This is a genomic window from Pontibacter silvestris (assembly GCF_020907275.1).
Taxonomy (GTDB): Bacteria; Bacteroidota; Bacteroidia; order Cytophagales; family Hymenobacteraceae; genus Pontibacter; species Pontibacter silvestris.
Map to the genome: position 1 here is coordinate 173,015 of NZ_JAJJWI010000004.1, position 115,343 is coordinate 288,357.

Annotated in this window: 100 protein-coding genes (2 of these 100 running past the window's edge); 62 read left to right on the forward strand and 38 right to left on the reverse strand. The window is 43.3% G+C overall.

Annotation, left to right across the window (positions count from 1 at the left end):
* Window positions 1-339, forward strand: partial view of a sterol desaturase family protein gene (locus LN995_RS05220; RefSeq protein ID WP_229959075.1) — the 3' end only. It extends 528 nt beyond the left edge of the window; only the last 339 of its 867 coding nucleotides appear in the window; its start codon lies off the left edge, out of view; the stop codon is at window positions 337-339.
* An 87-nt stretch (window positions 340-426) separates the two neighbouring features.
* Window positions 427-1,272, forward strand: coding sequence for a cyanophycinase (locus tag LN995_RS05225; RefSeq protein WP_229959077.1), 846 nt, complete (start codon window positions 427-429; stop codon window positions 1,270-1,272).
* A 66-nt stretch (window positions 1,273-1,338) separates the two neighbouring features.
* On the opposite strand, the gene LN995_RS05230 is transcribed toward LN995_RS05225, so the two are convergent.
* Window positions 1,339-2,232: an NAD(P)/FAD-dependent oxidoreductase gene (locus LN995_RS05230; protein ID WP_229959079.1), complete on the reverse strand. Its 894-nt coding sequence runs from the start codon at window positions 2,230-2,232 to the stop codon at window positions 1,339-1,341.
* A 388-nt stretch (window positions 2,233-2,620) separates the two neighbouring features.
* Here LN995_RS05230 and LN995_RS05235 point away from each other — a divergent pair, with 388 nt between their 5' ends.
* Together LN995_RS05235 and LN995_RS05240 are read left to right on the forward strand one after the other, a co-directional pair.
* Entirely contained in the window at window positions 2,621-3,862 is a 1,242-nt protein-coding gene (locus LN995_RS05235; protein WP_229959081.1) for an OmpP1/FadL family transporter, read from the forward strand.
* A 15-nt stretch (window positions 3,863-3,877) separates the two neighbouring features.
* Window positions 3,878-5,278, forward strand: a complete 1,401-nt coding sequence (locus LN995_RS05240) for an SGNH/GDSL hydrolase family protein (RefSeq protein ID WP_229959083.1) — start codon at window positions 3,878-3,880, stop codon at window positions 5,276-5,278.
* A 79-nt stretch (window positions 5,279-5,357) separates the two neighbouring features.
* On the opposite strand, the gene polA is transcribed toward LN995_RS05240, so the two are convergent.
* A complete protein-coding gene (gene polA, locus LN995_RS05245; RefSeq protein WP_229959086.1) occupies window positions 5,358-8,219 on the reverse strand; it encodes a DNA polymerase I in 2,862 nt (953 codons plus the stop codon).
* Between the two features lie 302 nt (window positions 8,220-8,521).
* On the opposite strand from polA, the gene LN995_RS05250 reads away from it, so the two are divergent.
* Together LN995_RS05250 and LN995_RS05255 are read left to right on the forward strand one after the other, a co-directional pair.
* Window positions 8,522-8,917 (forward strand): hypothetical protein, encoded by a 396-nt coding sequence (locus LN995_RS05250; protein WP_229959088.1) that lies wholly within the window; start codon window positions 8,522-8,524, stop codon window positions 8,915-8,917.
* Window positions 8,918-9,134: 217 nt separating this feature from the next.
* Entirely contained in the window at window positions 9,135-10,529 is a 1,395-nt protein-coding gene (locus tag LN995_RS05255; RefSeq protein WP_229959090.1) for a sigma-54-dependent transcriptional regulator, read from the forward strand.
* On the opposite strand, the gene LN995_RS05260 is transcribed toward LN995_RS05255, so the two are convergent.
* The 5 genes from LN995_RS05260 to LN995_RS05280 all read right to left on the reverse strand — a co-directional run bounded on the left by LN995_RS05260 (window position 10,524) and on the right by LN995_RS05280 (window position 16,112).
* Window positions 10,524-13,172 carry an ATP-binding protein gene (locus LN995_RS05260; RefSeq protein ID WP_229959092.1) on the reverse strand — a complete coding sequence of 883 codons (2,649 nt, stop codon included), beginning with the start codon at window positions 13,170-13,172 and terminating at the stop codon, window positions 10,524-10,526. The genes LN995_RS05255 and LN995_RS05260 overlap by 6 nt on opposite strands.
* Window positions 13,173-13,413: 241 nt before the next feature.
* Window positions 13,414-14,190 (reverse strand): TPM domain-containing protein, encoded by a 777-nt coding sequence (locus tag LN995_RS05265; protein WP_229959094.1) that lies wholly within the window; start codon window positions 14,188-14,190, stop codon window positions 13,414-13,416.
* A 9-nt stretch (window positions 14,191-14,199) separates the two neighbouring features.
* The gene (locus LN995_RS05270; protein ID WP_229959097.1) at window positions 14,200-14,637 is read right to left on the reverse strand and encodes a TPM domain-containing protein; all 438 of its coding nucleotides are present in this window, start codon (window positions 14,635-14,637) and stop codon (window positions 14,200-14,202) included.
* Window positions 14,638-14,712: 75 nt separating this feature from the next.
* Window positions 14,713-15,291 carry a LemA family protein gene (locus LN995_RS05275; RefSeq protein ID WP_229959099.1) on the reverse strand — a complete coding sequence of 193 codons (579 nt, stop codon included), beginning with the start codon at window positions 15,289-15,291 and terminating at the stop codon, window positions 14,713-14,715.
* A gap of 167 nt (window positions 15,292-15,458) precedes the next feature.
* Window positions 15,459-16,112 (reverse strand): 2OG-Fe(II) oxygenase, encoded by a 654-nt coding sequence (locus LN995_RS05280; protein WP_229959101.1) that lies wholly within the window; start codon window positions 16,110-16,112, stop codon window positions 15,459-15,461.
* Window positions 16,113-16,384: 272 nt separating this feature from the next.
* On the opposite strand from LN995_RS05280, the gene LN995_RS05285 reads away from it, so the two are divergent.
* The 3 genes from LN995_RS05285 (at window position 16,385) to LN995_RS05295 (ending at window position 19,990) form a co-directional block, all read left to right on the forward strand.
* Window positions 16,385-18,574, forward strand: coding sequence for a prolyl oligopeptidase family serine peptidase (locus LN995_RS05285; RefSeq protein ID WP_229959102.1), 2,190 nt, complete (start codon window positions 16,385-16,387; stop codon window positions 18,572-18,574).
* A gap of 142 nt (window positions 18,575-18,716) precedes the next feature.
* On the forward strand, window positions 18,717-19,502 hold the full coding sequence (locus LN995_RS05290; RefSeq protein ID WP_229959104.1) for an acyl-[acyl-carrier-protein] thioesterase: 786 nt from the start codon (window positions 18,717-18,719) through the stop codon (window positions 19,500-19,502).
* A gap of 14 nt (window positions 19,503-19,516) precedes the next feature.
* Window positions 19,517-19,990: a GNAT family N-acetyltransferase gene (locus LN995_RS05295; RefSeq protein ID WP_229959106.1), complete on the forward strand. Its 474-nt coding sequence runs from the start codon at window positions 19,517-19,519 to the stop codon at window positions 19,988-19,990.
* 417 nt (window positions 19,991-20,407) lie between these two features.
* Here LN995_RS05295 and LN995_RS05300 read toward each other — a convergent pair whose 3' ends face one another.
* From LN995_RS05300 to LN995_RS05310, 3 genes are all read right to left on the reverse strand, one after another.
* Window positions 20,408-20,788: a DUF4286 family protein gene (locus LN995_RS05300; RefSeq protein ID WP_229959108.1), complete on the reverse strand. Its 381-nt coding sequence runs from the start codon at window positions 20,786-20,788 to the stop codon at window positions 20,408-20,410.
* 141 nt (window positions 20,789-20,929) lie between these two features.
* Window positions 20,930-21,487, reverse strand: coding sequence for a hypothetical protein (locus LN995_RS05305; RefSeq protein ID WP_229959110.1), 558 nt, complete (start codon window positions 21,485-21,487; stop codon window positions 20,930-20,932).
* A 177-nt stretch (window positions 21,488-21,664) separates the two neighbouring features.
* Complete coding sequence (locus tag LN995_RS05310; protein ID WP_229959112.1) at window positions 21,665-22,906, reverse strand: MFS transporter; 1,242 nt, start codon at window positions 22,904-22,906, stop codon at window positions 21,665-21,667.
* A gap of 117 nt (window positions 22,907-23,023) precedes the next feature.
* On the opposite strand from LN995_RS05310, the gene LN995_RS05315 reads away from it, so the two are divergent.
* From LN995_RS05315 to LN995_RS05325, 3 genes are read left to right on the forward strand one after another with little or no spacing between them, the layout of a single operon-like run.
* Window positions 23,024-23,176, forward strand: a complete 153-nt coding sequence (locus LN995_RS05315) for a hypothetical protein (protein WP_229959114.1) — start codon at window positions 23,024-23,026, stop codon at window positions 23,174-23,176.
* Window positions 23,173-23,328 (forward strand): hypothetical protein, encoded by a 156-nt coding sequence (locus tag LN995_RS05320; RefSeq protein WP_229959116.1) that lies wholly within the window; start codon window positions 23,173-23,175, stop codon window positions 23,326-23,328. Before LN995_RS05315 ends, LN995_RS05320 begins: the two co-directional genes overlap by 4 nt.
* Window positions 23,304-23,633, forward strand: a complete 330-nt coding sequence (locus LN995_RS05325; protein WP_229959118.1) for a YdeI/OmpD-associated family protein — start codon at window positions 23,304-23,306, stop codon at window positions 23,631-23,633. Before LN995_RS05320 ends, LN995_RS05325 begins: the two co-directional genes overlap by 25 nt.
* A gap of 71 nt (window positions 23,634-23,704) precedes the next feature.
* Here the strand turns inward: LN995_RS05325 and LN995_RS05330 are convergent, their stop codons facing one another.
* The 3 genes from LN995_RS05330 to LN995_RS05340 all read right to left on the reverse strand — a co-directional run bounded on the left by LN995_RS05330 (window position 23,705) and on the right by LN995_RS05340 (window position 27,198).
* Window positions 23,705-24,274 (reverse strand): hypothetical protein, encoded by a 570-nt coding sequence (locus tag LN995_RS05330; protein WP_229959120.1) that lies wholly within the window; start codon window positions 24,272-24,274, stop codon window positions 23,705-23,707.
* A gap of 56 nt (window positions 24,275-24,330) precedes the next feature.
* On the reverse strand, window positions 24,331-26,700 hold the full coding sequence (locus LN995_RS05335) for a TonB-dependent receptor (RefSeq protein WP_229959122.1): 2,370 nt from the start codon (window positions 26,698-26,700) through the stop codon (window positions 24,331-24,333).
* A 177-nt stretch (window positions 26,701-26,877) separates the two neighbouring features.
* Window positions 26,878-27,198 carry a hypothetical protein gene (locus LN995_RS05340; RefSeq protein ID WP_229959124.1) on the reverse strand — a complete coding sequence of 107 codons (321 nt, stop codon included), beginning with the start codon at window positions 27,196-27,198 and terminating at the stop codon, window positions 26,878-26,880.
* Window positions 27,199-27,479: 281 nt separating this feature from the next.
* On the opposite strand from LN995_RS05340, the gene htpG reads away from it, so the two are divergent.
* Both htpG and LN995_RS05350 read left to right on the forward strand, forming a co-directional pair.
* Window positions 27,480-29,303, forward strand: a complete 1,824-nt coding sequence (gene htpG / locus LN995_RS05345) for a molecular chaperone HtpG (protein WP_229959126.1) — start codon at window positions 27,480-27,482, stop codon at window positions 29,301-29,303.
* Window positions 29,304-29,621: 318 nt separating this feature from the next.
* The gene (locus LN995_RS05350) at window positions 29,622-30,539 is read left to right on the forward strand and encodes a toxin-antitoxin system YwqK family antitoxin (RefSeq protein WP_229959128.1); all 918 of its coding nucleotides are present in this window, start codon (window positions 29,622-29,624) and stop codon (window positions 30,537-30,539) included.
* Here LN995_RS05350 and LN995_RS05355 read toward each other — a convergent pair.
* Window positions 30,536-30,898 (reverse strand): YraN family protein, encoded by a 363-nt coding sequence (locus LN995_RS05355; RefSeq protein WP_229959130.1) that lies wholly within the window; start codon window positions 30,896-30,898, stop codon window positions 30,536-30,538. The genes LN995_RS05350 and LN995_RS05355 overlap by 4 nt on opposite strands.
* A gap of 310 nt (window positions 30,899-31,208) precedes the next feature.
* Here LN995_RS05355 and lipB point away from each other — a divergent pair, with 310 nt between their 5' ends.
* The 10 genes from lipB to porN all read left to right on the forward strand — a co-directional run bounded on the left by lipB (window position 31,209) and on the right by porN (window position 41,287).
* Window positions 31,209-31,943, forward strand: coding sequence for a lipoyl(octanoyl) transferase LipB (gene lipB / locus LN995_RS05360; protein ID WP_229959132.1), 735 nt, complete (start codon window positions 31,209-31,211; stop codon window positions 31,941-31,943).
* The gene (locus tag LN995_RS05365; protein WP_229959134.1) at window positions 31,927-32,331 is read left to right on the forward strand and encodes a hypothetical protein; all 405 of its coding nucleotides are present in this window, start codon (window positions 31,927-31,929) and stop codon (window positions 32,329-32,331) included. The genes lipB and LN995_RS05365 overlap by 17 nt, the downstream gene beginning before the upstream one ends.
* Window positions 32,332-32,455: 124 nt before the next feature.
* A complete protein-coding gene (locus LN995_RS05370; RefSeq protein WP_229959136.1) occupies window positions 32,456-33,505 on the forward strand; it encodes an MraY family glycosyltransferase in 1,050 nt (349 codons plus the stop codon).
* Between the two features lie 46 nt (window positions 33,506-33,551).
* Window positions 33,552-34,658 (forward strand): DUF4271 domain-containing protein, encoded by a 1,107-nt coding sequence (locus tag LN995_RS05375; RefSeq protein WP_229959138.1) that lies wholly within the window; start codon window positions 33,552-33,554, stop codon window positions 34,656-34,658.
* A 58-nt stretch (window positions 34,659-34,716) separates the two neighbouring features.
* Window positions 34,717-35,514: a uroporphyrinogen-III synthase gene (locus LN995_RS05380; RefSeq protein WP_229959140.1), complete on the forward strand. Its 798-nt coding sequence runs from the start codon at window positions 34,717-34,719 to the stop codon at window positions 35,512-35,514.
* Window positions 35,515-35,681: 167 nt separating this feature from the next.
* Window positions 35,682-36,641, forward strand: coding sequence for a PorP/SprF family type IX secretion system membrane protein (locus LN995_RS05385; RefSeq protein WP_229959142.1), 960 nt, complete (start codon window positions 35,682-35,684; stop codon window positions 36,639-36,641).
* Window positions 36,642-36,867: 226 nt separating this feature from the next.
* Window positions 36,868-37,887, forward strand: coding sequence for a T9SS ring complex lipoprotein PorK/GldK (porK, locus tag LN995_RS05390; protein ID WP_229959144.1), 1,020 nt, complete (start codon window positions 36,868-36,870; stop codon window positions 37,885-37,887).
* Between the two features lie 65 nt (window positions 37,888-37,952).
* Window positions 37,953-38,762, forward strand: coding sequence for a type IX secretion system motor protein PorL/GldL (porL, locus tag LN995_RS05395; RefSeq protein ID WP_229959146.1), 810 nt, complete (start codon window positions 37,953-37,955; stop codon window positions 38,760-38,762).
* 54 nt (window positions 38,763-38,816) lie between these two features.
* Window positions 38,817-40,403, forward strand: a complete 1,587-nt coding sequence (porM, locus tag LN995_RS05400; RefSeq protein WP_229959148.1) for a type IX secretion system motor protein PorM/GldM — start codon at window positions 38,817-38,819, stop codon at window positions 40,401-40,403.
* 20 nt (window positions 40,404-40,423) lie between these two features.
* Window positions 40,424-41,287 carry a type IX secretion system ring subunit PorN/GldN gene (gene porN / locus LN995_RS05405; protein WP_229959150.1) on the forward strand — a complete coding sequence of 288 codons (864 nt, stop codon included), beginning with the start codon at window positions 40,424-40,426 and terminating at the stop codon, window positions 41,285-41,287.
* Between the two features lie 209 nt (window positions 41,288-41,496).
* On the opposite strand, the gene uvrC is transcribed toward porN, so the two are convergent.
* Genes uvrC through porW form a run of 3 tightly spaced genes read right to left on the reverse strand, consistent with a single transcriptional unit; the run spans window position 41,497 to window position 48,521 of the window.
* On the reverse strand, window positions 41,497-43,302 hold the full coding sequence (gene uvrC, locus LN995_RS05410) for an excinuclease ABC subunit UvrC (protein WP_229959151.1): 1,806 nt from the start codon (window positions 43,300-43,302) through the stop codon (window positions 41,497-41,499).
* 11 nt (window positions 43,303-43,313) lie between these two features.
* Window positions 43,314-45,626 (reverse strand): penicillin-binding protein 1A, encoded by a 2,313-nt coding sequence (locus tag LN995_RS05415; protein ID WP_229959153.1) that lies wholly within the window; start codon window positions 45,624-45,626, stop codon window positions 43,314-43,316.
* 3 nt (window positions 45,627-45,629) lie between these two features.
* Window positions 45,630-48,521, reverse strand: a complete 2,892-nt coding sequence (gene porW, locus LN995_RS05420) for a type IX secretion system periplasmic lipoprotein PorW/SprE (protein ID WP_229959155.1) — start codon at window positions 48,519-48,521, stop codon at window positions 45,630-45,632.
* A gap of 342 nt (window positions 48,522-48,863) precedes the next feature.
* Between porW and LN995_RS05425 the strand changes: the two genes are divergently transcribed.
* The 11 genes from LN995_RS05425 to LN995_RS05475 all read left to right on the forward strand — a co-directional run bounded on the left by LN995_RS05425 (window position 48,864) and on the right by LN995_RS05475 (window position 58,204).
* On the forward strand, window positions 48,864-49,103 hold the full coding sequence (locus LN995_RS05425) for an AtpZ/AtpI family protein (protein WP_229959157.1): 240 nt from the start codon (window positions 48,864-48,866) through the stop codon (window positions 49,101-49,103).
* Window positions 49,104-49,109: 6 nt separating this feature from the next.
* Window positions 49,110-49,493 (forward strand): hypothetical protein, encoded by a 384-nt coding sequence (locus tag LN995_RS05430; protein ID WP_229959159.1) that lies wholly within the window; start codon window positions 49,110-49,112, stop codon window positions 49,491-49,493.
* A 43-nt stretch (window positions 49,494-49,536) separates the two neighbouring features.
* The gene (atpB, locus tag LN995_RS05435) at window positions 49,537-50,553 is read left to right on the forward strand and encodes a F0F1 ATP synthase subunit A (protein WP_229959161.1); all 1,017 of its coding nucleotides are present in this window, start codon (window positions 49,537-49,539) and stop codon (window positions 50,551-50,553) included.
* Between the two features lie 39 nt (window positions 50,554-50,592).
* On the forward strand, window positions 50,593-50,850 hold the full coding sequence (atpE, locus tag LN995_RS05440) for an ATP synthase F0 subunit C (RefSeq protein ID WP_229959163.1): 258 nt from the start codon (window positions 50,593-50,595) through the stop codon (window positions 50,848-50,850).
* Window positions 50,851-51,005: 155 nt separating this feature from the next.
* Window positions 51,006-51,500, forward strand: a complete 495-nt coding sequence (locus LN995_RS05445; RefSeq protein WP_229959165.1) for a F0F1 ATP synthase subunit B — start codon at window positions 51,006-51,008, stop codon at window positions 51,498-51,500.
* 50 nt (window positions 51,501-51,550) lie between these two features.
* Window positions 51,551-52,108, forward strand: a complete 558-nt coding sequence (gene atpH, locus LN995_RS05450; protein ID WP_229959167.1) for an ATP synthase F1 subunit delta — start codon at window positions 51,551-51,553, stop codon at window positions 52,106-52,108.
* 2 nt (window positions 52,109-52,110) lie between these two features.
* Window positions 52,111-53,691, forward strand: coding sequence for a F0F1 ATP synthase subunit alpha (gene atpA / locus LN995_RS05455; RefSeq protein ID WP_229959169.1), 1,581 nt, complete (start codon window positions 52,111-52,113; stop codon window positions 53,689-53,691).
* Between the two features lie 79 nt (window positions 53,692-53,770).
* The gene (gene atpG, locus LN995_RS05460) at window positions 53,771-54,661 is read left to right on the forward strand and encodes an ATP synthase F1 subunit gamma (protein WP_229959171.1); all 891 of its coding nucleotides are present in this window, start codon (window positions 53,771-53,773) and stop codon (window positions 54,659-54,661) included.
* 179 nt (window positions 54,662-54,840) lie between these two features.
* The gene (pafA, locus tag LN995_RS05465; RefSeq protein ID WP_229959174.1) at window positions 54,841-56,541 is read left to right on the forward strand and encodes an alkaline phosphatase PafA; all 1,701 of its coding nucleotides are present in this window, start codon (window positions 54,841-54,843) and stop codon (window positions 56,539-56,541) included.
* Between the two features lie 60 nt (window positions 56,542-56,601).
* A complete protein-coding gene (locus LN995_RS05470) occupies window positions 56,602-57,171 on the forward strand; it encodes an inorganic diphosphatase (RefSeq protein WP_229959176.1) in 570 nt (189 codons plus the stop codon).
* Window positions 57,149-58,204: a UbiA prenyltransferase family protein gene (locus LN995_RS05475; protein ID WP_229959178.1), complete on the forward strand. Its 1,056-nt coding sequence runs from the start codon at window positions 57,149-57,151 to the stop codon at window positions 58,202-58,204. The genes LN995_RS05470 and LN995_RS05475 overlap by 23 nt, the downstream gene beginning before the upstream one ends.
* Window positions 58,205-58,207: 3 nt before the next feature.
* Here the strand turns inward: LN995_RS05475 and LN995_RS05480 are convergent, their stop codons facing one another.
* The 4 genes from LN995_RS05480 to LN995_RS05495 form a co-directional block, all read right to left on the reverse strand.
* Window positions 58,208-59,719 carry an NAD(P)H-hydrate dehydratase gene (locus tag LN995_RS05480; protein WP_229959180.1) on the reverse strand — a complete coding sequence of 504 codons (1,512 nt, stop codon included), beginning with the start codon at window positions 59,717-59,719 and terminating at the stop codon, window positions 58,208-58,210.
* 168 nt (window positions 59,720-59,887) lie between these two features.
* Window positions 59,888-62,290, reverse strand: a complete 2,403-nt coding sequence (locus LN995_RS05485) for a DUF5686 and carboxypeptidase-like regulatory domain-containing protein (RefSeq protein WP_229959182.1) — start codon at window positions 62,288-62,290, stop codon at window positions 59,888-59,890.
* A 72-nt stretch (window positions 62,291-62,362) separates the two neighbouring features.
* Complete coding sequence (locus tag LN995_RS05490) at window positions 62,363-63,214, reverse strand: phosphatase PAP2 family protein (RefSeq protein WP_229959184.1); 852 nt, start codon at window positions 63,212-63,214, stop codon at window positions 62,363-62,365.
* Between the two features lie 197 nt (window positions 63,215-63,411).
* Window positions 63,412-64,623: an NADH-quinone oxidoreductase subunit D gene (locus LN995_RS05495; RefSeq protein WP_229959186.1), complete on the reverse strand. Its 1,212-nt coding sequence runs from the start codon at window positions 64,621-64,623 to the stop codon at window positions 63,412-63,414.
* A gap of 445 nt (window positions 64,624-65,068) precedes the next feature.
* Between LN995_RS05495 and LN995_RS05500 the strand changes: the two genes are divergently transcribed.
* From LN995_RS05500 to LN995_RS05510, 3 genes are all read left to right on the forward strand, one after another.
* Complete coding sequence (locus tag LN995_RS05500; RefSeq protein ID WP_229959280.1) at window positions 65,069-65,401, forward strand: DinB family protein; 333 nt, start codon at window positions 65,069-65,071, stop codon at window positions 65,399-65,401.
* Between the two features lie 163 nt (window positions 65,402-65,564).
* Window positions 65,565-65,753: a hypothetical protein gene (locus LN995_RS05505; RefSeq protein ID WP_229959188.1), complete on the forward strand. Its 189-nt coding sequence runs from the start codon at window positions 65,565-65,567 to the stop codon at window positions 65,751-65,753.
* Complete coding sequence (locus LN995_RS05510; protein ID WP_229959189.1) at window positions 65,754-66,548, forward strand: SPFH domain-containing protein; 795 nt, start codon at window positions 65,754-65,756, stop codon at window positions 66,546-66,548.
* A 92-nt stretch (window positions 66,549-66,640) separates the two neighbouring features.
* Here LN995_RS05510 and LN995_RS05515 read toward each other — a convergent pair whose 3' ends face one another.
* Entirely contained in the window at window positions 66,641-67,210 is a 570-nt protein-coding gene (locus tag LN995_RS05515; protein WP_262910412.1) for an NADH-quinone oxidoreductase subunit C, read from the reverse strand.
* A gap of 562 nt (window positions 67,211-67,772) precedes the next feature.
* On the opposite strand from LN995_RS05515, the gene LN995_RS05520 reads away from it, so the two are divergent.
* Window positions 67,773-68,942, forward strand: coding sequence for a pyridoxal phosphate-dependent aminotransferase (locus tag LN995_RS05520; RefSeq protein WP_229959193.1), 1,170 nt, complete (start codon window positions 67,773-67,775; stop codon window positions 68,940-68,942).
* Between the two features lie 96 nt (window positions 68,943-69,038).
* Here the strand turns inward: LN995_RS05520 and nuoB are convergent, their stop codons facing one another.
* Both nuoB and LN995_RS05530 read right to left on the reverse strand, forming a co-directional pair.
* The gene (nuoB, locus tag LN995_RS05525; protein ID WP_229959195.1) at window positions 69,039-69,578 is read right to left on the reverse strand and encodes an NADH-quinone oxidoreductase subunit NuoB; all 540 of its coding nucleotides are present in this window, start codon (window positions 69,576-69,578) and stop codon (window positions 69,039-69,041) included.
* 27 nt (window positions 69,579-69,605) lie between these two features.
* The gene (locus LN995_RS05530) at window positions 69,606-70,097 is read right to left on the reverse strand and encodes an NADH-quinone oxidoreductase subunit A (RefSeq protein WP_229959197.1); all 492 of its coding nucleotides are present in this window, start codon (window positions 70,095-70,097) and stop codon (window positions 69,606-69,608) included.
* Between the two features lie 177 nt (window positions 70,098-70,274).
* On the opposite strand from LN995_RS05530, the gene LN995_RS05535 reads away from it, so the two are divergent.
* Entirely contained in the window at window positions 70,275-71,693 is a 1,419-nt protein-coding gene (locus tag LN995_RS05535) for a thioredoxin-like domain-containing protein (protein WP_229959199.1), read from the forward strand.
* Window positions 71,694-71,753: 60 nt separating this feature from the next.
* Here LN995_RS05535 and LN995_RS05540 read toward each other — a convergent pair whose 3' ends face one another.
* Window positions 71,754-72,308, reverse strand: a complete 555-nt coding sequence (locus LN995_RS05540) for a DinB family protein (RefSeq protein WP_229959201.1) — start codon at window positions 72,306-72,308, stop codon at window positions 71,754-71,756.
* A gap of 161 nt (window positions 72,309-72,469) precedes the next feature.
* Between LN995_RS05540 and LN995_RS05545 the strand changes: the two genes are divergently transcribed.
* Window positions 72,470-73,156, forward strand: coding sequence for a hypothetical protein (locus LN995_RS05545; protein WP_229959203.1), 687 nt, complete (start codon window positions 72,470-72,472; stop codon window positions 73,154-73,156).
* 27 nt (window positions 73,157-73,183) lie between these two features.
* Here LN995_RS05545 and LN995_RS05550 read toward each other — a convergent pair whose 3' ends face one another.
* Both LN995_RS05550 and LN995_RS05555 read right to left on the reverse strand, forming a co-directional pair.
* Window positions 73,184-73,735, reverse strand: coding sequence for a Crp/Fnr family transcriptional regulator (locus tag LN995_RS05550; protein ID WP_229959206.1), 552 nt, complete (start codon window positions 73,733-73,735; stop codon window positions 73,184-73,186).
* A 31-nt stretch (window positions 73,736-73,766) separates the two neighbouring features.
* Window positions 73,767-74,051 carry an acylphosphatase gene (locus LN995_RS05555; protein WP_229959208.1) on the reverse strand — a complete coding sequence of 95 codons (285 nt, stop codon included), beginning with the start codon at window positions 74,049-74,051 and terminating at the stop codon, window positions 73,767-73,769.
* 184 nt (window positions 74,052-74,235) lie between these two features.
* On the opposite strand from LN995_RS05555, the gene sdaAA reads away from it, so the two are divergent.
* The 4 genes from sdaAA to LN995_RS05575 all read left to right on the forward strand — a co-directional run bounded on the left by sdaAA (window position 74,236) and on the right by LN995_RS05575 (window position 78,747).
* Window positions 74,236-75,144, forward strand: a complete 909-nt coding sequence (sdaAA, locus tag LN995_RS05560) for an L-serine ammonia-lyase, iron-sulfur-dependent, subunit alpha (RefSeq protein ID WP_229959210.1) — start codon at window positions 74,236-74,238, stop codon at window positions 75,142-75,144.
* Between the two features lie 176 nt (window positions 75,145-75,320).
* Window positions 75,321-76,010, forward strand: coding sequence for a hypothetical protein (locus tag LN995_RS05565; protein WP_229959212.1), 690 nt, complete (start codon window positions 75,321-75,323; stop codon window positions 76,008-76,010).
* Between the two features lie 147 nt (window positions 76,011-76,157).
* The gene (locus LN995_RS05570) at window positions 76,158-77,333 is read left to right on the forward strand and encodes a DUF4407 domain-containing protein (protein ID WP_229959214.1); all 1,176 of its coding nucleotides are present in this window, start codon (window positions 76,158-76,160) and stop codon (window positions 77,331-77,333) included.
* Window positions 77,334-77,505: 172 nt separating this feature from the next.
* Window positions 77,506-78,747: a pyridoxal phosphate-dependent aminotransferase gene (locus LN995_RS05575; RefSeq protein WP_229959216.1), complete on the forward strand. Its 1,242-nt coding sequence runs from the start codon at window positions 77,506-77,508 to the stop codon at window positions 78,745-78,747.
* A 68-nt stretch (window positions 78,748-78,815) separates the two neighbouring features.
* Here the strand turns inward: LN995_RS05575 and LN995_RS05580 are convergent, their stop codons facing one another.
* The 4 genes from LN995_RS05580 to ispF all read right to left on the reverse strand — a co-directional run bounded on the left by LN995_RS05580 (window position 78,816) and on the right by ispF (window position 83,357).
* Window positions 78,816-79,274: an Lrp/AsnC ligand binding domain-containing protein gene (locus LN995_RS05580; RefSeq protein WP_229959218.1), complete on the reverse strand. Its 459-nt coding sequence runs from the start codon at window positions 79,272-79,274 to the stop codon at window positions 78,816-78,818.
* Between the two features lie 401 nt (window positions 79,275-79,675).
* Window positions 79,676-81,049: a LutB/LldF family L-lactate oxidation iron-sulfur protein gene (locus LN995_RS05585; RefSeq protein ID WP_229959220.1), complete on the reverse strand. Its 1,374-nt coding sequence runs from the start codon at window positions 81,047-81,049 to the stop codon at window positions 79,676-79,678.
* Window positions 81,050-81,187: 138 nt separating this feature from the next.
* Window positions 81,188-82,837 (reverse strand): M28 family peptidase, encoded by a 1,650-nt coding sequence (locus tag LN995_RS05590; protein ID WP_229959222.1) that lies wholly within the window; start codon window positions 82,835-82,837, stop codon window positions 81,188-81,190.
* 16 nt (window positions 82,838-82,853) lie between these two features.
* Window positions 82,854-83,357, reverse strand: a complete 504-nt coding sequence (gene ispF / locus LN995_RS05595) for a 2-C-methyl-D-erythritol 2,4-cyclodiphosphate synthase (RefSeq protein WP_229959224.1) — start codon at window positions 83,355-83,357, stop codon at window positions 82,854-82,856.
* Window positions 83,358-83,717: 360 nt separating this feature from the next.
* Between ispF and LN995_RS05600 the strand changes: the two genes are divergently transcribed.
* The 8 genes from LN995_RS05600 to LN995_RS05635 all read left to right on the forward strand — a co-directional run bounded on the left by LN995_RS05600 (window position 83,718) and on the right by LN995_RS05635 (window position 94,912).
* Window positions 83,718-84,203 carry a DUF2243 domain-containing protein gene (locus tag LN995_RS05600; protein ID WP_229959226.1) on the forward strand — a complete coding sequence of 162 codons (486 nt, stop codon included), beginning with the start codon at window positions 83,718-83,720 and terminating at the stop codon, window positions 84,201-84,203.
* A gap of 3 nt (window positions 84,204-84,206) precedes the next feature.
* Entirely contained in the window at window positions 84,207-84,998 is a 792-nt protein-coding gene (locus LN995_RS05605; RefSeq protein WP_229959228.1) for a cytochrome c oxidase assembly protein, read from the forward strand.
* A gap of 148 nt (window positions 84,999-85,146) precedes the next feature.
* Window positions 85,147-86,508 (forward strand): sensor histidine kinase, encoded by a 1,362-nt coding sequence (locus LN995_RS05610; protein WP_229959230.1) that lies wholly within the window; start codon window positions 85,147-85,149, stop codon window positions 86,506-86,508.
* A gap of 24 nt (window positions 86,509-86,532) precedes the next feature.
* Window positions 86,533-87,171 (forward strand): response regulator, encoded by a 639-nt coding sequence (locus LN995_RS05615; RefSeq protein WP_229959232.1) that lies wholly within the window; start codon window positions 86,533-86,535, stop codon window positions 87,169-87,171.
* Between the two features lie 1,156 nt (window positions 87,172-88,327).
* The gene (locus LN995_RS05620; protein ID WP_229959234.1) at window positions 88,328-88,909 is read left to right on the forward strand and encodes an NHL repeat-containing protein; all 582 of its coding nucleotides are present in this window, start codon (window positions 88,328-88,330) and stop codon (window positions 88,907-88,909) included.
* Between the two features lie 200 nt (window positions 88,910-89,109).
* Window positions 89,110-92,691: a T9SS type B sorting domain-containing protein gene (locus tag LN995_RS05625; protein ID WP_229959236.1), complete on the forward strand. Its 3,582-nt coding sequence runs from the start codon at window positions 89,110-89,112 to the stop codon at window positions 92,689-92,691.
* Window positions 92,692-92,696: 5 nt separating this feature from the next.
* Window positions 92,697-93,692, forward strand: a complete 996-nt coding sequence (locus LN995_RS05630; protein ID WP_229959238.1) for a PorP/SprF family type IX secretion system membrane protein — start codon at window positions 92,697-92,699, stop codon at window positions 93,690-93,692.
* Between the two features lie 17 nt (window positions 93,693-93,709).
* On the forward strand, window positions 93,710-94,912 hold the full coding sequence (locus tag LN995_RS05635; RefSeq protein WP_229959240.1) for a hypothetical protein: 1,203 nt from the start codon (window positions 93,710-93,712) through the stop codon (window positions 94,910-94,912).
* 222 nt (window positions 94,913-95,134) lie between these two features.
* On the opposite strand, the gene LN995_RS05640 is transcribed toward LN995_RS05635, so the two are convergent.
* From LN995_RS05640 to LN995_RS05655, 4 genes are all read right to left on the reverse strand, one after another.
* The gene (locus LN995_RS05640; protein WP_229959242.1) at window positions 95,135-96,238 is read right to left on the reverse strand and encodes an alkene reductase; all 1,104 of its coding nucleotides are present in this window, start codon (window positions 96,236-96,238) and stop codon (window positions 95,135-95,137) included.
* Window positions 96,239-96,336: 98 nt separating this feature from the next.
* A complete protein-coding gene (locus LN995_RS05645) occupies window positions 96,337-97,155 on the reverse strand; it encodes an aldo/keto reductase (RefSeq protein ID WP_229959244.1) in 819 nt (272 codons plus the stop codon).
* 63 nt (window positions 97,156-97,218) lie between these two features.
* The gene (locus tag LN995_RS05650; RefSeq protein WP_229959245.1) at window positions 97,219-97,668 is read right to left on the reverse strand and encodes a MarR family winged helix-turn-helix transcriptional regulator; all 450 of its coding nucleotides are present in this window, start codon (window positions 97,666-97,668) and stop codon (window positions 97,219-97,221) included.
* A gap of 191 nt (window positions 97,669-97,859) precedes the next feature.
* Window positions 97,860-99,119, reverse strand: coding sequence for a M16 family metallopeptidase (locus LN995_RS05655; RefSeq protein ID WP_229959247.1), 1,260 nt, complete (start codon window positions 99,117-99,119; stop codon window positions 97,860-97,862).
* Between the two features lie 258 nt (window positions 99,120-99,377).
* Here LN995_RS05655 and LN995_RS05660 point away from each other — a divergent pair, with 258 nt between their 5' ends.
* The 3 genes from LN995_RS05660 (at window position 99,378) to ytxJ (ending at window position 102,294) form a co-directional block, all read left to right on the forward strand.
* Window positions 99,378-101,357 carry an alpha-ketoacid dehydrogenase subunit alpha/beta gene (locus tag LN995_RS05660; protein WP_229959249.1) on the forward strand — a complete coding sequence of 660 codons (1,980 nt, stop codon included), beginning with the start codon at window positions 99,378-99,380 and terminating at the stop codon, window positions 101,355-101,357.
* A gap of 33 nt (window positions 101,358-101,390) precedes the next feature.
* A complete protein-coding gene (locus LN995_RS05665) occupies window positions 101,391-101,606 on the forward strand; it encodes a hypothetical protein (protein ID WP_229959251.1) in 216 nt (71 codons plus the stop codon).
* 346 nt (window positions 101,607-101,952) lie between these two features.
* Window positions 101,953-102,294 carry a bacillithiol system redox-active protein YtxJ gene (ytxJ, locus tag LN995_RS05670; RefSeq protein WP_229959253.1) on the forward strand — a complete coding sequence of 114 codons (342 nt, stop codon included), beginning with the start codon at window positions 101,953-101,955 and terminating at the stop codon, window positions 102,292-102,294.
* A 34-nt stretch (window positions 102,295-102,328) separates the two neighbouring features.
* Here ytxJ and LN995_RS05675 read toward each other — a convergent pair whose 3' ends face one another.
* On the reverse strand, window positions 102,329-102,736 hold the full coding sequence (locus tag LN995_RS05675; protein ID WP_229959255.1) for an OsmC family protein: 408 nt from the start codon (window positions 102,734-102,736) through the stop codon (window positions 102,329-102,331).
* Between the two features lie 69 nt (window positions 102,737-102,805).
* Here LN995_RS05675 and LN995_RS05680 point away from each other — a divergent pair, with 69 nt between their 5' ends.
* The 6 genes from LN995_RS05680 to LN995_RS05705 all read left to right on the forward strand — a co-directional run bounded on the left by LN995_RS05680 (window position 102,806) and on the right by LN995_RS05705 (window position 113,881).
* Entirely contained in the window at window positions 102,806-103,540 is a 735-nt protein-coding gene (locus LN995_RS05680) for a hypothetical protein (RefSeq protein WP_229959257.1), read from the forward strand.
* Window positions 103,541-103,655: 115 nt separating this feature from the next.
* Window positions 103,656-104,567, forward strand: a complete 912-nt coding sequence (gene lipA, locus LN995_RS05685) for a lipoyl synthase (RefSeq protein WP_229959259.1) — start codon at window positions 103,656-103,658, stop codon at window positions 104,565-104,567.
* A gap of 461 nt (window positions 104,568-105,028) precedes the next feature.
* Window positions 105,029-108,235: an ice-binding family protein gene (locus LN995_RS05690; protein WP_229959260.1), complete on the forward strand. Its 3,207-nt coding sequence runs from the start codon at window positions 105,029-105,031 to the stop codon at window positions 108,233-108,235.
* A gap of 31 nt (window positions 108,236-108,266) precedes the next feature.
* Window positions 108,267-109,199 (forward strand): PorP/SprF family type IX secretion system membrane protein, encoded by a 933-nt coding sequence (locus tag LN995_RS05695; RefSeq protein WP_229959262.1) that lies wholly within the window; start codon window positions 108,267-108,269, stop codon window positions 109,197-109,199.
* A gap of 18 nt (window positions 109,200-109,217) precedes the next feature.
* Window positions 109,218-111,197 carry an OmpA family protein gene (locus LN995_RS05700; protein ID WP_229959264.1) on the forward strand — a complete coding sequence of 660 codons (1,980 nt, stop codon included), beginning with the start codon at window positions 109,218-109,220 and terminating at the stop codon, window positions 111,195-111,197.
* Window positions 111,198-111,574: 377 nt separating this feature from the next.
* Window positions 111,575-113,881 carry a TonB-dependent receptor gene (locus tag LN995_RS05705; protein ID WP_229959266.1) on the forward strand — a complete coding sequence of 769 codons (2,307 nt, stop codon included), beginning with the start codon at window positions 111,575-111,577 and terminating at the stop codon, window positions 113,879-113,881.
* Window positions 113,882-113,956: 75 nt separating this feature from the next.
* On the opposite strand, the gene LN995_RS05710 is transcribed toward LN995_RS05705, so the two are convergent.
* Window positions 113,957-114,574, reverse strand: coding sequence for a DUF4136 domain-containing protein (locus tag LN995_RS05710; RefSeq protein ID WP_229959268.1), 618 nt, complete (start codon window positions 114,572-114,574; stop codon window positions 113,957-113,959).
* Between the two features lie 259 nt (window positions 114,575-114,833).
* A protein-coding gene (gene gcvP, locus LN995_RS05715) for an aminomethyl-transferring glycine dehydrogenase (protein WP_229959270.1) crosses the window boundary here: on the reverse strand, window positions 114,834-115,343 show its final stretch. 2,409 nt of this gene lie beyond the right edge of the window; the window shows 510 of its 2,919 coding nt (coding positions 2,410-2,919); the start codon falls outside the window, past its right edge; it ends in the stop codon at window positions 114,834-114,836.

Genomic DNA, 115,343 nt, shown 5'->3' on the forward strand with positions numbered 1-115,343 from the left:
CACAGCAATATGCGCCTGCCTTATAACCTGGAGCAGAAGCTAAGCAACATAATGGTTACACCACGTATGCATGGTATTCATCATTCTATTGTGGGAGAAGAGACAAACAGTAATTTTTCAATTATCTTCTCCTGGTGGGACCGCCTGCACCGAACGTTCCGGCTAAATATACCGCAGGATGATATAGTGATAGGAGTGCCTTCTTACAGAGACCCAAAGGAGCAAGCACCACTGCGTTTGTTGCTTATGCCTTTTGAGCAGCAGCGCCCCTGGAAGTTACCCAATGGAACTGTGCCTGAGCGACATGAACGGCCTCACCAGGAATGGCTACTGCCTTGAAAACAGCGACCAAATAACTTTTTAGCTAAAGGAAAGGTGACATAATTTAACGCCAGGTGTTTTATCAGTAGTAACATTGTTTATAATATGAGTAATATAAAAGGAAAACTTATTGCCCTTGGCGGAGGAGATGATGATGTGCTACTCAAACTCATCCGCTCAGAAATCTGTGATATCCATTCCCATATTGAAGTCATTGCCACCGCTACAACAGAACCTGTAGAGTCGGGGAATGCCTATAAAGAGGCCTTTGAAGAATTAGGGTGTAGTAATGTGCGGTTTATGCATATTGATGAAGCTAATGCAGCTGATACCACAGATCATATAGAACGGATAAGCAAAGCCGGCGTAATTTTTTTTACCGGAGGAGATCAGGTACGCTTAGCCAGTTTCCTGAATAGTACTAAGCTATTAGAAATAATGCGCCGCCGCTTCAGAGAAGAAGAAATCATTATCTCAGGTACAAGTGCAGGCGCAGCAATAATGTCTGACTGCATGATATACGACGGGTACGGGCATTATTCGCTCATAAAAGGAGAGATGAAAACCACTCATGGCTGTGCTTTCATAAAAAATGTATTTATAGATACACACTTTGCTGAAAGAGGCCGGTTTGGTCGTTTAGCCCATGCTGTTGCTCATGACCCGGAGTACATTGGCATTGGATTGAGTGAGGAGACCGGAATTATTATCAGTGAAGGAAATCAGGTGGAAGTGTTCGGGCCTGGTGTGGTAACTGTTATTGATGCGAGTAACACCCGGTTCTCTAACACACGCGAGGTAGAAGAAAACGAGCCTATTGCCGTAGAGCACCTGATTATGCATTTGCTGGTTAAAGATTACCGTTACTATTTAAAAGAACGCCTGTTTCAGCCGCTTACACAGACGATGCCTAAAGAAGAAGCAGGCAATGTTGCCTTGCCTGAAAAATAAAAAATGCTCAGTTCTAACAGAAACTCTATTAGAACTGAGCATTAGCTGGCTTTAAGCCAACTAAAGTTATTTCCTGTCTTCTTTCTGCAGTTCCATATTGATGGACACACCGGCTTTGGCTCCTTCTGCAGCTGCTACAATTACCAGTTGCATATCGCGGGCTGCATCTCCTGCTACGTAAAGCCCCGGTATGTTAGACTGCTGTAAGCGGCGCGTTTTGATAACTCCTTTGCTGGTAAACTCACAACCTAACTGCTCACCCAAATCTGACTGCTGTTTGGTGCCCAGTGAGAAAAACATGGCCTGTTGCTCCCGTCTTTCCCCGTTTTTAAGCACAATGTGTTGTAGCATGCCTTCTTCTCCTTCCAATCGATCAATAGCCGTAGTGCAAATGTCTACTCCATTCCGCTGTAACAGCTCACGGTCAGCACGGTTAAGGCTATTAGTGCCATCGGTAAAAAGTGTAACACTGTCGCTCCACGTTTTCATGGCCAGGGCCTGTCCTATGCCTCGGCGCTCCTGGCCGTATACTGCTATTGCCTTGTCTCTTGATTCCCAACCATCGCAGTAAGGGCAGTGATGTATACTTTTACCATACAAGGGCTCCAAGCCATCCAGTTGAGGCAGGTTATCTTTAAGGCCAGTAGCTAAGAGCAGCTTACGGGAATGATATACTGTGCCTTCCTCGTCATCCACAACAAACTGCCCTTTGCTGTAAGTAGCAGAATCAACTTTTTTAAACAACATTTCTACGCCATATTTCTTTAGCTCTTCCCGGCCTTTTTGTATAAACTCCTGTGGGTTCACGCCATCACTGGATAAAAAGCCGTTCATAGTCTTAGCCCAGCGGTTACGCGGTTCTCCGCTGTCAAACACAAGTACCTTACGCCTGGATCTGCCCAATAACATGGCTGCATTTAATCCTGCAGGTCCTCCTCCAATAATAATTACATCATACATCACCTTCATATTACCTTATGTATATGGAATGGTACACAAGCTTAGCGCTATTTTAATACCATTATTTTTTTGTCTATAGAATTTTTGAAACTAAGTCCGTTGCCTCATACGGCATATTGGCCGCACAGGTAGGTGCAGATGCTAATTTAAACGCTAAAGAAGGTTCTGCTCATCATTATATAGCTCAGAGACTATTGATTATTGTAGCCTATTTATAATTTTTTAAAGGATTTGCTATATCATGAACAGCGGTATTATTCTCTGTGAATTTTTAAACTTAATTTTCGACCGGAATACAGAAAAGTTAGAAAAAATAATTAGATTTCATTCTGGAAGATACGAACAATCGTATGTTTCAGTCCAAAAAAAACAGAAATGTAGTGTTAGTATGAAAAGGAAAATTTTAGCCTTATTAGGTGGTACTTTGCTTTCGGGCATGGCTATGGCTGGAGGATATCAGGTGAATCTGGCAAGTCAGCGACAAATAGGAATGGGCCACACCGGTACTGGTATATACTCAGGTACTTCCAGTATATTCTTTAACCCCGGAGCCATGAGCTTCCTTCGCGAAAATGGTGTTACTATCGGAGCCAGTGGGCTTATATCAAAAATTGCCTACCGTGCACCAGAACCCAGCGGAGCAGAAGCCATGACTGACAATTCCTTAGGGACTCCGTTTCAGGCGTACGGCGTGTTTGGTATCAACGATAAAATGAAAGTGGGCCTTGGGGTGTACACACCTTTTGGGAGTAATGTTAACTGGGGAGATGAGTGGAATGGACGTTTTGGTCTTACTGAGCTTACGTTACAAGCTATATATATTCAGCCAACCTTAAGTTACCAGATTACAGACCAATTAGGTGTGGGCGTTGGTTTTATATATGCTATAGGCGGTGTGAACCTACAGCGTAATGTACCGCTTCAGAACGAAGAAGGCGATTATGGCAAAGCTGAACTGGACGGCAGTGCCAACGGAGTAGGATTTAATGCGGGTATTTTCTTTAAGCCATCTGAAAAACTTTCCTTTGGATTGAACTACCGTTCTAAAGTAAATATGGAAGTAGAGAATGGGGATGTAATCTTTACAAGCCTGCCTACAACACCAGTTATAGCAAGCCGCTTTCCTGCAGGAACACAGTTTGACGCAACTTTACCTTTGCCAGCTACCTTAACTCTGGGTATTGGGTTTATGCCTACTGAAGACTGGACCATTGCAGTAGATGTAAGCCATGTAGGCTGGAGCGCTTACAAGAGCTTACGATTTGATTACACAGCAGAAGTTAATGGAAGTAAGGTGGCAGAAAATGCCCGTAACTACGACGATGCCTTTATTTACCGCATAGGTGCAGAATACAAAGTTTCTGATGCAGTAGCCTTACGTGCCGGAGCCTATTACGACGGAACACCTGTGCAGGATGGTTACCTGACACCTGAGACGCCTGATTCTGATTCCCGCGGGCTTTCTGCTGGTATCGGTTATGCTGTTTCTGATAACATCAGCATCGATGCATCTTTCCTTTACATCAACAAGAAACAAAGAACAGATGCTTCAGACTTGTCTGGTGGTATAGCTGGTACTTACAAGTCAGTCGCTTACATTCCCGGTATTGGTCTAAACTTCAAATTTTAGTCTCTGAACAAGAATATGAAAAACTTTTTCTATAAAGCTAGTATGCTGGCACTTTCTGCCAGTATAGTACTCACAAGCTGCAACCCTGAGATTGATGTGCCAAGTGCCAGTACGGGTGAAGCGGATTTCACGACTTATGTAGCCGTTGGTAACTCACTTACAGCAGGGTTTGGTGACAATGGTTTGTATCGTGAAGGGCAGCTTAGCTCTTATCCTTCTATTCTGGCACAACAATTCGAGGCTGTTGGAGGAGGTGAATTTAACCAGCCGCTTTTCTCGGAGGAGCATGCAAACGGATCAGGGTATCTGAGGCTAACAGGATTTACGGAAGCAGGCTCTCCGATAACTACAAGAGTTACAGAAAACCTGGCTTTCAGAAACGATACGGAGTTGTTTATAAAGTACCTGGAGCCTATTCAGAACTTAGGTGTGCCAGGTATTAGAGTATCAGATGTAACAACTGCTGGTTATGGAAGTGCCTTAGGCAATCCTTATTTTGAACGTATCACACCAGATGGCAACCCTTTGCAGACATACCTGCAACGTGTACAGGCAGCCGAGCATACTTTCTTTAGCCTGTGGCTAGGGAATAATGATGTGCTGGGATATGCAACAGCGGGAGGTGCATCTGGTAGTATTACTCCTACAGGTACTTTTGACACCAATTATTCAGCACTTGTAAATGCTTTAACAGCAGAAGGACAAAAGGGTATTATCTGTACTGTTCCAAATGTTACTACTGTACCATTCTTTACTACAGTTGGCCCATCTGTAAAACAGGCCTTAGCAGCCAACGAGCTGTCAGGAATGATAGCAATTACAGGTGCAGGCAAAGAACGTACCCTCTTTTTAAGAGATCAAATAAATGCTGCGGAAGGTGGTGTGCTGTTTACCCTTACAGGGTCTGCTTATGCACCTTTACTAGGACAGCCAACAGGCAAGTACTGGAGAGACTTAGCCGCACAGGTGAGCCCAAGCGAAGATATGGCTGTAATACGTGCAACACTAGCAGGTTTGTTGGCTACTTATGAGGTTGATACAACACAAATGTTTGGCCTGTCGCCTGGCAATCCATGGCCAAGTGCTTTATTGCTGGATGCGGCAGAACAGGCTAAAATCAAGGATGCAGTAGATGGGTATAATGCTATTATTACAGCACATGCTAATGCGAAAGACCTGGCTGTTTTTGATGCTAATGCATTCTTTACTTCTATTCAGGCAGGGTTTAGCAGCAATGGAGTGGCTTACTCTCCTGCATTTATAACAGGTAACCTTTTCTCGCTCGATGGTATCCATCCAACACCTCGCGGATATGCTATTATTGCGAACGAAATGATAAAAGCAATAAACACAAAGTACAACTCCAAAATAGCGACTGTTGACGAAACTCAATACCGTGCTGTGCTATTACCTTAAATACTGTTAAAGTTTAGCTCATAAAAAAACACCTCAGGATATGAGGTGTTTTTTTATGAATATATGTTAGAAGAATTACTTAATGTGCCTCCAGCCAATTTTCTCCTATGCCTAAACCAACTTCCATCGGTACACTAAGCGGTAAAGCATTCGTCATCAGTTCCACAATTTTTGGCGTTACAAGTTCTACCTCTTCTTTTGGAGCATCAAAAAGCAATTCGTCATGTACCTGCAGTATCATACGTGTTTGCAGTTTCTCCTTGTGCAGATAGTCTTGTATGTTGATCATGGCAATTTTGATAATGTCTGCAGCAGTGCCCTGAATTGGAGCGTTGATGGCGTTACGCTCGGCAAAGTTACGTATAGTGGCATTGCGAGAGTTAATGTCGCGGAGGTAACGGCGGCGGCCCAGCAGTGTCTCTGCATATTCCAGCTCACGGGCCTTCTCAATAGCTCCGTCCATGTATGCTTTTACAGCCGGAAACTCTTCAAAATAAGCTTCTATAATATCCGCTGCTTCACGACGTGAAATGCCTAAGCGCTCCGACAACCCAAAGGCAGAAATACCATAGATGATACCGAAGTTTATTGTTTTGGCCTGTCGGCGCATTTCAGAATCTACCTCGTCTACTGGCACATGAAATACCTTGCCTGCCGTGGAAGCATGTATATCCAGTCCATTGCGGAAGGCTGATTTCATGGTTTCATCTCCGCTGAAGTGCGCCATAATGCGTAGCTCAATCTGCGAATAATCCGCAGAGATAATAAGGTGTTTGCTGTTGCGAGGCACAAAAGCCTTGCGAATCTCGCGGCCCCTTTCCGTCCGGATGGGAATGTTTTGCAGGTTAGGGTTCGTAGAGCTTAAACGGCCTGTAGCGGTAACAGCCTGGTTGAAGGAGGTATGCACACGATTATCCTGCTCACATACCAGTTGCGGTAAGGCATCTACGTAAGTAGATTTCAATTTAGAAAGCTCTCTGTGCTCTAATATCAGGCTTACAACTTCATGTTCTCCTGCCATTTTAGAAAGTATCTCTTCCCCTGTGGCATACTGGCCTGTTTTAGTTTTCTTGATTTTGCTTTTACCGTGCAGCTGTAGCTTGTCAAATAAAATCTCACCTAACTGCTTTGGAGAACCAATATTAAATTCTTCTCCGGCTATTTCAAAAATACGACGTTCAATGCTGCCTATTTCCTGCTCTAACTGTATTGAAATATCAGCTAAGGCATTGGCATCTATGCTTATTCCTTCGTTTTCTATATCAGCCAACACTTGCACCAGCGGAGTTTCTACATTCTGGAACAGCTTTATCAGGCCCTGCTCCTGTAGCAGTGGTTCAAAGTATTGTTTCAAACGGAGGGTAATATCCGCATCCTCACAGGCATAATCTTTAACCTCTTCAGGGGCCAGATCTGCCATTGTTTTCTGGCTTTTGCCTTTAGAACCGATCAGGGCCGTAATAGGCACTGGGCTGTAGTTGAGGTAAGTCTCTGCAAGCACATCCATGTTGTGGCGCATCTCTGGCTCCAGCAGGTAGTGTGCCAGCATGGTGTCAAAAAGAGGTCCCTGCACTTCTACATTGTACTTCTTCAGCACCGTAATGTCGTACTTAATGTTCTGTCCTATTTTGGCAATGTTAGGATTCTCCAGTACCTCTTTGAACTCTTCTACCAGTTGCTGGGCCTCCTGTGGATTATTGTGCGGCACAGGTACATAATATGCTTCACCGGGCCGGTAACTGAAGGACATGCCCACCAGTTTGGCCGTAATCGGGTCTATTCCTGTCGTTTCTGTGTCCCAGGAAATTTCGTCCTGCAGCTTCAGGTACTTAACTAGGCTCTGGCGAAGCTCCGGTGTATGAATGAGATGGTAGTCGTGCAGTGTTGAATGTATAGTTTGAATCGCCTGTGCTGCTACTTCTACTCCTTTGCCTCCCTCCACAATAAGCTCCTCCGTTGCTTTGGCAGCAGCTGTGCCGAAAAGAGAAGTTTGAGCTGCGTTGGCAGGCTTGGCTTTGCGACCTGTTTTGGCAGGCGTTGCAGTTGCAGCATCAGCCAACGACTTACCTAGTACACGCTGTGTCAGTTGCCTGAATTCCAGCTCAGCAAAAAGCTCCGTAATCTGTTCTTCATTAGGGCCGTCGTAGCGCAGGCCTTCTTCACTAAACTCGATGGGCACATTGCAGTGTATTGTAGCGAGTGTCTTCGACATCAGTCCCTGCTCTGCAAAATTTACTACGTTTTCTTTCTGCTTCCCTTTCAGCTGCTCTGCATTTGAAATCAGGTTTTCAACTGAACCAAACCGTTGAATAAGAGATTTGGCCGTTTTCTCTCCAATGCCTGGTATACCTGGTATGTTGTCTACAGCGTCACCTTGCAGGCCCAGTATATCTATCACCTGCTCTACACGCTCAATTTCCCACTTATCAAGTATTTTCTGTACATCCCACACCTCTACGGCATTGCCCAAAAAGGCAGGCTTGTACAGGTAGACGTGCTCTGTCACCAACTGGCAATAATCTTTGTCCGGCGTCATCATGTATACGTCAAAGCCTGCTTCATCGGCCTTGCGGGAAAGGGTTCCGATAATGTCGTCAGCTTCGTAGCCATCCATAATAAGCACAGGTATGTTGAAAGCTTCTACAATTTTTTTGCAGTAAGGTATGGCGATGGAGATGTCTTCGGGCTGTGCCTGGCGGTTTGCCTTATAATCGGCAAAGTTGTCGTGGCGGAAGGTTTTAGCTGCGGAATCAAACGCTACACCTATATGTGTTGGCTGTTCTTTTTGCAGTACTTCTACCAAAGTGTTTGTAAAGCCAAGGGCAGCTCCGGTGTTCATGCCCTTCGAGTTTATGCGCGGATTCTTGCTGAAAGCAAAATGCGCACGGTATATCAATGCTAGTGCGTCTAGCAAAAACAGTTTCTTACGTGGTTCGCTCATGCGTTAAAGTTAGTCATTATTCAACAAACTACTGGATGATTAACAGCTTTCAGGTAATGTACGATACCATTATAAATTATGCTTTGCTGCAAAAGCTTAAATGATTTGATTGAGGAAAGAATCTACAAAGTGTGGAAATGTTCTACATGTTGAACTTACATTCTACAATAAGGGAATAACATGTTATATTTGTAAGTTATTGATTTATAACTATTTATTTGTTTTATGAGGTTCTGGCACGGTTATCTCAAATAAGAAACTGAAATTGATTCAGATTTTTAAATTATTTAAAAGAGATCACGATGAAAAAGGTAACGTTTTTAGCCGCAGCAATAGCATTATTAGGAGTAGCATCAGTTGACGCTAACGCGCAAGCAACACAAGAAGAGCAAACACAACAAACTCAACAAACACAAACACAACAAGAGCAGATAGGCGCTCAGGCTCAGACAGAATCGGCTGAAGGTAAAAAAGAAAAAATTACTGAAGATCAACTTCCAGAGCCAATTAAACAAGCTCTTAAATCAGACACTTATAAAGACTGGACTGTAAGCGAAATCAACAAAGTTTCTCCAGCTGCAGGTGAAGGATCTCAGGAAGCAGGCAAAATAGTTTATGAAGTGACTTTCACAAATACAGAAGGTCAGAGTGGTGTTGCTCGTTTCGATGAAACAGGTAAACCAGCTTCTACAAAATAATTAAAAATTACAGTACAACTATCTATCAAAAAGCCTCCGTTCTACGGGGGCTTTTTATTTTTGTCCATTTTGTAATGTAATGCAGATTAAGCCGTTCTGAAGTTACAACCAAATAAGCTATGTTTAACAATGAAGAATTTGCCGTTAATTCGTAACCCTTCACTGTTATTGGTTGTTTAAGACTTTTCGAAACCAGAATGCTTATATTTGCCACTACATGGCTAAAATTCTTATCATTGATGATGACCCGACGTTCTGCCTGATGCTGCGCACGTTCCTGCAACGTGAACAGTATGTAACGCAAACGGCTAATTCTGCTACCGATGCCCTGAAACAGCTGAGGCAGGAGGAGTTTGACCTTATTCTTACTGACTTTAGACTGCCAGATAAAGACGGGCTGGAACTGCTTAGTCAGATAAAAGTGCTGTCTCCGGATGTTCCGGTAATTTTAATGACTACTTATGCAGACATCCGTACTGCCGTAAGAGCCATTAAAATGGGAGCCTTTGAGTACATCACGAAGCCCATAAAACCGGAAGAAACACTACTGGCGATACAAAATGCCTTAGTTAAAAAGCAAAGTGACAGTGTAGCTTCAGAGAAAGCAGCAAGTACTGCTCCTTCAGGCAAGGGGCTTACGTTTGTGCGTGGTAATAGCCAACTGGCAACACAATTAGAGGAGTATATTGCTTTAGTGGCTCCAACCAATATGTCGGTGCTGATAGAGGGAGAAAGTGGAACAGGTAAAGAATACGTGTCCCGCATGATACACCTGAGCAGCAAGCGCCACGATAAACCTTTTGTAGCAATAGATTGTGGTGCCTTATCGAAAGAGTTAGCAGGAAGCGAGCTGTTCGGTTATGTGAAAGGTGCCTTTACTGGTGCTATGAAAGATAAAGAAGGCCAGTTTGAGGCTGCTAATGGTGGTACCCTTTTTCTGGATGAGATAGGTAATTTATCTTATGAAGTACAGGTAAAGCTATTGCGGGCCCTACAGGAGCGTAAGGTAAAGAAAATTGGGAGTACCACTGATTTAGATGTGGATGTACGCATACTGGCTGCTACGAATGAAGATCTTGTGCAGGCCGTAAGCCGTGGAGAATTCCGCGAGGACCTGTATCACCGCCTGAACGAATTTAAGATAAATATTACTCCACTGCGGGAGCGTCAGATTGACATTTTGTTGTTTGCCAATCATTTTCTCCAGCAGGCGAATGAGGAACTGGAGCGTAATGTAATAGGTTTTGACCCTGCAGTTAGTGTGGCATTGGAGAAGTACAGCTGGCCGGGCAACCTTCGGGAACTGAAGAATGTAGTAAAACGGGCCGTTCTGCTAACCAAAACAGATGAAGTAACCCTTAACGAATTACCTCCTGAAATAGCTTATTACACAACTGAGCCAGCGGTTACAGAAGCTGCTCCGGATGATCCTTTACAAACAGCACCTGCCCCTGTTACAGATTTAAGAAGTGCCACGGAGCGAAACGAAAAAGAGCTTATCCTGCAGATGCTTGAAAAAGTGAGATATAATAAAGCTAAGGCAGCCAGGTTGCTTAATATCGACCGCAAAACTTTATACAACAAGCTTAAGCTTTATAATATCGATTTATAAGCTCTCCTGAACTAAAGTTCCAGCTGAAGTTCGCAGGTTCTTTAACTCCTGCTCAAGTGCATTCAGCACTTGAGTGACATTGGCATCTAGTTGTGAAACTAAAGCCGGCAGATGAACAGTTTCTATATTTTCCTGATGGAGTAGCTGCTCTAGCTGTTCTAAAGCCGGAGTTACAGCGTGAGCATGTAAATGCTTGAAAGCCGTGAGCATTTTATGTGCTACGTTACCCGCCTCTGACCAGTCCTGAAATGCTACGGCTGCTTGCAATTGCTTCAGGTTCTGCCGGTGGTCTGCTAGCAGCACCTCTATTACGGCAGCTAATGCTACTCCGTCTGGGCCTGTAAACTCACGCATTTCTGATAAATCATATAAAGAAGAAGGTTTATCAGGTACAGGAGGTGCTGGAACGGCAGTGGTTGTTTGAGGAGGCTCTGTAGCCAATTCAGTATGTTGTAGTGCTTTAACAAGTTTCTGCTGCATTTCCTGTTCTGTAAATGGCTTCAGTAAATAATCTGAAACACCTGTTTTGGCAAAAAAGCTGGCATTCCTGCTAAGTATATTTGCCGTTACAGCAATAATGGGTATTGTCTCGTTCTTCCTGCGGATGGCTTTGGCGACGGCTTTACCACTCATTCCGGGTAGTTGTACATCAGTCAGTATCAGGTCAAAAGGCTGCTGCTCTACAGCCTGCAAAGCGGTTTTTCCGTCAGATGCTAACTGCACGTGCATTCCCCATCGGTTCAGAACTATTTCGCAAAGGGTACGGCTATAGCCGTCGTCATCTATCACTAAAACACGTTTACCTAGAAGCACCTGCTGCTCCTGTACATCGCTTTCAGGAATAACCTGGGCCTGAGGGGTTTCGCCTGTAGCTTTATGAAGTGGTAAAACGATGCTGAAAGTAGTGCCCTGGCCTGGTGTGCTGCGCAGGGAAAGGGTACCTTGCTGCATCTCAATGAGCTTTTTACTGATAGCCAAGCCTAGTCCTGTGCCGCCATATTTCCGGATGATAGATGTGTCAGCCTGGTTAAATTCACCAAAGACATGCTCTACACGTTCCATCGGGATACCCACACCTGTATCGGCTACCTCTATAGCCAGAACAACTCTGTTCCTGCGCTTCGACTTTAGTTTGCATTGTACCAGCACCTGACCTTTATCTGTGAACTTGATGGCATTATCCACCAAATTAAACAGTACTTGTTTCAGGCGCATAGGGTCTCCGTTCAAAGCTGCTGGTAAAGTCTTTTCTACTGTGCAAACCAAATTTATCCCTTTGGTACGCGCTTTCAGTTTAAAAGCTTCCTCTATCTCGTTTATAAGTTGCGGTAAGTTGAAAGGAGCATAGTCGATGTGCAGCTTGCCAGCCTCAATTTTTGAAAGATCCAGCACATCGTTTACAATGTGCAACAGGTGGTTGCCTGCATTTTGTATGGCCTGCAGGTGCTGTTGTTGCTTCGGTTGTAACTGCGTATGAGTTAGCTGCTCCGAAAAGCCAAGTACTACATTCAAAGGTGTACGAATCTCATGGCTCATGTTGGCAACGAAGGCTTCTTTGGCACGGGCCAGTTGTACAGCTTCTTTGCGGGCCTTAATCAGTTGTAACTTATAAGAATTGCTGCGCGTGATATCGCGGAGGATGAGCAGAATAAAAGCTATGCCACCTGCCAGACCGACAATGCCTACTGTTAACATAATCAAGGCTGTTTGTTTGGCTACGTACCTTGCTTTTTCAGCATTTAAGGCTGCGAGTCTTACCTCGTGCCGTTCCAGCTTATGCACCATTTTGCGTATCTGGTCCATAATATTCTTGTCCTGCTGCAGAAGGGACATTTCTTTAGCCAACAGTTCTTCGTGCGTACGATTCGCTTCCCGTTGAACATTGTATAGTATGCGTCTTACTTTAGATAATGCGGCCACCTGAGAGGCTCTGTTTGCGTTGGTATCCACTTCTATTTCTTGCTTAACACTTAGCTTAGGCACCAGTACCGGTGGTGGGCTTACATTTTGTTCCTCATTGCTTTTATCCCGCTTAGAGAATATCCTGCTAAAAAAGCTTTTATTTTCTTTTGCTTTGGGAGCTTTCTCCTTCTGCAAAGAATCTTGCTGGTTTATGGAAAGCCTGTCTGTGATAGTGGTAGTCGTATGTTGTTTGATGGTGGTTACTATAGGCAAGGGCTGTTCTGTCGCAGTAGAGGCAATCTCCCGCATGGCCTTTCCTGAATAGTTATTGTCTTGTTGCTGTTTTTTTAGAGCAACATAGCGTTCCAGGCTTGCCTGTTTTTCCGCCAAAAGCGACGAGATAGAATCTGCCTGCGCTAACTCCTGAGAGTTGTTGTACATCATTAGCCGTAGCGAATCTATCTGACTCTTAATGGTGTCAAGATGGCCCAGGTAGTTTTTAAAATGTTCTTCTTTTGAGGTAAGTGTATAGGCACGTATAGAACTTTCGGCAGTTGCCATGTTCTCTAAGGTATGTTGCAGCTTTACAAGTTTATCGTTTGGGCGTGACAAAACCTCTACAGAGGATAGCAGCTGCGTAAAGCTGCTATAGGTAAGGTACACCCCAAAAACGACAATGCTAAATGCCAGTCCGAAGCCTAGCATTACTTTTGTCTTTATACTATCGCCAGATATCCGCATTTAGTTTTTCTTTGGGTAATAAAGCACAGTGTTAAAACCTTATAACGGTTGGGTTGCTTAAATGATTTCGTTAGGTGAATAATCACTAAAGCTCCGTTTTAGGCTTTGTGTGCTGATATTTACGAGTACAACCTGAAGAGCAGAAAGGAAAGCTGTTGTAAAGCCTCTTTGATAGTCTTTACGGGGTATAAAAAAGGCAGAAAGCTGTAAAAGCTTTCTGCCTGAAAATTTATTCACGAAATTACCAGCTGCTGCTAGCTCCTCCACCTCCAAAGGAACCTCCTCCAAAGCCACCGAAGCCGCCACCTCCGCCTCCGCCAAACATGCCGCCGCCAGAACGGAAAGAGCCAAATCCTCCGGGTACAATAATCGGTCCTCCCAAAGTTCGTGCATAGCGGTGCCCTCCTCTTCCTCCGCGGCCACCTCCGCCTCTTCTGGAGAGGAAAAACACGATCAGCATTACAATAGCAATGACAAAGAAGATGGACGAGCCTCCTTCTGAATCACTTTCTTCCTGTGCTGTGGCCTGGTATTCACCGCTGGCTACACTAATAATAAAACTTGTGGCTTCGTCCAGGCCTTTGTAGTAAGCACCCTGCTGAAAATTAGGCTTTAGCGTCCGCTCTGTAATGCGCTTAGCTATGGCATCCGGTACAATATGTTCCATGCCATAACCTGTCTGTATAGCTACCCTGCGTTCGTTTTTGGCAATCAGTATGACCAGGCCATTATCATTTTCTGCGCCGCCAACGCCCCATCGCTCTCCAAGTTCTGCCGCATACTGGTTTATGTCGTAGCCTCCAATAGATGTAAGCGTGACAACGGCTATCTGTGTAGAGGTAGTATCGTTGTAATTTACAAGCTTCTGTTCCAGGGCTCGCTCCTCGTTGGCACTAAGCATATCAGCCAGGTCGTTTACCAGGCGGGGCGGGGTAGGCCGGGCCGGAAAATCGCTGTTCTGTGCTACGGTTAGTATGCTCAGGAGGCAGAAGTAGAAAAAGAAAATAAGGTGCTTCATTATAATTTTTTAATCCCCAAACGAGATATCATCGCTCAGTTCGTTAATGTCGCCTTTCTGATCGTACGGGAAGTGGGTTTTTAGCTGTTCTCCGGCCATGCGTATGCCTTTGGCCAAGCCTTCGGCATATTGCTTTTGCTTAAAGTGCTTGATCACTTCTTGTGTAATGTCTTCCCAATAGTTGCCTGGCACAATGGCATTAATACCAGCATCTCCCAAAACGGCAAACTGATGATCTTCCATAGCGACATAAAACAACACGCCATTGCGCAACTTTGTCTTATGCATGTGCAGTTCGGCAAACACTTCCGTCGCACGGTCGAGCACTTCTCCTTCACAGTAGTTTTCGATGTGTACCCGTATTTCACCAGAAGTGTTCTGCTCCGCATCTTGTATGGCGGCCATTATTTTCTGCTCGTCTGCTTCGGTTATAGTGTCTTTAGGCATAGCTGTAACATTGATAACCGTCTGTTAGGTGGTACGACTTAATTTACCTCACCACCTAACAGACAGCATTTAAATTTAAAATTGTACCGTAGGAGCCTGCTGGGCACTTGCATCAGCTTCAAAATAGCCTTTCTTTTCGAAGTCGAACCAGCCGGCAATCATGTTCCGTGGAAACGAGCGAATATATGTGTTGTAGTCCTGTACTGTTTCGTTGAATTTACGACGTTCCACAGAAATACGGTTCTCGGTTCCCTCCAATTGTGCCTGTAATTCCAGGAAGTTCTGATTCGTTTTAAGTTCCGGATACCGCTCTACAGACACCAGCAGGCGACTCAGAGCTCCGGAAAGTTCGCCCTGTGCTTCCTGAAAGCGTTGAATATTTTCCGGTGTAAGGTTATCTGGGCTAATATTGACACTGGTAGCTTTGGCCCGAGCCTCTATAACATCTGTGAGTGTACCTCTTTCAAAATCTGCGGCTCCTTTCACAGTGTTTACCAGGTTAGGCACCAGGTCGGCACGTCGCTGGTAAGCATTCTGCACGTTAGCCCATTGCGATTCTACAGTTTCGTCTTTCTGCACCATCGTATTATAGCCACAGGACGACTGCGAGATTAGTATTACAAATCCAATCAGGTAAAAGAATAATTTTTTCATGTCTGAGTATAGTGTTATTATTTATAGCTTAAGCTTCGCCTGCTATAGCGATATCAGTACGAAATTATAAAACCATCGTTCCATTAACGAATGAAACATGAAAAAATTAAGCAAGCACTATGTATAAATGCTGTGCTATGCATTTAAGACAGCATCGTTTTTGCCGTTTATAAGAACGGCAGCTCATTTAGTTGGTCCTTCAGCCAACCAGTAAGGCTGTAGCGATGGCGAGTAGCGGGTAGCACTTCGTGGGGCAGCAGGTTGCTCCGGAAACAAGCCAACCGACCTGCTATAGGTAGCACATCTAAAGTTTCTTCCTCTCCGTTCTCCTTAGGCAGGTACAAGCGTAGATTTCCGCCATGCTCTGGTAGCCAGTCCTCATTAAGGTACAAGATACAAGACAGCTGGCGATGATCGTTTACCTGGAACTGATCTATGTGGCGCTGGTAAACAGTGCCTGGAGGATAAACCGTAAAGTGAAATTCATAGTCTTTAAGCCCCAGATAACAGGTGCGGTTAATATAACGCATCATCTCGTCCATCTTGTCCAGGAAAACACGCGTTGGTGGTAGCGCGTTTTCTGGTTCTATCCAGCGAATATGGTCCCCGCGTACCTCACGGTTTACCTGGAACTGATCTGCTGTGCCGATGCCAGCTTTCTTAAATGTACCTTGCTCCTGGTGGTGCGTCAGAACCTCCATAAGGTTCTTTACCTCCTGTAAATCCAGAAAATTGTCTACAACGGCATATCCTTTATCGGAGAGGTTATCTGCTATCTGTTCAAATTTCTGTAATGCTTCTTCTTCCAGTTGTTCCTGCATGGCTGTTTCTTAACCTGTTATAGATATTAATACTTGTAAAGCTTTATTTTGGCTGCCTGTCTGGCAAAAAAGCTGATAAATCTACAAACAAAACCTGTTGCTGATACTCCTGATAAAAGAAGATTCTTTTTTTAGGAAAGTTGTACTGGTAAGGCCGGAAATACTGCCGTTGTAACGCATGGTCTGTTGCTTAGGGAATGGTAGCTTTAAGCTGAAAAATGCTTAAATTAGACACCTTAAAAACCTAAACATCAAGAACAGGCGTAGCCTTTATGAAAAAGACAAACATTTTATTGCTTGCCGGGAGCTTAACGGCTATGTCGGCATGCAAGACAAGTAACACCGAAACAACAGCCTCTGGCATGGAATCTAAAACAACAACCGAAACTACTACGTCTGCTGCGACTACGCTTAATTACCCGGATACCAAGAAAATTGATCATGTAGATGATTATTTCGGAATGCGGGTAGCTGATCCTTACCGCTGGCAGGAAACACACGACGGAGAGTTGGATAGCTGGATTGAGCAGGAAAACAAAGTAACACAGGCGTACTTCAGCAGCATTCCGTTCCGCGATAAAATCAAGCAGCGCCTTACCGAAATCTGGAACTACCCTAAATATGGTGCTCCGTTCAAAGAAAATGGCAAGTACTATTTCTATAAGAATGATGGCCTGCAAAACCAGAGTGTGCTATATGTACAGGAGTCTTTAGAGGCAGAGCCAAAAGTATTCTTCGACCCTAATAAGCTTTCAGATGACGGTACTGTTGCTCTTACAGCGCTGGCTTTTTCAGATGATGGTAAGTACGTGGCTTATGGTACGGCCAGTGGCGGCTCTGACTGGAATACTTACTATGTAATGGAAGCTGCTACAGGCAAAAAGCTGGATGACGGAATAGAATGGGTGAAGTTCTCTGGTCCTAGCTGGTACAAAGATGGCTTCTTCTACAGCCGTTACGATGCTCCTACGGAGGGTAATAAACTGGCGAATAAGAACGAGTTTCATAAAGTATATTACCACAAAGTAGGCACGCCACAAAGCGAGGACAAGCTGGTTTATGAGGATAAACAGCACGCTCTCCGCAATTTTTACGGACAGACTACGGATGATGAACGTTTTCTGATCCTGAATGTGTCAGAAGGTGCTAGTGGAGCCAATGCACTTTATTATAAAGATCTGACAGATGCAAAGTCAACTATAACACCTATAGTAGAGAATTTTGAGTCGGAGTACAACGTAGTGGATAACTTCGGGGACAAGTTGCTGGTGATGACAAACAAGAATGCGCCCCGCTACCGCCTGGTGCTGCTAGACCCCGAAAAGCCGGAGGAGCAGAACTGGGAAACAGTTATCCCGGAGAGCAGTAATGTGATTACAGGCGTTTCTACAGCAGGTGGTCGTATTATTGTTACTTACATGAAAGATGCCACCAGCGAAGTGTTAGTGTTCGATACCAGTGGCAAGCAACTTAACAAATTAGAACTGCCAGCTATTGGTTCAGTGGGTGGCTTTAATGGAGAGAAAGAAGATAAAGAAGTGTTTTTCACGTTTACTTCCTTTACTTATCCTCCAACTATTTACTGCTACGATGTACAGAATAATGAAGTATCTCTATTCCGCAAAACAGAAGTGAACGTGGATACAGAAGCTTATGAAACGAAGCAGGTGTTCTATACTTCTAAGGATGGTACAAAAGTGCCCATGTTTATTGTACACAAAAAGGGCCTGAAGCTGGATGGTAGTAACCCAACTTTATTATATGCTTATGGGGGCTTCAACATTTCTTTAACACCAAGCTTTAGCGTTTCGAACATGCTGTGGCTGGAGAACGGAGGTGTGTATGCTTTGCCTAACCTGCGTGGCGGTGGCGAGTACGGCGAAGAATGGCATAAAGCAGGTATGACTCCTAACAAGCAAAACGTATTCGATGACTTTATTGCAGCCGCAGAATACCTGATCAGCGAAAACTACACATCCAGCGAAAAACTGGCTGTTAGCGGCGGGTCTAATGGTGGTTTGCTGGTAGGTGCCTTTATGACACAGCGCCCTGAGCTGGCTAAAGTAGCTCTGCCTGCTGTAGGCGTAATGGATATGCTGCGTTTCCATAAGTTTACCATTGGTTGGGCGTGGGTGCCGGAATATGGTTCTTCCGACAATGAAGCTCAGTTTAAGAACCTGTACGCTTTCTCTCCTTTGCATAATATTAAGGAAGGTGTGAAATATCCTGCTACCTTAGTTAAAACAGCAGATCATGACGACCGTGTGGTGCCTGCGCACTCTTTTAAATTTATCTCTACGCTTCAGGAAAAAGGTGCTCCGGGTAATCCATACCTGATTCGTGTAGATGTTCGTGCAGGACATGGTGCCGGTAAGCCTACATCATTGGTTATTCAGGAGGCTGCCGATACCTGGTCATTTGTGTATCAGAACATGGGCATTAATCCTTATCTGAATCAGTAAGTAAGGCAAATATTAAGTTCTAAAGCAAAAGCCGCAATGTTTAAAAGATGTTGCGGCTTTTGCTTTAGAAGCTCTTGTGCATACTGATAATGGCAAGCCCGACTAAACTTTATTAACTTAGCGTCTCACAAAGCAGCTAACTATGGCAAAAGCAACAGGAGGCACAAGCCAGTTTATCATTCGGTCTAACGAAATCGATTACCGTGGACAGGCTACTTTGCCAGCCTTAGTAGGCTGTTTACACGAGGCAGCATGGGAGAATACGACAGCGTTGGGCATTTCTATGTATGATCTGCTGGAGCAAGGATTGACTTGGGTACTGCAGCGCATACGCCTGGAGATATTCCGCTACCCTAAGCATGATGATAAAATTATAGTAGAAACCTGGGCCTCTGGCCGTGAGAGGGTGTTTATGCACCGTGACTTCCGGATTTATAGTGCAGAACGGGAACTGCTGGGGCAGGCAACAAGTGTGTGGCTGGTAATGGATGTTGTAAAGCGACAACTGGTGTCGGTGCCGGATTTTATAACTGCCGTAGAGATAGTGCCGGGGCAGGAGCCATTGCCTTTTGCCAAAGGAAAGCTGCCGCAGCTACAGGTAGCACAGTATGAGCAGCAAATACCTGTGCGCTGGCACGACATTGACCTGAACCGGCATGTAACTAATACCCGCTATCTGCAATGGGCGCTGGATACACTGCCATTGGAACTGCTGGAGCATCATTATTTAAATGAGCTGGACATCATCTTTAAAGCAGAAAGTGTGTTAGGTGACATTGTTGTCTCGGAAGCAGCTGCGTTAGCAGAACAAGAGAGCATGTATATACATAAACTTACCAGCCGTGATAGCGGAAAAGAACTGGTGCAGGCAAAAACAACCTGGAGCCTGTATGGTGGCTTAGGCAAACCAGATTATAACGAACAATAAATAAAGAGACATAAATGAGTGTAACTGTAAGAAAAGGCACTGAGAGTGATCTGCCACAAGTTCTTGCGCTTATTCAGGAACTGGCGGAGTTTGAACGTGCTCCCAATGAGGTAACGAATACTCTGGAAGATATGCAGCGGGATGGTTTTGGCGAGAATCCGATATTCAGTTTTTTTGCTGCTGAAACAGCAGAAGGTATTGTTGGTATTGCGTTGTACTACACCGCCTATTCTACCTGGAAAGGAAAAACCTTATACCTGGAGGACCTGGTTGTAACAGAGCGCCTGCGCAGGAGTGGTATTGGCAGAAAGCTGTTCAATGCCGTAGCGCAAGAGGCAAAAAAAACAGGTATGAAGCGTTTTCGATGGCAGGTACTGGAATGGAATGAGCCAGCTATTGCTTTTTACAAGAAGATTGGTGCTGACCTTGATGGTGAATGGTTTAACTGCACCATGACAGCGCAGCAGATTCAAGACTATAATGCATAAAGACAACAGAGAAGAGCCCATTACAACTTGTTGTAACGGGCTCTCTGGTTGTAATAGGCCCCCCCACTCCTTTATTTATTGCTACTTTTTCACTAAAGAGACCAGGGTATTTGTCTGCCACTTTAAGATATTGTCTTTTATATTGCAGATAGCCCCATTCTAGCCCAAACCGCACATAAAAGAGGAACCTTAACACAACTTCTTTTAAATCCAGAGTAGAGAAACTTATGTCTTCATTCCAAAAAAGATAGTAAAAAGCAATCGGTAAGCCCCAGATTAAAAGGCCTCGAACAAGAATGAACTTCCGTATATTTTTTCGCTTTTGTTTCCATTTTTGAAGGAAGTCCTTTCTTTAAATTCATTGTATGGGATAAGAGGGATTATTAGCTTTTTGCTAAGTCTGCAGTTATCTTATTCTTAGCTCCGCTCAACATCTATGCCTACCACTTCCAGCATAGAGGCAAAGTATACCAGCTTATTAGGGTAGCGTTCTATTTGTTTCGCCAGAATTTCCGGTTCATGCTCATTCTGGTACTCTTGCAGGTCCTGCAGGTTACGACAGGTATATTGCAGGGCATAGGTGGTACCTCCGTTTTCTATTTCGTTGAGCAGGCGGGCTACCTGGTTACGCAGAAAAAAACCTGTGCTCATTACCTCCGGAATATGTACTTCCTTTACCCACTGCAGCCATTCTTCGGCTACACTATTCTCTATACTTACAGTTATATTATATAGTATCATACCCGAAAGTACGAAATTCAGCATTATAATGGAGATAGCAAGTATGTAAATATGCATGTAGGCAACGCTGAAGTTCAGAATAGAAACCATCAGGGAATGCTAATATCTCCATAAATAAAAGGTGCCTCAAGAATAGAAAAGGCGACAGAGCAATGTTTCTTGCACTATCGCCTCCCTGCAGTTAAATGAGCGGGACCTTTATTGGCAGGTCCAGTTACCAACAGTGCCGTTGACATAAGCGTTATCAGCCTGAGGCTGATAAGCTACTATAACTGGTTTTGTGTTGGAGGCTGTTAACAGCTGCAATTGCCCTTCGCTCAACTGGATGTAAACAACACCCTTGTCATCACAGGCAGCTCTGATTATGCCTGCGCCATTACTTAAAGTATAGCTGCTATTGGTGCTCAAACCAGTAGCAGTCAGTTCTTTTATCTCATATACTTTGGATGGAGAGATGTCTCCTGATTTGCCCAGTGCCATTTTTTCAGCACTTTCCACTTTGCCGCCAATCCAAAGGTTTTCACCCAGACAAGCAGAGGTTTCAGCAATCAGGTCAAAATATACCTCGTCGTTTGCTGCTGCAATAGCAGCTACTGTAATAGTGCCTGTCTCTTTTACTGGTACAGGTAGTTCTGTTACCTGCTGTTCTTTTGCTTTATGATCTACACGTGTTGTGCAGGAAGAGTAGAACAGCAACAGGCAGCAAACTACTAAAAGGTATAATCCGGAATTAACAGAGGTAAAGGTTCTTTTCATAGGCTAGTGTAATAAGTTGACACACAGTAGGTTTGTTAGTCTATTATACTAGCCTATAGTTTTTTTGTTGTACTATTAAGAGTATGTTTTGAGGATTATTGTTATTTTCATGATGTTGATAGCCACCATGTTGCTATATGCAAAGATCTGATGTTATGGAGAACAAAACTGCTGAGGCTATGAAACAGGCTCCAGGTAATCCAGGTCCTTGGCATAGGTTTCTTCCAGAGAAAGGATAGAAACTACGGCAATAGCGACACATACTATTCCTAATGCTAATGCACCCGGAATAAGGCCCATAACATCTTTTATATACGTAAAAGCAAAAGAGAGCGGCACCACAGCGCCCCTAACAAAGTTAGGAACAGTAGTGGTAACAGTGGCTCTGATATTTGTGCCAAATTGCTCTGCAGCAATAGTAACGAAAACAGCCCAATAGCCGCTGGCAAACCCCAAAGCAATGCACAGCAGATAAAACACATTTAAACTTAAATTGCTTCCCAGCAGATATATGCTCACAAAAACAGCCGTCATCATGATAAAAGCTAACACTATACTGCGCCTGCTTTTAAAGCGCTGACTAAGGTATCCACTAACTAGGTCGCCAAATATCAGGCCCAAGTAACACGATGAAACCGCTCTTGCTGCTGAAACGGGCTCTGTTATGCCCATGGCCGCACCAAACTCAGGAGACAAAGTAACCAGTATGCCCACCACATACCATATCGGAATCCCTATCAGAATACACTTCAGGTATTTCCAGAAGCGCTTCTTGTTGGTGAACAAACTTAGAAAGTTTCCACGTGTAACACTTTGTGCCTTTACTTGGTTAAACATACCTGACTCAAAAACACCGATTCTTAGCAAAAGTAGTAACAAACCGAGTCCGCCCCCGATAAAGTATGCGGGACGCCAGCCAAAATACTCCCCCACAAAGCCTGCCAGTATGGCTCCAGATATACCAACGGTTGCCACCACCATCGTGCCATATCCTCTTTTCTCTTTTGGCAGTACTTCTGAAACTAAAGTAATACCCGCTCCGAGTTCTCCTGCCAGACCTACTCCTGCCACAAAGCGTAAAAAAGCATACATCGGGATGCTGCTTATGAAACCATTCGCAATGTTGGCAACTGAGTAAATAAAAATAGAACCAAACAGAACCGATAAACGCCCACGCTTGTCGCCTAACATACCCCAGGCCACACCACCTATCAGCATACCTGCCATTTGCATGTTCAGGAGCAGAATGCCTTGTTCCAGTACTGCTGCCGGGTCAGTAACGCCTAAGTCCTGTAAGCTGGATACACGCACAGTGCTAAAAAGTATCAGGTCATAGATATCTACAAAGTAGCCTAAAGCTGCCACTATAACTGAGGCATTGAACAGGTAATGTTTCGTGGAGGAAGTCTGGTTAACCATATGCTATTTATATAATTCTTTAAATATATGATATGTATTGATGTCCGCCACAGATTATGAACCAAAATTTTGCTTTAGTTTAGCGCCTGATGACATAGGTAGATTTGAAATAGTATTATGCAAGATTTAATAAAGAAACTGCAGTTAAAGGCAGGTCAGAGCCTGTTGCTGATTCAGGCACCGGAAGCTGTAGAGGCGGCATTAAAGCCTGACGGTTTTGCTGTTACTGCTGTGGAGGAACTGCCAGTTGCCGGAACTTTGCCTTTGTGAAGATAAAAGCAGAGCCCGGTCAGTTTACAGCCGGAGTAACAAAGGTGCTTAAACCCAAAACGGTACTTTGGGTGGCATATCCAAAGAAATCATCAAAGCTTAAAAGTGACCTTACCCGTGATGAAGGATGGAAACAGTTGGTTATGAAGTAGTAAGGCAGATATCTGTTGATGATATGTGGTCATTTTTACGATTCAAGCATCAGTCAGTACGGAAAGAGCCATCAAAATATGGTACAGATATGCCGGAGATTGAAAGGAAAAGTAAAACGGTTATACCTCCCGATGATCTGCTGCAGGCTCTGGAAGCAGCAGGCTTGGGGAATGCTTTTCAGAACTTATCATTTATACAGAGAAAAGAATATTCAGTGGCAGTTCTGGAAGCCAGGCGGCCAGAGACAAGAGCTAACCGTATTCAGAAAGCAGTTGAACAGCTTCGAAGTACTGTACAACTGTGATATCAGGAAAATTTACAAGCATAAAAAAAGCACCTTGGTAGAGGTGCTTTTTTTATGGATAATAATGTGTTCTACTCTATAGATAAAGGAAACGATACGTCTGCATCTGTCTCACCTGTATTGATGTCACTTGTGTCAGTTTTAAGACCATCTGGCTGGTGTTTAAGCACAATTCGTAAAGCACCAGGTGTTGTCGTTGCAGCACCTGTTACTACAGTAGATTCTATACCTAAAATGCGGCCATTGTCGTCTCTGTCTGTTGGAGTAACCTCTACGTCTGCACCTGTAACCTCATAGAAGAACTGATGCTCGGTGTTTTCTTCCTGTATTTCTTCTGTAATATCTTCATTGGCCTGCTCATCTTGTAGTGTAAGTGTCGCATTATAAGTAACACCAGACTGTAAAACAAGGGAGCCTATGGCAGGAGCTGTACCGCCAACACCGTCTACATCTCTCCTGGTAGCTTCTACTGTTTGAGTTCCTTTAGGAGCATCCTCGTTTGGCTCTAACCGTATGGTAACAGTTGTTATAAGCTCCTCCTCATTAACTGGCTCTGGGTCGTCATCGTTACCGCAAGACGAAATTGTAAGCAAGCTGCCTATTAACAGGAATGCGAGGTAAGGTCTGAATAGTTTTTTCATGGTGTTTAAGTGTATGTTAAAAATTAACTTGTTAAACATTTTTTAAATGAATGTCATTAACTGTTCTTGATGTTTAAGGGTACACCAACTCTGAACATGATGGTCCTTCCTATTTCATCAGTAAAATACCGGAGGCGGTTTTGGTAATCTCTGTATGATGTATTCAGCAAGTTATTGCCTGTAATGCTGACATCTAAAGTTGTATTACCTACCTGAATATTGGTGCCTACAGCAGCATGCAGGAGGAAATAGCCATCCGGAGGAGAGAGCAATGGATCTGACTGTTCATCATAGCGGTGCTGCTTATCTACTAACAATCCTCCTGCCGCAATATAAGTTTCTGATAGCTTTTCGCTACCTAAGTTGCCCAGGCTGTAACGCAGTGTGTTATCAATACGTGCCGGAGAAATAAAAGGAAGGTATGAATCAGTCTCTGTATTGATGGCATAAACTATAGATGCCTTGGTGTCAAGAGACAGCATGTCCGTAATGTTATACTGTAAGCTTAAGTCAGCTCCCCAAAAGTGAGCATCTGCCTGTTTGTAATAACCTGTCAGGTAAGCACCGTCTACAGCTAATACAGGCTCCCCTAACTGCAGATAGATATAGTTACTAATGTAATTATTATAGAGGCTCAATTCACTGTTAAAGCGGTAATTGGAATGGTAGTTTAATGTAACCATCGTATTGATAGCATTCTCGGAGGTTAAATCAGGGTCTCCGAATTCATAGCTACCGGTGCCATTATGCTTGCCCCGGGCAAATAACTCATACGCTATGGGAGCTCTGGATGCATAGCTGGCATTACCGCTGAGGGTTAAATGGTAACCTAAGTCATACATGGCTCCCAGGCTTCCTGAAAAGTTATGGAAAGTGTATTCCGGCTTTAGCAATTCATCACCTTCAAAAGCTTTTACGTTCAGGTTTTTGTGGTCGTAGCGTACTCCTGCTTCTAATTCCAGGTTATCTTGCCGCCATTTCTCCATCCAGAAGATACCTGCTGTAAAGTTCTGGTAATAAGGTAGCAGGTACCGACTTCCCTGAGCATATGTATTGTCCTGCCACAGTGTGGTTGTGCCTATACTGCCAGAAAAATTGCTAATTGGCTTATGCTCCCAGACAAGTTCTGTAGAGTGAGTTAGCAATTTCAAGCTTAGCTGTGGCTTGTTACTGGCTTGCCGCAGTACATCGTATTCATCCCGCAGGTTCTGCTGAAAGCCGTACGTGAACTGCAACTCACCTACATCACCTGTTTTATAAGTGCCTTTAGCTTTTAGCAGGTGGTGTGTCACATCCTGGTAAGGGCGGTTTATATCGTAGCTGAACTCGCCGATTTGCTCTGGCCTTTCTCTGCCAATGGCATTGTTAAGGTCAGTTAGGTTTTCAGCGTGAGAGGACGACAGGATACCAATTTTAGTGTGGAAGTAGCTGTAGTACAATTCTGCTCCGAACTTAGCTTGCTTGTAACCTAACGTAGTGGCCAGGTTCTGTTCCTCAAAGCCTGTGTTCTTCAGGTTATAATCAGGAGCCTGAGCGCTACCTGCTTTTTTAACAGAAGTATGCACGCGCCAGCTTAGAGGCAACTGCGAAAGCTTGCCCTCCAGCATACCCGCCACGGTACCCATGCGGTTGTTGGTGCTTCCTATCAGGCTAACTTTTCCTTTAACACCAGCTGAGTCTGGCAAAGGTTTCGGGTTAACCAGCACAACACCGCCAATAGCATCTGAACCATAACGCACACCGGAAGCTCCTTTTACTACTGTCATCTCCTGTGCATTAAGTGGGTCAATCTCCGGTGCGTGCTCATTTCCCCACTGCTGCGACTCATGACGTACACCGTTATTTAGGAGTAGCACCCGGTTGCCAAACAAGCCGTGTATAACAGGTTTAGAAACATTAGGTCCTGTTTGGATAGAACTTACGCCTGTCAATGCCTTTAGCGACTCTCCTAGCGATAGTCCCCGTGTCTCTTCCAGCTCCCGTCCAGACAGTGTGGCTGTAGCCTGTGCTTGCTCCGTTAAATGAGCACCTGTTACTTCAACGGCTTTTAGCAGCTTTGTGTCAGCGTGTAACTGCAGGTCCCGTACAGAAGAAGCCGTTATTTTATAAGTAAAGCTCTCTTCCTTATAACCAACATAGCTCACCTTTAAGGTATAGGTGCCCTGGCATAAGTGGTGGAAATGGTAATTGCCATACTCGTCTGCTACAGCAGACATGTCAGGCTGATCCAGGTGCACAGTGGCCCCTATAAGCGGTTCGCGTGTATCGTGGTCTATTACTTTACCGGAAATTGTAAGACCACAGTCTTGTTCAATACCGGAGTTAGTGTCAGCAGTGTTTGTCAGCTCCTGTGCCCACACGGTTTGAGAGCCCAAAGTAAAAACGAGCACCAGTAACAGTCCCTGTAACTTGTTTGTTTTTAACACTATAATAATTATGATTAAATGACATGGCTGATTAAGCATCTGCCATAGCCGTTGATGCAGTAAGCTATACTAGGTGCTTGCTGTATCAACGGTTGGTTTTTATAACGCACATAAAACATGGTTTGTACCTTACCTGTTCCTGGGTAGAAGTATAAACCACTTTAGAAGACGGAATTGTTAAATGAGTGGAGGGCCGCGAAGGCGGGAAAAAAAAATAGTTGAGCCTTGCCAGTTGCTGTTGTAATAAGCGATATAAACAGTTTCAAGTGTGGCAGGTCTGAACGCAACAGAAGTAACGCTGCCATGATAAGGAGCTCCGAATAAGTCCTCTACAGGGCAGTGGGTGTGCTTTTTGGCTATTTCAGCCTTATGGTGGTCATGTAAGGAGTCTTCTGTATGTGTATGCCCATGCAGATGCAACAGAAGCCCGTCTGGCACCATTACCCTGCAGAAAAGCAGTAGCAGAAAAAGGGCGATATGTTTTATGAAACGATGCACCTACATTACATGAACTTATACAAATATAACATAAATTCCACAATGTTGCATTTAGGCTCCTTTTTTTGTTTGCAGATAAGGCAACATAGCATTTATGAAATAATAAAAAGCATGCCACAATGAGTGTTAGAGGTGTAAGCTTTAAGCTGCTTTTTGTTTTGTTTTATGACATCCTGTCACAGTAAACCTTGTTTTGGTTGCTATGGAACAGCTTTTGAAAGCTGCTTTCTTTAGAACAACGATCTAAAGAGCGACATCAAATTTTTATAAAAGGTATAAACATGGAAGAAAAAGGTAATATTTCGATTCACACCGAGAATATATTCCCGATTATTAAGAAGTTCTTGTATTCTGACCACGAGATCTTTTTACGTGAACTAGTAAGTAATGCTGTTGATGCTACTCAGAAAATCAAGCGTTTATCGTCTGTAGGCGAATACAAAGGCGATTTAGGTGAGCTTAGAGTAAAAGTTGCTGTGGATAAAGATGCCCGTACCATCACTATTTCTGATAATGGTATCGGTATGACGGCAGATGAGATTAAGAAATACATCAACCAGATTGCCTTTTCCGGTGCATCTGAATTTGTTGAGCGGTACAAAGAAGTAACAGATACCAACCAGATTATCGGTCAGTTTGGTCTGGGTTTCTATTCTGCCTTCATGGTGGCTGATCGTGTTGATATTGTAACCAAGTCTTATAAAGAAGGCTCAGAACCTGCCCGCTGGACCTGCGATGGTAGTACTGAGTTTGAGATAACGGATGCTGAAAGAGCAGAGCGCGGTACTGACGTTATACTGCATGTGTCACAGGATTCGGATGAGTTTCTGGAAGAAAGCCGCATTCAGACTATCTTAAACAAATACTGCAAGTTCCTGCCGGTTGAAGTGGAGTTCAAAGAGGAGGTTATTAATAATCCTAACCCAATCTGGACGAAGCAGCCGTCAGATCTGAAAGATGAGGATTACAAAGAGTTCTACAAGGAGTTGTACCCGTTCTCTGAGCCACCGCTGTTTTGGATTCACCTGAACGTAGACTATCCGTTTAACCTGACGGGTATCCTGTACTTCCCTAAAATCAAGAATGAGTTTGAGATGCAGCGCAACAAAATTCAGCTGTACTCTCGCCAGGTGTTTATTACGGATGAGGTAAAAGATGTAGTGCCAGAGTTCCTGATGCTGCTGCACGGTATCATCGACTCACCTGATATTCCGCTTAATGTTAGCCGTAGCTTCCTGCAGGCAGACTCCAGCGTAAAGAAAATAAACACTTACATCACTAAAAAAGTAGCTGACAAGCTAAACGATATCTTCAAGAAAGACCGTGCTACTTTTGAGTCTAGCTGGGAAGATATTAATGTGTTTGTTAAGTATGGCATGCTGAGCGACGACAAGTTCTATGAAAAAGCAAAGGACTTTGTGCTGTTGCAGAACACCGAGGACAAATTCTATACAATAGAAGAGTATAAAGCATTTGTTCAGGCAAACCAAACAGATAAAAACGAGCAGCAGGTACTGCTTTATACCACAGATGCTGAAAAGCAGCATGCTTTTGTAGAGGCTGCAAAGAGCAGAAGCTACGATGTGCTGAAGCTTGACTCTGTGATTGATAGCCATTTTATAGGCTTGCTGGAACAGAAATTAGAGAAGACCTCGATCAAACGCGTTGACTCTGACACCATTGATAAGCTAATTGAAAAAGATGAGCTTAAAGAAAGCGTGCTAAATGACGAGGAGAAAGAGAAACTAAAGAAAGTGTATGAGCAGGCTATTAACAACCAGAACATGCACGTAGAGGTAGCGCCACTTTCTTCTGATGATGCACCAGTTGTGATTACCATGCCTGAATTTATGCGCCGCATGAAAGACATGAATCGTACAGGCGGTGGCGGTATGATGTTTATGGGTAATATGCCGGACACATATAATGTTACTGTTAACGCTAACCACAAACTGAACCAACGCGTGCTAAGCACAAAGGATGATAACAAAGAATCTATTGCCCGCCAGGCTTTTGATTTAGCCCTGCTTGCTCAGAATATGCTGTCAGGCTCAGCGCTTACAGCTTTCGTTAAACGCAGCTTTGAGCTGATCCAGAAAGAATAGTACCCTGATATTATTATAATACCTACAGTTAAGGCAGCTCCTGATGGGGCTGCTTTTTTATTTTCTGTAAGTTTGCCAGATGAAACTCTAAGGAGGTTGCTTTAGTTATATGGGCAAGTTTGTGCAGACGCATTGGTATGTATATGGTTTCTGTGCATTTTTGCGTTGTATTATCAGCTTGTTGCTTAGGATAAAAGGTGAAGTGGCGTTATTATAAAATTGCTATTCTCGGATGCTACATTACCTAGACTACGCGCTGTTGATAAAGCATATTTATAGATACATTCATTCAGAATTAAATTGTTCAGAGTTTATAAAATGAGGCATTCTACCCGACTAGTTTGGACATTTGTTGCGGTTTTGTGTTGGCTGGGGTTTAGTGGCTGCAGCTCTTCTAACTTTAACAGCGATTATAACCTTAATCAGGCTCGTTTAAAAGGTAAAGCCAATACAGATGATAATGTTGTAGCCTCTGCCGATACAACTAAGCCTACCGTTAACCTGCCGCTTGATGATGAAGAGGAACAGCAGGGAAAGAAGAAAAAAAAGAAGCGCAGTAAAAGGGAGTTTTTAGGCTATAAAGTAAAGAGAGGCTTTATTAAATCCGGCGGGAGTGGCGACAGGCAAGTGTTGGAAACCTTTAGCTATTTACCCGAATTTGAAGAACCTGACCCTTACGCCCCTGAAAAATACCTGCTCGACACTAAGAAGAACAAGCTTTACCGCACACGCACAAATGTAGACCCTGCCAAGCACAAGGTGCTGCATGGGCCTTATGTAAAAAAGATTGGAGGCCAGATAGTGGAAGAAGGATATTTTTATGTAGGCACGAAACATCTACGCTGGGAGCGCTACCGGAATGACGAAGAAGGTACGCTGGTTGATAAGAAGCACTATGAGAAAGGATTTCAGCGTGATGCAGTAGTTTCTTATTACGGCAATACAAAAAAGATCAAAGAAGTTATCCCCTATGAGTATGGAGAGGTGCAGGGTACTTACTACAGGTTTTATGAAAACGGACAGATAGAATGGACTGGGCAGTACGAGAAGGGGCGTAAAGTCGGCGTTTGGATAAAGAATTATGACTTCCGTAATCGTCGTCACTATGAATATCAGTATCCTAAAACAGCCTACGATGAACGGACAGAACCATATCTAGTGAAGGAATACGACCGCCACGGCACGCTTATCTACGAAAAAGATAAGCTGGATAAGCGCTCACAGGCACAGCGTTAATGAAAAGCATCCTCTATATGATGTATAACAGGAGGAGTGCTTAAGGTGATAGAGATAATGTCAAAGCGAATGTCGTGCTGCCAGCCGGTTTTGTAAATGTACTCCTCGGCAGCGGACAACATCAGTTCTTCCTTTTTTGGGGTAACGGCCTCTTCAGGCAGGCCGAACCTGTTCGTTGCCCTGGTTTTAACCTCTATAAACACCAATACGTTGTTCTTTTGTGCGATAATATCAACTTCAGCCCTTTTATATCTGTAATTTAGCTGAAGAATGGTATAGCCGAGTTGCTGCAGAAAAGCGGCAGCTTTACGTTCTCCATCCTGGCCTGTCTGGATATGTCTATTTGTTTGAGATGCCATCTAAAACTCGTAATTTGCATCAGGTTACTGCAACTGAAAAATAGTATAATTGCTTAATAGCAAGCTATACACAATATAGAAGGATTTAATTTACTGAGACATGTCATCATAGGATATGATAAAACGCTTTGCTTATCCTTCCTGGAGTTCAGTCGTAACAGGCACTAGCGAAAAGCTTGTACATTCGTACGCAAGCTGTAAAGCTTCTGTTTCTTTGCCGAGAATGCAGATTTTAATGTTTCTGCCTTCTCCTATAAATAAAAGTATCAACTGTCTGAAAGCTCATCTTTCAAACACATAAGCACTAAACGTGTTACAAAATAAGAATATACAGTTCGAGCACCTAGGCCTGATTGATTATAAAGAAGCCTGGGATTATCAGGATAAACTCTTTACCAGCATTCTGGATCTGAAAGTACAGAACCGCAAAGCAGAACCGGATGCGCAGCAAGTTACACCTAATTACCTGCTGTTTTGTTCGCACCCGCATGTGTATACGTTAGGGAAGAGCGGCCATGAAAGCCATCTGCTGATAGATGAGGAGGCATTAAAGGCAAAGGGAGCTACTTATTATAAAATAAACCGTGGCGGCGATATTACTTATCATGGCCCTGGCCAGATTGTTGGCTACCCGATTTTAGACCTTGATAACTTCTTTACAGATATTCATAAATATCTTCGTTTCTTAGAAGAAGCCATCATTCTTACACTAAAAGATTATGGCGTAGAAGCAGGTCGTATAACCGGTCTTACTGGTGTGTGGCTAGACCATGAAACACAGCGGAACCCTCGTAAAATTTGTGCAATGGGAGTTAAGTGCAGCCGTTGGGTTACAATGCATGGCTTTGCGTTCAATATTAATGCCGATTTAGATTATTTTAACAACATAGTACCATGTGGTATTTCTGATAAGCAAGTAACTTCACTGGCAAAAGAACTTGGGTATGAAGTGCCGTTGCCCGAGGTGGAAGAAAAGCTAAAGTATCATTTGGCACAGTTGTTTGAAGCCAACATAATTACAGCTACTCATGAAAAAAGATATTGATTTTGGCTTGGTTGAGGGAATTTCAGTGGCCGTAGCCACCGAGCATAGTGAAACCCATGAGCCAATCTGGAATGTATACCTGCTAAATAACAACAACTTTCCTATTGATAATGTATTGATTACCTCTAAAGGCTATGGCGTTGTAGATGGTGAGGAGGTGAAGACATCTGTATTGCGGCATATGTTCGAGCAGGTAGCAGAAAAAAGCTATGTGCAGATTGAGCCCATAGACCCAGCTGTGTTTCATATCAGTAACGAGTACTGGGTTAGTTATTATATTGGGAAACATATCTTTGATAAAAAATTCGTTTTTGTGCCAGACTCTATTATAAAAGAGAATATGATAGAAATAAGCATGCTGCAAATGCAAGGTGTATTACATTTTTAGTGGGGTTGCCCGCAAAAGAAGCCTGGTGTTAAGGGTAACTAAATTTTACTTGTCGACTTAAACCCCCTTGTGTGATAGATAGCCCTTACTAAGGAACTTCTATTTTTCGTTCAGAGTCAAGCCTATGGAACCAAAAATTTTATCCCTTGTACTTTCATCAACCTGGGCTTTCCTGGTAACTATATTTGCTGTGCCATCTATTATAAGGGTGGCGCACATGAAGAATATTCTGGATAAACCGAATGGACGGACTGTACACGAGGAACTGACACCAAGGTTAGGCGGGGGAGCTATGTTTGCAGGCTTTATGTCAGCTCTTACTGTTTTTGCTGATTTAAGTAATGGTGTACAGCAGTTGGTGGCAGGCTGCGTCATACTTTTTTTTATTGGCTTAAAGGATGACCTTATAAGTATATCTGCTCTGAAAAAGTTTGCCGTGCAGTTGTTAGCGACCGGCATTGTAATGTTTATGGCTGATATAAGAATAACTAGCTTCCAAGGTGTTTTCGGGATAAACGAACTGGAGATAGGAACAAGTTATGCCTTTACCTTTATAGTGATAATAGGTATAACCAATGCTATAAATCTGATTGATGGTTTGGACGGACTGGCCGGAACAATGGTATTGATTATTGCCACCACATTCGGAATATATTTTTTCTTATATGGAGGGTCAGAGTTCAGGAACTATGCAGATGTTGCCTTTTGCCTGGTGGGAGGTGTAGTCGGGTTCCTGAGATACAACTTTCACAGAGCTACTATTTTTATGGGAGACACCGGCTCTTTGCTATGCGGCTTTATTATTTCTGTGCTCTCTATTCAATTTATAGAGATGCGTGTAGTGCCAGCTGCCCCGTCAGTGGCTTTAGGTATTTTGTTTGTTCCTTTGTTCGATACAGTTAGAGTATTTACTGTTCGTATTCTGAAAGGTAACTCTCCCTTTATCCCGGATAAAAACCATATTCATCACCGCCTGTTGGCTATGGGCTTCAACCAGATCAGTACAGTGTTTATCTTGGCGATCATAAACTTGTTAGTAATTGCATTTGTGGTAAGCTTCGGCGAATGGGACAACCTGTACCTGCTGCTTACCATGTTGGCTTTCTCTGTTGTGTTAAGTGTGTTTTTAGGTGTTTATAAGTCGCGTAGTCCCAGAGGTGTATCTAAAGCTTAAAACTTTTCTTTTCTGTTTCTTGTTTCTTTGGGCCTGGCTAAGCAATGTGCAGTCAGTTCAAGGCCAGGTGCTGCCCCTTGAGCAAAAGAACACCATTACAAATGAGTGGATGGTTTATGAGCCAGGTGCTACCAGGCTTGTACCCTATATCACTGGTGTGCATTCAGACTATAATGCCATTCACCAATGGCTTTCCGTAACCCCTAAGCAGCCTTTCGAGATTAGCTTTATTGCGCCTAAAGATCTTTGCCTCTTTCTGAACAACCAACTCATATTTAAAGCTGACTATCCAGCAAAGTTCACCATAGATATAACTAAGTACAGTGCAGGGATCGATGCTGTGGAGGGTAAATATTTGCTAACGGTCTGGCACCCACAGCAACAGCCCAATATCACTTCTTTCAAAAACTTGGTAAGGGAGCAGGACCAGGTACAAGTGCCTGGGCAGCGTCCGCTTTCTGTTAGAGTGAGAGAGTATGTAAATCAAAATGCCTTTATAGTTTTTCTGTTACTGATTGGCCTGATCTATGGCTGGCTTAAAACAAACTTTACAGCTGATTTTATCAGTTTATTCAGGATAGACTCTTTTTTGAGTACTAACAGGCTGGAGCAGGGTTTTTTCTCTAAGCCTTTGGGATCATGGTCAAATCTGCTGTTTGTGCTGGCTTTCTCGCTGTCGCTAGCTCTACTGATTGCCGCTATTCATACAAACGTGCAGCAAGTACTTCTCTTTAATAGCCTTTTTCCTATATCAGAGGCTGACATTACAACTAAAATTGCATTCTATGCTTTCCTGATCTTCATGTTCATCGTTTTAAAATACATCTTCTTAAAGGTGCTGGCTTACATTTTTGGGCTAGAGCAGGTGGTGCAGGTGCAATACAAAGAGTTTATACGGACAGTGCTATTCCTGGGCATATTCCTGCCAATAGTTATGCTCCTGTACCTGGCTCTGAATGCCGCTATGCCTGATACAGTACTACTTATTTCAAACCTGGCGGTGTCCTTGCTGTTGGTTGTTGCCATCATAAGAGTGTTTGTTACAGTAAATAAGAAGGCTACAGTACTTAATTTGCATTTATTTTCGTACCTTTGTGCCACAGAAGTGATTCCGTTGGCAATAATGCTTAAGCTGATAGTTTTCAACTTTTAAAACAGAGTCAGCGGTAGCAGTAGGCATTGCAGGTGATAATTAAAACCGCATCATTTATATGGCTGAAAGTAAAGCAAAGGGCAGCGCGAACCCTGAAAGACACAAGATTCCTATTAAAAGCATTCTGGTTACGCAACCACAGCCTACAACCGATAATTCTCCGTACCTATCTATAGCGGAGAAGTACGATACTAAAGTTGACTTTAGGGCGTTTATTGAGGTTGAACCTGTTCCATATAAAGAATTCAGGAAGGATAAGGTTGACATCCTGGCTCATACGGCTGTTATATTTACAAGCCGTAATGCTGTTGATCATTTCTTTAGAATCTGTCAGGAGAGTAAAATAGAAATGCCAGCTGATATGAAGTACTTCTGTATTTCTGATCAAACGGCTTATTACCTGCAGAAGTATATCGTGCTGCGTAAGCGTAAGCTCTTTGTGGGAGAGAAAACAGCTAAAGATCTGTTTGAGGTAATAAAAAAACATAAAAACGAGAAGTTTTTATATCCGTGCTCAAATATCCGGAAAGATGATATTCCGAATTTTCTTGTAACAAACAAAATCAAACATACAGAAGCCATTATCTATAAAACAGTGGCAGCTGACTTGTCAGATTTAGATGATGTTACATACGATTGTCTGGCATTCTTTAGCCCATCCGGTATAACGTCACTTTTTGCTAACTTCCCAGATTTTAAGCAAAATAACACACGCATAGCTGCTTTTGGGCCAACTACTGCTAAAGCTGTGCGAGATGCAGGCCTGGAGCTTGATATAGAGGCTCCAATGCCAAATGCCCCTTCAATGACAGGTGCAATAGAGGTGTATATTCAGAATCAGAAAGTAAAAAGTTAGGAGCTAGTGTAACTTTTACTTCTTATATTCCATACTAACTAAAACGCAAAAGTTAAGTACTGCACACTTTGCAGCTTGCTTTTGCGTTTTAGCGTTTAGTAGCTATATTTGATTAAAGTACTTGCCTTTGTTCTGTCATTCGATATCTTGCCTTCTTACAGCAACCTATGAAGAAGCTTTTACCTGTTATTTTGCTGGTGCTGTTGTGCCAGCCGCTGTTGTTAGCACAGCAGCAACCACAATTTAGCCATTACGGATTCAATGGCATGCAAATAAGCCCAGCCTATGCCGGCATCACAAACCGGCCTGAGGTGATGTCTATTTACCGGTATCAGTGGCTTGGTTACGATGGCTCCTTCGATGGTGGAGGCTCTCCACAGACGCTGTTGCTTACAGCGCACACACCCGTTAGATTTTTAGGAGGAGGCATAGGAGTAAATCTCATGCGGGATCGGCTAGGCAATACCACGTACACTAATGCAGCTCTTTCCTATTCCTATCATTTAAATATTGGCGAGGGAAAGCTGGGCATAGGTGTGCAAGGTAACGTGAATAATATAAAAAAAGGAAGTTACCGGGCTAATGACCCAGGCGATAACAGGGTGCCCTATAACAGCTCGGATTCTAAATACGATCTAGGGGCTGGCTTATGGTACGAATCTGATATGTTTTATATAGGAGGAGGAGTAACAAATTTGTTGCGCTCAGAGTATGAGTTTGAAGATTCAACCAGAACAAGTGCCGGTCGTTTGCTAGGAGAAAACCATGTATATATAACTGCGGGATATAACATGCCGCTTACTAATGATTTAGAGCTAACCCCAATGGCTCTTTTTAAGCATGATAGAGAGACTTTTTCATTTGATGCTGGTGCAAGATTAACTTATGCAGAAAAATATTGGGCAGGATTGAATTATCGGCATGAAGAAGCTGTTAGTGCCTTAGTTGGATTATCCCTATTTGCGGATAATGCGTTGCGAGTAGGATACGCATTCGACTTTACAACGTTCAATACAGAAGCTAAGGCTCCCATCTCTCATGAGGTAATGGTTTCATACAGGCTTCCTGAACCGGTAGTAAGGTTTCGTCCTCCAATCAGAACACCTCGCTACTATCTATCTAGATAAAGATAGTCCAACACTCAAAAAATTACTTTCAAGTTAAGTTTACTTAAAAAGTACAAAAAAAATAAGGCTTGGTTTAAATAATAATTTATAAGCTATGTCGTTGAAAAATAATAAATAGCCATCATTATTAATTCTTTTTTATTTGCTTTCAAATATTATATATTTGCTTGATCTGTAAAAGTGTGCAAAAAAAAATTACTTAAAAATTTACCTTTTTGACGTTATCATGAACAAACTATTTAAGCTGTCTTCTTTTATAATAGCTGTCGTGCTGCTTGCAAGCTGTGGAATGAGGAGGGGGCCCCAAGGAGATCTTGTTGGAGCAGAGGATCGTCCAGAATATAATCCGCAGGAGATACCTTACGGCATGGTAGTATGCCCGGGTGGGACTTTCCATATGGGGCAGGCAGATCAGGATATAGCGGCAACCATGGCCAATCTTAACAAACAGGTTACTATTGGAGGTTTTTATATGGATGAAACGGAGATTACAAACAATGAGTACCGCCAGTTTATTAATGTAATGATGGAGGACTCATTGGATGTATTGGGAGAGGAGTACGTGATGGAAAGACTTTATCCGGATACAACTGTTTGGGTGAGAGACTTTACCTACCATATGGGAGATCCGCTAATGGAGTATTATTTTTCTCATCCTGCTTTTGATGATTACCCTGTGGTAGGTGTAAATTGGTGGGCCGCAAAGTACTTCAGTGAGTGGCGTACTAAGCATAAAAATCAAGCTAACGCCGATAATGGTATGGCTCCTATGCCTCAGTTTCGTCTGCCTTCAGAAGCAGAATGGGAATATGCTGCCAGAGGAGGCCGTGACATGGCTGTATATCCTTGGGGAGGCCCATATCTGCGTAACGCAAAAGGATGCTTATTAGCAAACTTTAAGCCTGGCCGCGGTGACTACTATAGTGATGGCTTTACTTATACAGCACCTGTTGCACAGTTTTTTCCTAACGACTTCGGGTTATATGATATGTCAGGTAACGTGGCAGAATGGTGCGAAGATGCTTATTCCGATGCTACTGTGCCTATTACCTGGGACCTGAACCCGGTTTACTATGATGACAGCGAACCCCGCAAAGTTGTCAGAGGTGGATCCTGGAAAGATATAGCATATTTCTTAGAAACAGGTACACGTAATTTTGAATTCCAGGACTCAGCAAGATCATACATCGGTTTCCGTAATGCTATGATTTATTTAGGAAGATCTTCTGGAAGAGAATTCAGATAGTAATTATTTATTTTTTAAGCAAACAACCTAAACAACAAACGTTCACATTTAATTATTGAATCAAAATGAGTAAAGCTAAAGGCCGCAATTTTTTATTTGATGTGCTAATGCCAAAAGTATATGGTATCGGTGGGGCAATTGTAATTGTTGGTGCATTATTTAAAATCCTGCATTGGAATGGTGCAGATATAATGCTTATTGTCGGTCTGCTGACAGAAGCACTTATTTTCTTCCTTAGTGCGTTTCAGCCACAGACACACGATCCAGATTGGGCAAGGGTATATCCACAGCTTGATGATAGCTATTCAGGAGAGCCTTTAATGCCTGCTACTGCCACTACTTCCGTTTCTGGTGGATCAGGTTTAACCAGAAAGTTAGATGATATGATGCAAGATGCAGCAATCACTCCTGATACAATTAAATCTTTAGGGCTTGGCCTGAACAGATTGAGTGAAACTACTGCTCAGATGGCTGATTTGAGCCAGGCTACAGCAGCAACTCAGGATTATACCGTTAGAGTTCGGTCTGCTGCTGATTCTCTGGATAAGATCAATGTAGCTTATGCACAAACTGCAGAGGCTATGTCGCAAATGGTTGGCTCAACAGTAGAGGCAAAAGAATATCACAACCAGATCCAGAACATGACAAGGAACCTGGGAGCTTTAAATGCTGTTTACGAAATGGAACTTCAGGATGCAAACAGCCACTTAAAGGCAATGAACAAGTTCTACGGTAACCTGAGCATAGCAATGGAGAACCTTACAGATGCCAGTAAAGATACTGAGCAGTTTAAAGATGAGGTTTCTCGTTTAACGCATAACCTACACTCATTGAATACAGTGTATGGTAACATGCTAACAGCTATGAAAAGCTAGTTCACTCCGAAATAGTATTCTTAAACATTAAGCAAAAAGTAAGGAAAATATAAAATGGCTGGAGCAAAAGAGACGCCAAGGCAGAAGATGGTCGGCATGATGTACTTAGTACTCTTGGCGATGCTTGCCTTAAATGTGAGCTCGGCAATCCTTTTAAAGTTTCAGTTCCTGGATGAAAGTTTAAGGGAAGTGAACAACAAGACGAGGAACGAAAACGCCGGGATAATATCTAACATAAGAGCTGCTGTAACTGAGGCTGGAGACAGGCCAAACGATCAGCGTGTGTTGCAGAATGCACAAGCTATTCGGCAGAGAACCTCCGAAATGGTTGATTATATCAGAAACGTAAGGGAAGCACTCGTTGAGAAGACAGGTGGTAAGAATGAAGAAAATCACTATGTAAACCCTGAAGCAAATGATATAGTGGGTATTACTATGATTGGTGGGCAGAAGAATGGTGCTGCCTATGAGCTTAAGAACAAACTTGATGATTACACAAAGTTCTTAAGGCAGTTTAACCCAAGCGTGCCTGCTAGTATAGCATTAACTGGAAAAGAGGACCCTGTTGCTAAAAATGATCCGAATCAGAGAAATAAAGATTTTGCAGAACTGAACTTTGAGGAGACACCTCTTGTAGCAGCTTTAGCTGTTCTTTCTCAGAAAGAATCTGAAGTACTCAAGTATGAGTCTGATGCTTTGCAAAAGCTGGCTGCTTCAGTAGGAGCTGACATTATCAAGTTCGAGAAAATTTTTGCAATGGCTCGTGCGGAGTCTAAAACAGTAGCAGCTGGTACTAAGTATAAAGCTGACATGTTTATAGCAGCTTCATCTGATGCTGTTACTCCAAAAATGTCTTTCCAGGGTAAGCCTGTAAAGGTTGTAAATGGCATGGGGCAGGTAGAATTTGTAGCTTCGGCTTCAAACTATGATGCAGATGGTAACTCAAAGCAAACCTGGAAAGGTCAGGTTACAATTAACCAGAACGGGCGTGATACCACCTTTATGCTAACAGAGGAATATGTAGTAGCTAAGCCAGTAATACAGGTACAATCTGCTGCGGTTCAGGCACTGTACTTCCAGTGTGCTAATCAATTGAATATACAGGTGCCGGCACTTGGTGCAGTATATGACCCTAGCTTTAGCGCAAATGGCGGTACAGCTGTTAAAGGTTCTAAAAAAGGTGAGGTAACCATTATTCCAAACGCGAAAGAGGTTAAAATTAATGTGAGTAGCGGTGGTAATGCAATTGGTTCAGAAACATTTAACGTTCGCCCGATACCTAAACCGGAAATTGTTGCTTTTGTAAATGGAAAACCTGTTGATGCTAAGCGTGGTGTTCCTGCACAATCGTTCAGAGCAGTAGAGTTAAGAGCTATTCCAGATGAAGGGTTCAGCCAGGCTTTACCAAATGAAGCTCGTTACAGAGTAACTAAATGGAGAGCTTACCTGGTGAGAAATAACCAGCCGGTAGATCAGGCTGAATTTAGCACCCCAACAGCTAACCTGACAAACTTTGCTGCAAAAGCGAATAAGGGTGATAGAGTACTAATGGAAGTGTTGGATGTAAAACGTTTAAATTACCAGGGCAATGCCGTTGATGTAAACGTTGGACAGCCAAACTTTACGGTGCCATTAAACTAAAAAAGAAGCTTACAAGGAGTATGAAAATAGTAAAAGCAATAGGAGGAGTAGCAGCTGGCCTGTTATTATCTGTGGGTGCTATGGCACAAGGAACAACTGCTTCGTCTGGTAATTCATCAGCAAGGCCTATTCCTGAGTCAGATATCATGTTCAAGAAAGTAGTGTGGCGTAAAATTGATTTGCGTGAAAAGCAGAACAAGCCAATGTTTTCTGAAAACAGAGAGATCACCAGAGTACTTATTGATGCAGTAAAAAGTGGAGAACTGACAGCATATAAGAACGACTCTGTAAACACACCTCTTACTCGCGAAGAATTTATTGCTAATATGACTGCCCAGGATACAGGAGGTGGTCTAAGTGAAGAAGAACTTGCAGCAGGCTTTGGCCAAGAAGAGGAAGAAGAAGATCCGTGGGGTGCTGCGTTAGGTAATGAAGCGACAGCTAATACAAATACTACTCCTGTAAGTAACGAGTATTTTCCTAAGCAACTCTACTTACTTGATCTGAAAGAACATGTAGTGTTTGATAAAAAGCGCTCACGTTTGTACCACGACATTCAGACTGTAAGCTTAAAAGTACCAGCTACACTTAACCCACTTGGCTTTGAGCAAAATGTTGGAACCTTTAAGATGAGTGATCTAGTACGCATTTTCCGTAATAACCCTCAGACGGCAATCTGGTTTAATGCTCAGAACGATGCGCAGCATAAGAACTTAGCTGATGCGTTTGACCTTTGGCTGTTCAGTTCTTACATAACTAAAATATCTAACCCTGGCGACAGAGCTTTGGCTGATATTTATGGTGGTGGCCAAAAAGGGTTATTGGCAGCACAAGAAGCTGCTGAAGCTCTTATTGAGTACGAGTATAGCTTATGGAGCTACTAGATTAGCAGAATATTGAAATGAAAAAGGAGACCTGTTTGGGTCTCCTTTTTTAATGTCTAAACCTTTAGAAAGAGGAACGCTCCTTTATTAACTTGAGCATTACAGCACTGTTCAGGGAAAGACTTATTGATTATAAACATTAGCCTTCACAAAATAAAGAAGCGATAAAAAGTAGAGAGCTACTAGATATTAATGCATGAAAACAGACACTATGAGTTATGGAAATGTTCGAACAGTATAGTTGCTTTAGCCTGACCTATTTCCTCTGAAAGTTCCTCTTTTGTAAGCTCTTTTAACTTCTTTACAGATCTGAATTTAGATAAAAGGGCTTTAGCTGTAGAAGGGCCTATGCCTTTAATATCAGTAAGTGCTGTTTTGAGAGTGCCTGCGTCACGTTTGCTTCTGTGAAAGGTGATTGCAAAGCGGTGAGCCTCGTTGCGTAAGCGTTGGATTAGCTTAAGAGATTCAGATTTCTTGTCTATGTAAAGTGGCAGATTATCCCCCGGATAAAAAATTTCCTCCAACCTTTTGGCAATGCCAACTACAGCAATTTTACCATATATGTCTAAATCTTTCAGAGCTTTTACGGCCATGCCTAACTGACCTTTGCCTCCATCTATAATAATAAGTTGCGGTAAAGGTTTGTCTTCATCTAAAAGCCTTTTGTAACGGCGCGTAACAATTTCATACATTGATTCAAAATCGTTTGGCCCTACTACAGTTTTTATGTTAAAATGGCGATAGTCTTTCTTGCTAGGTTTGCCATTTTTAAAGCAAACCATAGAAGCCACAGGGTTATCTCCCTGAAAGTTCGAGTTGTCAAAACATTCAATCTGGCGTGGCAGCTCCGTTAAACGCAGGTCTTTCTTCATTGTCTCAAGCACACGTAGTTCACGCTGCTCAGCGAGACCTTTGTTTTGCTCCTGGCGTCCCTCCCGCTCTTTTCGTAAATACATCGCGTTCTTTAACGAAAGGTTAAGCAGCTTTCGCTTATCACCTATCTGCGGATGCGTTACTGTAATACTATCAAGTGGCAGCGAAAGCTCAATATTAGTTATTACTTCTCTTGATGTACTTTCAAATTCCTGACGCAGCTGAATAACAATAGAGGCCAGTATATCTGTATCTTCCTCATCCAGCTTCTTTTGTATTTCCAGAGACTGTGTAAGAATGATAGAGCCATTCATTACTTTAAGGTAGTTGATAAAGGCACACTGCTCATTACTTGTAATAGTAAAGACATCAATATTAGTAAGTGTATTACTAACAACTGTGGACTTAACCTGGAAGTCTTCTAGCATGTCCAGCTTTTGTTTAAACTGGTGTGCCAACTCATATTGGTAGTCCTGAGCAGCAGCAGCCATCTGCTCCTTAAAATAATTTTTAGCAACAGATAAGTTGCCCGATAATATGTTTCTTATCTGTGTGATGTTCTGATTATAACTCGTCTCGTCAACAAGGTCTTCGCAGGGGCCTTTGCAGTTGCCAATGTGGTACTCCAGGCAAACTTTAAATTTGCCAGCCGCCACATTCTCCGGAGATAAATTATAAGTACAGGTGCGTAAGGGGTATAATGTCCGGATAAGGTCTAGCACCACGTTCATGGTTGTTACGCTGGGGTACGGGCCAAAGTAACGGGAGCCGTCATTAATTTTATTACGGGTGCTTATAATACGGGGAAAGCGCTCATTAACAATACAGATATAAGGATAGGTTTTTCCATCCTTCAACAAGATATTATACTTTGGCTGATACTGCTTGATAAGGTTGTTTTCCAAAAGGAAAGCATCTGCTTCTGTATCAACAATAGTAAACTCTATGTCTTTTATCTGAGAGACAAGTTTAAGCGTTTTTTTATTATGTTGGGCTGAACGATTGAAGTAGGAGCTAACGCGCTTACGTATATCAACCGCTTTGCCAACATAGATAATGCCGCTATCGTCAAAGAATTTATATATGCCGGGTTTATGCGGCAGGTGCGAGATTTTTTCTTTTAGCTTCTCGTTTGCAGGCATTGTAAGGAAAATTAGAAATCAAGATCCAAATCAATTTCAGAAGGTAGCTGCAGGAATTCATTTTGTTTAGATGAGTCTACAGGCATACCTTGATTGTATATGGAACAATCTAATTCTACAGATAATGGAGTGGAAGGTTTTGCAAAAGGTCCTTTAGAAATGTCTAAAGATTTATCAGCAAAAACTTTTTGCATAAAAGCTCCATAAACTGGCATGGCAAGCTTCGCTCCCTGTCCATCACGTAATGAGCGGAAGTGTATAGAACGGTCTTCACCGCCTACCCATGTGCCACATACCAAGTTAGGAGTGATACCCATAAACCAGGCATCAGACTGATTTTGTGTAGTACCTGTTTTGGCTCCTATGTCAGCAGTAAGCTTATTACGCCAGCGAAGACCATATGCTGTGCCTCCTGGTTCGGTTGCTGCCTGTAACATGTGTATCATCAGGTAAGCAGTCTCTTCACTTAAAGCTTCTTTGGTCTGAGGTCTGAATTCTTGTAGCACATTACCATGCTTATCCTCAATACGTGTGATAAAAGTAGGCTCTACCCAGGTACCAGCATTAGCAAAAGTTCCATAGGCACCAACCATATCGTACAGCGTAACATCGCTTGTGCCAAGTGCCAGAGAAGGAGTAGCGTCAAGAGGTGTAGAAATGCCCAAACGCCGGGCAGTAGCTGCAAGTGTTTCTGCGCCTAATTTATTTACCAAAAACGCAGATATAGAATTTACAGATTCTGCCAGAGCTTTACGGAGCGTGTACTTTTGCCCACTAAACTTGTTTTCAGAATTATTAGGGCACCACATGGTTCCGTCTGGCAACGGTACACAGGTTTCGGTGTCAATTACTTCGTAGCAAGGGTAGTAGCCATGCTCCATAGCAGCTGTATAAAGGAAAGGCTTGAATGTAGAGCCCGGCTGACGCGCACCTTGTTTTACATGGTCGTACTTAAAGTGCTGATAGTTGATTCCGCCGACCCAAGCCTTTATATGACCTGTTTGTGGTTCCATAGCCATAAAGCCCGCTTGTAAGAAGTGCTTATAGTACTTCAGGGAGTCCATCGGGCTCATCTCTACTTCTTTTGTACCGTCCCAGGTGAAAATGGTCATCGGCACTTTCTTGTTCAGGTAGTAATTAATAGAGTCCTGGTTTCCATCAAACTGAGCTTTCAGGCTTTGGTAACGCGATGTTCTTCTGATAGCTGCCTCTGCAAACCCTTTAATCTCTTGACCATTGCGGTCTCTCCATGGGTTGCGGCCTTTCCATTGCTCAAAAAAGGCTTTCTGGCGCTCTTTCATATGCTCTTGTAAAGCCTGCTCAGCATACTGTTGCATCCGGGAGTCAATGGTGGTGTAAATCTTTAAACCATCAGCATACAAGTCATAACCATTTTCACGGCACCACTGGCGCAAGAATTTGCTGGCCTCTGTACGGAAATATGGAGCAAGACCTATGTTTTGGTTTTCAACACGATAATTTAATTTAATATCTGTGTCTTTCAGTTGCTTATAATCAGCCTCTGTAATAAAGTCATACTTCACCATTTGGGAAAGCACTACATTACGGCGGCGCTTCGCATTCTCCGGGTTAAACCTTGGGCTGTAGAAATTAGGGTTTTTAAATAAACCAACAAGCACCGCAGACTCCTGCACCTCCAGATCTTGGACATCTTTGTTGAAGAAGGTTTTAGAAGCAGATTTGATACCAAAGGCATTACTGCCAAACTCAAAGATATTGAGGTACATCACCAATATCTCTTTTTTAGTATAAGACTGCTCCAGCTTAACGGCCATTATCCATTCTTTTGTTTTATGGATAAGTATGCGCACACCTGGTATATCATTCAGCAAACCATTATTAAGATCTTCGCCACGGGTACGGAACAGGTTTTTCGCTACCTGCTGTGTTAAAGTGCTACCCCCACCCTTAGACCTGCCCGTAAGAATGGCTGCGGCAACACGGCCCATGGCTTCAGGGTCAATACCTGAATGGTCTTCAAAACGAATATCCTCAGTAGCAACAAGAGCATTAACCAGGTTATCAGGTAACTCATCATAGTCTACAGGAGATCGGTTCTCCCGGAAATATTTTCCGAGTAACATGTTATCTGCAGCATAAAGCTCAGAAGCAAGCTCGCTTTTCGGGTTTTCTAAAGAGCGTGTACTAGGGAGCTCCCCAAATAGGTTAAGGAAGTTAATACTGACAGCATATATATATAGCACAAACACCACCAGGCCTGCTATAAAGAGAAGCCAGATGGCCGAAATAACTTTCGGGTATATATTCTTTTTCTGAGTAACAGTCTTTTGACGCGTAGCCATGTACTAATAATTGTTTTTGAAGAAGGTAAGGTATGCTTCCAGGTCTTTCTTCTGCAGCAACTTAGCGTAATTAGCAGAAGAGATTACAAAGGTAGTGAAATCTACGCCTCTAATTCTACCTACAGGTGACCGAGGAGCTTTTTGATCTATATTATAAGACTTAGCCTGCTTAAAATCGTCGAAGGAGCGCATCACAAGCATCGTCTGGTTAGCAGAGTAAGCCGTTGAAGCTATTTTCAAAGACTGATTCTTATAATAGGTGCTGTTATATTTCTCATATTTCGGCAACATATCTTTGAAAGCAGCTGCATCATTAGGGTAAATCAATACAACATAATAAGCACTATCTGTGGCAACCTCATATTGTAGAGTCTCTGCTTCAGCTACAGAAACAGGTGGTTCGGCAGTTGTTACAGGGGCAACTGTTATTGGTTGAACAGCTGTAGCTATAGGCTGTTGTGCATTATCCGGTATTACTGTAGGTGCTTGCTTCACTTCAGGCTCTTTTGCCGGCAGTGGCTCTTTGTCCAATTTGATTAGAGCTTGCGCCTGAGTTGGTTGAGGCACAGTTAACGCCGTTGATGCTGTAGCAGTAGCAATTTCTGTGCTAAGTTTTTGTTCTGCTGTAATGCTTGCCGTTTGTTTTGGCTCTTTAACTGGTGGAGGCGGCGCATCCTGGCGCAAAAGGTTTTTCTGCTCCAGTTCTGTATAAGATGCTAACAATACATCTGCCTGCGGCTGCAGAGGGCTACTACGGTGTTGGGTCTTGAAACGCTGTAGTTTTTCCCGCAATGCCTGGGGCTTCTCTGTGCGAGCCGTAATCATGATATCCAGGAAAGCCACCTTATCCTGAATGTCATTTAATGGGTACTGGCTTATAAGCTTATGAAGAACGGCAACAGCTTTCTCATACTCTTGCTCCTCATAGAGAGTATAAGCAGAATCATAAACGACATGAGCTCTCAGGTTATTGGCTGCATTTTTAGATCTGTAACCTGAGTCATCTACCAGGCGAGCATAGATAGTAGACGGAAACTGCTGCTTAATTATGTTATAGTACACCTGCTGTTGCTCCTTAGCCTCTTTCCCATGAAGCAGATACAAGCTGTAGTAAGACTCAGCCGCATGCTCTGACTTAGGAAACTGCTGCAGTAGTTTTTCAAATGTAGCAATGGCGCGAGCCCGATCTTTAAGCTTTTGGCTATAAATGTTAGCTAACTTAAACAAAGCCTCTTCTTCTTCCTTCTCAGATCGCTGCAGAGCAACTGTCGTAAGAGGTATGTTCTGCAGATACGTCTGAATTTGGGCCGCAGTACGTTCTTCGGCGCTTTGCTGAGGTTCTTCAGGAGTGGCTACAGTAGGTGCCTGAGCAACCTGAATTTCAGTCGTATTTGTTTCTCCCCTGCTTTGGATGCGCCAGAAATCCTGAAGTGGCCGGTCGCCCCAGCGGCGCACGAACTCTGAACGAGCAGTTGCCATAGCAGACGGGTTATCGAAATACCAAACTCCGGATGTGCCGCTGTTAGAAGGAAATGCGCTTCCGTTCTGGTTGTCTCGGTTAAGGGTGCTGCGGCGTTCCTGCTTTTCTGAAACTAACTGCTGTTGCTGCTGGCGGGCGAGCTCTTGCTGGCGTTGTTCTTCCTCGCGCTGTACAAGCTGTTGCAGAAACGCCATGCGTTCGGCCTCGCTCATGTGGGCCAGGCGCTGTAGGCTGTCCTGTGTTTGAATAGTTGCATATTGCTGCGCAAAATCAGCCAGAACGTCACGGCGTTCCGCTATTGCTTCGTAGTTGGCAGCACTTTTAGGCAAGGCCTGTACGGCACTGTCGTAGTAGGCGGCAGCCAAGTTGTATTTACTTAGATTCTCAAAGTAAATCTCTCCGGCCAGCAGGTAACTATAAGAATCCTGGTTTTGTAAAGCGCCGGGTGTTTTAAGCGACTGCTGAATGTATTCTAATGCCTTATCATAATTTTGCTGGCGTAGTTCAAACTGCGCCATCTCATAATATATTTTGTTTTTATATTCCTGGTTTTTATCGTCTTTCAGCATTTTCCGGTAGTAGCCTGCAATACGCTCCCGGTCATGCGCATCAGTTAGTTCTGTTACTTGCCCCAGATAAAGTCTGCTGAAAAAACCAAGGTCGTAGGGTGGGTTACGACGCAGTATCTTATTATACTGCTTATAAGCTTCTCTATCCTGATTTGTAAACTGGTAAATCCTGGCCAGGGAAAAACGCGCCCGCGACTGAGCGTCTTTTTCGTCGAAGTTGCGTAGCGACAGTGCCAGGCTCTCTGCGACAGCCGTGGTATCACCAAGCAGGCGGTAATATTGTGCTCTAGCTAAATACAGTTCCCGGGCATTGGCCTTGTTCAGTTGCTCCTTTCTTAAGTGTTCTGATACAGCCTGTGCATTGTCCATCTCCTCCATCTTCATGAAAGAGCGCATGAGCCACACCAGTGCTTCATGCTGTGCATCTTTATCTTTGCTGTTTGAGTTTACATACTTAAATGTTCGGGCGGCATCGGCAAAATTCAACTGGTAATAGCGCGTTTTGCCAATCAGAATATAGCAGTCGTCTATCCACTTGCTATTTTTGTGCCATTGTATCGGGAAAGATGCTTTTTTCTCCACATCTTCCAGGTCTGCGGCAATGGCTTTAAAAGTAGTGGAGTCTATGGTCGGGTAAATAGGCAGTACCTGATTGTAATCATACTGCATATTACTTTCCAGGCCTTCTTCAATAGTACGCATCTTCTCCTTAGCTAAAAAATAGCCATTGTAATGCGCAGTAGTGTTATGATAAGCTTTGCTCAAAGGGTTCTTGCGTTCTACAGAGCAAGAGACTAACAGCAGGCCTGCCAACAGGGCAAATATGTAAAATGATCGGTTATTCAAGATGGTAAAGATAAGCAGGAGGTTTTGCGCTATGGGCTATATAATATAGGTGTAAACGTTACAGTCAACTACAAAAGTATAACCAATTAGTGAACAATATAAAGCTGCGTAAAATTCTATACAGCTTATCGACAGCAAAGTAGCCACTACAAAAGTACAATAATCTGTTAATGAAAGCATGGCTGTTTTCAGTGTTTGCTAATGAACTATGTAAAAGCCAAATTGGTTTCAGGCGGAGACTGTGAGGTGATATTAATCGCTAATTGTTGCAGTAGCACTTTTATGGACGTTTAAGTGGTGCTAAGTCCATAAAAAGATGTAAGTTTGTAAGTTATAGGTAAGATGGAAACGCCTTCTGAGAGAGATAAACACGAAAAAGAAAGGCAAGAGAGCATAAAGCCTTATGCAAAATACTCTGGGCTGGCTTTTCAAATGATAGGAGCTTTGGTGTTGGCTGCTTTCGGAGGAAAGAAACTGGACGATTATTTTGCCACGGGTAAACCATGGTTTACTATTGCTCTTTTGCTGTTGGCTGTGGTTGTTTCTATGGTAACAATCATTCTATCAATCAATAAAAAATAATAGCACGTGAAGTTCTTCAGAAACCTGGCTATACTTACTGTTTTACTTGCTGTTATTGTGGTGGTATTAATACATTTAACAGGCGCTGTGCTGATACATAGCTATATCTGGTACATACTGGTTTTTTTTGTTTTTGTAACAGGCTTTACATTTTATATTACCAGAATCGGGATGGAGCAGGATAGTGATAACTTCCAGGTTTATTATTTTAGCGCGATGGGCTTCCGGATGGTACTTTGCATTGGAGTGGTGTTCGCTTATGCCTATTTTATAGGAGATGGTAAGCTTCAGTTCGTTTTTAACTTTTTTGCGTTATATTTCCTGTATACCGGGTTTGAAATTTACAGTTTGTTGGCTAACTTGCGGCCCAATTTGAAAAAGCAGAATTAAACATAAGATAATCTTATTAAATATTGCTTCTAAACTATTCTTAATGAAGAGGTTATTCGTTCTACTGTTTTCCTTCTTAACTATCTCAGCTTTTGCTGAGGCACCGGTGGAAGGTGGGGAGTTTCAGCCCGGTGAAATGATCACACATCACATTGCAGATGATTACATCTGGCATTTTGCTGATGGTGCTACAGTGTATCTGCCTGTGATTTTGTTGGATAATGGTCAGTTGAATGTTTTTTCTTCGCATCATTTCTATGACGAGAACCACGAGACAGTTCCTTATAACGGTTATGTATTAGAACATGGTCGTATCTATCGGGCAAGCCAAGAAGGTGAGCCATTGGAAGAACATGCGGGGTTATATGATTTTTCTATCACCAAGAACGTGGCCTCTATGTTTGTTAGTGTGGCTTTGCTTCTGATAATTTTCTTTGTAATAGCTTCTCGTTATAAAAACAATCCAGGCAAGGCGCCTAAAGGTATTCAGTCTTTCTTTGAGCCGATAATTATTTTTGTGCGTGATGAGATAGCGAAAGCTAACATCGGTCCTAAATATGAGCGCTATATGCCTTATTTGCTTACAGTGTTCTTCTTTATCTGGTTTAACAACCTGTTGGGCTTGATGCCAGGTGGAGCTAACCTTACAGGTAATATAGCTGTAACGCTAATTCTGGCGTTGCTTACCCTTATTATAACCTTGTTTAGTGGTAATAAGAATTATTGGGGACACATTTTTGCAACACCGGGTGTGCCAACGTGGCTTGCTCCAATCATGATTCCTGTCGAGTTGATAGGTATCTTTACCAAGCCGTTTTCCCTAATGGTTCGTTTGTTTGCGAACATTACAGCTGGTCACATTATTATTCTGTCTTTGTTTAGTTTGATTTTTATCTTTAGAAGCATAGCAGTTGGGCCTTTGAGTGTTGCCTTTGCAACTTTTATGAACTTTCTGGAGTTATTTGTGGCGTTGTTGCAGGCTTATATCTTTACACTGCTTTCAGCCATGTACTTTGGAGGTGCCGTTGAAGAACACGATCACTCGGAAGAGCATCATTAATTAAGAATTTTATTTTTTTAACTATATATAACTATAATTATGTTGTTAGCAATCTTGCTTCAAGCTGTTTCAGAAGGTGCTGGTTTAGGTATCTTAGGCGCTGGTATTGGTGCTGGCCTAGTTGCTCTTGGCGCTGGTCTTGGTATCGGTAGAATCGGTGGCTCTGCTATGGAGTCTATCGCTCGTCAGCCAGAGGCTAGTGGCAGAATCCAGACTGCGATGATTATCGCTTCTGCACTTATCGAGGGTGTTACCCTTTTCGGTGTGGTAGTGTGTCTTCTGATCGCTATTGCCTAGTCACTTAAAGGACAAAGGCTAACATGCTTTTGCTGATCTCACGTCCGGACGCATGGTCCGGACGATGAGGTCAAAAACATGGTACGGTTATATAAAGGTTGCCTGGCGATAGGCAACCCTTTAAAAGAAATCAATATTTCAACCTTCATAAACAAATGGAATTAGTAACCCCCGGTATAGGTCTGATTTTTTGGCAGACGGTAACGTTCCTGATTGTGCTTTTCCTGCTTGGCAAGTTTGCCTGGAAACCTATCATGAAAGCACTTCATGATCGTGAGTCTTCTATTGAAAACGCATTAAGCGCTGCTGAAAAAGCAAAGCTTGAAATGCAGGCATTAAAAGCAGATAATGAAAAGCTGTTAGCTGAAGCTCGTCTGGAGCGTGACAGAATTTTGAAAGAAGCTACTGAAGCTGGAAATAGCATTGTAGAGACTGCCAGGGAAAAAGCTAACGAAGAAGGTGCCAGAATGCTGGCGCAGGCGCGTGAAGCAATTGAGAATGAAAAACGTGCTGCCATTACAGAAGTTAAGAATATGGCGGCGGCTCTTTCTGTTGATATTGCAGAACGCATTCTTAAAAGAGAGCTCAATGACCCAAGAGCACAACAGGCTCTTGTACAGGAATACATTAGTGGAGTAACACTTAATTAAAAAGTACGAGTGGCATGCTGATAAGCTGCCATTGTTGATAACTAGTCCCTATGTCAGAAATAAGAGTTGCTTCAAGATATGCAAAGTCGCTGATAGAGTTAGCTTCTGAGAGAAATGAGCTGGAAAATGTGCATAAGGATATGCAGCAGTTTTCTAAAGTTGTTTCTCAAAACAGAGAACTCCATTTGTTATTGCGTAATCCTATTGTAAAGTCAGACAAAAAATTAGCCATCATCAATGCCATTTTTAGTGGTAGAGTACAGGAGCTAACATTAGCTTTCTTTAAAATAGTGGCCAGGAAGAACCGTGAGTCAGTATTAGAGTTTATCGCGACTGAGTTTGAGAAACAGTACAATGAGCTAAAAGGGATACAGACTGCGAAGGTAATTTCTGCTATTCCTCTAACACCAGGGCTGCGAGAGCAACTAGGGCAGAAGTTAGTAGCGGAAACTGGCCAGACAATAGAACTTGAAGAAATTATAGATCCTTCCTTGATTGGAGGCTTTGTACTTCGCGTAGGTGATAAGCAGATTGATAGCTCAGTGAAGCATAGCCTTCTTAAGCTAAAAAATAATTTTAAAGACAACCCCTATATTAATAAAATATAATCATGGCAGAAGTAAGACCTGACGAAGTATCAGCCATATTAAGAGAACAGCTATCTAACTTTCGTTCTGAGGCTGAACTGGAAGAGGTTGGTACTGTATTAACAGTGGGTGACGGTGTCGCTCGTATCTATGGACTTTCCAAAGCACAATCTGGTGAGCTTTTGGAATTTGCTAACGGGCTTCAGGCACTTGTGCTGAACCTTGAAGAAGATAACGTAGGTGCCGTAATGCTCGGAGACTATAGCGCGATCAAAGAAGGTGACACTGTAAAAAGAACAAAACGTATCGCCTCTGTAAGAGTAGGAGATGGTATAATAGGTCGTGTGGTAAACACACTAGGCCAACCTATAGACGGTAAAGGCCCTATTGCGGGAGACCTTTATGAAATGCCACTGGAGCGTAAAGCGCCGGGCGTAATCTTCCGTCAGCCAGTAAATGAGCCAATGCAAACTGGTATCAAAGCGATTGACTCTATGATTCCGATTGGCCGTGGCCAACGTGAGCTTATCATTGGTGACCGCCAAACTGGTAAAACAGCTGTAGCAATTGACACTATCCTGAATCAGCGTGAGTTCTTCGACAGAGGAGAGCCTGTGTTCTGTATATATGTGGCAGTAGGACAGAAAGCATCTACAGTTGCTCAAATTGTAAAAGCACTAGAGCAGGGTGGTGCCATGGATTACACTGTAGTTGTTTCTGCTACAGCTTCTGAACCGGCTCCAATGCAATTCTTTGCTCCATTTACAGGCGCCGCTATCGGTGAGTTTTTCCGTGACACAGGACGTCCTGCACTGGTAGTATATGATGACCTTTCTAAACAAGCCGTGGCTTACCGTGAGGTATCTCTTCTTCTTAGAAGACCGCCAGGGCGTGAGGCCTATCCTGGTGACGTATTTTACCTGCACTCTCGCTTATTAGAGCGTTCTGCAAAGATAAATGCGTCTAATGAAATTGCGCGTAACATGAACGACTTGCCAGAGTCTATCCGCCCATTAGTGAAAGGTGGTGGTTCTCTTACGGCTCTTCCGATCATTGAGACACAGGCTGGTGACGTTTCTGCTTACATCCCGACAAACGTAATTTCTATCACTGACGGTCAGATCTTCCTGGAGACAAACTTGTTTAACGCAGGTGTGCGTCCGGCTATCAACGTAGGTATCTCAGTATCACGTGTAGGTGGTTCGGCTCAGATCAAATCTATGAAGAAAGTTGCCGGTACACTTAAACTGGATCAGGCGCAGTTCCGTGAGCTGGAGGCCTTTGCTAAATTCGGTTCAGACCTGGATGCTGCTACTAAGCTTACTATTGAGCGAGGTCGCCGTAACCTGGAAATACTGAAGCAAGCACAGTTCTCCCCTGTATCAGTGGAGGAGCAGGTAGCAATCATATATGCCTCAACTAATGGCTTACTTGACAATGTTCCTGTGAACGAGGTAAGAGCTTTTGAGAAAGATTTCTTACGCACTTTGCGCGCTCAGCATGCCAATGCCCTTAGTGCCCTGAAGGCTGGTAAGCTGGATGACGAAGTAACTGGAACATTAAAACAAGTAGCCAGAGAGCTTTCGGCTAAATATAAGCAGTAATCATCTTAAGTTATGAGTTAGCGGTTAAGGGTATAGAGTTATCTTTAACCGTTAACTGTACGCTCATAGCAAAAACTATATGCCAAGTTTAAAAGAGGTTAGAAGCCGCATCACATCTGTATCGTCGACACAGCAGATTACCAAAGCCATGAAAATGGTGGCAGCTGCTAAGCTTAGACGTGCTCAGGATAGCATTCTGCGCATGCGGCCATATGCGCAGCGCCTGAGTGGTATTCTGGCAAACTTGTCTTCCCAAACAGAAGGTTCTGTAAACAATCCGTACTCAGAAGAACGTGAAGCAAACCGGGTACTGATCATAGCTGTAACATCTGATCGTGGTTTGGCAGGTGCTTTTAACTCCAATATCATTAAAGCTGTAAATACGCTGGTTAATGAGCAGTACAGCAAGCAATATAACGCTGGTAATGTAACCATTCTCACTATTGGAAGAAAGGGACATGATGCCTTTACCAAGCGTGGCTATAAAGTTATTGGTGATTATACAGGTATATTTACAGGCCTTTCTTTTGATGCAGTAAGAGGAGCTGCAGAGCGCGCCATGGATGGCTTTATCAACAGGGAGTTTGATAAAGTTGATCTTGTGTATAATGAGTTTAAAAACGTAGCAACACAAATAGTTCGCCAGGATCAGTTCCTGCCTATTGTTGAGCAACCAGCACAAGATAGTGCAGCCCCAACACTTGCTGCTGACTATGTTTTTGAACCATCCAAAGAAGCAATTATTGAAGAGCTGATACCGAAGTCGTTAAAGATTCAGGTTTATAAAGCCGTTTTGGAGTCAAATGCTTCCGAGCATGGTGCCCGTATGACTGCTATGGATAAGGCAACGGACAACGCAGGAGAACTTCTCAAGCAGTTGAAGTTAACTTATAACAGGACAAGACAGGCAGCCATCACCAAAGAGATCCTGGAGATTGTAGGTGGTGCAGAAGCTCTTTCTTCAAAATAAAGAAAAGAATAAAATTTAAAACAGAAGCAGCGCCTGACAAACAGTGGGCGCTGCTTCTGTTTTAAAGCCATTACTACTTATTTATAAATTATCAAATTGTAAAGCTGTTACTTTAAATAATCTTTTACCTGAATAAAATAGTAATAATGTTATATTTGTGGTGAGCTTACAAGTAAATAATGATTAAACAACTTAAAAGTAAGGCCTTAACTAAGGCTTCAGTAGTTCTTTTATTCTTATTAGGTGCCTGTGCCGGTACCGCTACTACTTCTACGAGTACAGAAAATCAGCCGCAGTCATTAGCGAATGGTTTGCCCAGGCCTAAACTGGTGGTGGGTATTGTGGTAGATCAGATGCGCTACGATTACCTGTTCCGCTATTGGGATAAGTACGGTGACAATGGCTTTAGAAAGCTGGTAAGAAATGGGTTCAACTTTAAAAACACCCAGTACAGTTATGTGCCAACCTATACGGGGCCAGGTCATTCATCCATTTACACAGGCAGTGTGCCAGCCCTTAATGGAATAATAGGTAACAACTGGTATGACAGAAAATCAGGAAAAGTTGTATATTGTACAGATGACAACAGTGTTAGCACAGTTGGAAGTACATCGACAGCTGGTCAGATGTCGCCAGAAAACCTGTTGGTTACTACTATAACAGATGAATTGCGCCTTGGTACAAACATGGGGGCAAAGGTAATAGGGGTTGCATTGAAAGACAGAGGATCTATTTTGCCTGCTGGTCATTTAGCTAACGGAGCTTATTGGTTTGACTCTCCGTCCGGGAACTGGATTACGAGTACATATTATACACAACAGCTGCCGCAATGGGCGCATGAGTTTAACAGCCAAAAATATCCTGACCAGTACCTAAGCCAGCCCTGGACTACCTTACTGCCTATAGAGCAGTATACAGAAAGTACAGGAGATGATGTGCCTTGGGAAGAGAATTTTTCTGGAGAAGAAAGGCCTGTTTTTCCACATAATGTGCCTGCTTTAAGAGGAAAGGATTATGAGATAATTCGTTCTGTACCAGCAGGGAACCAGCTGACGAAAGAATTTGCGTTAGCTGCACTAAGAGGAGAAAATTTAGGAAAAGGCAACCAAACAGACTTTTTAGCAGTAAGCTTCTCTTCTACAGACTATGTAGGGCATAGGTTTGGCCCCAATTCTGTTGAAGCTGAAGACATATTTCTGAGGTTAGACCAGGATTTAGCCGATTTGATAAACCAGGTAGAGCAGGAAGTTGGCGTAGGTAATGTGCTGTTCTTCCTTACTGCTGATCATGGTGCAGCACATTCTCCGGCTTTCCTGAAAGAAAAACATGTGCCTGCTGGTGTAGCTGCTTCAAATATTATGACAGACTCCCTGAACCAGTACTTGAATAAAATGTACGGAAATGGCAAATGGGTGGAACGCTATATTAATCAACAAGTGTATTTAAACAGAGCACTTGTTGATGCCAGGAAGTTAAATCTGGAAGAAGTACAGCAAAAAGTGGCAACTTATGTGCTGCGCTTTGAAGGTGTATCCAGAGCTGTTACAGCTTCTGCTTTGCAGGCAACAAGTTGGGGCCAGGGTATGATGGCTCGTGTAGAGAATGGCTATAATGCACAGCGTTCCGGTGATGTAATTGTTCTCCTGCAACCAGGTTGGTTTGAAGGGTATGGAGGCAAAGAACCAAAAGGGACAACACATGGTTCTTATTCAAACTATGATACACATGTGCCGCTGCTTTGGTATGGCTGGAATGTGAAGCCGGGAGAAAGCTCAGTTGAAGTTGAAGTGGCAGATATTGCACCTACTATTGCTTCTTGGCTGTACATACAGGAGCCAAATGGAAGCGTAGGCAGGCCATTACAAGAGTTAATGAAGTAAACAATAGATAAAGCGCCTGATGTTGATACTTTGATGGCGTAGAAACGTAAATAGAAAAAGATGGAAAATAAGGAACAAAACAACCCATGGCATAAGGTGAGTTTCGGTGAAGAGGCTCCAAATGTGGTGAATGCTATTATAGAGATTCCAAAGGGCTCTAAAGCAAAGTATGAGTTAGATAAGGATAGTGGAATGCTGAAGTTGGACAGAGTGCTTTTCTCATCTATTCATTACCCGGCCAACTATGGTTTTATTCCAAGAACTTACTGTGACGATAAAGACCCGCTTGATATTCTGGTGATCTGTTCAATTGATGTACAGCCAATGTGCCTTATCAATGCGAAAGTTATTGGTGTTATGCAGATGATTGATAACAATGAAGAGGATGACAAGATCATTGCTGTTGCTTATAACGATATGTCTGTTCGTCATATAAATGACATTTCTGAGCTTCCTCCACACACACTGCTTGAAATGCGTCGCTTCTTTGAAGACTATAAAAAGCTGGAGAACAAGGAGGTAATCGTAGAGCAGTTTCTGGGAAGAGAGCATGCTTATAAAATTATTCAGGACAGCGTTGACCTGTACAATACTACTTTTGGAGAACTTGCAAAAGAAAAGGCGTTGTAAAAGAGATACTTTTCCTGTTGAGCCTGGCATAGGATATCCTGTGCCAGGCTTTTTTGTTGATAACCTGCAGCGATTGTCGTTTGATAGAAGAAACATTTGTTCCGTAATTGCAAAGCTAAAGAAGCAGAACAGAAACACTGGGATGAAGAACAGTAAAGAACTGAGCGGCTGGGAATCATATTCTTTGTTAAAAAGAATATTTCAGGCATTGCTATATAGCAGTGTGTTTATTTCTTTCTGTGCTTTTGCTTTAACTATAGAAACCTACCTGCTGTCAGAGTTGCCTGTTTCTATACCCATGGCTGTGTTTATTTTTATGGCAACGCTCTTTACTTATAACTTAAGTAGTGTACAAAGCATGGTAAGGCGTCCGAGACAGCAGGTAAACAAGTTAAGTTCCTCTTGGGCTCAGAGGCACAAAAGAGAGCTGGCTGCACTTGGGTTAGCGGGCATTACCCTGGCAACTTTTATATACTTCAGGTATAACCTGCACATAAATATATGGTTTATGCTGCACTTGGCAGTTATTTCTATAGGTTATACAGTGCCTATAGTATATAAGGCCAGGAAAGTAAAGCCGCTACGGAGCGTACCACTTTTAAAAGTGTTTCTGATAGCTTACGTGTGGGCCATAGTAACAACACTCTTCCCGATGATGGATGCAGATGTGCTGATGTGGGATAGCCAGGCTATGTTGCTTTTTGCCCGGCGCTTTTTGTTTATTCTGGCACTTGCCTTACTGTTTGACATAAGAGATTACTCCTATGACCGCAGCACAAATACGCTAACATTTCCGGGGTTGATGGGGGTTGAAAGCACAAAACTGCTCTCGTTGTGTCTACTAATGCTTTACGTCGTATTAGCAGTAACGACAGAAACATTAGACACACAACTGGCACTAATAGCCAGTGGCATAGGTGCTGCTTTGGTGGTTGCTTTTTCCAGGGAAGATAAACCACGCCTTTATTACTCTTTATTTGCAGATGGAGCTATGTTGTTACATGCAACGCTCATCTTTCTGGCAAGGTCTTAGGCCTTATGGCTGCTGTAAGCTTAGTAATGCCTTAGGCAGGTGGTCTATCACATCAGAGGCTATCATAGAAATCTCTCCTACTGTGTTCAGGGCCAGATCGCCAGCCAAGCCATGTACATATACACCTAATCTGCAAGCCTCTTCTAAACTGTAGTTCTGTGCCACAAAGGCCGTAATAATACCTGTCAGAACATCACCTGTACCACCAGTTGCCATACCTGAGTTACCAGTGGTGTTAAAATAAATATTTCCGTCAGGTGTACCTATCGCTGTGTTATTCCCTTTAAGTGTAATATAACAGGCATGTTTATGGCAAAACTCCTTCATGCGTTCCAGGCGGTCATAGTCGTTCTGTGCCTTGCCCACCAGCCGCTCAAACTCCTTTGGGTGGGGTGTAAATATTACACTGTGCTTCGGAATTTGAGATTTTAATCGGTCACTGCTGGCAATAATGTTTATGGCATCAGCATCTATTACTAAAGGCTGTGTAGAGGTGGCCAAAAGCTGCCCTATAGCAGTTTGAGTTACTTTCTCTGTTCCTAATCCCGGACCTGTGCCTATTACGTCATACTTCTCAATTCCCTGAGGCAGTTCAGACAAGTGCTTGCGGTTCTTGTCTACTAAAGTCATAGCTTCGGGCACGGCAGTTTGTAGAACGCTATACCCTACAGGGGGAGCTTGTATAGTAAGTAAGCCAACTCCGCTACGCAGACACGCATGGGCTGCTAACATAGCTGCTCCCATTTTACCATAGCCACCACACAATAACAATGCATGCCCATATAACCCTTTATGGGAAAACCTTTTCCTAGGCTTTAGCAGGTGCTTTACATCTTGTTGAGTTGTACAATGCAAAGTAGTTTCTACATGGCTGATAAACTTCTGGCTAAGATTAATTGGTACTACATGCCATTGCCCAATATACTGTTCATGCTGGGGTAGCAGAAAAGCCAGCTTAGGAAACTCGAAACTAACGATAAAATCAGCCTGCACAATAGCTCCCTCTTCCGGTGTTTGACTGTCTGTATAGAGGCCAGAGGGCATATCAACAGAAGTAATGCAGTTATTACTCTTATTCAACTGTTCTATTACTTTTCCATATAAGCCTGTAACAGGCCGGTTCAGGCCTGTGCCAAACAGGGCATCTACTACGCAGGCTCCATCTGGCAGAACAGGTATATCTGCCTCTGCTTGTATAGGATGTTGTACTATCTCTTTCGGAAGCTGTTCGAGGTTCACTTTAAAATCATGTGAGGCCTTAGAGACATCTCCAATTATGTAAACCTGCACTTTGTACTGGCGCTGATGCAGCAATCGAGCAATAGCCAGCCCATCACCACCATTGTTGCCAGGGCCACAGAAGATATAAACAGGCTGCGTTGGCTGAAACTTATTCTCAAACCAACCCGCAAAAGCTTTGGCAACGCGCTCCATCAAATCAACAGATTCAATGTCTTCTTCTTTGATAGTAAAAGCATCGGCTTCTCTGGTTTGGGCAGCGGTTAGTAGTTTCATAGTTAAGCTTTAACGCAATTTTGATTAATGAAGATACTGATTTGTGGAGGTACGGTTTATATAGGGGGTACTGTAAAGAAAGGGTTTTCCATCATTTTTAGCTATAGCATGTAATATTTAGCTTTGGAGGAACTAGAAAGTGTGGTCGTATTTGTATAGCTGCTATCTCTAAAAAGCAAAAGTCATAGTAAGCTTAAACTTAAGGTTATCTTTTGTGCTGTCTAAAGCATAAGGGCCATAGCGGTAAAAAGCACCGATACCTACACCTGTAAAGGTTGAGCTAATAATATTGTTAAGTAGCAGACCAGATTCGTAGAAGCCTTTTTGCATAGTTTGGTAGGATGCTTCGCCTAGTTGTGACAAAGGCTTGTTTAAATCGCCAAAGCCAACATTCGTAACAACAGCCAGCGTAGGCTGAAAATACCTGGTGCGAAAGAGTAGTTTGCCAAAGTCTTGTTTAAAGAATAAGGCAGCATAACGATCAGAAAAAAAATCATAAGGCCCCATTGTTTCAAAGCCTTCTCCTGCATATACTTTGTAGTCGTGATGGTAACTGCCAAAGCCATTGTAGAGGCCGACGAATGGCGCGTTGCCTTGCACCAGTCCTCCGGCCAGAGTAATACTTGTTAAGCCAATGCTGCGCTGCCTGAACGAGGCTTCTACGCGGGCATCCAGTTTGTTATAGCTGTAGTCGCCGTTAAGCAGCCCGTTAATGCCTCTGGTGTATTGCAGCCATAGTGTCGGGTAATGGGTTGCGACAGGCATCGTCATTCCAAACTGCTGTATCAGATGCTCCCCATAGGCAAAACGAAATCCTGCACTAGCCTCTGTTATGTTAAACACACTAGGTTGATCTTCTGTAGAGGTTATGCCTAAAGTTGGGTGGCGCTGTTCCTTGCGAAGCATAGTCTGTAGCTGCACATAGCGCAGTAAGCGGCCAGAGAGAGCAACACTACTGTGCGTGGTGTAGTCTAAGTTAGTAAGCACAGGAGACCGGAAATTGAACAAAGTGTTCTGGGGTTTAAAAGGCAGGCGGCGGCCACCTGGTTCTAATACATCTTCAAAAAACGTTGCTGCCAAGGTAAACTCTGACGGTTGATGTAGTATAAAAGAGGCATCGGCGCCATATTTCTGCTTCTCATCTTTAAACCCATAGGCCCAGTACCCGCCTATGGTAAAGCGTTCGGAGAAGCGGTTATTAGTGTGAGCTCCTATACCTAATCGGAGTCCTTCGAACCTGCTGATGCGTAGGAACCGCTTTAGGTTCAGGCTAACAGCTCCAATAGGTATTTGTTGGGAAGCCAGCGCCTCAAATGTGCGTATGGTGCGGTCTAAACCGTCAGCTCTGCCTACACTGTCTAACCTTTGATAAGTACGGAGGTCTAAGGAGCTAAGTGAGTCGGAGCGATATTGTTGCCAGAACGAATCTGGCTGCAAATGTGCGTCCGGCTCTTGATGCAAGGCTATTACACCAAAATCAGCTCTTTTTAAATTAGGACTAAGATTGATGTTGGTAATATAGGTGCGAATGAGGCCATAAGGCTGATGCCCGCGTAACTGAATTTGTGGAATCGTTATTTCCACGTCCAGCTCTGTTGGAAACCATTGCCTGCCATTGATTAGTTTATACTGTTGTTGCAGTTTTATACCGCGTTTATCATCAGCGGCAGACTCAGCAATTATATTCTGCACAGCCCACCCATTACTGTTGATGTAGAGCAATCCTTTCAATCCTTCAAAGTTTCGCCCTCGCTCAGGCTTATAAGAAATGATAAAAGTGGTGTCCTGGCCTACAACAGAAGTTTCTTCTAAAATAAAATCGTACTTGCTTGTGCTGCCAGTGCTTAGGGGGCTTAGGTAGTGTTTCCCAAAGAAGACAGGCATATCGTCATAAACAGAAAAATCACGAGCTTCCACAGCTACAATGCCAAAGTTGGGCTGCTGCAAGCCTGACACTCGTGTAGCCAGTATTGTTTCTTTGTGGTTGTTCGGCTTAAGGTAAGCATAGTCCGTAATGCTCTCTGAAAGAAAGAGGTGCTGCCTGTTTAGCATGTTTCGCATTTTCAGGAAAGAAGAATCTGCTGCTGAAAGTGTTGCCGCCTTGTTAACATCTATTTCCTGCTGTGGAGATGCTGAGAGGATAAACTTGTTATAAGATCGATAGGTATATGCCTGTAGGTTATCCAGTTTGTGGAGCTGCCGGTTCCGGTTTGCCAGCCGTACAATACGGTGCGCCGGATTCTCTCCCGACATAATAACTACCTCCTCCAGCCGTGCCGCCACTGGTTGAAGATAAATATTTAAAGCACCTGCCGAGTCGGGGTAAACAATTTGAGGATTGTACCCAACATAACTGAAGCGGATGCTGGATATGGGGTGACTGTGCCGTAGTTGATACTCGCCATCCAGGTTGGTAGTGGTACCTGTCTCGCCCTCATTAGCAGCAATACTCACAAAAGGCAGGCGTTCATTAGACCTGGCATCACGAACGACACCCCGTACTTCCCGCACCTGGGCTATAGTAGGCACGAACAGAATAGCAAAAAAGAATAGCAGTATAAAACGTAGCATCCGGTAAAGATAAAAAGAAATGGCGCTTCCCCATCCCTGAGAAAAGCGCCATTTCTTTTTATTTAACTGATGTTAGAACTGCAGAGAGAAAGCCATACCTACGTTGCCTCCCGGTAGCATAACAGGCACGACCGTAGCTGTATTCAGGCCTCCCCCTTTTGTTAGCTTGGCATGTATCCAGTACACCGTGTTTACCGAAAGTATACCTACGCCAGCTCCGGCCAATACATCGGACATCCAGTGGGCATTATTTAATACACGTAGTACACCCGTTGCCCCGGCAATGCTATAACTTGCCACACTCACCCAAGGACTTTTATGTCGGAATTCCTTATCCATAAAGGTGGCAATGGTAAAAGCATAAGCCGTATGCCCGGAAGGAAAAGCCTCTCGTTTTTCGTTTGGACGATCAATGTCTGTAAACCTTTTAGTAGGCCATACCATAGCTGAGGTAAGCGCACCTGCCGAAACCAGCAGCAATGTCTGTCGACCCAGTTCATGCCTGTTCTGCGACGATACTAAGTTAAAACCATAAAGCCCTACCAGTGGTGCCAGCATGGCAAAATCATCGGCATTGGTGGCAAATTCAGGGAAAGCCCTGGTTCTGTAATTAAAAACGTCATGACTGCTTAAAATGCCCCGGCCCCCGATGGTGTAGATACCTGCCCCAATAAGTGCCACCGAAGGGATAACCGCTCTCTTCAGGAAGCGCTTATTATCACCCTCTAAACGTTGCGCATCGGTAAAGGGGCTCTTCTGGCCCGGCAGTACAGTGTCGGCCGGAAGCACAAAGGCTGAGTCAGGGTGTGTAGTTAGGGCAGAATCAGGCTGCACCTGAGCCTGTGCAGCAATAGGGCTTATAAACAGACTAAGCCATAATAAATGTATTGTCAGTATGTTGGGGAGTTTTAAAGTTTTGGTCATGTACGGTGGCCTTTGTAACAACTTAACAATGAGTTAACATTGATATAATCGAAGCCATTGTTAAAAAGTTTCTGATACAAATAAAGATTCTGCCACAAGTGTACAATATTTCAGCGCTGCAATTCATGGAAATGAAGCTTTGCATGTATCCAGGCAGCAGCAGCACTATACCAGACCACCCCCAGAAAGCGTGTGCTTTACCTGTCCAGCTCTCCCAGTACAATGTCTACAGAGCCTACAATAGCAATCATGTCGGACACCATGCAGCCTTTGCTTATTTCGTGCAGCACCGACAGGTTTGAGAAACAAGGAGAGCGGCCTTTACAGCGGAAAGGCACATCGCTGCGGTCGGTGGTGCGGAAGAAGTAGCCTAATTCGCCTCTTGGTGTTTCAGCTCTGAAATACAGTTCCTGAGTACCTGTTGTACGGAGCTTTTTAGGGCAGGCTGCCTGTGGGTCGAAATCAGGTGTGCGTTTATGATTTCCTTCTAACCTGTCGAGGCACTGGAATATGATTTTCACAGACTCCCGGCACTCCTGTGCCCGTACATAGTTGCGGTCCCAGCAATCGCCTGTAGTACCTGCTAACCCCTTGCCTACAGGTATGTCAAACTCCAGTTCAGGGTAAACAGAGTATCCATCCACACGGCGCAAATCGAACTTTAAGCCGGAGCCCCGCAGCATAGGACCGGAGCAGCCATAATTAATAGCTACATCCAGGGGAAGTATGCCGACGTTGGCCGTGCGATCTATAAATATCTTATTTTCGAGTAAGATGGTTTCCAGTTCGTCCAGCTTAGGCAACAGGTAGTTCACAAACTGGCGACATCGTTCCTCGAACCCGATGGGCAGATCGTAATATAAGCCGCCGACCCAGATATAGTTATAGAGCATACGTGCGCCAGAGGCCCACTCCAGCAGGCGTTGTATGTGCTCACGGTCACGCATCAGCCACAGGAACGGTGTAAAAGCACCAATGTCGATGCCATACGTACCGATAGCTACAAAGTGAGAAGCAATACGGTTTAATTCTGCCATTAGCACCCGGATGTACTCTACCCGCTTCGGAATCTGTTCGGTTATGCCCAGCAGCTTCTCCACGCCCATGCACCACACATGCTCAGAGTTCATGGCAGCCAGGTAGTCCATGCGGTCTACGTATGGTATCGTCTGGTTATAGGCCATGTTTTCGGCATGCTTCTCGAAGCAGCGATGCAGGTACCCGATATGCGGTGCTACGTTCGTGATGATTTCCCCATCTGTAACTACCTCCAGGCGCAGCACTCCGTGTGTAGAAGGGTGCTGCGGTCCCATATTCACAATCATCTCTCCTGCCTGCAGGCTTTCCGCCTCAAACTTGTTCGGCTCAGACTGAAGCAGGTACTCCTTATAGATGGTAGACTGGCTCATATGAATTATTGATTACTACAAAGTTCGTAAAAAAGAGGGATTTGTGCAGAAGAATATAGCTGCATTACGCGGATTGTAACAAATGTTGTTCCTTGCTTAATCTACCAATGTACAGCCAGGTAGCTTATATAACTACTTATTCTTTTCTTAAGGGATGTTCTTAGAAAGAGGAATTCCTTTGTAAAAGGATAGCCTTATTAGAGTACATTTTTGTTTATATATAGTATATTCGTTAGTTCAGATGCTTTTACACAACCACCCTTAGTTGGCTAAACGTAACAATTACTTATCTTACACTAGTTACCACACATTACAAAAACAAAATGGAGTCGATATTTAAAATTTGGAAAACAAATAGAAAGCTTTACTTAGACTTTTTTGAAAATACAGTTTAGATCAACTAAATAAAATTCCAGATGGATTCAATAATAATCTGATATGGAATATAGGACATATAATAGTCGCTCAACAAGTTTTAATATATATATCATCAGATTTAGAAGGATACATTTCAGAGGAACTATTAAATTTGTACAGACCAGGAACTAAGCCGGCAAAGCAAGCTTCAGATACTGAAGTAAATGAATTAAAAGAACTCCTGATTTCACTAATTGAAAGAACTGAATCAGATTTCTTTGATGGGAAATTCATTATATATAATGAACGGACGACAAGTATGGGGTTTCACTTAGCCTCATTAAAAGAAGCCCTGGAATATAACAATTATCACGAAGGTTTACACCTTGGATATATGATGAATATTCGAAAGCTTGTTTGATAAATACACAGAAGAAGGAATAGAATGTGTGGTAACAATGCCTATAAGTAATCGGGGTGTGTGGCTTAAATGGAAAGATAAATGGGCAGAGCTAAAACGATAAGATCAGGCAAAGAATCTCCAACTACCTATGGCCTTGGTCTTTAAAAAAACTTACATACTTATGAAACCGCAATATCTCCTCCTACTCATCCCGCTGCTGATAGTAGATATACTAACCTTTACCGAAGTGGCTTCACTGGTGCGGCAACCGTCTGATATGGCTGTAGCAACCGGGCTGTTTTTGTTGGTTGTGTTGATTGCTGCCAATTTCTTTGTTATTAGATATGCAATTTCCAAACTTAACGCTTAAATGAACCGACAGATTTTTACCTGGAGTATCGCTTTTGTGCTGATACTGTTCTTTTCGATTACCGCCATGAAATCCTGCACAAGAATAGATGCAGGGCACGAAGGCATTCTGGTTAAACTGTATGGTACCGGCAAAGGTGTGCAGGACGTATCGCTGGTAACAGGGCGCGTATGGTACAACCCTTTAACAGAAGATGTGTTCCAGTTTCCAACATTTGTGCAGACGATAGACTATGAAGCTTTTACCGTTAACGCCAAAGACGGCTCCGTTTTTACCGTTGATCCTACTATTTCTTTCAGGGTTATTCCCGGCCAGAGCCCCAGAATATTTAGCAAGTACCGCAAAGAAATAGAGCAGATCACCACAACAACTCTTTACAACTATACCAGAGATGCCTTCCGTATTCAGTTTAACCAATACAGTACTGATAGTATTATATCTAACAGGCAGTCTTTCGAAGACAAGGTGCAGGTAGCTTTGGGGGAGTCGCTTAAAAAAGAAGGCTTTGAGCTGGAGCAAATGACAAGCGGGCTTCAGTACCCGGATGAGATTGTGCGTGCTGTAAACCTAAAGAACCGGGCTGTGCAGCAGGCCCTGCAAGTGGAGAATGAGTTGAAAGTAGCTGAAGCTCAGGCGCGTAAGAAAATTGTAGAAGCTGAGGCCGAAGCAAGAGCAAACGAACTGCGCCAGCGTACGCTTACACCATTGCTCATTCAGCAGCAGTTTATTGAGAAGTGGGATGGGAAAACACCACTTTACGGCAACTTGCCCACTTTCTTCAAGAACGTACAGTAACTGAAATACAGGTAGCGTCTTTAGCAAAGGCTGTTGCGGCAAAAACACTCATAAGACTACTGTAGACACGGTGAGGTTTGGAATAAGAAGCCTTAACTCGGCTTCTCCCGCTTATCAGAGAAAGGCGTAGGTACTCCGGTTAACTGCTGAGGCTCTCCTTTAAAGCCATTGAACTCGTTGTGCTGGTCGAAGGGTACTTTAATGCCGTGGTAGTAATCCTGTAGCTTGTAATCTTTACGGAGTGGGTGCCCCTCCCAATCGGCAGCGCAAAGAATACGGCGCATGTCAGGGTGGTTTTTAAAGTAAATGCCTACCATATCATAAACCTCGCGTTCGTGCCAGTCTGCTGTGCGCCAGATGTGGCTGACGGTTGGTACCTCCGGCATCGGCTCGTCGGCTGTGTTGCGGGGCACCATTACTTTTAAGGTCAGGTGATGATCGTAAGGGATAGAGTAAAGGTTGTACACTACCTCCATGGTACCCGCATCAGGGCCATTATCTATGCCTGTCACGCAGGAGAGAAAATCGAAGTAAGTCTGCCCATTGTCATGCAGCTCCAGACACACCCCTGCCAACTGCGCTGGTTGTATAACCAGGTACGGCTGCGGGTTGTCACTATTTTCTGAAACTACAACTTCTGCACCAAACTGTTCTCTAAGCAAATTTTTTATTTCTTCGAAAGTCACGCTGCTATCAACCTAATTGTAAATCTATTGCAAAGGTACCATATGAGTGCGTAAAATGTAATGTTTAGCTTATACTTTAGGTTAATGTTCCCTCGCATTCTATTAATATATAAAGTTCTTACCAACCTTGCCTTTATATATTTGTTATCAATGTTATTAATTGTTTGTAATATTCATCCTTTGTTATTATTATTTTTATAAATAATAATGATTTTTAATAGTAAATACTTCTTTTTTAAAAGATAATTTAATAAATTACTTATTAAGTATCTGACAAGGGCGAATTGAAGCCTTTTGAAGGGAAACTTTAGCAGTTAAGAGTAGCGTTTTAGTAAATGCTTGTTGTACAGGTTATTGTGCTGTAAACGTTCAGTGTTCTTTTAAATCTGAAATAAAGCACTGTTGCTGGCGTAGCTATGCGAAGCTTTAGCGACAGCAAGTGCATGTTTACCAGAAGAATGGCTATGTATGGTAGTTGCTCTGCTGGCAGTAAAGTGTCAACTGATTTCTAACCTAACTTTAATTATAATTCATCGCCATGGCTAACCAAATGAACCGCCGTAACTGGCTCAAAGCAAGTGCTCTTTTAGCTGGAGGTGTTGCTGTTTTTCGCTCCGGTATTAGTTCTGTCGCAGCAATGCCTGCCGCCTTTGCCAAAAATCGTGCGACACGCATAACTGATGAGACTGCTACACTGGCTGCTCCTCCGGAAATGAAAGCCCGCCTGCTTGCCAATGAGAACCCATTTGGTCCATCTGAAAAAGCAAAAAAAGCAATGCAGGAAGCCTTGCCTAACAGCTACCAATATCCATTTATGTACAGCCAGCAGTTAAAGCAAAAGATAGCGACGCACGAAGGTATTGATGCCAAACAGGTGTTACTTGATGCTGGTTCCTCTCCCTTGCTGCTTGCTGCGGCAATGCACTTTGCTAAAAATGGCGGGTCTATTATTACAGGAGATCCCTCTTATGATGACCTGCCTGAAAAAGCCAGAAAATTTAAGGCTAACATAGTAGAGGTGCCTTTAACAGCCGATTATAAACTGGATCTGGAGGCTATGGAGAAAAAGATAGACGGCAACACTTCGCTGGTTTATATCTGCAACCCCAATAACCCTACAGGTACAGTGCTGGACACTGCCAAACTGAAAGCTTTTTGCGAACGGGCTTCTAAGAAGGTTCCTGTTTTTATAGATGAAGCTTATATTGATTATGTAGATGACCCACAAGGCACTACGCTGATAGACTTGGTAAAGAAAGGAAATAATATTATTGTAGCGCGTACTTTTTCTAAGCTATATGGCTTTGCCGGGCTTCGTGTTGGTTACGTGGTAGCACAGCCTGATATGATTGACACGCTGAGCATATACAGCTCTGGCGCTTTCAGTATTTCGGCTCCTTCTATTCAGGCTGCTCTGGTAAGTTACCAGGATAAGGAATACATGAATAACACGCTGCAGAAAACAGCTGCTTCTAAGAAGTTCCTGTATGAAACGCTAAAGAAAGAAGGCTATGAATATATTCCTTCCTCTACCAATTTTGTTATGTTTCCGATTAAAATGGATGGTAAACGCTTTACTGATGAAATGATGAAACGTGGTGTCGGAGTCCGTTTCTGGAAGTTTGCTGACCAAGACTGGTGCAGGATAAGTATTGGTCGTATGGATGAGATGCAGGCCTTTGCCGATGCTTTTAAAGTGCTGGCTTAAATGCCTGAAGTTCCATTCAGGTAGGTATAAAACAGAGATGCCCTGTAGTTTTCTAATTACAGGGCATCTCTGTTTTATACTACAAGGTTACGTTACCTAAGCCTGAGCTATAGCTTCTGCCTGTCTCTTTGCCATAATCTGCTGTACAGCTCTTGGCGCACGTATGGTTTCTTTCCGAATAACCTCCTGTAGCTTCAGAAAGCCACCTATCAGTGCTTCTGGCCGCGGTGGGCAACCAGGTACATAAACGTCTACTGGTATAATGCGGTCAACACCTTTTACCACATGGTAGCCGTGTTCCCAATAAGGGCCACCGCAGTTGGAGCAGGAACCCATTGAGATAACATAGCGCGGCTCAGGCATCTGTTCATACAGCCTGCGTACACGGTCTGCCATTTTAAACGTAACGGTTCCGGCTACAATCATTACGTCCGACTGCCTTGGAGAAGCACGCGGAATAACGCCAAACCTATCTAAATCATAAGCTGAGCCATAGGCTCCCATCATCTCAATGGCACAACAAGCCAGGCCGAAGCCCATTGGCCAGAGTGCTGTCAGGCGGGCCCAATTAAGCAGGTCATCTAATTTTGTAACTATTACACCGCCTTCTCCTGTCTTATTCTCTGGTATATTCATGTATAAGTCTCTGATCTGAAAGCTTTGCTATTGCTTCTTTACCTCGTACTGGCGATTATTTACGCGCTCGTACATGTCCATCGGAATTCTGGAGCGGCTTTTAGGTATAATCGGGTTAGGTTTTATCCAGTCGAGGTGGCCTTTGGCCCAGGCATAAGCTAAGCCAAGTATGAGCACGCTCATAAATATGAACATCTCAGCAAGAGAAAACCAACCCCACAGTCCGTTGGTTCCTTCAATTAAATCTCTGCGCCCAAATACAACTGCCCACGGAAACAGGAAAGCCAGCTCTACATCAAAAACGATGAAGATAAGCGCCACCACGTAAAAGCGTGGGTTAAATTGTACCCAGGAGTTACCAATTGGTTCTTCACCAGACTCATAAGTTGCCAGCTTCTCCGGGTTAGGCCGATGTGGGCGTAACAGCTTTGCTGAAAACAAGCCGATGATAACAAAAATGGCACCACCAATTAGGTACAGCAGAATGGTTCCGAAGTCGCTGAGGTAAGTTTCTTTCATTGCTTTGCCGCTGTTTATACAAATTTACAATGAAATTTTGGTTTTATAAGTGCTCTTCCTTCCTCTGCTGTTCGAGCAAGTTACTATGGAAGCAGGAGCAACATAAAGTAAACAACCTTTCGCCTCACAAAGCTGTAACAGATAAACGAATATAACTGAGAACAAACCTGACACTCTATGCTTACAGGACGAGTAAATGCACCTGAGATCAGCACTGAACATGGCTGGCTGAACACTGACCGTGACTGGTCTATTAAAGACTTTAGAGGGAAAATGGTGTTGCTGGATTTCTGGACCTTTGGCTGTATTAACTGCCAGCATATAGTGCCGGACCTGAAGCAACTGGAAGAGGAATATGCTGGTTCATTAGTAGTGATAGGAATACACTCTGCTAAGTTTGACGCAGAGAAGCAGAGCGAAACTATTAAGCAGGCAATCCAGAAGTTTGGTGTGGAGCACCCGGTGGTAAACGATGCTGACTTTAAAATCTGGAACCAGTATGGAGTAAGGGCATGGCCGACGGTGGTTCTTATTGATCCGAATGGAAAAGTAATTGGGCAACATGCCGGAGAAGGTGTTTATGAGACAGTGCAGCCATACATCGATAAAATGGAGAAGGAGTTTGCAGATGTGCTGAACCGGGAACCTCTTAACTTCCTTATGGAACCACGGGAGGCATCTGTGCTGTCCTTTCCTTCTAAGCTTATCAATGACAGGGAAGGCAATGTTTACCTTTCCGACAGCGGCTATAATCGCATTCTGAAGCTAAACCAGGAAGGGCAGGTGCTGGAGGTAATTGGCAGTGGTAACAGGGGCTTCGATGACGGCAGCTATGCAGAAGCAGGTTTTTATGAGCCGCATGGTTTGGCTCTTCATGAAAACATACTCTATGTAGCCGATGCTAAGAACAATGCCATCCGGAAGGTAGACCTGGAGACAAAGCAGGTAACAACAGTGGCAGGCACAGGTGAGTTAAGTTATTATTTCTTTGAAGACAGCATTGGTGTAGGAGTTAACCCTAACAGCCCCTGGGACCTGCTGATGATAGATAACGATATGTACATTGCCAATGCAGGTAACCATCAGATATTACGCATGGACCTGAATACCGAAACGGTGTACCGCTTTGCTGGTAGTGGTAGAGAAGCCCTAACAGATGGCTCTTTACTAGAGGCTGCCTTTAACCAACCTAGCGGTCTGGCCAGCAACGGCAATGTACTGTATGTGGCTGATGCCGAAGCAAGTGCTATTCGCACTGTAAATACTAAGTCTGGAATGGTGCTTACCCCGCTTGGCAAAGGCCTCTTCGACTTTGGCGATGTAGATGGCCATGTAGACGATGCCTTGCTACAGCACTGTATAGGCGTAGAGGTAATTGATAATAATGTGTACATAGCCGATACCTACAACGGCAAAATAAAAGTACTGGACATGGAGCTGCATCGGGTACGTACACTGACAGAAGGCCTAAGCGAGCCGAACGATGTACTTTTCCTGAACGGGCAGCTGTGGGTAACCAGTACCAACAGCCATCAGTTGTTTAAAGTGGACCCTGGCACAGGAGAGAAGCAGGAGGTAACCATTTTTTTTAAATAAGTTAACATCAGCTAGCATATATTGACATTTGTTTAAGTACAGTAGTGTTACTTAAAAGAGCTATGCTACTATCTGCTTCAAAGCCTGTTGCTTCACCCGCAAAGCCTGTTGTACATGGCGTTCCTCATGCACTACATTAAATCCTAATGTCTCACCAATACGTATTTTCAGCAGTTTAAAGAACTCCACAGGAATAGCCATTTTATTCAGATTAACAGATTTGGCACCTTCCAACAAAGCCAGTAGCTCGTCCTGGTGTTTCTGAAATGCTACCATCACTTCACGGCCTAGCTTGCTGTTGTTGGGGTTCATGTGCTTTAGCGTCTTGTGCTTTTTCATATTCTGAGGCCGCATCATGACTAAAAACTTCTTGCCTATCCAGCTGTAACTGATCTCTGACTTATACATACCTTCAGGGCTAGTGGCAATGGCTTTGGCTATAGCCTGGTTGTAGTAGTTGCTATAGCGGTTCAGGTGTTCGAGGCATTCTAGTACGCTCCAGCTATCGGGAGAGGGCTTGTAATTTAAAATGTCCAGATCTAGCTGGGCAAATTGGCTGTTTACAGTTTGCTGTAAACCCTGCGTGGCTCGGAAAAGTTGCTCTAGTGTATTCATAGCAGTTATAGTTTTACTTTGTACAGCGCAAAGGTATCGAGTATCCTGATCTGAATCCTTGAGGGAAATCAAGATTTTATGGATGAAGAAAACAATATATAAGTTATACAATGACAGATGTATTTCCTATATTTAGTTGACCTAATATAAAGCCTTAGAAAATGAAAACGCTTATACTTAAAGCTGCTATGTCGCTTTTAACAGTTGGAGCCTGCTATACAAGTTCAAGCGCTCAAATAGCTATTAAAGACGAAACAGGCAGGCCGCTCATGACTAAGCAGTACACCGATGTAAAAGGATCGCCCTATTTAGCTGATGAATGGTACAAAGGAACTGTAGAATTGACAAATGGAACCATATATGATGAAATGAACCTGATGTATGATCAGGTAAAAGATGAGTTGATATTTAAAGCAGCTGGTGAACAAGCACAAGCTTTTGAGGCATCTTCAGTATATGCGTTTACTATTCATCTGCAAAAAGACGGTCTGCCGGAAGAAAAGAAAAATTACCGGAAAGGCTTTATTCCTGTTGACGGAGCGCCTGACATGGCGTTCTACGAAGTGCTTGCCGATGGCCAGACACAGCTGTTGAAAAGAACAAAGAAAGTTGTTTTTGAGGAAATACCTTACGGCTCTTCAACTAAAGTAAAAGACATAAGAGAAAGTTCTTACTACTATATTGCCAGGTCAGGTAAACTGGTCAAAATCAAAGCAGATAAAAAGTCTGTTCTGAAGGCCCTGAAAGACCAGGCGCCGGCACTGGAGAAATATGCAAAGGCTAATAAGCTAAACCTTAAAGATGACGCTGGCTTAGCCCAACTGGTAGCCTACTACAATGGCTTATGATTAAGCAGATATAAATTGTATTTACGGCTACTTTATGCGGCTTAGTGTTTCAGGAGACATACGTAGATAAGAAGCAATATACTTTTTAGGGATGTGCTGAAACAACTGTGGGCTACGCTGCATGACTCGTTGCACACGTTGTTCCGGCTCTGGTAGTAACAGGTCTACCTCACGATCAATTTTACCTACCAGTGCTTTTTCTAATTCCTGGTACCAGAATTTTTTAATATTAGGCCGCTCCTCTATCAGCTGCATAAAGTCTGCTTTACTAATGCCTAGCAGTTTACTTTTCTTGAGGGCTTGTATGTAATACGCAGATGGATTGCCATCCACAAACGACGGAAAGGAAACAAGCAGGTTATTAGGGTAAGAGAACCCCACGCAAATCTCCTCGTCGGGCAGAGGGTAATAAATACGCAGGGCACCACTGATTACAAAGTATAAGCTCTGTTCTACCTGCCCCTGCCGTATCAGAAAATCATACCTGTTCAGCTGTACCTGTTTCTTCCAGAGCGGCATTAAAGCCTCTATGTCTTCTGATGTAACGTAAGATATTTGCTGGAGGAGAGTGTGGAGCATGGTTTAAAGTCCTTTATAAATAATTTTACCCTTACCTTCTCACCTCAAACCTCTCAAACCCAATGAGGTTTTCCATCTCCTGTACCTCCACCTTTTCTACTCTTGCTCTACCAGATCCCTCCTGTGTCCACTGTTCTAACTGCTTCAAAGCATCTGGTGCTCCTTCGGCCTCCATATAAACAGTACCATCGGGTTCATTTTGTACAAAGCCGGTTAAGCCTAATGCCTGTGCTTTGTCTTTGGTGCTGGCCCGGAAGAATACTCCGTGTACCTTGCCATGCACCCGTATGGTGATATGCTTGGTATTGATGCTCATGCTGTTTTTAGGTTTATAAGCGGAATATAACTGTTTACAGAATAATTGTGGCTGAAGTTAAGCAAAACGTGTCTGACAACAGGTTTTGTTATCTGTATGAAGCAAGATATAGTTGGTTTATGAAATTTAGTTTACCTTTAGCCGATTTGGCGCATCGGGTGCCATAGAGTTAGAAAACAGAACAATGTCATTACTATTCACCGATTTTAAAAGCTGGGAGAAGCATTGCGCAGAAACAGGAGAGCCATTGTATGAGCCCGTGCTGGCGTATGAAATAGAGCAGAAAGGCCGCACTGAAGAATACGTGTGGGAGAATATTGCTAAAGCGTTTGAGGTGATGAAAGACGCAGTGCAGACAGGTCTGACGGAAGATATGCGTTCCCGTTCTGGGATGGTGAACAATAGTGCCAAGAAAGTGGCAAGTTCGCCGGTAACGGTTTTATCGCCGGAGTTTCAGATGCTGGTGTCACGAGCATTAGGGGCTAAAGAAGTTAACTCGTGCATGGGGCGCGTGGTAGCGGCTCCAACGGCTGGCGCATCAGGTATATTACCCGGTACACTTACCACACTGCAGGAACTGCATGGCCTGGAAGACAGGAAAATACACGAGGGACTTTTAGTTGGGGCAGGAATAGCTTTGATAATTGAGCAGAACGCATCGCTGGCAGGTGCTGTAGGTGGCTGCCAGGCCGAAACAGGAAGTGCGGCAGCTATGGCTTCTGGTGCAATTGTGTATTGTTTAGGAGGTAATGTAGAGCAAATATTTGCGGCTGTTGCTGTTACTATACAATGTATGCTGGGGCTAATATGTGACCCGGTAGCGGGGCTGGTAGAGGTGCCCTGTATTGTACGGAATGCCAGTGCTTCGGCTATTGCATTCTCGTCGGCGCAAATGGCTATTGCCGGTGTCAATCCTGTTATTCCGGTGGACCAGTGTGTGCAGGCACTTGGCGAGGTAGGTGAAAGCATGGAGCGTAAATACAAAGAAACGGCAGAAGGTGGCTTGGCTAATACTCTAAAGGGGCGTGAGATAGAAAACTTTGTGCTGGTGCAGGATGTAGAGATTCTGCCGGATGAAACAGAAGAGTTGTAGTTATAAGCAATTGGCCTGTTGAAAGCCTGAACTTTTATAGTTCAGGCTTTTTTGTTTTTATAAGTTAAGAAACTGGCACAATATATGAGAATGCTATATTTACATTAACGATCCATCTGCCAAAACTATAAACTGCGAAAAAACAATTTCTTACCGCAGCGTTAGCCGGCGTGCTAATGCTGTCTTCCTGCGCTGTGCCTCAAATGGCCATAGAATCTACTTTTAAAGAACAAGCCGAAGAACTTCCTATAGAAGGGCGCAAAGCATTTAACCCCAACGGTACTTTCAGTATAGGCCCCTTTACGGTAGCAAATGTTAACAGGGGCTGGAAGCATATCGGGGGCTTCTCCATATTCAGCTACAACAACGTTAGAGCCAATCAACAACATGAGTTTAATGTGCAGAACGAGCAGGGCAGCGAGTGGTATGTATTTGGGGCAAGTAACCTTCAGGAAAAGTCACTCAAATCTAATACAGGCATAACCATAGAAGTAGCGCCTAACATGGAATATTATGCCAGTTACTTCACGTCTCCCGAAAGTGGCCAATGGCACCTGCTTACCATAGACCCAAGAAATTACCTGGAGCGGGATAAGTTTGAAGGCGAACTTTCCAACGGAAGCATGACTTATAAACTAAAGCCTGTGTATAAGTTTGAAGATAAAAGCCTGCCTATGCCGGATATTATCGGCTATGAATTTAAAGATGGTGACAGCATAATAGCCGCAGTGCAGGTAGTAGACAACGGCAAAGTTTGGGTGAAAGCAGGGTTAGCGGCTGATACGCGTATGGTGCTGGCCAGCGCTGTGGCATCTTTGTTGCTCTACGACAAGCTTAGCGAGGATGTTGAACACACTGAACTTTAACAGATGGTTTCGCTGTTGCTTCTTTCAATAGTAGTAAGCTGATAGTTAATTGTTTATATTGCTGTGGCGTATAAATTACAGGTATGTTCTGGTGGTGTCTCTGTAGGTTTATTCTCCTGTTTGTTTTGTAATGATAGCTGTACATAGATGAAAAAATTCTTTTGGTGGTGTGCCGGAGCCGACGACACTATTCTGGATAAATGCTCTAAATCGGAGCATATAAAATATGCAGGTGTAGGTGCTACGGTTCTTTTTACAGGGGTATTGGCAAGTATATCCGGAGGATATGCCCTTTATACTGTGTTTGATTCAGTACCTATGGCCGTGGCTTTTGGTTTACTATGGGGTGCCGTAATCTTTAACCTTGACCGTTTTATTGTTTCCACTATCCGGAAAGAGGGCAAATTCTGGAAAGAACTGCTGATGATAATGCCCCGCATTATGCTGGCCCTGGTGCTGGCGGTAGTTATATCAAAGCCGCTGGAACTGAAAATATTTGATAAAGAGATTCAGGCAGTGCTGAAAGAAAAGCAGGCCCAACTGGCTATTGAGCACAAGGAACTGGTAGGGCAGCAATACGTGGAGGTAGATTCTATTAAAAACGAAATTGCCGGTATTCGCCAGGAAGTAGCTGCAAAGCTACAGGAACGTAACAGACTTTATGATGCGTTTGCCGCTGAGGCAGATGGCACTGGCGGTACAGGAAAAGTAGGTAAAGGCCCTATTTATGAAGAGAAGAAACAACAATATGATAAAGTTGACGAGGAGCTAAAACTGCTGCAGGCCGATGCACAGCAGCGTATAAGCCTTCGGGAGCAACGTATTTCTGACCTGATGAAGCAATATGATGCTACTGTTGCTGAAGGGCAAGCTAGCTTCTCTAATTATGATGGATTGATGGCGCGTATTAATGCGCTGGATACTTTGCCCTGGTTACCGGTGTTTTTTATTACGCTGCTTTTTATCTGTTTAGAAACAGCCCCTGTATTAACAAAGTTGATTACTAGTAAAGGGCCTTATGACGATATTCTGAAGGGTATAGAGCACGAACGCACTACTAAGGAAATGCAGCGCGTAGCAGAGCGGCAGAAGCAGTATGATACAAGGCAGGCTGTGGCAGAGGCTAAATTTACCGCCCGAACCGAATATGAAGTGGCAGCTAAGCAGGAAGAAGAAAAGCTTAAGTCTGATGCTCACCTGGAGGTGGTACGAGAGTCTGCTGCAGTCTGGAAAGAGCGAAAGTTAGCCGATGTAAACCGCAGCCCTAATGCAGCCTCAGAAGTGCTAAACGATGGGGAAGAGAACGGCTACTACAAGTGGTAATTTTATTCGGGTAAGCTCCAATACACATAAACTTATCAAAAATACCTGCAAGTGCCGATGCACCTGCAGGTATTTTTTTTGCCTGTGCAGGTAAGAAGTGGCGAAGGGCTTCAGAAATATATAACTTTGGCTCATCTTAAATTAAAAGAAAAATAACATGTCCGTTTCTAAAATGGCTCAAACTCTTATCGGTTCAGAAATTATAAAACTGGCCGGTGAGGTAAATAGCATGATAGCCCGAGGGGAGCAAATATGCAACCTGACCATAGGCGATTTTGACTCCAGTATTTATCCCATACCAGAAGAACTTAAGGAAGAAATTACAAAAGCATATGCCCAAGGTCATACCAACTATCCTCCGGCAAACGGGGTGGCAGTATTACGACAGGCTGTTGCTGCTTTCATAAAAGAAAGGCTTGGCTTAGAGTATCCTGAGAATGATATTTTAGTGGCTGGTGGTTCCCGTCCGCTTATTTACAGTGCTTATATGGCTATTGTAGACCCAGGCGATAGAGTGGTTTTCCCAACGCCATCGTGGAATAACAACCACTATTGCCACTTGTCAGGAGCTAGGCCTGTGGTAGTGCCAACAAAGCCGGAGCATAAGTTTATGCCAACCGCAGCCGATGTGGCTCCATTGCTGAAGGGGGCTACGTTGTTGGCGCTTTGTTCACCGCTGAACCCAACTGGTACTGTATTTTCTAAAGAAGACCTGGAAGCAATCTGTGACCTGGTGCTGGAAGAGAACAAAAGCCGCGCAGCAGGCGAGAAACCCCTTTACATCCTCTACGACCAAATTTACTGGATGCTTACATTTGGAGAAACAGAGCACTTTAACCCGGTGAGCCTGCGTCCTGAGCTAAAAGATTATGTGATCTTTATTGATGGCATCTCAAAATGTTTTGCCGCTACGGGAGTGCGTGTAGGCTACGGCTATGGCCCAAGTGTGGTAATGGATAAAATGAAGACCCTGGTTGGCCACATGGGGGCATGGGCGCCTAAGGCCGAACAGATAGCCACTGCCAAATATATTGGGCAAGGAGAGCAGGTGAATAGCTTTATGACAGGCTTTAAGCAGAAGGTACAACAAAGCCTGGATGTGCTGTACAAAGGCTTTAAAGATCTGAAGTCGGAAGGATATGCTGTTGATGCGGTAGAGCCAATGGGCGCTATTTACCTTTCGGTGCAGATGGATTTAGCCAGAAAAACAACAGCAGAAGGAAAGGTGCTGGAAACTAGTCAGGATATTGCTTACTACATTTTAGAAAAGGCCAAACTAGCTGTGGTTCCGTTCTCAGCTTTCGGTACTGCCAAAAGCCTAAACTGGTTCAGATTATCGGTAGGTGGAGCTTCTCTTGAGGCTATTCAGGCTTCGTTAGAGAGGCTGCGTGAGGCGCTGCAGAAGCTTAAGTAGTTGCTCTCATCAGTTTACCAATAATCAAAAAGGCCTTCTTTATTTCAGAAGGCCTTTTTGATTTGTCTTTATTGAATGGTTATCTGTCTGCTGATGCTTTCTTCTAAGGAGATTAGCGTTTCAGTACGTTGCACACCCTCAATTGGCTGCAGCTTTTCATTCAGAACTTCGCGCAGATGTTTAGTATCGCGGCAGATAATTTTGGCAAACATGCTATAAGAGCCTGTTGTATAGTGTAGCTCTACAATTTCAGGTATTTGGCGCATTTGTTCTACAGCGTCTTTATACTCTGAACCTTTCTCCAGATATACTCCAATAAAAGCGCAAACGTCGAAGCCAACAGCTGATGGGTTTACGAGTAGCTGTGCTCCCTTAACTACACCCATTTCGTTTAGTTTCTTCATGCGCACATGTATGGTGCCTCCAGAAACACCTAGTTCTTTCGCGATGTCTGTGTAAGCACGAGTAACATCTTTCATGAGGAGCTGTAAAATCTGGCGGTCCAGATTATCGATTTCATAATTCATACGCTGCTACTTTTTATTAAATTTGTAATATAGCCAACAATTTGGGGGTAAAATTACTGAAAATTTAATTTTAAAAATTATAATTAAAAGACTTTAAATTTCTCTTTACTGAATGGCAGTTATTTTTGTTGCTTCACTAACATACGTTAGCAAAATTACAAAAAAACATTCAATCTCAATTAAAAATGTTAAAAGAGTTGTGGAAGAATTTTTTGTAGGGAGTTGTTATGTAATGGTGAGCAGCTGCTTATGTTGAGTAGATGTGGGAAATTAGTGGGTGAGCATAAAAGAAGCGGGAAGTACTAAGAGTTAGCAGAAGCAAGAAGTGGCAGGCTGAATGAGTATCAAGCACAGAGCCAATAAAAGAACTGCCCTGCTTACCAGTAAGCAGGGCAGTTCTTTTATTTTCGTCTTTCCTTCCAGAGTTGGTTAAAAGACTTTGCAGGTAATTTGAGTGGTTCACGGCGTTTGCTCCACGTATCTTTTAGCACCTGTTTAAGGACAAAGTTTTTTATGCTGGCAGGAGCTAAGTTTAGCAGGGTACGGTTTTTCATTGCCTTTTTCCAAAGCATAAAAGTTGTTTGCTCCTGCTTGTCGGCTAGCCCCTGATCAACACTTTGCCTGCGGTTTAGCAATAGTATGTTGTGTATGTTTATTTTAACGGGACAAACTGATGTACAGGCACCACATAGGGAACTGGCAAAGCTTAAGTGTTTATTCTCGGCCATGCCATCGTAATGAGGTGTGATAACTGAGCCAATAGGACCGCTATACGTGCTTTCGTAGGTGTGGCCGCCAATGTTCTTGTATACCGGGCATACATTGAGGCAGGCGCCACAGCGGATGCAGTTTAAGGCTTCACGCTTTTCAGGCAGGCTAAGCAGCTCTGTACGGCCATTGTCAAGCAATATCACATACATTTCTTCCGGGCCGTCTTTCTCCTGTGGCTGGCGAGGCCCTGTCATAACAGTATTATAGACTGTCACATTTTGCCCCGTGCCGCTGGTGCTCAGCAAAGGCCAGAAGAGATCTAAGTCCATAATAGACGGAATCATCTTCTCAATGCCTACTATGGCAATATGTGTTTTAGGAAAAGAGGTGGAAAGACGGGCGTTGCCTTCATTTTCAGTTACGGCTATACCGCCAACATCTGCAATCAGATAGTTAGCGCCCGTAATGCCTACTTCTGCCGCTGTATACTTGTCGCGGAGCAGTTTACGTGCCGTTAGTACCAGCTCTTCTGCATTATCGGTAGGGGCAATCTTTAGCTTGCGGACAAACAGGTCTGCAATGTCTTTTTTAGACATGTGCATGGCGGGCGTTACAATATGGTAAGGCCGCTGTTCTGCCAGCTGTACAATGTATTCCCCTAAATCAGTTTCTACTGTTTCAATGCCATTCTTCTCCAGGTAGTCGTTCAGGTGTATCTCCTCCGTGCTCATGGACTTAGATTTTACTACCGAACGGGCGCGTTTCCGCTTCATAATTTGCCCGATCTCGCGCAATGCCTCCTCTGCATCCCGTGCCCAGATAACCTTACCACCACGGGCTGTAAAGTTTGACTCGAATTCCATTAAATACTTGTCCAGGTTATTAATGGTATTCGTTTTTATATATGATGCCCGTTCACGGGCCAGTTCATGATCTGTATACTGGGTAAGGCCCCGCTGTACAGCAGCATTGTATTTGCCGATGTTAAATTTAATGGTAGCACGATGGCCTAAGTCAAATGCTTTTGTTTCCGAATCTAATAGAAACTGTTTCAGTCTACTCATATAATACTTCCCTACGGTCTTTCTTGAAATTATACTGATCTTTAAAAGAAAAACACCCTAAAGTTAGGGTGTTTTCTTAAAAGCCAATAAGGCTAAATGCTTTTTATGTTTAACGCTGCTTACAGAGGTGTTAGTATATTATTTCTTATTGCTATCTACTACAATGCGGTTATCGCGGTTAGCCAGCTCCCATGCCACGTGGAACGCCAGTCTTGCTACCTTCTCTGCACTTTCAAAAATAATTTTATCTACTTCATCACCTGGCTTATGATAGTCATCGTGTACGCCATTAAAGTAGAATACAATCGGAATGCCATGCTTAGCGAAGTTGTAGTGGTCAGAACGATAGTAGAATCTGTTTGGATCATTCTCATCGTTGAAAGTATAATCCAGATCGAGGTTGATATATTTCTCATTCATCTCCCGGTTTATCTGATCCAGCTCAGAAGATAGTTTATCAGCGCCAATTACATAAATGTAATTGCTGTCGTTGGTTTTCTCATGGTCGTAGTCCATGCGGCCGATCATGTCTATGTTTACGTCGGCTACTGTGTTTTCAAGCGGGAATATCGGGTTTTCAGAATAGTACTCAGAGCCTAATAACCCTTTTTCCTCGCCGGTAACTGTCATAAACAGCATGCTGCGTCGAGGACCAAAGCCATCTTTTTTAGCCTGTGCGAAAGCTTCGGCAATTTCTATTACTGCTACAGTACCGGAGCCATCATCGTTAGCACCATTAAATATTTTGTCACCTTCTAATGATTCATCCATGCCAACGTGGTCGTAGTGAGCTGTTACGACCACTACTTCTTCTTTCTTGTCTGTGCCTTCGATAAAGCCCAATACATTTTCAGTTGATAGGGGAGAGACAATGCGCTCTGTTCTTATTTTTACATCTTTTGCAGCAGTAAAGTTTGACGCTACCAACTTGTTTGCTGTTGATACCTGAGTGGCATAGCCAAAAAGTTTATCAGGAGTAGTGCCCAGCAAAGTAGCTCCTACTACTGGAGATACAAAAGCCGTAGTAGCCTGCGTCTGTGGTCCAGAACTTGGAAGGCTTACAGACGGATGACTGGCATAAGCCTTGTAACGTTGTGTCAGGCTGTTAAACTCTTCAGGAGAGGTGCCTGTTACGATAAGCATGCTTTCAGCACCGTGCTTAGTGGCTGCATCTCTTTTTCTGCGGTAGTCCCGGCCCCAGTCAGAAGCTTTGTCTGTGCCACTGATAAGAAAATTGCCGTTGCTGCCTTTCGGTTCACCAGCCAGTACTACGACCATTTTACCTGTCACATCCAGGCCGTTATAGTCGGAGTATTGGTCGCTGTCGATGCCGTATCCTGCAAACACCACATTGGCTGCTTTCTCATCTTGGTAAGCAGTGCCGCCTAACACGAAAAAGTCCTGCATCATCAGAAACTTCTCATTGCCTACATTTATGTAACCTGTTCCCCATTGGCTCTGCTCCAGGTCAAAGCTCTGGTAGTAAGGATTGCTGCCATCTTTTACAGGGCCTGCTAAGCCATCTTCGCTAAACTCGCGGGAGATGTACTCTGCGGCCATTTTCTGGCCTTTCTCACCTGTGTTACGCCCTTCATATTCATCAGAAGCAATAACATGCAGGTGCTTAGACAAATCTGCTGCCGTAACGGTGCTGGCATATTTAGGAGCTGCCTCGCTTAACTTGGCAGCATCGGTTACTGGGTTTTGAGAAGAATTGGATGGAGCCGTTGCACAGCCCGTAGCCAACAACGCTGCCAGTCCATAGGCTGAGAAGTGATTGTACTTCATTTTATTATAATGATTTTTATATGGATAGATTAGGATACTGTTTTGATATTAAAACGGTTGCAAAGGCTGCAACACCTTCTTTTTTGCCTACAAAGCCTAAATGTTCGGTGGTAGTGGCTTTAATAGAAATATCATCTTCCGGAATGCCCATTACTTCTGCCAGGCAGGTTTTCATGGCCGGAATGTGTGGGTTTACCTTTGGCTCCTGAAGGCAGATGGTAGAGTCTATGTTACCAATCTCGTAGCCTTCCATAGCCAATAAATGGACTACCTCTTTCAGTAGAATTTTGCTGTCTATGCCTTTGTATTTAGGATCTTTATCAGAGAAGTGATAGCCAATATCGCGCATATTAGCTGCGCCTAGCAGAGCATCGCAGATAACGTGTATTAGCACATCGGCATCGGAATGGCCCAGAGCACCATGCGTATGCGGAATTTTAATGCCACCTAACCAGAAGTCTAACCCTCTCTTTAGTTGGTGCACATCATAACCGAAGCCGGTTCTTATCTTAAGTTTCATATATGAGTACTGAAATATAAAATACTGTTGAGCTTCCTGTAAGAAGAAGCTCTAAAAGGTAAATGTACTGGATTTAGACTTTAGGTGGTAGTAGTGCAGCTATTTTTTGATGTTTATACTTCAAATCTGCGCACATCAGAGTACTCTAGTAGCTTAAGTGAGAGCTTTTATAGTGAACAGGTTTGTCTGATTCTCTCCAATGTTCCTGTAGCTACAAGTATAAACATCTTATAAAGCCCTGAGAGCGTATGAAATATGGGATATAAGATAGTTAAGTTTACGCATAAAAGAATTTAGGCACATGATAAGCACAGGAGCCTCGTCTGCTGTTTCTTTCTGCAGCACAATAGCGCATATTCAATGAAGCATGAATACACACATTTTACCGAAACAGGTCGCTCAGTAAGAGTAGGTGCTGTGATTGGAGTCGGTGTTATGGCAGCAATAGATGAAATTGTTTTCCACCAGTTGCTGGCATGGCACCACTTCTACGACCAGTCTACACTGGCTATAGGCTTACTGACAGACGGCCTGCTTCATGCGGTGGAATTAATAGCGATAGTAGCTGGCTTTTTTATGTTTGCTGATTTACGCCGACATCATGTTCTCGGGCCGGTGTGGGCATGGTCTGGTTTCTTTCTCGGGGCAGGTAGCTTCCAGGTTTTCGATGGTATCATAGATCACAAGGTGCTGCGGTTGCATCAGGTACGTTATGGCGTTAACCTTTTACCGTACGACCTGCTATGGAACCTGGCAGGAGGTGTTCTGATAGGAGTTGGTGTTTGGCTGCTGTTTAGGGCAAAGTCAATAGCGCATTCTACAGGTACAAACAAAAGAACACCTTAGATTATGGAACATCACCATACAGCCTCTACTCATACTATATCAGCGTTCATGCCTTTGTTAATTGTAGCTGGTGTACTGATTATATATCTTGTTGCTGTAATACGCCAACATAGGTTGGGGTATAGCTGGAGTAAATGGCGTACAACCAGTTGTGTTGCTGGGGTTGCCTTACTTGCGGTGGCGATGCTACCATCGGTAGTTAACTATGCGCATTATAACATAAAAGGCCACATGGTACAGCACCTGCTGATAGGTATGCTTGCTCCGCTGGGTTTGGTGCTTGCAGCACCGGTTACGCTCGCGTTGCGTACTTTACCAGTCAAAACTGCCCGTTTTGTTACTGCTATACTGCGTAGTAAGCTATTCCACTGGCTTAGCCATCCGGTTACGGCACTCGTGCTGAACATTGGTGGCATGTACCTGCTGTACCTGACGCCTCTTTACAGCATGACATTAACTCAGCCTTATTTGCATCATCTGGTGCACATTCATTTCCTGGCTGCTGGTTATTTGTTCGTTTGGGCTATTGCAGGTCCTGACCCTGCTCCCGATCGGCCAGGAATCCGAACTCGCCTGGTTGTGCTGTTCATAAGCATCGCTACCCATGCTTATCTTAGTAAATTTATGTATGCTTATGTCTGGCCTCGTAATACGCCTCATGATGTAGAGCAGATTCGTTCTGCTGCTAAACTAATGTATTATGGCGGCGACCTGTCCGAGTTACTTTTAGCAGTTGCTTTATTTGCAATGTGGTATAAGAAGAGCAGCCGATACACTATTTGCGTTCAAAAGTAGCCTGATGTATTGTATATAAATCAAATAAAATACTGGAGTAATTAACTTACATAGGCGAAGTTTGCCTTGTCTATAATGTACAGTTGTAACTAATGCCTATATTTACAGCCTGTTATATTTTTGCAGGCCCTTGTAGTGTGTTTATTGCATGACGCAAAGTTTTGATACAGAGTTTATCTTTAAGTGCTTTTTTGAAGGAGTTCTTTTTGCCCAGTTGGTTTATGTTGTTTTCCACCTGTGTGTTCATAACAATAGGCGGGATTACCTTTATTACCTGCTGTACCTTCTTTCTTCTGTTGCCTACTTTCTGTACAAAGACTTTATGTTTTATAAGTTGGGCTGGAAGTATGGCGGCTACCCTTACCCCCACAATGGTCTAAACTATGTGCTGGCCAACATCATGCACTTTACTTACCTGAAGTTTGTAAAGCATTTTATCGGCACTAAAAAGAAGTATCCTTACATTCATAGGGTTGCCTTTGCACTTACCAGGTTCATCATGTTCTTTATCATACTTAACATTCTGAGTATGATATTCTTTAAAACATTGGTGCCTGCTTATGTGCAGTATGTCTACTCTGGTACCTTGGCTATTGTGACATTTGCCCTTATATACAGAATGTTCCTGCGGCGTAACACCCTTATCAACTATATTATTTTTGGTAGTGTTATGTATGCCCTTTGTTCTCTGATAAGTCTCGTTGTGGCCGTAGCGCACATGAACGGGTATTTGCCGACGTTTGAGGGTTCCCTGACCATTGTGCAAATAGGTGTAATGCTGGAGGTGCTTTGCTTTACAGCCGGGCTTGCCCATAAATCAGTTATTGTAGAAACAGAGCGGAATTTATCGCAGCAAAGGCTTTTGCAGGAGATGGAGCGAAATAAAAAGCTGGACGAAGACCTGCAGCATATAAGGGACAAAATTTCCCAGGATCTGCACGATGACATAGGAGCTACACTCACTGCCATATCTGTTTATAGCGATGTAGCACAAAAGTACCATCAGCGTGAAAATCCACAGGGTGTGCTGGATATGCTAAACCAGATAGGAGGTACAGCACGCCAGATGGTGAACGACATGCGTGACATTGTGTGGATGATAAATCCTAAGAATGATGAGCTAAGTGCCTTGTTGGATAAGATACACATATTTGCCTCCACCATAGTTTTAGGAAAGGACATCAGGTTGCATTTTGCTGTAGCACAGGAGATAAAGGACCTGCGTTTAAACATGCAGATGCGAAGAGACATGTATCTGGTAGTGAAGGAAGGAGTTACGAATGTAGTGAAGCACTCAGAGTGCAGGAATCTATGGATTTCTTTCATCTATGAGAGAGAATACATACTTTTGGTTGTTAAAGATGACGGTAAAGGCTTTTCTCTTCAGGAGGGCAGCAGGGGTAATGGAATTTACAATATTGAAAAACGCGCCCGTCATCATAATGGCAAACTGAGCATAAAAAGTGATGCATTAGGATCAACTTTAGAGTGTCAGTTTGAGTTAAAGTAGCAGATCAAGCCTCAGAATAGCTGTATGGGACAAAAAATCAGAATAGGAGTAGTAGAAGACAGTCAGGTTTTTGTAAAATCACTAGAGCTATACTTTTCTATGTCTGACTCAGTTGAGATGGCTTTTGCAACAGATGAGTTAGAAGCAATTCCTGAACTGTGCAAGAAACACAAGCCTGATGTAATCCTGATGGATGTAAACTTAGGTTACTTTACAGGAATAGAAGGTTTAAAACTGGTTCTGCAAACTTCCCCCCATATTAAAGTGCTGATGCTTACTGCCATCAGTGACGATAAGAACTTGTTTGATGCCATTGCACACGGAGCCAGCGGGTATTTACTAAAAGGTATACCCGCAAGTGATGTGGAGTCTTCCATCATAGAAACTTATAAAGGTGGTGCCCCGATGACCCCCATTGTCGCTTCCCGGATTCTGCAGGTGTTCCGGCAAAATAACCTGTCACAGCGTCCCCACGAAGACCTGACTCACCGCGAGAACGACATTCTCAAAGCATTGGTAAAAGGCTTATCTTATAAGCAGGTGGCCACAGAGCTAAACATTAGCCTGGGCACTGTGCGTACCCACATCGAACATATCTATGCAAAGCTTGGGGTAAACAGTAAAGCCGAGGCCGTGGCTAAGTTTCTCCAGGGGCTGAAGTAGTTAGTTTTACTACTTGTAGTGTAAAAGTATTTCCTGCCTCTTAATTATATTTTCACAGAGTTCTTTCTTTTTACTAATCATTTTATTGTAATAGTTATATTCTTCTTTGTACAATCCGATATTTATCGGATTGTACTGATATTTATCTTGAGGTAGTTTTGTGCCTGATCGATAGTTTGATTTTTTGAAGAAAATGCTATCCGTGATTTTAGAGTTCACTAGTGTAAATTAGCAGTTCAATGAAACGCCTCAAGAAGGAATAGGTTGTTGTAGAATGTGTGCAATCTAGAGTTTATATAACTCAGCATAAGATACAAATCAACTAATCAGAACAGTAAGAATGACATTATGGCTAGGTGTGTAACTGCGTTATGCCTATAAGAGATAAGTCTCAATTTGTATTGTTCCGATAGATTAACTGTCGTGCCTCAAGATAGTTTATTTTTTAATTTATAAGACTGTGTTGATGAATGATAAGCTGTAGTGCAAATTTATGACACACTACTAAATCTATTCTTTATACAGATGAACTCATTAATATAAGTAGTAAGACTTTCTAACATGTACTACAATTAAAATAATCATATAATAAAACTTTTACTAAACCAACCCTTTTATGAACACCTTTCAGTACCCTCTATCCAGAGAGGGAGATCTTCAACAGCATCAGTTATTATATTCCTGATCCTCTACATGTATGTGACTATGTATCTCTGGAACATTTCTAACATCTGGCTAACGTATTGATCTTTTGATTTAATAATCAATTATAACTCTTAAAATCTAACTTAATGAAAAGACCCTTATCTATTTAAAACGATTTTCTGCTTTACGCATTGTTAATGGTCTATTGGTTGCAGACCTCTTTTTTATGCCATCGGCGATTCAAACGAATTTGTTGCCAATATTCAATTCTTTATTAACCAAAGATTCAATCCAGGAATGCATTCTCTTTCCACTCACTGCCAAAGGGACAGTTGAACTGGAAAAGCACGTTCTTCTGAATGGGTAAATTATTTATGTTTCGTAATAATCTCAAAGTTATTAAATGAGAAAACTTTTACTACTTATTATAGCTGTGTTGTCAGGGTGGATAGCATCAGCTCAAGTAACTACCTTCCAAAATCTATATAACGGTCCTCGGTGGATGACTTTTATGAACATAGATCATAGTGGTGATCTGTTATATATGAAGTCCGTCTCTCAACCAACAACTGGTGTAAACAGTTTTACCTGTGTCCTTAGTCGTTATAATACTACTACAAACCAGGAAGTAGCGACTGTTACCTTACTAAACGTTCCAGGATATGATTATGGTACTCATATTGTATTCACTCCAGGGAAAAATGGTATTGTCTGTGACGAAGCTGGAAATCTATACGTGACAGTATACAATTCAAATAAAGTATATCGCTTTGATGGGCCGATACCAACTTCAGGAAATGTAACGAAGGAAATTTCTTACACTTATACTGTGCCAGGCTCTGGTAGTGAAACTGTGTTAGCACTTGACCTTATAGGCAATTTGTTTATAGGCAGAGGCACGGGGGTCTTCAAAATACCAGTGGCAAATTTAACAACAAACACAGAGCCTTCTTTAGTTTTTAATGCTTCTTCCATTACTATCAACGATATAGATTTTAAAGATGGCAGCGTTTATTTAGCTAGTGGTGGTACTAAGCTAGCAAAATATTCTGCTAAAGGAGTTCTGAGGAAACTATTGAGTTTGGCGAGATAGGAACAAACCTTTGGTCTGCCGAAGTAGCATCAGATGGTGCAATTTATTACCTGACAGGTAATAATAGTGCATTCATAAAATATGACGTAGCGAGCAAAACCAATAATGTTTTTGCTGGCCTCCCTGGTGAAGCTGGCAGCCAAGAGGATTTATCTACTACCCCACCATATTCGGAAGCACGCTTTAGCCGTCTTATTAATATGAGCTTAAGTAAGAGTGGTCTTTTGTTTGCCTATGATGAAAGCAATAGCAAGATATATAAAATTGTAGCCAGCTCACCTTATCAGGCAGGAAGGCTTTTTGAAGTACCTAGTGCGCCAGCTCAAGTTACCGCTTTATCCGACAATGCTAAAGTAGAGTTAACATGGGAGGGTAATGCTGCCGCTGAGAATGTTACTGGCTATAACGTGTACCGTGGTACCACCGCTAATACAGTCAATGAGAAGCTAAATACTTCTTTAGTAACAGGCACTACTTTTACTGATAATGCCGCTGTTAATGAAGTTACTTATTACTATGCTATAACTGCTGTAAATGATGCCGGTGAAAGTTTAAAATCAGGAGATGTGACTGCAACACCAAGAGTACCTAGTGTTAGTACATATCCTGTTACAGCTTTTACTGGTACCGGAGATAAAGCTTATTCTGAAGGAAATAGTAATGAAGCAGTCAGTGCAAGTATAAATGCTCCTTGGGGAATAACAAGGGATGCTAGTGGTAACACTTACATAGTTGATGCAGAAAACTATTGTATCAGGAAAGTTACTGTTGATGGTATAATTAGTGTTGTAGCTGGAACACCTGGTGTAACCAGTAGAGATGAGGCTAGTGGCCCTGCCCTTAGTGCAAAGTTTTCTTATCCTATGGGAATAGCTGTGGATGCTGATGGCAATCTTTATGTAGCTGATAATGACAGAATCTATAAAGTAGATCAAAAGACTCAAAGCATAAGTAAGATAGGAGATGTGTTTGCATGTAATGGGTTAGCGTTATCTAATGGGGTCCTTTATGCAACAAGCCTTACCTCTCATACATCAACGGCTGTCGGACAAATTATTAAGATTGATCTAACTAATTACAACACAAACACAATTGCAATAGGCGGGCACCCTCAAGCAGTTGCTATAGATGCTTTTGGGAATTTGCTAAGCCTTGATAATTCATCAGGGTTATTAAAAAAAGTAGATACCAATGGGAATATTGTAACTGTAGCCAGCGGGTTTCCATATGCTGGAGGAATTGCATTTGATAAAAATGGCAACGTGTATGTTACTTCATGGGACTCTAACATTTATAAGTTAGATGCAGGTACTTATGCTAAAAGCATTATAACAGTACCAAACAGTGAATCTTTAGTGGGTGTTGTTTCAGATGAAAAGGATAATTTGTACGTAACGGATTATAGTAAAAATCAAGTATTTAAAGTTATATTTTATCTTGATGCTCCGATAAATCTTAATACAACTGCAGGTAACGGGAAAGTAGATTTAACCTGGGATGCAGTAAAAGATGCCACCAGCTATAAGATATACTATGGGGAAAATGCTAATAATCTTTCCTCGGTTGAGTCTACAGTTTCAGGGACTTCAAAAACTATAAGTGGACTAAATAATGGAACAACTTACTATTTTACAGTTGTATCCGTAAATGAAGGCGTGGAAAGTAATCCTTCAGCAACAGAAAGTGCTGTACCGGAAGCTTTATCAACAGCACCAGCTTTTACCTCCACACCAGTAATAAATATTAACGAAAATACTCCATATTCTTATCCACTTGCTGCAACTGATGTTAATGGAGATGCATTTACGTTTTCAGCAGACAAGATACCCTCATGGCTTAGACTACAACAAAGTCCTATAACAGAATTTGGAGATGCTATCACTAAACCGGGGGCTATGGCTTATGATGATAAAGGGAATCTCTATGTAACTAATTCTTCTTTTAGTGATGCCAAGATCTTTAAAATAAGTCCGGACGGTACTACAACTATATTAGCTGACAGAGCTAACGGTACTATTTTTAGTATGATAGTTCATGACAGGTACTTATATATTCCCTATTATGATTATAATAAAATTACTCGTCTAAGCTTAGATAATCCTGAGAATGGTGAAGAAGTTTTTCTAGATTATTATTCAGGTGCTATGCTTCTGGCTGTTAAGGACAATGATTTATACATAGCGAGCTCATTCTCTTTACGAAAAGTAAACTTTGAAACGAAAGTTAGTAGCAACATAGCATCTACAGATAAACTGTTTCAAGGTATATGTTTTGATAAGAACGGAATTTTATATCTAACAGCTGATAACAGTGTTATGAAATATGAAGATAATAACTTTACCGCTGTCTATAGTGGTTTGTTATCTGCTCAGGATATTCAGTTTGATTCAAAAGGTGATCTTTTTATTACTACAGGAAATGGGATAATAAAAGCATCAGCTTCTTCTTATTCGTCTGTTTATGAAGGAGAAGCCAGAAGAATGTTGCTTACACCTCAAGGGATACCCGTTTTTACGCCACTAAGTGGAAATAATGTACTTAAGTTACAGCAGTCCTCAGCCTTGGTAGGTGTACCCACTCATGCTAATGTAGGCTCTCATGATGTTATTTTGAAAGTAAGTGACGGCACGCTTTTCTCAGAACAAAGTTTTACCATCACGGTAAAAGATGTTACAGCTCCAACTGTAGCCGTAACCTCTAGCCAATCATCGCCAGCGAAAGGAGATTTCCAAGTTACCTTTACCTTTAGTGAAGAAATAGCAGGTTTTGCGGTGGAAGATGTTACAGCGGTCAATGCTACAGTTTCCGACCTGCAAACTACAGATAACTTAACATTTACGGCTAAAATTGATCCAACTTCCGACGGTGAAGTTAACCTTAAAGTAAAGGCTGCCGCGGTAACGGATAAGGTTGGTAACCCTAACATTGCATCAGACCTATTCTTGCTCATCTACGATGGAGCACCGTTAGGTTATGCTGTTTCCTTCAATGAAGCCTTAATAAACGCCGATAATTTAACCTCCGCGTCTTTGCATGTAAGTGGAGCCGAGATAGGCACTACCCTATTTTACTCTATCAGCAGCAGCAAAGGTGGAGACCCTGTGGCGGGCAGTATCATAGTATGGAATGTTGAGTTCGACATTATCCCTCTGGACCTTTCTGGCCTTAACGATGGCACGTTAACAGTAAGTATGTATCTCGAGGATGCGGCAGGTAACAGGGGAGATGAGGTTACGGCGCAGGCTGAGAAGGCTATGCGCAAGATTATCTCTGTGCAGGTACCAGAAGTTATCAAGGTGCCTCTTAAGACGACTTATGAGAAGCTTCCGCTTCCTCTAACAGTAGAAGTTACTTATGCCACAGGCGAGAAAGAGCAAATAGAAGTTATCTGGAACCAGGGCGTTTATACTGGCTTGGTGCCAGGGGTGTATACACTGACAGGCCAGCTGGTTCTTCTGCCTAAGACATCAAATTTGGGTGGTATAGTAGCCACAGTGGAAATTGAAGTGGTGAGCGAACTTGATATTATAAATGCCTTCTCGCCAGACGGGGACGGAATCAACGATACATGGGTTGTGCCGAATCTGAGATTTTACAACAACGTGGAGATCGAGGTGTTCGACCGCTCAGGTGTACGCCTGTTCAGAACGACTAATCCTGAGGAAGGGTGGAATGGCCAGGACAGAAACGGCCAGGTGCGCCAAGGGGCCTTCTTCTATATTATCCAGGTGAAAGATACAGGCATGGTGAAGAAAGGTGTGGTAACAGTTCTTAAGAAGTAATCAAAATGAAAAAGTATATTATAGCAATTGCTGCAATTATCTCTGCTTTGGGCGCACAAGCCCAAAGCAGAAAACATATCGCTAATTTCTCGTTGTTTCAGCAGTACTACAACCCTGCGCTGACAGGTTATGAGGGATCTATGGTGAAAACCTTTTACCGCAACCAGTGGTCGGGCTTTGAGGATGCTCCTAAAACTGTCTTTGCCTCTGGTGAGTTGGATTTGGCAGACCTGTCGGCATGGAAGAATGACGGACAGCTGAAAACCCGTGAAGAAGGAAGTTATGACCGCCAGGCGGGGGCGCGGCATGCGTTTGGGCTGGCCGTACTGCACGATGAGTTTGGGCCATTTACTGAAAGCCAGATACAGTTGGGCTACGGTTCTCGTGTGCGTCTGAGTGAAACGGTAAGTCTACGCTGGGGCTCTGCGCTTGCTTACAGTACTCAACTCCTGGACGGCAATAGGCTAACTGTAGATGAGAAGAACGATCCGCAATACCTGGGCACATTGGGCAACAGCAGCCGCTTCAGCAAGCTGGACCTGAACCTGGGCCTGATGCTGACGGCGGACAAGTTTTACTTTGGCTACGCTGTGCAGGATATAATGAAAGGTGGTTTGGTTACTTCCGGAGATGACTTTATGAAGGATACCTATACGCGAAAGCATATTGTGCAGGCTGGTTACCGCACGGTAGTATCAGAGCAGGTGGGGCTGGTGGTAAACGGCATCTGTCAGTATGACAACAAGCTGGGAGAGACAGTGGAAGGGCAGGTGAAGGCTGTGTACCAGAACATGTTCTGGGTAGGTGGTGGTTACCGCAAGGACTTGGCCTACACTGTTAACGCCGGCCTGCGGCTGAATCAGCTTAAGGTTGGTTATGTTTATGAAATGCCAACAGGCGATGCTGGCTCTATTAACCAGAACACGAACGAGATCATGCTTACCTACAACCTGGTGGCGATAAAGTTTCCCAAGTTTGGAAGAAGTGTAACTATCTGGTAACCTAAAGAAACAAGGACATGAAAAGACACATTTACACAATAGCCTTGCTGTTGACTGTTGCCAGTGCGGCACATGCACAAACATCTATCAAAGAAACCCGTGAGAAGGTGGCTGATGTACTGCTTTTTAGAGAAAACCTACTCCTTACAAAACAGGAAAGCGATGGGCAGTTTATCTATCTGGAGCGGCCTGGGAGCAAGGAGGCGCAGAAGGAACCAAACCTGAACACAGGTCATATAAATGCTGTTGTTGGCGGAAGCCCTGCTGTCGGTGAGTTGTACGTGTACCAGAAGAGCAGCCGCAGAGACGAAAAAATTTCCATCTACCAATATGTTAATGGTGCTTTTGAGAAGAAGGAAGAGCGTGCGCTGCCCCGGATGCGCAATAACTCCTATAACTTAGGCCTCTACTTAACAGAGGATAAAAGTAGCCTTTATATCTCGGCTGAGCTAGGCAAGAGCTATGGGCACGATGACATTTACCTAAGCAAATGGGAGAACGGCAAGTGGACAAAGCCCAAAAATATGGGTAAGAAAATAAACACACAAGAGGCTGAGTTTGCACCCTTTATCATGGGGGATTCGCTTTTCTTTTCCAGAAAAAAAGATGCTGATGCATATGTGTACGGTGTAGCACTTAACCCATCAGGAATAGTGTTAGGAGAGCCTGCTAAACTTTCGGGAAGCATAAACAGAGAAAATGGTTTCAATGCATACTACAGAAGAAGTAATGAGCAGGCTACATGGCTTACAGTTGCTAATTCAGTTAACCCTGCAGAGGCGGTTTACACAGCTTATACCTTAGGAGAAGGCAGCAGGAAAGCTGAATTGGTACAGGAGGAACCTCTGCCTTTACAGCCAGTTAAGAAAGATTCGATTGTTCCTGTTCCTGCCAAAGCTAGCCAAGAAAAAGTCACTGCCGCTGACCTGGTGCTACATTACAGCTTTAACGAAGTTTTTGCGGTAGATACTGAGTTAAAGAAGCTTAACAAACTGTTAGCAAGACAGGCGAACGGTGCGGCAATCAATATTAAAAGTTATTCCGATGCCACTGGTAGCCAAGAAGCAAGGCAACGTGTCAGCTTCAAAAGGGGAGCTTATGTGAAGTGGTACATAGATAAATATTTTCCTGGAAAGTCATTTCTGATCAATACAGAGAGCGTAGTAATCGAAGAGAAGGGGAGTGAGCAAAGAAGAACGGAAATAATTATTGCTAAATAGCGTTTTCTCTTTTACAAAAACAACGGCAGCACCTGAACTTCAGGTGCTGCCGTTGTTTTATGCGTTTGATGGAGGTAGACTTCCTCTTGCCTAAAAACAGTAATAGCCAGCTACCCAAGAGTAACTGGCTGTGTACTGTATGTATATATGTAAAAGCGCCTTGGGCTTAGGCCTTACTTCCATTAGGGAAGAATAATCGATATAGCCTTCGGTGCTGAAGAGTTAAGCTTGTGGCACTTCTTCTAAAGTAGGGTAATCTGTGTAGCCTTTTGAACCGATAGCATAGTAAGTGTTGCGATCAGACGGTGTCAACGGTGCATTTTTAGAAAATCGCTCTGCAAGGTCCGGGTTCGAGATAAATGGCACCCCAAAGGCAACCATGTCAGCATCTCCGTCTTCAATTACTTTATTGCCAGTTTCCTGTGTAAAACCTTTGTTTATAATCAGGTTGCCCTTGTAAAGTGGGCGGTAGCGTTTTGCTATGTTAGGTTCAGCAAATGGCACATCTGTTACATCTGAAAAAGGCTCAGATAAATGCAGGTAAGCCAGGTTATAGTCATTCAGCTTCTCTACAATGTAATCGAAAGTCGGGATGGTTTCTTCGTTTACTGTTATTCCAAACTGGTTGTGCATGCTTGGGTTCAGGCGTACACCAACATGCTCAATAGGCATTACTTCTTTTACAGCGTCTAGCACCTCAAACAATAAACGGGCTCTGTTCTCTCTGGACCCACCATACTCATCAGTACGGGTATTAGAGCAAGTCACAAAGAACTGGTGAAAAAGGTAACCATTAGAAGAGTGAATCTCTACGCCGTCAAAACCAGCCTCTACCGCATTCTTCGCAGCGTTTTTAAAATCCTGTACGATCTGCTTAATTTCCTCTACTGTTAAGGCGCGAGGTGTAACAGTCGGCTTAAAACCTTCTTCCGTGAAAGCCTGATCATTTGGATTAATAGCAGAAGGAGCTACAGGAAGTTCACCATTCAGCAGGTCCGGGTGCGAGATGCGACCCACATGCCACAACTGTGCAAATATTTTGCCTCCTTTATCATGCACGGCCTTTGTTACTTTCTTCCAGCCTTCTACCTGTGTTTCAGTATAAATACCTGGAATGTTGATATAGCCAATTCCTTGTTCAGAAACCGGTGTGCCCTCTGAAATGATAAGCCCGGCACCAGCACGCTGCTCATAATATGTAGCTATGAGGTCAGTAGCCGCTTTTTCGGGGTTGTTGGCACGCGTACGTGTCATGGGGGCCATAACAACACGGTTCTTTAGTTCCAGGTCGTGTAGTTTTATAGGTTTTAAAAGTGCTTGTGTCATGTCTGAGTTAGATAGTTTAGGGAGTTAAAATTTAACATGAGGCAAAGCAAAGACTTCGTATTTATGTTAAATTTTAATTCCTAATTCATAATTTTATTTTAATCCCAATCAGGGGCAAAGCCAGGGTTTACCACACGCTTATTTTGTTCGCGCAGCTTATCTATTTGGGTTACCTCGTCCTGGCTAAGTTCAAAGTCAAAAATGTTTAAGTTCGACTTCATGTGGCTTTCCTTAGACGAACGTGGGATGGCTAGAACACCATCCTGTTGCATAAGCCAGCGCAATGTTATCTGCACCTCGTTCTTGCCATACTTATCAGCAATAGCTTTAAGTGCCTCGTTACCTAACACCGCACCCTGTGCTATAGGGCTGTAGGCAGTAAGCGTAATATCATGTGCACGCAGGTAATTATATAGCTTCGCCTGGTTGATGAGCGGATGATATTCTACCTGGTTTGTGATAATGTCAGCACCTGTTGCCAATACCTGGTCTAACAGCTTAGTCGTGTGATTGCTTACACCGATATATTTGGTGTAGCCTTTCTCCTGTGCTTTAACTAGTTCACCTATATATTCTTCTACAGGCACATCAGCATTCGGCCAATGTACCAGCAGCAGGTCTACCTGCTCTGTCTGAAGCTTTTTCAGGCTTGCTTCTACTGATGGTAAAAAGTCTTTCCCACCTAGATTGTCGCGCCATACTTTAGTGGTCAGGAAAATGTCATTCCTGGCTATTCCAGTAGCTTTGATAGCTTCTCCAACTGCCTGTTCATTCTGATAGGCCTGCGCTGTATCTATATGTCTATACCCTGCGTTTATGGCAGCTTCTACCATTTGGCGAGCCTCCTGGCTGTTTAGCTGGAAGGTTCCAAAACCAAGTGCAGGTATCTTAGAATCTTTTATTTCTACTTTTTTCATAATTTTAATATTTCGGTCTGTACATTATTTGTGTATACAAATAATTAAATAAAAAAATGTTCCTTACTCCCGCAGTTTGTCAAGCAGGTTGCTAACTAGTACTGCCTCTTCCTGTGTCAGGTTATGAAAGCGGCGGTATAATTCCGGAAACTTATCATCTACCTGTTGGAGTAGGCTGAGTCCCTCAGGGGTAACACGAACCTCAATCATTCGGCGATTCTCAGCACAAATACATCGTGTTACATAACCCTTCTCAATTAGCTTGTCTACCAGGCGCGTTACGTTAGAGTTACGATCTACCATACGCTCCTGAATCTCCCCAAAACAAACTGGGTCAGGATGTTGCCCGCGCAAGATGCTCAATACGTTATGCTGTTGCAGCGTCAGGTCAAACTCCTTAAAGAAAGGAGCCAGTTGCTGATTCAGCCAGTTATTAGTGAACAACAGGTTAACAAGCAGGCGACGGTAATCATCCTTAAAATCCTTTTGATTTATTTCGTCTTCTATGCGCATGTTGTTTTGCCTAAGGCGGTACAAAATTAAAATGTATATTTGTATATACAAAGATTGGAGAAAAAAAGTTTAGCCGATACACTACGAAGTACGGTTAACCAGGTAGTATAGCCTTGAAATAAATTAAAGGGGTGGCAGTAGTCAACACTATCGTCACCCCTTTAAAGGAAGATGTACGATTAAGGATTTCCTTAAGCTTCCACTGCCTCTACCTTCTTCTCTGCCCTGTACAGCAACGTAGAGCAGTTATTAGGATCCAACACCTGTCTGGCACAACGCTGAATGTCTTCTGGCGTTACGGCCTGTACCTTTTCGCCCTCGGTGTTTATAAAGTTAGCGTCTCCTAAAAGCTTGCCATAAGCCAGGTTCATCGCACGGTTCAGAAGGTCAATTTCAGAGAAAACAATTGTTGTCTCTGCTTGGTTCTTAACTTTGTTCAGCTCCGTCTCATCTACTTTCTGCTCTATCAACTCATTCGTGATAGCTTCTATGGCCGCGTTAGCCTCACGTAAATCTACTCCTTCGCTAAGCTTGCCCTGAATAATTAGCAGGCCACCTTCAACTGAGCCAGATACGGAGGCAGCAATAGAGTTGAACATTTTTTGCTGCTTCACTAGTCGCTCATATAATCTGCTGGATTTGCCATGCCCTAGTATGTCGCTGATCAAGTCAACAGCATGATAGTCCTTGTGCGTACGGGGTGGCATGTGATAAGCCTTATAAATAGCATTGAGCGGTACATCAGCACTTGTTTCCAGCACACGCGGCTCGGTTTGTGCCGGTTCTGCCGGAATATTGCGAACATACTTTTCGCCTGACGGAATAGGGCCAAACCACTTATCTGCCAGATCTCTGGCGTGCTCAAAAGTAACATTGCCTGCGACTACCAATATAGCATTGCTCGGAGAGTAATGCTTCCGGAAGAATGCCTTTACTATATCCATAGAGGCGTTTTCGATGTGTGATATCTCCTTGCCAATAGTTGCCCATTTATAAGGGTGCTGTTTATAAGCCAATGGGCGTAGTTTCAGCCACACATCGCCATAAGGCTGGTTCAGGTAGTTTTGCTTAAATTCCTCAACCACTACCTTGCGCTGTACCTCCAGTCCGTTTTCGCTAAAAGCTAACTCTAGCATACGGTCCGACTCCAGCCAAAATCCGGTTTCAATGTTCTGTGCCGGCAGCGACAGGTAATAACTTGTGATATCAGGACTGGTGAAAGCATTATTCTCTCCACCCACACGCTGCAAAGGTTCATCATACAGAGGTATGTTTTTAGAACCGCTGAACATCAGGTGCTCAAACAGGTGGGCAAAGCCTGTGTGCGTTTCCTCCTCATCGCGGGAGCCTACATTATAAAGCACATTTAGTACAGCCATAGGCGTGGTATGATCCTCATGCACAATTACCTGCAAGCCATTATCAAGGGTAAATTCTTTAAATTCTATCATGTTTCTTAGATGTTAGATGCTAGATGTTAGATGCCAGGCATCAGACTTCAAGGGTTCAATATTTTGTTTTCTTTCCTGTAAAAAGGTTACAGGAAAACGGGTATTATCCAGCAACACTTTCTTTCTTTACCCAAAGTCTAATGTTTAGTATCTACGCCTGACATCTGTTCAAAGCAAAATTAAAAAATAGCGTCATATTTTCAGGGCTTCCGCTAATACATTAACTTGCCTCTCTATAACGAAGTTTTATTTTCAAAGATGAATTATAACCGCAAAGATTATACCGACGACGATCTGCTGGCTTTATATAAAGCTATTCTGAAGCCGCGTATGATTGAGGAGCGTATGCTGGTACTGTTGCGCCAGGGTAAGGTAAGTAAGTGGTTTTCTGGTATTGGGCAGGAGGCTGTATCAGTCGGCTCTGCCATGGCACTGGATGCTGATGAGTACATATTGCCGCTTCACCGGAACCTGGGCGTGTTCACTAGCCGCAATATACCTTTAGATAAATTATTTGCCCAGTTCCAGGGAAAGAAGACCGGATTTACCAAAGGCCGTGACCGTTCTTTCCATTTTGGTTCTAAAGAGCATCATATTGTGGGTATGATTTCGCACCTGGGGCCACAGCTGGCTGTAGGAGATGGTATTGCGCTGGCTGACCTGCTGGACCGAAAGGAGAAAGTAACATTGGTGTTTAGTGGGGATGGCGGAGCAAGCGAGGGCGATTTTCATGAGGCGCTGAATGTGGCTGCTGTGTGGGGGCTTCCGGTCATCTTTATAGTAGAAAATAACGGCTATGGCTTATCTACACCCAACAGTGAGCAATTCAAGTTCAGGAACTTTATTGACAAAGGCCCTGCCTATGGCATTGATGCCTTACAGATAGATGGCAACAATATAGTAGAAGTGTACCATACGGTACGGCAAGCAGCTATAAGCATCCGCAAAAATCCACGCCCTATGCTTATAGAGGCTCTAACCTTCAGGATGCGTGGGCACGAGGAGACCAGTAGTACCAAGTATGTGCCGCAGGAGCTGTTTGAGAAGTGGTCGAAAAAAGACCCTGTAGAAACGTTCGAAAGTTACCTGCTGGAGGAGTTGGTGCTGACGCCCAAGGTCATGAACGCTATAAAAGAGGAGATAAGAGCTGAGATTGAGGACGGTCTGCAGAAAGCTTTTGAAGTGCCTATGCCAGAAGCAGATAGGCAGGAAGAGTTAGGAGATATGTACCAGCCTTTTAACCAAGAGGTAGTTTCTCCTGCATCTGGTGCCACCTCTGAAAAAAGGTATGTAGATGCCATATCGGACGGGCTGCGCCAAAGCATGGAGCGTTTCCCTGAACTGGTGCTGATGGGGCAGGATATAGCAGAGTATGGTGGCGTGTTTAAAGTGACAGAAGGTTTTGTAAACCAGTTTGGTAAAGACCGGGTACGTAACACTCCACTTTGTGAGTCGGCTATAGTGGGTATCGGTTTAGGAATGTCGGTGCGAAACAAGAAAAGCATGGTCGAAATGCAGTTTGCAGACTTTGTAACCAGCGGTTTTAATCAGATTGTAAATAACTTGGCAAAGAGCCATTACCGTTGGGGACAGCATGCAGATGTAGTGATACGTATGCCAACAGGTGCAGGTGCTGCAGCAGGCCCCTTCCATTCTCAGAGCAACGAAGCCTGGTTTTTTCATACACCTGGCCTAAAAGTGGTTTACCCTTCTTCACCTTACGATGCCAAAGGCTTGCTAAATGCAGCCATCGAAGATCCTAATCCGGTTATGTTCTTTGAGCATAAGCTGCTTTATCGGTCGGTTTCACAAGAAATACCAGACGATTACTATACCATCGAAATCGGCAAAGCGAGACTAGTCGCAGAGGGAACAGATTTCTCGATTATTACCTATGGCATGGGCGTGCACTGGGCCAAACAGGTGTTACAGGAAATGCCGGAGATAAGTGCCGATGTGCTGGACCTGCGCTCTCTGCTCCCCTGGGATAAAGAGGCTGTACGAAATACTGTAGCCAATACCGGGCGCGTTATAGTGCTGCATGAAGATACTATGACGGGAGGAATTGGTGGAGAAATAGCTGCCTGGATTGGTGAGAACTGCTTTGAGTTATTAGACGGCCCTGTAATGCGTGTAGCCAGCCTGGACACTGCCGTGCCTTTTGCTCCGCCGCTGGAGCAGGAATTTTTGCCAAAGCAGCGCCTTCGCGAGAAAGTAGAGGCTATACTTGCTTATTAAAAAGGAGACATTCTAAATGTAAATATATTTGCTATGCTTAAATGCCGCTCATTTCTATTACCCCTGTTTTGCCTGGTGCTCTTGTTAGGGGCCGAAAGTTGCCAGCGTAAAGGTATTCCATGTCCGAAGCCTACAGGCAAGCGCAACAGAGTAAGTATGAAGGACCAGGCAGGGCATGGTTTTGAGGCTATTAAAGTGCCAACTGATAAAAACGGGCGCGTAAAAAAGCGAAAGAAACTACTGTTTTGAAAATCAGTATAAACCTAAACAGCAAAGTGTGGCGTTAGAGGTTGTTAGGTGTCGCTTTGTTTTATTTTATTTGCTTTTGCAGGTACACGACTAGTACAGAATTCTTATGAGCAGCGGCAAATCACAAGTGGGAGGGAAGTGTCTTTTAAAACACGTACCTGGACATCAACAATCAAAAGAATAAGAGGTTGGGCTGAAGGTGGTAAAGCCTTTAAAGACGCCGCAAAGCAGCATTAAAAAGTAATAAAAAGAATAAATGCTGTGGGAGAATGTTCTTCCGCAGCATGCAGAAGCTTAGCTACTGTATAACTAAAGTAAAGAATTAACAGAAAGAAAAGATTATAATATGAATTGGCATCCGCTTACAAGCACTGAGCAGTTAGATGAAGTAATTGCAGAATCTAAAACTACGCCAGTGGTAATATTTAAACACAGTACAACATGCCCTATCAGTGCCACAGCCAAAAGCCGCCTGGAGCGCCAGTGGGATGGAGCAGGACTGGACAACGTAAGGCCTTATTATTTAGATTTGCTAAAGTACCGGCCTGTATCGAATGAGGTGGCAGAGGTGTTACAGGTAAGGCATGAGTCGCCACAGCTATTATTAATTAAAGCTGGGGAATGTACATATGATGCTTCTCATCTAAGCATTAGTGTAGATGAGCTGAAAGAGCAGGTAGAGGCGTAACAGCTGTTACTTGTTTACTGATACGCCTTACTGCCTATTGATAAAGGAAAGAAACTGTTTGCTTTATCTCTGGGTGAAGGCTTAGTGCTACAGGGCAGGTTCGTGCTGCATTTTCCAGCATAACCTTCTCTTTAGTGCTATAATCTTTTGCAGGCATTGTAAAGTTAAGTACAACTTCGGCAATACGGCGTGGCTCAGCGGCCATAACTTTGGTTATCTCTAGTTCCATGCCTTCTATGTCTATGCTGCTGCGGTTGGCAACAATGCCCATAATGGTCATCATGCAGCTACCCAGAGCAGCTGAAACAAGATCAGTTGGGGAGAACGCTTCTCCTTTGCCATTATTATCGACAGGTGCATCGGTAATAATCGTGTTGCCAGAGGCAAGGTGTTGTGCCGAAGTGCGCAGGTTGCCTTTGTATATGCTTTTAATGGTTGCCATATGTGTTAGTTATAGTTTTTATTACTGTGTAAATTTAGTATTTTTAAATAAACTATAAACTCTATTAGGGTGGTAAGATACCTCATACTTGTCGTGACTTTTGTTCTGGCTGTGATATTGCCTGCAGCAGCGCAAACTGGAGATGATGAAGCTTTTAGGAATGAAATAAGCTATGGCGTTAACTTTAATTCTAACGCAGGCCTGATAGGTGGTGCTTTTGTACGGTCTTCTTATTTTATGACAGAACACATGTACCAGTTTGGTGAGCTTGAAATTGTGGAAGTAAAGCACCCAAAGGAAAACCGCGTTTACAGCTACTCGACCGGCGATTCGTTTGTTTATGGTAAGCAAAATTATCTGTTTGTGATAAGGCCGCATTATGGGCGCGAACTGGTGTTGTTTAAGAAAGCAGCTGAATCTGGTGTTCAGGTAAATGCTGTAGGAGCCATCGGACCCTCTTTGGGCTTGTTGATACCTTATTATATCCATTATGATTATGGCGGAGCTGGTGGGTTCGATGTCCGGACAGAGCAGTATGACCCGCAAATACACCGCGTTCCTGAAAATATTCAAGGTAGTGCCAATATGTTTACCGGGCTTGGAGAAGCTAATGTGAATGTAGGGCTACATGTAAAAGGAGGTTTGAGCTTTGAGTACGGGCGTTACAGAGAAAGTATCGCTGGTATAGAAGTGGGATTTATGGTGGAGGCTTATCCGAAAGAGTTAGTAATTATCCCACAAACAGATAATAACAGCGTTTTCACCTCCGTGTACCTTAACATTTACTACGGTAGCCGAAAATAGGCATTACCAGAAACAAACCGGCTATATACCTATTCTGAATACGCATGCCATGCCTCAGGTACAAATGTTGGTAAATGGCTAATGTGTTAACGCATAACTTCCTATCTTTGTAACCATGGACGAATTATTAACACTTCCGGTGATACAACCCAACGCAACGCCCGAGGGGCTGAATGCATTGGGCCGACCACGCAAGCCAAACTGGCTGCGGGTAAAACTACCGGTAGGGAAAGAGTACGCTAAAGTAAGAAACATAGTTGAAGAATATAAGCTGCATACCATCTGCGAAAGCGGCAACTGCCCTAATATGGGCGAGTGCTGGGGTGCAGGAACAGCTACTTTTATGATTCTGGGTAATGTGTGTACCCGCAGTTGCTCTTTCTGTGCCGTAGCCACTGGCCGACCAAATGAATATGATGAGGATGAACCTCGTCGTGTAGCAGAGGCCATACAACTGATGGGCGTAAAGCATGCCGTTATTACTTCTGTTAACCGCGATGAGCTGAAGGACAGAGGCGCTGCTATCTGGCATGAAACAGTAAAGCAGGTAAAACTTGTTTCCCCTACCACAACTATAGAAACGCTTATTCCTGATGTTAAAGCAAGCTGGGATGCACTGATTACTATGATATCTCCTGGCCAGGAGGTGGTATCTCATAACATGGAAACGGTAAAGGAGCTTTACCGCCGTGTGCGCCCGCAGGCTAAGTATGATCGTAGCTTAGAGCAGATACGTCGTACCAAAGAGTATGGACAACGCACTAAAACAGGCATAATGCTAGGGCTGGGTGAGACAAGAGAGCAGGTCTATCAGGCCATGGACGATTTGGCAGCGAATGGATGTGACATACTAACACTGGGCCAGTATCTGCAACCAACCAAAATGCACCTGGAGGTAGCAGAGTTTATACACCCGGATCTGTTTGACCACTATCGTGAAGAAGGTTTAAGAAGAGGTATTAAATATGTGGAGTCCGGGCCACTGGTGCGTTCTTCGTACCACGCGGAACGGCATGTGAATGTTTGATAAATGTTCTCTTTATCAAACATTTAGAATTATGGCAAAAAGAAGATTTTTTGCAGTTTAAATTGACCTGAAAGTAGTAATTGTTAGCAAAATGTTAGCTTTTAATTTTTAGTAAAAGCCTCACACTATGTAGTTTCTGCTGTCTTTTGACATATTTTTATTTTAAATATAAAAGCCCTGTTATGGAAATAACAGGGCTTTTCGTTTTTATGCGAAAAAGGGAGACAAGTAAGACCTGTTTTTCCTTGCAAATATTTATATATTATCATATCATTGTACTACTGATTTTTGTATGTTCACCACTATAATTAATCCATTTACTAAATAATTGTACTTAATTAACTTTTGCATAGCCTTGGGTAACCTTATGACGGATGTGTAGTAAGTGTATTGGTATTAAGCTATATTTTTATATAATTATAAATAAAGGCTAATTCCAAGTGATTTAAATTCTATTACATATGAAAAGACCTTTACTAATTGCTCTTCTTCTGCTTATTAACGTTGCGTTAAGCTTTGGTCAGTCTGACATAAACTTAAACCGGGCAACAAGTTATGCAGTCTTAGGATCAACTAAAGTGGTTAACACAGGAGCTACAGGTATTATTGGCGATCTAGGTATCTCTCCGGGAGAAACACTTGATGATAGTGGTACTTTAAATGTTACCGGCGCTAAAGCCGTAGGCAACAATGCTGCTGCAAACGCTCAAAAAGATGCTCTGGCTGTATATGATGCCTTAAGCTTAAGAGGTGCAAAAGCGTTTGGAAATGTGCTGGGTGGGAATGTCGCAATCTCTCCTGGTGTGTACAAGATAAATGGAAATGCGCAACTTGAATCCTCTTTGGCACTTGATGGAAAAGGGGATGTAAACGCTGTCTTTATCTTTATAATAGATGGTAATTTGCTTTCTAACCCTACTACAGGAATTTTTACAGAGAATGGAGCCCAGCCCCAAAATATTTATTGGTTAGTTACAGGAAATGTTCTTTTTGAGAATACTACTGTTTTCTTAGGAAATATCCTTGCCAAAGGAGATATCACCATGGAACCTGGGGCAAGTTTAACAGGCCGTGCGATTTCATTCGAAGGTGCTGTGAACTTGAATTCTAATACTGTTATTCTGCCAGAGCTGCCTCGTACAAATCTGCGTGTACAGAAAGAAGCAGAAAAGAGCGAATATGAAATAGGTGATGAAGCTACTTACACTATTACGGCGAGCAATGCAGGCCCAGCTACTGCCATTAATGTGGTTGTTGAGGAACTACTGCCAGAAGAGGGACTCGAGTTTGTTAGTGCTAGTTCAGATAATGGTACATATGACCCGGTAACAAATAAGTGGAATGTAGGGAACATTGCCAGCAAAGAGGCAATGTCTCTTACCCTTATCTTTAAGGTAACCAAAGTAGGTACAATAGTAAATGGAGTTAGAGTTGCCAGCTACAATCCTGACCCGGACCCGTCAGATAATAATGATGATGTCCCTATTACTGTAACACCGCCTAAAGCAAATGTTAGCGTGTACAAGGAAGCAGAAAAAGCTGAATATAAAGTAGGCGATGAGGTTACGTATACTATTACGGCCAGCAATGCCGGACCTAACAGTGCAACAGGTGTAATAGTACAGGAAAATATACCGGACGGGTTGGCATTTATAAGTGCCGCTACAGCCAAAGGGACCTATAGTGAGGAAACAAGTCAATGGAACGTTGATAACCTTGCACAAAATGAGTCAGCCACTTTAACTCTTGTTTTCAGAATAACAAAAGCAGGAACACTGGTAAACGGTGTGGATATTATTAGTGATAATTCTGATCCTGCTCCTGATGACAACCAAGATAAAGAGCCTATTGATGTTTCATGCCAGCCCCTGAATGTAACACTAAGTGGTGAGTCAACTATATGCGATATTACCGGAAATTTAATTTACACTGTAACCAAGGTGCCGGAAGCTTCCTACAATTTTACTTTGCCAGATGGTTGGGTTCGTGTCTCTCAAAATGAAAATAACATTGAAGTTAAACCAAGTGAAGCATCGGGAAGCATAAGTGTAACAGTAAAGGACCAATGCGATCAGACTGTAGTTAAGACTTTAGATGTGGAGGTAATAACTACCCCGGAGAAGCCAACTATTTCTGGTACTGACTTAATATGTGCTGTGAATACAGATAATGTTTACACTGCCTCCGGTGTAAGTGGTGGTAATGTAACTTATGAGTGGCATACTACCGGCGATCTACAAATAGTAAGTGATAATGGTACCGAAACGGTAGTGGTAAGAGCAACCGGGGCTGATGGTGGTACACTTACAGTTAAAGCTCAAAATGCCTGCGGTGTGTCAGGTGAAATTGCTGCTAAAACAATTGTCGTATCAGACCTTCCTGCAACACCAGGTGCTATACAGGGTAATACAGATATTTGTGCAGGTGAAGAAGTTACTTATAGCGTAGAAGCTGTGGCAAGTGCCTCTTCTTATACCTGGACAGTTCCGGCTGATTGGGATGTAGCAGCAGAGGATCTTATAACGTCAGTGCCAGAGTTAACAGTAACACCAAAATCAACGGGTACTATAAGTGTGTCACAAAGCAACGACTGTGGTAGTAACAGCGAGTCAAGCCTGAATGTGACGGTAACGCAGGTGCCTCTAACTCCTGATGAGATTTATGGTGATCAGGTTTGTGTAGGAGAAAAATCAACCTTTTTTATAGACCCTGTGGAGGGCACAACAGAGTATATATGGAACGTAACAGGAGACCTTATTATAATAGGCGACAATACCTCTAGTAGCATAGAAGTTCAAATGAATGGTGCAGGTGCTGTAAGCGTGGCAGCAGTAAACCAGTGCAGCACAGGTGAGCCAGCAACTCGTGAAGTAGCGCCAATCACGAAACCAGTTATCACAGGTATAGAGGGGCCGGCAGAAATTTGCAAAAACAGTGAAGGCAATGTCTTCAGCGTGCCAGAAATAAGTGGTGCTATTAGTTATAACTGGATACTTCCTGAGGGATGGAATATAACAGATGGTGAAGGAACAAACGCTATCACTGTAACAGGCACAGATGAAGGCGGAACAGTATCTGTAACAGTTTCAAATACCTGCTTTACAAGTGAGCCAGCCTCTTTAGAAGTGAGTATAGCTGTTCCTCCTGCTGCAGTAACACGAATTTACGATAGCAGCAGCTTATGCGAAGGCTTGGTGTATTCAGCAGAAACGGTACAAGGTGCTTCTTCCTATACTTGGTCAGTACCAGCAGGCTTTACCATCACATCCGGCCAGGGTACAGCAACCATTAAAGTGCAACGAGATGATGCAAATGCTTCTGGTTCGGTAACAGTAGTGGCAAACAATATAGTTGGCTGTGCTGGCCCGGCCACAAGTGCCAGTATGAACATAGAGGTGATCAATGGAGACCTGAACTTCCCGAAAGCCTTTAGCCCGAACGGCGACAGGAAAAACGACACATGGGAGATTAAGAATCTTGAGAAATACGCAGCAAATGAAATAGTAGTCTTTAACCGATGGGGCTCTGAAGTCTATAAGACGAAGAACTACCAGAACAACTGGAACGGCGGTAACCTGGAGAAGGGGACTTACTTCTACAAAGCCAAAGTTTCAGTATGCGAGGGTGTTGTAAAAGAATACACTGGCTACGTAACGATATTCCATTAATATGAGCCATATCAATAGAAAAGACATTACCATGAAAACACTATATACCCTGCTGGCTCTGTTGCTTACTTATACGGCTAGCGCCCAGCAAGCTCCGCAGTACTCACAATACATTTTTAACAGTATGGCTATCAACCCTGCTTATGCGGGTAGTAAGGATGTGCTGAATCTAAATTTGTTTCACCGGTCTCAGTGGTCAGGTATCGAGGGGGCGCCAACAACACAATCATTAAACATTGATGGTGCAACTGAAAATAACAGGTTAGGCCTGGGGCTTGGCGTTACACGAGATCAGATTGGTGCTCAATCTAACACATCTGTTTATGGTAACATAGCTGTAAAGCTGCAGGTGAGCTACAATGGTGTGCTGAGCTTTGGTTTAGCTCCGGGGCTTGTACAGCAAAAAATAGATGGCTCAGAGTTTGGCATAACAGATGACCCCTCTATTCCGGTAGGTGCTATGTCTACTATCAAGCCAGATGTAAAGATTGGTTCCTACTTTCATACAGACCGCTTTTATGCAGGCTTGTCGGTGTCTGACCTTATTCAGTTTGAAGATATGCAGGCCATTGAGCCGGAGCGCCACTACTTTTTTACAACAGGCTATGTGTTTGATGCCGGACCTTTTATCAAGATAAAGCCTAGTGTGCTTTTTAAAGAAGATTTTAAGGCCCCTACCAGTGTAGACCTTAATGCCTTTATACTGCTGAATGATAAGTTGTGGCTGGGCGGCTCTTATCGTACCAGCATGAACCTCTTCAACAGTAACATTGATAAAGATGCTGCTAACCGTACAGCCTTAGCGTTGATTGCTGAACTTCAGATTAAACAGTCACTACGTCTGGGGTATGCTTACGACAAAATGCTGAATGATCTTAGTGGCTTCAATACGCATGAGGTATCTATAGGGTACTACTTCTTAAAGAAGAAGAATGCCAAAATGCTGACGCCGCAATACTTTTAACAGATAGAGCTTAACACTATGAATTATAAATTTATACCCTTGTATTTGATAGCTGCTGCTACACTAGTTTTTTCTCCGTTGACACAGGCACAGTCATCAAAATTGCGCAAAGCAAACAAGTTCTACGAGAACTATGATTATGCGCTTGCATTGGAACAATATAATAAAGTTGCTGCTAAGCGGAAGCCTGACCTGTATGTGGCACAGCACATAGCTGCCTGTTACCGCCAGATGCGCCACAACGAGGAAGCTGAAAAGTGGTATGGAACAGTCGTAAGTATGGCAGGGCATGACCCGGTAAACCTGTACTATTATGCAGAGGTACTCAGGAGCAATGGCAAGTACAAAGAAGCTAAAGAGTATTACATGCGGTGGGGAGAAGAGCTACCTGTAATGTCGGACCGGGCACAGGAATACTTAAAAGCTTGTGATATAGCAGCTTTTTGGTTAAATAAATTACCTGTAGCTGAAGTAAAACCACTGCAGGAGCTGAACTATGCAAACAGTTCCGATTTCAGCCCAATGCAGTTTGGTGATGGTATTATCTTTACTTCTGACAGAGGGGCTAAGGTTAATGATAAAAAAAACAAAACTTTTGGGTGGACAGCACGGCCATACCTGCAGCTGTTCTCGGTTCATAAAGATGAGCAGGGGAGATGGGGCAACCCGATGCCATTGAAGGACGCAGTTAACTCTGACTACCATAATGCTACTGCGTCTGCTGCGCAAAATGGGCAAACCTTATACTTTACCCGCACCCATATGGTAAAGCGAAGGTATGGTAATGCTGACCCTACCGGCTGGACCAAAGAAGCAGAGGTGGCAGAGTATGTGAACAGGTTAGGTATTTACACTGCCGAAAGAAAGGAGGGGATGTGGAGTAACATACAGCCGTTCGCCTTCAATAATTTAAATGAATATTCTGTGGGGCATCCTGTGCTGTCTCCGGATGGTAATGTCTTGTACTTTGCCTCTGATATGCCAGGTGGAGAAGGGCAGACAGATATCTACTATACTACACGCCAGAAAGACGGCAACTGGGGCGAACCTGTAAATGCGGGAACAGCAATTAATACCTCAGGCCGTGAAAGTTTCCCTTATATAGATAAAAATGGAAAGCTGTTTTTCGCTTCTGACGGGCATTTAGGTATGGGCGGCTTAGATATTTTTGAGGCAGAGGGTGAGCATGGAGAATGGTCAGATGTTAAGAACATGGGCTATCCTATCAATACTCCTCAAAATGATTATGGCATTATGTTCACCGAAGAGGAGGAGGAAGGCTTATTGTCTTCTGACCGAACATCGGAAGACGGTACAACAGATATCTTCAGCTTTAAAATGTTGCAAAAGCCAGTGGTGTTAGCCATTGCGACACTGGAAACAAAGCAGAACACTCAGAAGAGAAATGAGCAAGTGGCACTGCCGCAGGTAAGGGTGGCTGTGTCTCAGCAGAATATTCCTGATTCTACAGTTATCTGGTCTGATACGAAAGGGGAGTATTTTATGGATGCTCGCAAAGGTAACGCCTACACTTTCACTGGTTATAAAGATGGGTACCTGAAACAAGCAGCACAACTGCAAGTGCCTGCCACGGCACCCGATACTGTTCAGGTCGCCTTACTGCTCTACAAAAACGAAGTGAATAAAGCTATTGTACTGGATAACATTTACTATGACTTAGATAAGTGGGATATTCGCCCGGATGCGGCAAAGGAACTGGATAAGCTTGTCCGAGTTCTGAAAGAAAATCCAACTATCAGAATAGAGATGGGCTCACACACCGACAGCCGCGAAAGTGAAAGTTATAACCAGCAACTATCAGAGCGAAGGGCGCAAGCCGCTGTAGACTACCTAGTGTCGAAAGGAATAGACATAAACAGGTTAGAAGCCAGGGGCTATGGAAAAACAAGGTTAATAAACAGGTGTGCCGATGGCGTTATATGTTCAGAAGAAGAACACCAACTTAACCGTCGTACCGAGTTCAAGATTATTAAATAAACTTTTTACTGATACCCTTGATAAAAGCACAATGGGCCTGCAAATTCTGCAGGCCCATTGTGCTTTTATGCTTATGTGGCCAATAAGTTTCTTTTGATCAGTTTTGCCGTCAGGGAGAATACAGTTAAAGCTGCAGATCATTATAAGGGTTTAACTGTGGCGAAGGCCATACTGTTGGGAGTAGTAAACCCACCACTATGTCTGGAGCCAAATAACGCTCTTGTTTTCATCGTTCGCCTTAGTTTTCTTTGGTGTCATTATGTTGATATAGCTGTACTATCGCTTAACTGCTCCTTGATTTTGGGTAAAATTTAACCCTTGGCCGAAAAAAACGTTCAGCAAAGCTTAAAAGTACAGCTTGAGTTATCCCATCATCCATGAAAATAAAACTACCTTTTACTAGTTTACTTTTGTTATTGCTTCTGATATCTTATACGCTACAGGCACAGCAGCCTGAAATTGACCAGGTGCTTATAAGTGGTACCGTATTGGATGCACGAAGTAGCCTGCCTTTGGAAGGTGTAACGGTTACGGCAAGATCAGGTGAGCAAGGTATTAGCAATGAGCAGGGAGCGTTTAGTTTAACAGTAGCAGAAGCAAATGCAAGGTTTTCTTTCAGCTTATTAGGCTACAGAACCCAAACAGTAGTTGTAAGCTCTCCTGAGGAAGAGTTGCTTGTGCAGCTACAGCCAGCATCTGCTAACCTGCGGGAGGTGGAGATAACCGGCTACGAAACCAACAGGCCCTTATTGGAAACAGCCGGAGCGGTAAGTGTAGTGGAGAGCGAGGTTATACAGCGCTTCGATGAAAGCTCCATAGTCCGAGCTGTAAACACAGTGCCAGGGGTGCGGATGGATGAGCGGGCTCCTGCCAGTTATCGCATTTCTATTCGGGGAAGCTCTCTACGTTCGCCTTATGGTATCCGAAATGTAAAGCTGTATTTCAATGGTATTCCTTTTACCGAAGCCAGCGGTGTTACCCAACTTAATATGCTGGATGCTGCCAATTTAGGCCAGATCGAGATTCTGAAAGGACCTACAGCCAGTGTGTATGGAGCCGGAACAGGAGGTACTATATTATTAGAGCCAAAGCGTGCCGAGGCCGGCACAAGCCAGTTACAGGTGGGTGCCACCGTAGGCTCGTATGGCCTTAGGCGTTACACGGCCACGGCCAGCTCAGGTTCTGATAAAAGCAACATGCTGGTGCAGTATAGCCGCCAGCAGTACGAGGGCTACCGCGAACAGTCGGCGGTGGATCGGCATGTACTTTTAATTTCACCGGAGTTTTATGTATCAGAGAAGCAGACAGTAACCGCCAACATTGTTTACTCTAACCTCTACTATGAACTGCCCGGGGGGCTTACGGTGGAGCAATATCGGCAGAATCCGCGCCAGGCACGTGGCGGTATGTATGGTAGTGTGGCACAAAATGCCTCTATCGATCAGGAATTAATCAATGTAGGAGTAAAGCAGGAATACAGGTTTAGCGATACCTGGAGTAATAACACCTCCTTATATGGTATGCACCGTTTTCAGGATAATCCTTTCAACACCGATTATGAGCGTAACGCTTACCAGGAGTTTGGTGGGCGTACCAGCTTTGTGCACCAGGGGCAGATAGGCAGTGTACCTGCTACCTATACCTTTGGCGGAGAGTTCCAGCGTGGCCTGGAGGCTTCCCGTACTTATGACAATAACGGGGGAATTCCCGATACCCTTCGCTCAGACGATGAGGTAATATCTAAAACAGGTTTCTTATTTGCACAGGCTGAGTTGGAGCTGCCTGCTGATATTATTGCCACAGCAGCTCTGAGCCTCAACGATACCAGGTACGACATCACCCGGTTAATGCAGGCCACTAGCGGAGGCCAATACGAATATATCCGTGATTTTGCAGCTGTACTTTCGCCACGAATTGCCTTGCTGAAGCGTGTTTCTGATGGCGTTTCTGTGCATGCCAGTGTAAGTTCCGGTTTCTCTCCTCCTACAGAAGAAGAGATTTTAACATCCGAAGGTACTTTAAATCAGGACTTAGAGGCTGAGAAAGGTACAAACTATGAGGCTGGTGTTCGGGGCTATGTGTTTAATGACCGCTTTAGCTTTGATGTCGTTGCCTTTTACTTCCGCCTGAGCGAAACAATAGTAAGCCGACAGGATGTATCGAGTGTGGCTGTCTTCAGAAATGTTGGTTCTACTTCTCAGAAAGGCTTAGAAACCATGTTGAGTTACAGCATTATAGACGATGCCCGTTTAACGCTTAGCCAGCTACGTGTGTGGGGAAGCTACACGTACAACCATTTCCGTTTTAAAAATTATCAGAGAGATGCGATTGTGTTATCAGGCAACAAGCTGACAGGTGTAGCTCCCCATACTGCCACTGCAGGTTTAGATCTGCTTACAAAGGCAGGGTTTTACGTATACGTGACAGCAAACTATGTCGATGAAATACCGCTTAATGATGAAAACACGGTTTATTCAGATGACTTTATTACACTAGGGGCCCGCTTAGGCTTTAGACGTCAGTTAGGTGGCCATATAAGCTTGGACATATTTGCCGGTGCAGAAAATTTAACTGACGAAAAGTACAGCATGGGCAATGACCTGAATGCATTTGGAGGTCGTTTCTTTCAGCCTGCACCAGATAGAAATTACTATGGAGGTATTAAAGTAAACTACACCTTATAAACAAAAACAACCGATTATATAGTTATGTGGTTACAGGAAAGCAGCGCAGTATGTCATAATGCGCTGCTTTTTCTTTTACCTTCTCAAATTTGGTACAGGCGGATACTGTGACATAATGTTGGCAACTACTCTGTTTAAGTCTCTTTCCTGTATACCTATAGGGTCTATGTCTGCTTCTGCCCAGCCTCGCCATACCAACTCATTCGTGTTTGCATCAATAAGGTCTATAACCAAAGCTCCCATGGGGTACTCCTGTATGTTTCTGAAGTCAGACACTCCGGCAGGGCTATAACTATAGCGATAGCCATACCAATAACTGTAACCAAACCCAAAGTTCGTGGAGGGAGTGCTGTTGTTAACCTGATCTGGCCTTGGTTCCAGGGCAATATCATAAGCTATCAGTAAGTCTGGGGCATTAACATCAGACGGTAGCATACCATTTCTAACGAGTTCACTTTCTACGGCTGCTTTGATCTGTTGATCTATAGACGTATCATACTCTGGATCTGCCCGGGTAACAGGTGTTTCTACCTGGTACCAGCCATAAGTGCGAAACTTATCAAAGTTTACAGAATAGTCATAGCTGCTTTGAACATTTAAAATAGGTGTGCAGCTGCTTATCAATATAAATAAAGTCAATAGTAAGAGTAGACTGCTTAGGCGTGATATGTTTTTCTGATGAGAAGGCTTCATGGTTGCATATATAGTTCTATAACTATACGGTGAAGTACACTGAAAAGTATAAAGTAGAGCATTAACTGTATAATTTCTCGAATGCGACGAGCCTAAAAGCTATCGTGCTATTGTTAATACTACGAATCGGCACTCGACCTTAACCTTATAAGATGCTTAAGGCAAAGGCCGGAATAAAATACTAATGCTACAAAAACAACAACACCCGCCAACTTTACAGCTGACGGGTGCTTTTGTTGCTTATGGAGATAGCAACAGTTTAACCTACTGCTACCATTTCATTGTTATTCTCATTATAAGCTTCTATCGGTGCACAAGAGCAAATGAGATTACGATCGCCGTAAGCGCTGTCGATGCGGCTAACGGTTGGCCACACTTTGCCATCGCACAGGTAAGAAACAGGGTAAACAGCTTTTTCGCGGCTGTACGGTCTGTCCCAGCTTTCAGATAATGCTACCTGAGCTGTATGCGGAGCATGCTTCAACACGTTGTTTTTCTGGTCAGCTTTGCCTTCTTCTATTTCGCGAATCTCTTCACGAATAGAGATCATTGCCTCACAGAATCTGTCAAGTTCTTCCTGTGGCTCAGATTCTGTTGGTTCTATCATAAGGGTACCTGCCACTGGGAAAGAAACCGTAGGAGCATGAAAACCATAGTCCATCAGGCGCTTCGCTATATCTTCTACTTCTACACCGTATTTCTTAAACTCACGGCAGTCTAAGATCATTTCGTGTGCACAACGGCCGTTTTTTCCTATATAAAGCACTGG

Excerpts from the sequence above, each read along its gene's own strand:
- LN995_RS05590 (WP_229959222.1), bottom strand. The coding sequence starts at position 82,837 with ATGAAGTACAATCACTTCTCAGCCTATGGACTGGCAGCGTTGTTGGCT.
- LN995_RS05555 (WP_229959208.1), bottom strand. The coding sequence starts at position 74,051 with ATGAGCATCAATACCAAGCATATCACCATACGGGTGCATGGCAAGGTA.
- LN995_RS05625 (WP_229959236.1), top strand. The coding sequence starts at position 89,110 with ATGAGCTTAAGTAAGAGTGGTCTTTTGTTTGCCTATGATGAAAGCAAT.
- LN995_RS05485 (WP_229959182.1), bottom strand. The coding sequence starts at position 62,290 with ATGCTACGTTTTATACTGCTATTCTTTTTTGCTATTCTGTTCGTGCCT.
- LN995_RS05710 (WP_229959268.1), bottom strand. The coding sequence starts at position 114,574 with ATGAAGCCTTCTCATCAGAAAAACATATCACGCCTAAGCAGTCTACTC.
- LN995_RS05630 (WP_229959238.1), top strand. The coding sequence starts at position 92,697 with ATGAAAAAGTATATTATAGCAATTGCTGCAATTATCTCTGCTTTGGGC.
- LN995_RS05300 (WP_229959108.1), bottom strand. The coding sequence starts at position 20,788 with ATGCATATTTACATACTTGCTATCTCCATTATAATGCTGAATTTCGTA.
- LN995_RS05495 (WP_229959186.1), bottom strand. The coding sequence starts at position 64,623 with ATGAGCCAGTCTACCATCTATAAGGAGTACCTGCTTCAGTCTGAGCCG.
- LN995_RS05635 (WP_229959240.1), top strand. The coding sequence starts at position 93,710 with ATGAAAAGACACATTTACACAATAGCCTTGCTGTTGACTGTTGCCAGT.
- ytxJ (WP_229959253.1), top strand. The coding sequence starts at position 101,953 with ATGAATTGGCATCCGCTTACAAGCACTGAGCAGTTAGATGAAGTAATT.
- LN995_RS05565 (WP_229959212.1), top strand. The coding sequence starts at position 75,321 with ATGCTGTCTTCCTGCGCTGTGCCTCAAATGGCCATAGAATCTACTTTT.
- LN995_RS05310 (WP_229959112.1), bottom strand. The coding sequence starts at position 22,906 with ATGGTTAACCAGACTTCCTCCACGAAACATTACCTGTTCAATGCCTCA.
- LN995_RS05535 (WP_229959199.1), top strand. The coding sequence starts at position 70,275 with ATGCTTACAGGACGAGTAAATGCACCTGAGATCAGCACTGAACATGGC.
- LN995_RS05605 (WP_229959228.1), top strand. The coding sequence starts at position 84,207 with ATGGAACATCACCATACAGCCTCTACTCATACTATATCAGCGTTCATG.
- LN995_RS05700 (WP_229959264.1), top strand. The coding sequence starts at position 109,218 with ATGAATTATAAATTTATACCCTTGTATTTGATAGCTGCTGCTACACTA.
- LN995_RS05260 (WP_229959092.1), bottom strand. The coding sequence starts at position 13,172 with ATGCGGATATCTGGCGATAGTATAAAGACAAAAGTAATGCTAGGCTTC.
- LN995_RS05265 (WP_229959094.1), bottom strand. The coding sequence starts at position 14,190 with ATGAAGCACCTTATTTTCTTTTTCTACTTCTGCCTCCTGAGCATACTA.
- LN995_RS05615 (WP_229959232.1), top strand. The coding sequence starts at position 86,533 with ATGGGACAAAAAATCAGAATAGGAGTAGTAGAAGACAGTCAGGTTTTT.
- LN995_RS05480 (WP_229959180.1), bottom strand. The coding sequence starts at position 59,719 with ATGAAACTACTAACCGCTGCCCAAACCAGAGAAGCCGATGCTTTTACT.
- porK (WP_229959144.1), top strand. The coding sequence starts at position 36,868 with ATGAACAAACTATTTAAGCTGTCTTCTTTTATAATAGCTGTCGTGCTG.
- LN995_RS05295 (WP_229959106.1), top strand. The coding sequence starts at position 19,517 with ATGAGTGTAACTGTAAGAAAAGGCACTGAGAGTGATCTGCCACAAGTT.
- LN995_RS05520 (WP_229959193.1), top strand. The coding sequence starts at position 67,773 with ATGGCTAACCAAATGAACCGCCGTAACTGGCTCAAAGCAAGTGCTCTT.
- LN995_RS05610 (WP_229959230.1), top strand. The coding sequence starts at position 85,147 with ATGACGCAAAGTTTTGATACAGAGTTTATCTTTAAGTGCTTTTTTGAA.
- pafA (WP_229959174.1), top strand. The coding sequence starts at position 54,841 with ATGATTAAACAACTTAAAAGTAAGGCCTTAACTAAGGCTTCAGTAGTT.
- LN995_RS05240 (WP_229959083.1), top strand. The coding sequence starts at position 3,878 with ATGAAAAACTTTTTCTATAAAGCTAGTATGCTGGCACTTTCTGCCAGT.
- LN995_RS05305 (WP_229959110.1), bottom strand. The coding sequence starts at position 21,487 with ATGAAAAGAACCTTTACCTCTGTTAATTCCGGATTATACCTTTTAGTA.
- LN995_RS05380 (WP_229959140.1), top strand. The coding sequence starts at position 34,717 with ATGGCTGAAAGTAAAGCAAAGGGCAGCGCGAACCCTGAAAGACACAAG.
- LN995_RS05580 (WP_229959218.1), bottom strand. The coding sequence starts at position 79,274 with ATGAATTATGAAATCGATAATCTGGACCGCCAGATTTTACAGCTCCTC.
- atpG (WP_229959171.1), top strand. The coding sequence starts at position 53,771 with ATGCCAAGTTTAAAAGAGGTTAGAAGCCGCATCACATCTGTATCGTCG.
- LN995_RS05470 (WP_229959176.1), top strand. The coding sequence starts at position 56,602 with ATGGAAAATAAGGAACAAAACAACCCATGGCATAAGGTGAGTTTCGGT.
- LN995_RS05325 (WP_229959118.1), top strand. The coding sequence starts at position 23,304 with ATGGAAACAGTTGGTTATGAAGTAGTAAGGCAGATATCTGTTGATGAT.
- LN995_RS05570 (WP_229959214.1), top strand. The coding sequence starts at position 76,158 with ATGAAAAAATTCTTTTGGTGGTGTGCCGGAGCCGACGACACTATTCTG.
- LN995_RS05280 (WP_229959101.1), bottom strand. The coding sequence starts at position 16,112 with ATGCAGGAACAACTGGAAGAAGAAGCATTACAGAAATTTGAACAGATA.
- LN995_RS05365 (WP_229959134.1), top strand. The coding sequence starts at position 31,927 with ATGAAAAAAGATATTGATTTTGGCTTGGTTGAGGGAATTTCAGTGGCC.
- LN995_RS05575 (WP_229959216.1), top strand. The coding sequence starts at position 77,506 with ATGGCTCAAACTCTTATCGGTTCAGAAATTATAAAACTGGCCGGTGAG.
- porN (WP_229959150.1), top strand. The coding sequence starts at position 40,424 with ATGAAAATAGTAAAAGCAATAGGAGGAGTAGCAGCTGGCCTGTTATTA.
- LN995_RS05675 (WP_229959255.1), bottom strand. The coding sequence starts at position 102,736 with ATGGCAACCATTAAAAGCATATACAAAGGCAACCTGCGCACTTCGGCA.
- LN995_RS05645 (WP_229959244.1), bottom strand. The coding sequence starts at position 97,155 with ATGAAAAAAGTAGAAATAAAAGATTCTAAGATACCTGCACTTGGTTTT.
- LN995_RS05355 (WP_229959130.1), bottom strand. The coding sequence starts at position 30,898 with ATGGCATCTCAAACAAATAGACATATCCAGACAGGCCAGGATGGAGAA.
- LN995_RS05225 (WP_229959077.1), top strand. The coding sequence starts at position 427 with ATGAGTAATATAAAAGGAAAACTTATTGCCCTTGGCGGAGGAGATGAT.
- sdaAA (WP_229959210.1), top strand. The coding sequence starts at position 74,236 with ATGTCATTACTATTCACCGATTTTAAAAGCTGGGAGAAGCATTGCGCA.
- LN995_RS05315 (WP_229959114.1), top strand. The coding sequence starts at position 23,024 with ATGCAAGATTTAATAAAGAAACTGCAGTTAAAGGCAGGTCAGAGCCTG.
- LN995_RS05655 (WP_229959247.1), bottom strand. The coding sequence starts at position 99,119 with ATGATAGAATTTAAAGAATTTACCCTTGATAATGGCTTGCAGGTAATT.
- LN995_RS05600 (WP_229959226.1), top strand. The coding sequence starts at position 83,718 with ATGAAGCATGAATACACACATTTTACCGAAACAGGTCGCTCAGTAAGA.
- LN995_RS05620 (WP_229959234.1), top strand. The coding sequence starts at position 88,328 with ATGAACATAGATCATAGTGGTGATCTGTTATATATGAAGTCCGTCTCT.
- polA (WP_229959086.1), bottom strand. The coding sequence starts at position 8,219 with ATGAGCGAACCACGTAAGAAACTGTTTTTGCTAGACGCACTAGCATTG.
- atpH (WP_229959167.1), top strand. The coding sequence starts at position 51,551 with ATGTCAGAAATAAGAGTTGCTTCAAGATATGCAAAGTCGCTGATAGAG.
- porL (WP_229959146.1), top strand. The coding sequence starts at position 37,953 with ATGAGTAAAGCTAAAGGCCGCAATTTTTTATTTGATGTGCTAATGCCA.
- LN995_RS05370 (WP_229959136.1), top strand. The coding sequence starts at position 32,456 with ATGGAACCAAAAATTTTATCCCTTGTACTTTCATCAACCTGGGCTTTC.
- LN995_RS05445 (WP_229959165.1), top strand. The coding sequence starts at position 51,006 with ATGGAATTAGTAACCCCCGGTATAGGTCTGATTTTTTGGCAGACGGTA.
- LN995_RS05285 (WP_229959102.1), top strand. The coding sequence starts at position 16,385 with ATGAAAAAGACAAACATTTTATTGCTTGCCGGGAGCTTAACGGCTATG.
- LN995_RS05540 (WP_229959201.1), bottom strand. The coding sequence starts at position 72,308 with ATGAATACACTAGAGCAACTTTTCCGAGCCACGCAGGGTTTACAGCAA.
- LN995_RS05650 (WP_229959245.1), bottom strand. The coding sequence starts at position 97,668 with ATGCGCATAGAAGACGAAATAAATCAAAAGGATTTTAAGGATGATTAC.
- LN995_RS05255 (WP_229959090.1), top strand. The coding sequence starts at position 9,135 with ATGGCTAAAATTCTTATCATTGATGATGACCCGACGTTCTGCCTGATG.
- LN995_RS05510 (WP_229959189.1), top strand. The coding sequence starts at position 65,754 with ATGAACCGACAGATTTTTACCTGGAGTATCGCTTTTGTGCTGATACTG.
- LN995_RS05690 (WP_229959260.1), top strand. The coding sequence starts at position 105,029 with ATGAAAAGACCTTTACTAATTGCTCTTCTTCTGCTTATTAACGTTGCG.
- LN995_RS05350 (WP_229959128.1), top strand. The coding sequence starts at position 29,622 with ATGAGGCATTCTACCCGACTAGTTTGGACATTTGTTGCGGTTTTGTGT.
- ispF (WP_229959224.1), bottom strand. The coding sequence starts at position 83,357 with ATGAAACTTAAGATAAGAACCGGCTTCGGTTATGATGTGCACCAACTA.
- LN995_RS05505 (WP_229959188.1), top strand. The coding sequence starts at position 65,565 with ATGAAACCGCAATATCTCCTCCTACTCATCCCGCTGCTGATAGTAGAT.
- LN995_RS05695 (WP_229959262.1), top strand. The coding sequence starts at position 108,267 with ATGAAAACACTATATACCCTGCTGGCTCTGTTGCTTACTTATACGGCT.
- LN995_RS05665 (WP_229959251.1), top strand. The coding sequence starts at position 101,391 with ATGCTTAAATGCCGCTCATTTCTATTACCCCTGTTTTGCCTGGTGCTC.
- LN995_RS05275 (WP_229959099.1), bottom strand. The coding sequence starts at position 15,291 with ATGAAAAAATTATTCTTTTACCTGATTGGATTTGTAATACTAATCTCG.
- LN995_RS05585 (WP_229959220.1), bottom strand. The coding sequence starts at position 81,049 with ATGAGTAGACTGAAACAGTTTCTATTAGATTCGGAAACAAAAGCATTT.
- htpG (WP_229959126.1), top strand. The coding sequence starts at position 27,480 with ATGGAAGAAAAAGGTAATATTTCGATTCACACCGAGAATATATTCCCG.
- atpA (WP_229959169.1), top strand. The coding sequence starts at position 52,111 with ATGGCAGAAGTAAGACCTGACGAAGTATCAGCCATATTAAGAGAACAG.
- nuoB (WP_229959195.1), bottom strand. The coding sequence starts at position 69,578 with ATGAATATACCAGAGAATAAGACAGGAGAAGGCGGTGTAATAGTTACA.
- atpB (WP_229959161.1), top strand. The coding sequence starts at position 49,537 with ATGAAGAGGTTATTCGTTCTACTGTTTTCCTTCTTAACTATCTCAGCT.
- LN995_RS05385 (WP_229959142.1), top strand. The coding sequence starts at position 35,682 with ATGAAGAAGCTTTTACCTGTTATTTTGCTGGTGCTGTTGTGCCAGCCG.
- LN995_RS05640 (WP_229959242.1), bottom strand. The coding sequence starts at position 96,238 with ATGACACAAGCACTTTTAAAACCTATAAAACTACACGACCTGGAACTA.
- LN995_RS05415 (WP_229959153.1), bottom strand. The coding sequence starts at position 45,626 with ATGGCTACGCGTCAAAAGACTGTTACTCAGAAAAAGAATATATACCCG.
- LN995_RS05270 (WP_229959097.1), bottom strand. The coding sequence starts at position 14,637 with ATGCCTAAAGACACTATAACCGAAGCAGACGAGCAGAAAATAATGGCC.
- LN995_RS05425 (WP_229959157.1), top strand. The coding sequence starts at position 48,864 with ATGGAAACGCCTTCTGAGAGAGATAAACACGAAAAAGAAAGGCAAGAG.
- LN995_RS05330 (WP_229959120.1), bottom strand. The coding sequence starts at position 24,274 with ATGAAAAAACTATTCAGACCTTACCTCGCATTCCTGTTAATAGGCAGC.
- LN995_RS05660 (WP_229959249.1), top strand. The coding sequence starts at position 99,378 with ATGAATTATAACCGCAAAGATTATACCGACGACGATCTGCTGGCTTTA.
- LN995_RS05550 (WP_229959206.1), bottom strand. The coding sequence starts at position 73,735 with ATGCTCCACACTCTCCTCCAGCAAATATCTTACGTTACATCAGAAGAC.
- LN995_RS05290 (WP_229959104.1), top strand. The coding sequence starts at position 18,717 with ATGGCAAAAGCAACAGGAGGCACAAGCCAGTTTATCATTCGGTCTAAC.
- LN995_RS05545 (WP_229959203.1), top strand. The coding sequence starts at position 72,470 with ATGAAAACGCTTATACTTAAAGCTGCTATGTCGCTTTTAACAGTTGGA.
- LN995_RS05230 (WP_229959079.1), bottom strand. The coding sequence starts at position 2,232 with ATGTATGATGTAATTATTATTGGAGGAGGACCTGCAGGATTAAATGCA.
- porM (WP_229959148.1), top strand. The coding sequence starts at position 38,817 with ATGGCTGGAGCAAAAGAGACGCCAAGGCAGAAGATGGTCGGCATGATG.
- uvrC (WP_229959151.1), bottom strand. The coding sequence starts at position 43,302 with ATGCCTGCAAACGAGAAGCTAAAAGAAAAAATCTCGCACCTGCCGCAT.
- LN995_RS05530 (WP_229959197.1), bottom strand. The coding sequence starts at position 70,097 with ATGAAAGAAACTTACCTCAGCGACTTCGGAACCATTCTGCTGTACCTA.
- LN995_RS05235 (WP_229959081.1), top strand. The coding sequence starts at position 2,621 with ATGAAAAGGAAAATTTTAGCCTTATTAGGTGGTACTTTGCTTTCGGGC.
- LN995_RS05250 (WP_229959088.1), top strand. The coding sequence starts at position 8,522 with ATGAAAAAGGTAACGTTTTTAGCCGCAGCAATAGCATTATTAGGAGTA.
- LN995_RS05490 (WP_229959184.1), bottom strand. The coding sequence starts at position 63,214 with ATGACCAAAACTTTAAAACTCCCCAACATACTGACAATACATTTATTA.
- LN995_RS05705 (WP_229959266.1), top strand. The coding sequence starts at position 111,575 with ATGAAAATAAAACTACCTTTTACTAGTTTACTTTTGTTATTGCTTCTG.
- lipA (WP_229959259.1), top strand. The coding sequence starts at position 103,656 with ATGGACGAATTATTAACACTTCCGGTGATACAACCCAACGCAACGCCC.
- atpE (WP_229959163.1), top strand. The coding sequence starts at position 50,593 with ATGTTGTTAGCAATCTTGCTTCAAGCTGTTTCAGAAGGTGCTGGTTTA.